We start from the raw sequence: 115,343 nt of genomic DNA on the forward strand, positions 1-115,343 counted from the left end.
GATGCTGCAAACAGCGATAACATCGCTAAGTTAGAAACCTGTATTGCTGAATTTGACGGTGTAAAAGTCGCTAATTATAACTCTGCGACTCAGCTTGTTATCGCAGGCCCTACAGAGTCTTGTGCACAAGCAGCTAAAGCCATTAGCGCATTAGGCTTTAAAGCCATTGCACTGCCTGTCTCTGGCGCATTCCATACGCCACTTGTAGGACATGCACAAAAGCCATTCGCTAAAGCCATCGATAAAGCCAAGTTTACTGCCAGCAAAGTTGAATTATTCTCAAATGCCAGCGGTGAAAAACATCCAACGGATGCTAAGTCGATTAAAGCGGCATTTAAACAGCACATGCTACAGTCGGTTCGCTTTACTGATCAGTTAAACAGCATGTATGACGCTGGAGCGCGTGTATTTGTTGAGTTCGGGCCTAAGAATATCTTGCAGAAACTGGTTGAAGCCACGCTAGGTAACAAAGCAGAAAGCGTATCAGTGATTAGCATCAACCCCAATCCGAAAGGTAACAGCGATCTGCAGTTACGTATTGCGGCTATGCAACTTAACGTTCTTGGCGCACCGCTAACGGAGGTTGATCCTTATCAAGCAGAAATCGCCGCCCCTGCAGTGCCGAAAGGCATGAACGTCAAGCTAACAGCTTCAAACCATATCAGTGCACCAACCCGCGCTAAAATGGAAAAATCATTAACCACTGGCAAAGTCACTTCACAAATTGTTGAAACTGTTGTCGAAAAAGTGGTTGAAGTACCGGTTGAAAAAGTAGTAGAGAAAATCGTGGAAAAAGAAGTCATTAAAACAGAATACGTTGAAGTTGCCGCATCAGGTTCACCTGCAGTGTCTAACGCTGCTGCTCAAGCGCCTCAAAAAATAGCACCTCAAGCACCAGCACAAAGTGCTCCAGCTTCAGGCGGCTTAGAAGCGTTCTTCAATGCACAACAGCAAGCAGCTGATTTGCATCAGCAGTTCTTAGCCATTCCACAGCAATATGGTGACACCTTTACTCATCTAATGGCCGAGCAAAGTAAAATGGCTGCTGCAGGACATGCTATTCCTGAGAGCCTACAACGCTCAATGGAGCTATTCCACCAGCATCAAGCTCAAACACTACAAAGTCATACTTTGTTCCTTGAGCAACAAGCACAGTCAAGCCAAAACGCATTAAGCATGCTGACTGGTCAAGCACCAGTAGCGACAGCGCCTGTTGTTGCAGTTCCTGTTATCAATACTCCTAGAGTTAATGCGCCTATCGCTGCAACTCCAGTGATTACAGCGCCAGCACCAGTCGTTGAAGCTGTAAAAGTAGCCGCTCCAGTACAAGCGCCTGTTTCCAAACCTGCCGCTATGGCTGCTCCAGCGCCACGTATTGAACCAGTAAAAGCACCTGCCCCAATTACAGCTCCTGTCGTTGCGTCGGCAGTTGCAGCAGCGCCTGCAGGTTTAAACGCAGAAACAGTGCTGAACACTATGCTCGAAGTCGTTGCTGAAAAGACCGGTTACCCGACTGAAATGCTTGAATTAAGCATGGATATGGAAGCAGACCTTGGTATCGATTCAATCAAGCGTGTTGAAATTCTAGGAACCGTTCAAGACGAACTACCAACGCTACCAGAGTTAAGCCCTGAAGATTTAGCTGAATGTCGTACACTTGGCGAAATCGTTGATTATATGAACAGCAAGCTGCCTACAAATGCAGCTGAAGGGATTCAAATAGCAGCTCAAACTGCTGTTGCAGCACCAGCATCAGGTCTTAGCGCAGAAACCGTGCTTAATACAATGCTTGAAGTCGTAGCTGAAAAAACCGGTTACCCAACTGAAATGCTTGAGCTAAGCATGGATATGGAAGCAGACCTTGGTATTGATTCAATCAAACGTGTTGAAATTTTAGGTACAGTTCAAGACGAACTACCAACACTGCCAGAATTGAGCCCTGAAGATTTAGCTGAGTGTCGTACCCTTGGCGAAATTGTTTCTTATATGAACTCTAAGCTACCAGCTGAAGACTCTAAACTTCCTACAAGTGCCGCTGAAGGCTCTCAGCTACCAACTACTGGTTCTGCTCCAGTAGGTTTAAGCGCTGAACAAGTTCAAAGCACCATGATGACTGTGGTTGCTGAAAAGACGGGTTACCCAACTGAAATGCTTGAACTGAGCATGGATATGGAAGCAGACCTTGGTATTGATTCAATCAAGCGTGTTGAAATTTTAGGTACAGTTCAAGATGAACTGCCAACACTGCCAGAATTGAGCCCTGAAGATTTAGCTGAGTGTCGTACCCTTGGTGAGATCGTCAGCTACATGAACAGCAAACTTCCTGCAGTCAGTGCAAATACTGTCACTGCACCAGTGACGCAAGTTGCTCCTGCTAACAATGGTTTATCAGCTCAACAAGTTCAAAACACCATGATGACTGTGGTTGCTGAAAAGACGGGTTACCCAACTGAAATGCTTGAGTTGAGCATGGATATGGAAGCGGATTTAGGTATCGACTCAATCAAACGTGTTGAGATTCTAGGTACCGTTCAAGATGAACTACCAACACTGCCAGAACTTAACCCTGAAGATTTAGCTGAGTGTCGTACCCTTGGTGAGATCGTCAGCTACATGAACAGCAAACTTCCTGCAGTCAGTGCAAATACTGTCACTGCACCAGTGACGCAAGTTGCTCCTGCTAACAATGGTTTATCAGCTCAAGAAGTTCAAAACACCATGATGACTGTGGTTGCAGAAAAGACCGGTTACCCAACTGAAATGCTTGAGTTAAGCATGGATATGGAAGCGGATTTAGGCATCGACTCAATCAAACGTGTTGAGATTTTAGGTACTGTTCAAGACGAGCTACCAGGCTTGCCAGAGCTTAACCCTGAAGATTTAGCTGAGTGTCGTACACTTGGTGAAATCGTCAGCTACATGAACAGCAAGCTTCTTCCTACAAGTGCAGCCGCAGGCGCTAATACACAGGCAGCTCCAGCAGTTAGTGGTTTATCAGCTGAGACAGCCCTGAGCGCCCCGTCAGGTTTATCTGCAGAGCAAGTTCAAAGCACTATGATGACTGTGGTTGCTGAAAAGACCGGCTACCCAACGGAAATGCTTGAGCTAAGCATGGATATGGAAGCGGATTTAGGCATTGACTCAATCAAGCGAGTTGAAATCTTAGGTACTGTTCAAGACGAACTACCTGGCTTACCAGACCTAAACCCTGAAGATTTAGCAGAATGTCGCACTTTAGGCGAAATCGTTAGCTACATGAACAGCAAACTAACGACAAGCAGTGTTGTGAACACTGCAGCATCAACGGCAGCTGCACCAACAGCCACAGCAGATTTAGCAAACGACTTACCTCCTCATCAGGAAGTCGCACTAAAAAAGCTACCAGCGGCGGATAAGTTAGTTGACTGTTTTTCAAAAGACGCATGTATCGTTATCAATGATGACGGTCATAACGCAGGTGTTTTAGCTGAAAAATTAGTAGCAACAGGCCTAACCGTCGCCGTTATTCGTAGCCCTGAATCTGTGACATCTGCGCAATCACCGCTAAGTAGCGATATTGCCAGCTTCACTTTATCAGCGGTCAGTGATGATGCAATTAGCGATGTAATAGCTCAAATCAGTAAGCAACATAAGATTGCAGGTTTTGTTCACCTGCAGCCTCAACTCGCAACATCAGGCAACTTACCATTAAGTGATGCTGGATTTATCGCAGTTGAGCAAGCTTTCTTGATGGCAAAACATCTACAAAGTCGTTTTAGCGAATTAGCACAATCACAACGCGTAAGCTTTATGACAGTGAGCCGTATTGATGGTGGCTTTGGTTATTTAAATACCACTGAACTGGCAAAAGCTGAGCTTAACCAGGCTGCTTTATCTGGTCTCACCAAAACCCTCGGCCATGAGTGGCCAAACGTGTTTTGTCGAGCATTAGATATTGCACCAAGTTTTGAAGCTGTTGAGCTTGCTCAAGCAGTGATTGCAGAGCTTTATGATGTTGAAACAAGCATTGCAGAAGTCGGTGTTAGCGACCAAGGTCGTCACACACTCACAGCAACAACAGCGGCGCAAACTCGCTACCAAACAACATCGCTCAATAGTAGTGACACAGTGCTTGTTACTGGCGGCGCAAAAGGCGTGACATTTGAATGCGCCCTAACCCTTGCTAAGCAAACTCAATCACACTTTATTCTTGCAGGTCGTAGTGAACATTTGGCAGCAAACTTGCCGACTTGGGCACAAAACAAGCAAGCATCTGAGCTGAAAGCTGCGGCAATTAAGTTTATTCAATCACAAGGTGACAAACCAACGCCTAAGCAAATTGATGCCTTAGTTTGGCCGATAACCAGCAGTTTGGAAATTGATCGTTCACTCGCAGCTTTTAAAGCCGTTGGCGCAAGTGCTGAATACATCAGTATGGATGTCAGTTCAGATGCAGCGATTAAACAGTCATTAGCAGGTCTTAAGCCGATTACTGGCATCATTCACGGTGCAGGCGTACTTGCCGATAAACACATTCAAGACAAAACCTTAGCCGAGTTAGGCCGCGTTTATGGCACTAAAGTGTCGGGTTTTGCCGGAATCATCAATGCGATTGATGCTAGCCAACTAAAACTGGTTGCTATGTTCTCATCTGCAGCGGGTTTCTATGGCAATACGGGTCAAAGTGATTACTCAATGTCGAATGAGATCCTTAACAAGACAGCACTTCAACTTGCAGCGAACTACCCGCAAGCAAAAGTGATGAGCTTTAACTGGGGACCTTGGGACGGCGGTATGGTCAGTTCAGCCTTAAAGAAAATGTTTGTTGAACGCGGCGTATACGTGATTCCGCTCGATAAAGGCGCAAACTTGTTTGCTCACAGTCTATTGTCTGAGTCTGGCGTACAGCTATTAATCGGTTCAAGTATGCAAGGTTCAGCATCAACTGAAGGCGCTGCTGTAAAAAAGCTTAATGCGGACTCTTCGCATAATGCCGAGGGTTCGCTGATTCTTTCTTTAAATAATGCTGCAAGTCACCGTGTTGTGAGTAACACGGTGAGTGTTGAACGAGTACTAAATCCTGTTGCAATGCCTTTCATTGAAGATCATTGCATCGCGGGTAATCCGGTACTACCAACAGTGTGCGCCATACAATGGATGCGTGAAACTGCGCAGCAATTGTGTGGTCTGCCTGTATTGGTTCAAGATTATAAGCTGCTAAAAGGCATTATTTTCGAGACTAAAGAGCCACAAGTATTAACGCTGAAACTGACGCAAACTGAATCAGGCTTAACAGCACTGATTGCTAGTCGCATGCAAAGTGATGATGTGGATAGTTTGCTTAGACCTCAGTATCAAGCCAGCCTCCTTGTTAATGAGAACGTTGTTAATGAGAAGCTCGGAAATGTCGCTGTTTCAGACACGCTACCAACAGTGGCAAAAGACGCCCAGCAGTTAGCAGAGTCAGGCAAAGTCATCAGCACAGATAGTGAGCTATATAGCAACGGCAGCTTATTCCACGGCCCTCGCCTTCAAGGAATAAAGCAGCTGTTAATTGCCGACGATAAGCAGTTGGTTTGTTCGGTTGAATTACCACAAATTGATGCTAAAGATTGTGCAAGCTTTACGCCGCAAACAGGTTTAGGTGGCAGTCAGGCTTTCGCTGAAGATTTGCTACTGCAAGCCATGTTAGTGTGGGCGCGTATCAAGCATGATGCAGCCAGCTTACCTTCAACCATTGGTGAGTTAACCACTTATGCACCGTATGCATCAGGTGACAGTGGCTACTTAGTGCTGAATGTGGTTAAAAGTACCAGTCGCTCATTAACGGCTGACATTGCTTTATATCATCAAGATGGCCGCCTAAGTTGTACGATGACAAACGCTAAAACGACAATCAGCAAAAGCTTAAATGAGGCTTTTTTAGCCCCAGCTAAAGCATTAGCTGATTTGCAGGAGTCTGTGTGAGTAATCAAACTCTTTCTGCACAAAAAGTACAGTCTACAACATCAGCAAGTGCGGCTAACATGCGCATCGCGTTAAAGTTAGTGGCGAATGAGTCTTTCTCATTCGCCGCGCAAGCTGAAATGAACAGCTCAGCTTTTGCTGCCATCAAGTCATGCTCTTTAGCTGACAGCATTGGTTTGTCAGCTATCGTGCTTGAAATTGATGTGTCATCGTTAGACGACACATCAGCCCCCGCAAACCAAGCTATCAGTTTTAGTGACTATTTAGCCCAAGCAATTGTTCATATAGAACAACAGCAAAGTGTGCTACTCAGCCACCCTGCTATGCCTTATCGTTTATTAATGATGCCAGCTATTGTTGCTGCTAAGCATCGCTGCCACCCCCATGCTTATTTAACAGGTATGGGCGATGATAGTAATGCAAAAACAGCAACCTCTAAGGCATTATCTCAAGCGAAACGCGCTCATATCAGCCCAATCCAAGTGGATGCGACTCATTGCAACAGCTATAAAGATAAGTTTGCTGAATTGATAACGCTGGTTGGCAACATTGCAGCACGAAGCATGCCTGAAACGCCAGCTAACCTCACTGCAGACAGTTCAACATACTGGTTCAGCGAAATGCATCAAAGCCGCGTGGCTTGCTTCAATATCACTGAAGGCGCTCATCATCATGCAGCAGTGTTAGTTCAAGGAACTGAGCTTGCCCAGGCAAAATCCATGCTGGATGAAAAGCGGATATTTATCCCTTTATCTGCAGATAATTTGCAAGCGTTCAAATTGCAATTAACAGACTTACACGCCCAACTTGATAGCATTAAATCGCAGTCAGATAACATCATGACTTTAATGCTCACTCAGCTTGAAAAGTTTGCTAACAATAACGCGTTATCGGCCGTGATCATGGCAAACTCGGCAGCTGCAGCTTTTACTGAAGCCGAAGCCATGCTATTGGCTGTTGAAACAGCATTAAATAACAACACAACAGAACTCGATTACAAAACGCCGTCTGGGAGCTGTTTACATACTTTATCCCAACAAAAAAATGCGCATAGTGGCGTCTGTTTTGTCTACCCCGGCGTAGGTACTGTTTACCCACAAATGTTTGCTCAATTACCCAGTTACTTTCCAACGCTGTTTTCACAATTAGAACGTGAAGGCGACGTCAAAGCCATGCTGCAAGCAGAAAGCGTTTACGCTGAAAATGCCAAAGTATCAGATATGAGCCTAGATAAACTGGCCATTGCTGGTGTCGGTGTGAGTTATATTTTAACTAAGATATTAACCCAGCACTTTGCTATAAAACCAAATTTTGCCATGGGTTACTCTATGGGTGAAGCGTCGATGTGGGCCAGTCTTGATGTGTGGAAAACGCCGCACAATATGATTGAAGCAACTCAAACCAATAGCATTTTCACCACCGACATTTCAGGTCGATTAGATTGCGTGCGTCAAGCATGGCAATTGAATCATGATGAAGATATTGTCTGGAATAGTTTTGTGGTTCGCGCTGAGCCAAGCATCATAGAAGCGGCATTAAGTGACTACCCTCGTGCTTATCTCGCCATCGTTCAAGGCGACACCTGCGTACTTGCTGGTTGTGAGCAAAGCTGTAAAGCGCTACTTAAGCAAATAGGTAAACGTGGGATTGCTGCGAATCGTGTTACTGCGATGCACACCCAACCTGCGATGCTAATACGCGACAATGTGCAAACATTTTATCAGCAACCGCTTCATGACCAGGCTGTACTTGATGCACAAGCGGCGCAAATACAATTTATGAGCGCTGCCAGCACTATACCTGTTAGCGTCACCAGCGAAGCAATTGCAGACTCTATTGCTGATACATTCTGCCACCCGCTGAATTTTACGGAATTAGTAAACAATACACGTAAACAAGGCGCCAGTTTATTCGTTGAAATTGGTGCAGACAGACAAACCAGCACCTTAATCGATAAAATTGCCCGCACCACTGAAGCCCCCAATACAGTAATGAATTCAGCATGCCAAGCCATTGCAACTAATGCTAAAGGCGGCGATGACCTAACAGCGCTACTGAAATGTATTGCTCAACTTGTGGCTCACAACGTGCCGTTATCACTCAATTATTTAACTGATGGTTTAACCAACTTTTTGACTACGCAACTTATGAGTGCACAAAAAAGTCAAACTGCGATGAGTCAATCAAACTCTCAGTTAGCCTCACAATTAGAAGGAGAACAATCTTGAGTTCTCAATCGAATACACAACACGCGAGTTTGCCAAAAATTGCGATTGTCGGTTTAGCAACCCAATATCCTGATGCGGATACACCGGCAAAGTTTTGGCAGAATCTATTAGATAAAAAAGATTCTCGCACAACCATTAGCAGCCAAAAACTCAATGCTAACCCTGCTGATTTTACTGGTGTACAAGGTCAGTCAGACCGCTTTTATTGTGATAAAGGCGGTTATATTCAAAACTTCAGTTTTGATGCTAATGGTTACAAAATCCCAGCGGCGCAGTTTGACGGCCTTGATGACAGCTTTTTATGGGCAACAGATACTGCCCGCAACGCATTAAATGATGCTGGCATTGATATTACAAACCCACAAAATGCAGCTAGCTTAAGCCGTACAGGGATTGTAATGGGAACCTTATCGTTCCCAACAGAAAAATCGAATGAGTTGTTTGTCCCGCTGTATCACAGCGCGGTAGAAAAAGCCTTACAGCATAAACTGCAGCAAGCTGATTTTACCTTGCAATCTTTTGACTCTGAAGGCTTTGCAACGCAGGCGACACCTGCCTCGTTATCTAACGGTGCGATTGCTCATAACGCCTCAAAGTTAGTCGCTGACGCGCTGGGTTTAGGCGCTGCGCAATTAAGCCTAGATGCCGCCTGCGCAAGTTCAGTTTACTCGCTAAAACTTGCCTGTGATTACTTGCATACAGGCAAAGCTGACATGATGTTAGCCGGGGCAGTATCTGGCGCTGACCCATTCTTTATTAACATGGGTTTCTCCATTTTCCACGCCTACCCTGACCATGGTATTTCTGCGCCTTTTGATAGTAACTCAAAAGGTTTATTTGCCGGTGAAGGTGCTGGAGTATTAGTGCTAAAGCGTCTTGAAGATGCTGAACGCGATGGCGACCATATCTATGCGTTGGTTAGCGGTATTGGATTATCAAATGACGGCAAAGGTCAATTTGTATTAAGCCCGAATAGCGATGGCCAAGTTAAAGCATTTGAGCGTGCTTATGCTGACGCAGCAATGCACGATGAAAGTGCTGGCTCTGAGCGTTTTGGACCAGACAAAGTGGAAGTGATTGAGTGTCATGCAACAGGCACACCTTTAGGTGATAAAGTTGAACTGACTTCAATGGAACGCTTTTTCAGTGACAAGCTCAAAGGGAGCAACACGCCACTCATTGGTTCAGCCAAATCTAACTTAGGTCATTTGCTGACGGCTGCAGGAATGCCTGGGATCATGAAAATGATCTTTGCTATGCGCCAAGGTATGTTACCGCCAAGTATTAATATTAGCGCGCCGATTGCATCTCCATCGGAGATGTTTGGCCCAGCCACATTACCCAATGATGTATTACCTTGGCCAGACAAAGCAGGCAATAAAGCCCGCCATGCTGGGGTATCGGTTTTTGGTTTTGGTGGCTGTAATGCTCATTTATTGGTTGAGTCTTACTTTGCTAAAGATAATGCTAATAACAGCATTTGCACCCCGTCACACTCAACGACTCATTCAACGACTCATTCAACGACAATCAATGCGCAATTACCCATGCATATTACCGGCATGGCATCGCACTTTGGCTGCCTTAGCACCATTAATGCATTCGCTAATGCCGTTGCAACTCAGCAAAATGCTTTTAGTGCATTACCAGCAAAACGTTGGAAAGGCCTTGATAAACACCCTGAATTATTAAGCCAATTTGGCATTGCAGAAACAGCGCCAATGGGCGCTTATATCGACCAGTTTGATTTCGATTTTTTACGTTTCAAAGTGCCGCCGAATGAAGATGACCGCTTGATTTCTCAGCAGCTGTTATTAATGAAAGTGGCAGATGAAGCGATACATGATGCCAAGCTTGAGCCAGGTAGTAAGGTAGCCGTGCTTGTGGCAATGGAAACTGAACTTGAATTGCACCAATTCCGCGGTCGAGTCAATTTGCATACCCAAATAGCAGCAAGCCTTAAGGCCCATGGCGTAAGCTTATCTGACTCTGAATACCAAGCACTTGAAACCATTGCCATGGACAGCGTGTTAGATGCCGCTAAGCTCAACCAATATACCAGTTTCATTGGTAATATTATGGCGTCGCGTATCTCATCGTTATGGGATTTCAATGGCCCAGCCTTTACGATTTCAGCGGGCGAGCAGTCGGTTAATCGCTGTATTGATGTGGCGCAAAACTTATTCTCGATGGAATCTCGTCAAGAGCCATTAGATGCAGTGATTATTGCAGCGGTTGATTTATCTGGCAGCATTGAAAATATGGTGCTAAAAACGGCCAACTTAGCGAAAACAGGGGCGAAAACAGCTCAGCAGCAAACGCTTAATATTGGTGAAGGTGCTGGTGCAATTGTTCTGCAAACCGCCACACCAAAAGCTGTTAATGTCGAGTCGTTAGATTTAATTCATCAAGCCTTAGGCGCAGTAGAATCACCAATCACTGAACATGACACATCAATATTACTGCAAAACAGCTACGGTACAATTAATACGTTAGCCTTTGGTCATAGCGAGCAAGTCAGTAGCATCAGCGATAGCTTGTTAACCCCTGCTGGGTTAGCGGCTGAGCAGATTAATGCCCTTGAGCTTAACCAAGCACCAGATGCACAGGTATTGCCAAATAATATCAGTGCAGTGCAGCAGTTATCGCAAATGTTTAGCCAATCAAGCCCAAGCCAAGCGCAGCAGTGCATTGGCCATACGTTTGCAGCATCGGGTATTGCCAGCTTATTGCATGGCGTTTTATCACTTAAAACAGATTCAACAAGTCAAAACCTTGTTGTAGCCACCATGAGTGAAAACCAATGTTCGCAACTGCTCGTTAGTCAATCAGCGCAGCAATCAACAGCGCTTAAGACACGAATAAATACAGATATTGGCCAGCTAACCGCTAAAAAACTGAGCTTAGTGAAACAAGTCAGCTTAGGTGGCCGTGATATTTATCAACATATTGTCGATGCACCTTTAGCTGAGTTAGACAGTATTCGCGCTAAAACTTCCAAATTAACGCCAGTAGCCAAAAGCACTCCGTTGACGATGGCCGAGCGTAACCAGTTTATTGCGCCAGCAAATACAAATGCAGTGACAGCTGACACTACTCCCCCAATTTCAATGACAACAGAGACTTCTATGCCGTTTTCTGATCGTTCAACCCAGTTTAACCCTAAACCAAGCCAGTCAGCGCCGAAGCAAGTCGCTTCGCCTCAAACCGCCATCAGCCAAATGCCAAGTGTTGCCATCAGCCAAGTGCCACCTGCACACTTAACTGCGTTTGAACAAAATCAATGGTTAGCCCATCAAGCTCAGTTAGTATTTTTGAAGAGCCGTGAGCAAGGTTTAAAAGTGGCAGATGCCCTCTTAAAACAAGAGTTAGCCCATGCGAACGGTCAGCCTTATGTTGCCCAATCGATTGCACAAGCTGTTGCACCTATCCAAGCTGAAAATGTATTAGCTCAGCCAGTAGTATCTGCTCCAGTTTTACGTCCAGATCATGCCAACGTGCCTCCATACACAGCGCCTATCCCTGCGGATAAGCCATGTATTTGGAATTATGCTGATTTAGTGGAATATGCAGAAGGCGATATTGCCAAAGTATTCGGCCCTGATTACGCTGTGATTGATAACTACTCTCGCCGTGTACGTCTTCCTACAACAGATTACTTATTGGTATCTCGTGTAACTAAGCTCGATGCGACCATGAATCAATACAAGCCATGTAGCATGACAACGGAATACGACATCCCTGAAGATGCGCCGTATTTAGTTGACGGACAAATTCCATGGGCAGTAGCCGTTGAGTCAGGCCAATGCGATTTAATGCTGATCAGCTACTTAGGCATTGATTTTGAGAACAAAGGTGAGCGCGTTTATCGTCTTCTTGATTGTACGTTAACCTTCTTAGATGACTTACCTCGTGGCGGCGATACCTTACGTTACGATATTAAAATCAACAACTTTGCTAAAAATGGCGACACCTTATTATTCTTCTTTTCTTACGAGTGCTTTGTTGGCGATAAGATGATCCTGAAAATGGATGGCGGTTGTGCTGGTTTCTTTACCGATCAAGAGTTGGATGATGGCAAAGGCGTTATTCGCACTGATGATGAAATCAAAATCCGTGAAACAGCATTAAACAACCCGAACAAACCTCGTTTTGAACCGCTACTGCATTGCGCGCAAACTGAGTTTGATTATGGACAAATCCATCATCTACTGAATGCCGATATTGGTGGTTGTTTTAGTGGTGAACACCACAACCATCAACAAGCTTCGGGTAAACAAGACTCGTTATGTTTCGCTTCAGAAAAGTTCTTGATGATTGAGCAAGTTGGCAACCTGCAAGTTCATGGCGGCGCTTGGGGCTTAGGCTTTATTGAAGGCCACAAAACCTTAGCACCTGATCATTGGTACTTCCCTTGTCATTTCCAAGGTGACCAAGTGATGGCTGGCTCGTTGATGGCAGAAGGCTGTGGTCAATTACTGCAATTCTTTATGTTGCACATCGGCATGCACACCTTAGTTGAAAACGGTCGCTTCCAACCACTTGAAAATGCGTCGCAAAAAGTACGTTGTCGTGGTCAAGTACTGCCGCAACATGGCGAATTAACGTACCGCATGGAAATCACTGAAATTGGTACTCACCCTCGCCCATATGCAAAAGCAAACATTGATATTTTACTCAATGGTAAAGCGGTAGTTGATTTCCAAAACCTTGGTGTGATGATTAAAGAAGAAGCCGAATGTACCCGTTTCATCGGCGACAGTTCTGAGGCTAATAAGACGTCAGATAAAGTCCAAAACAACAATAGCCATAACACGCCTGCATCAGCAAATGCACCGTTAATGGCACAAGTGCCTGACTTAAGTGCACCAACCAACAAAGGGGTTATCCCACTGCAGCATGTTGAAGCGCCGCTGATCCCTGACTATCCAAACCGCACCCCTGATACGTTGCCGTTCACTGCTTATCACATGTTTGAGTTTGCCACGGGCAACATCGAAAACTGTTTTGGCCCTGACTTTAGTATCTACCGCGGCTTTATTCCACCACGTACACCTTGTGGTGACTTACAGTTAACCACTCGTATTATCGATATAGACGGTAAACGTGGTGAACTTAAAAAGCCATCATCATGTATCGCTGAATACGAAGTCCCAACAGATGCATGGTACTTTGCTAAAAACAGCCATGCCTCTGTAATGCCATATTCAGTCCTAATGGAAATCTCACTGCAACCAAACGGCTTTATCTCTGGTTACATGGGCACGACGTTAGGCTTCCCAGGTGAAGAGTTATTCTTCCGTAACCTTGATGGTAGTGGCGAGTTACTCCGCGATGTGGATTTACGCGGTAAAACCATTGTTAACGACTCAAAACTGTTATCTACCGTGATAGCTGGCAGTAACATTATTCAAAGTTTCACCTTTGATTTAAGTGTCGATGGCGAGCCTTTCTACAAAGGCAGCGCGGTATTTGGTTACTTCAAAGGCGATGCACTTAAAAACCAACTGGGTATTGATAATGGCCGCATCACGCAGCCTTGGCATGTTGAAAACAATGTTGCTGCCGATATCACCGTTGATTTACTGGATAAGCAATCTCGCGTATTCCATGCGCCTGCTAATCAGCCACATTACCGTCTAGCCGGTGGTCAGCTTAACTTTATCGACAAAGCTGAAATCGTTGATAAAGGGGGTAAGAATGGTTTAGGTTACTTGTCTGCATCTCGCACCATTGACCCAAGTGATTGGTTCTTCCAGTTCCATTTCCATCAAGATCCTGTGATGCCGGGTTCATTAGGCGTTGAAGCGATTATCGAGTTAATGCAAACTTACGCCATCAGTAAAGACTTGGGTAAAGGTTTCACTAACCCTAAATTTGGTCAGATTTTATCTGACATCAAATGGAAGTACCGTGGCCAAATTAACCCACTGAATAAACAAATGTCGTTAGATGTGCACATCAGTGCAGTTAAAGATGAAAACGGCAAACGCATTATTGTAGGTGACGCAAACCTAAGCAAAGATGGTTTACGTATTTACGAAGTTAAAGACATCGCAATCTGTATCGAAGAGGCATAAAGGAATAATAATGACTATAAGCACTCAAAACGAAAAGCTTTCTCCATGGCCTTGGCAAGTTGCCCCAAGTGATGCCAGCTTTGACACTGCCACTATCGGTAAAAAATTAAAAGAACTGACTCAAGCTTGTTACCTGATTAATCACCCTGAAAAGGGCTTGGGTGTTTCACAACATGCCCAAGTGATGACTGAAAGCATCAACAGTCAACAAGATTTACCAGTCAGTGCATTTGCCCCTGCATTAGGAACACAAAGTTTAGGCGACAGTAATTTCCGCCGTGTCCATGGAGTTAAATACGCATACTACGCTGGCGCGATGGCAAATGGTATTTCATCAGAAGAACTAGTAATTGCACTAGGTCAAGCTGGTATCTTATGCTCGTTTGGCGCAGCAGGATTAATTCCATCTCGTGTAGAGCAAGCAATTAACCGTATTCAAACTGCGCTACCAAATGGCCCATACATGTTTAACTTAATCCATAGCCCAAGCGAACCAGCGCTTGAGCGTGGCAGTGTTGAACTATTTTTAAAACATAAAGTGCGCACCGTTGAAGCATCAGCATTTTTAGGGCTAACCCCACAAATTGTGTATTATCGCGCAGCGGGTTTAAGCCGTGATAGTCAAGGCGAAGTCGTTATCGCCAACAAGGTTATCGCTAAAGTGAGCCGCACCGAGGTTGCTATTAAGTTTATGCAACCTGCCCCAGCTAAAATGCTGCAAAAACTGGTTGATGAAGGCTTAATTACGCCAGAGCAAATGGAGCTTGCACAATTAGTCCCAATGGCTGATGACGTAACCGCTGAAGCAGATTCTGGCGGCCACACAGATAACCGTCCGTTAGTGACATTATTGCCAACTATTTTAGCGCTTAAAGATAAAGTGCAAGCTGAGTATCAGTACAAAACACCTATTCGCGTAGGTTGCGGCGGTGGTGTCGGCACCCCTGATGCAGCACTCGCTACCTTTAACATGGGCGCTGCGTACATCGTTACAGGTTCAATTAACCAAGCTTGTGTTGAAGCTGGAGCCAGTGAACACACTCGTAAACTGCTTGCAACAACAGAAATGGCTGATGTGACCATGGCGCCAGCAGCTGACATGTTTGAAATGGGCGTAAAACTGCAAGTGGTTAAACGCGGCACATTGTTCCCAATGCGCGCAAACAAGCTTTATGAAATTTACACCCGTTATGAGTCCATTGAAGCCATACCAGCTGAAGAGCGTGAAAAACTTGAAAAACAAGTCTTCCGCTCAACCCTCGATGAGATTTGGGCAGGCACTGTAGCCCACTTTAACGAGCGCGACCCTAAGCAAATCGAACGTGCTGAAGGAAACCCGAAACGTAAAATGGCACTTATCTTCCGTTGGTATTTAGGTCTTTCAAGCCGTTGGTCAAACTCTGGCGAAGTTGGTCGTGAAATGGATTACCAAATTTGGGCAGGCCCTGCACTTGGCGCGTTCAATGAATGGGCAAAAGGCAGCTATTTAGATGATTATACCCAGCGAAATGCGGTAGACTTAGCCAAACACTTGATGCATGGCGCAGCGTACCAAGCTCGCGTTAACTTATTGACTGCTCAAGGCGTACCGCTTCCGGTTGAACTGCAACGTTGGAGCCCGCTTGATCAGGTAAAATAACCTGACTGCTAATCCGCAGTTGTTGTTTTACGATATGAGTTAGTTATCAGTTAATGGCGAGCTAGTGGCAAGTTAACGGTAAGTCATGTATCAAACAACAAATTGCGTTATCAGCCTATAACTTTGATCTAGGAATAAATAGTCAAGGAATAGGCTGATGATTAGAACAGTAAAGCGAATTAGGTATCAGTATGAGTGAAACACAAAAATTAGATTTTTCAGCGGTCAATGGCACGACGCTTGAGTCATTTAATCAGCAAAAAAATCTGATAAAACGCATGCTAAAAGGCAATAGCGCCCAGTGTAGTGAGTGCAATAAACCACTGACACTGCAACTACCGCCTAACTCAACTAAAGCGAAAGCAAGTGAAAAAGCCCCTGGTATATATTGCGCCAAAGGTTGTACCGATATTGAACTGGATATGGAAGCCGTTGAGTTTATGAAGTAAGACCAGCGATGTCATATTGCCATATTAAAAAGCACCTTAGGGTGCTTTTTTTGTATGCTTTGAATCTTAGTCAAAGGCCAGTGTATTGTATTGTAGTGATGTGATGGACGCCTCAGCAACCGAGTTTGGTTCTATGTGCCAAACTTGATGTTGATAGTAAAATTAAGAGACTTTCATTATGGAAATTAAAGTTATTGGTATCGATTTAGCCAAAAATTTTTTTTAAGTTTGTGTTTGTCTTATGGATAACTCAATTATGAGCACCAAAAAAGTTAACAGAAGCAAACTGCTCGATAAACCTTGAAGGCCATAAAGAGCTGATGGGGCTTTGGATAACTGAAAATGAAGGGGAAAAATTTTGCTAAAATTCTTTCTGAGCGTCTTTTTATGTACTGTATAGACTACTGTATAAAAAAGGTTTAGCAAATGAGGTTTCAGACAAATCAACACTATAAATATCTAATTTTTGCACTTAATTCTTGTTGTGAAATATAGAAAGAAGTTATTAACAGGGGAATTAGGTCTGCTCGTTAAACACTCAATATTGAAATTATCAGAAACATCTGACTTTTCAGTAGAAGAAATAAAAATTGACAAAGACCATGTTCATATCTTTATGAGAATTAATTCAATGTACAGCGTTTCTCAACATGTTAGAAAGATTAAACAGATCACTACGGCTCATATATGGGGAAATTTCCAGCCATGAAGAAACAGTTCTGGTTCGAAAAAACGTTTTGTCCAGACGGTTATCTTGTTTGCTCTGTTGGAGATGCATCTGTTGAAACGATACGGAAATACATCCAAGAACAAGGTTAGCTATATCGATTCATCCCAGCGACTAAAGATCACTGGGTTTTCTCTGCAACGGACGATAAAAAGATCATAACCAAATAAGTGTAGTGATTAGACCTGCAATTTAATCAATGATTAATATCATGGTAGTAAATTGTACTTCTAATAAAAAAACTTTTTGGAAAAATAATAAATGAAAGGAAAACTCGTTAAATTCTCCAGCGTATTTATGGCTGTTGCTATATCGTTTTCAGTCAATGCACAAAGCATTAAGTTTGATTCGGTTGTCAATAAGCAGTCAGATACATTGGTGTTGTTCAAAGGTGAAGGCGATAACGTTAGTTTTACTCAGATTGACCAACAAACAGCAGGTCAATTAAGCCGTGCGATTAAGGCTAATGCCTTTGACAGTAGCTTAAATAGTTTTGTACAAGTTATTGCGCCACATCAGCTTAATTATGACCGTGTGCTTGTTGTTGGAACAGGTACTGAAGCACTTAGCAAACCTGAGTTAACAAAGCTTGGTGGTAATATCGCAGGTGAGCTATCCAGTAAGCAGATTTTAGATGTTTCAATTGTAGCAGAGCAATTTGACACCAAACAGGTATCATTGATTGCCCACGGTATCAATTTGCGTTCTTATGATTTCGATAAGTATAAAAAAGATAAAACCCAACCCAAAAAATATACTTTTGATGTGCAGGATAGCAGTGCGGTTGAATCTGCCTACGCGCGTCTACTTCACATTCAGGATGGCGTTTTTCTCGCACGTGATTTAACCAATGAAGCACCGAGCGAATTGACACCAAAAGATTTTGTTTCTGAAGCTAAGAAGTTAAAAAAACTTGGGGTCAAAATTAGAGTGTTAGAGCCAAAGCAAATCAAAAAACTTGGCATGAATGCACTTGAAGCAGTTGGTCGTGGCAGTGTTGATGGCTCACGTTTAGTGGTTGCACACTATGAAGCCGCTGATGGTGCACCTATTGCGATTGCGGGTAAAGGTGTGACCTTCGACTCAGGTGGTATTCAAATCAAAACTGGCGAACATATTGTACGAATGAAGTCTGATATGGCGGGAGCCGCTGCTGCATTGGGTACAATTAAAGCGCTTGCCGCCATGGAAGCTAAAGTTAATGTGGTTGCTGTTATGGGACTTGCTGAGAATATGGTGTCTGAAAAGTCTTTTATTCCTGGTGACATTTTGACAACGGCTGAAGGGCTAACGGTTGAAATTACCCATACTGATGCAGAAGGTCGCCTCGTGCTTGCTGATAGCATGTGGTATGTGCGTGAAAACTACCAACCGAGTGTGCTGGTTGATATCGCAACACTAACAGGCGGTAAATACGCTGCATTAGGTACCAAAATGGGTGGCATTTTCAGCAATGATGACCAGCTTGTAAAAGAGTTTACCTTTGCTGGTAAAGCAGTAAATGAGCCTGTTTGGCAGTTGCCATTGGGTTACAAAGAAATGTTAGAAAGCCCGATTGCTGATCTACGTAATTCTGGTAAAGGTGGCCCAAGCGCAACAACAGCAGCCAGCTTTTTACAACAATTTGTAGGTGAAACACCTTGGTTGCATATTGATATAGCTGGTAATGCTCTAGCTGCTTCACCAAGTGGTGAAGTGCCTGTAGGCGGAACCGGATTTGGTGTTCGTTTATTAACTGAGTGGATCCTTAATCAACATGAAGCCAAATAATTTTATTTAGCAATTACATCGTAAACCCTCGCCCAATCGGGCGGGGATATAAGACGCAAAGCGGCTTAATCTGGCGTTGATTGACTCTTTACATAAGCCTTTAATGTATCGATTGTTGCACCTCCTGCCGTATAGGCAAAGTAAGAGCGTGACCACAGAGCCGCACTTTTGCTTTGTCTTGTAAGGTGTGTATTCTGCAATCTCAACATTCTTGATGAAATAGATTTAAGGTTGTTGACCATTACACTAACTGATAATTTTGGCGGGTACGCTATCAGCAAGTGAACGTGATCCTGTTCGCCATCCATCTCGATCAATTCACACTCAGCTTTACACAAGCCGATTCTAAAGCCTCTCTCAACTGCTCGATCATAATTCCAGTAAACAGTTTGCGTCGATATTTCGTTGTAAACACCAAATGCACTACCAATTTACTAACGCTATGTCTTTTCTTGAGATAGCCATTCAGTTTACCATCACCAAACGCACTCACCTTACAATTACCTTTTAAAGTCATACAGTGCGGGAATTATACACATGAGCACTGAAAATATTAAGGGTAACTAAAGTATGCATTTACCCAACAATTCCCACGTCGAGATAAACTTTGTTTGAGCTGGTATCGCCATAAAAGTTGTCGATATTTTCTGCTTGTATAGTGAGTCCCTTGATCGCTATGGAACAGAACATCTTTAGATTTACCACGATCTTCATAGGCCATCGTTAGCGCTTTGCCAGTTAAACGGCTATCAGGTGATAATGACATAGCCCAGCCAATCACTTTACGGGCGAATAGATCAATCACAACAGCTAAGTACATCCAGCGGTTACCAGCCTACACGTAGGTTACATCACCAACCCAGACTTCATTCGGCGCTGTAACTGCGAATTGTCGACCTAGGTGATTAGGGATTTCAATATGTTCTAGCGTGCCTTTTCGGTATTTGTGCTTAGGTACCTGACAGCTAACTATACCAAGTTCTTTCATCAACTTAGTCGATCGATTCAGCAAATTGATGAGCTTTCAAACCAAAGTCTAATCCAAACCGAAGATACGCAGAACAAATGTGAACAAACGGGACGACTGGCCAATAAAACCAGCCACCTTTCAAAGCAATTTTGGAAGCAAACTATTGAGCGGACTAAGTAACCTGAATTCGGGATAAGTAAAAACAGCCAAATATGAAAACCGCAATAACACGATTTTGCATATTGTTATTGCGGTTCTCACCTTTAAATCAGAACTTAAAACCAGAACTTAAAACCAGAACTTAAAATCACGCGCTCAAAATTACACTCTTATAATCATGCGCTTAAAAGTATCGCTTACACTCACCATATAAAGTCATCGCTTAAAGTCGCATTTAGCAAGCCTTAGTCACCAGCATCAAATCTCTAACATCTTAAATCCTTACTAACTCCTCAGTTTCTGCTCACTCTTTGCACACTCTTTAATTAAGCTATTCATTTGTCATCTTACCCAATGGTAATGGTTTCGAGTGGCTCGATTACAGGAGAGAATTATGTCCACACTAGATCGTTTTTTCGACGTTAATACCCCAAATAACAAACCATATTTATCTATTTCTATTGTGCTGTTGAGCAGTTTACTTTTGTTCACAGGTTGTGGCAGTAGTGATGATGACAGCACCAGTGAAGATACAGTCATCACAGTACCTGAAGAGACTGTAACCCCAGTTATCGATTACGATTCTGATTTCGAAGCAATCGATTGGACAGAAGCCACACACACCAAAGATGTCGATCCTAATTTTGACGAAGTGTTTGACGATACCCAAGTAAAACGCCTCGATTTTGTGGTCACCGAAGCTAACTGGCAAAGCATGCTAGATGACATGACAGCTCTTTACGGCACTTTTGGTCAATCAACGTCAAACAATGGCTTAACAGATACTGATGAAGACCCAATATTTGTCCCCGCCGAAGTATTTTATAACGACACTCAATGGTACCGAGTTGGGATAAGATTTAAGGGAAATTCTTCACTGCAAACCAGTTGGCAACAAGGAATTTTAAAACTCTCGTTCAAGTTGGATTTTGATGAGTACGAAGATGACTATCCACAAATTGATAACCAACGCTTTTATGGTTTTAAAAAATTTAGTCTTAAAAACAACTATAGCGACCCTTCTTTCGTGCGTGAAAAAGTCGCGGCTGATGTGTTCTACGATGCAGGGCTTGCAGTGTCGCACACCGCATTTTATACCCTCTATGTTGACCATGGTGACGGCCCAGAATACTTTGGATTGTATACCTTAGTTGAAGAAGTTGACGGCGAAGTTCTCGACACACAATTTAGCAGTGATGATGGTAATCTCTATAAGCCTGAAGACGATGGTGCCACGTTTGCTTATGGCAGCTTTGATGAAGAGAGCTTTGAGAAAAAAACCAATGAAGATGATGCTGATTGGTCTGATATCCAAGTATTATTCAGTGCATTACACGATGATACGGCCACCAGCGACCCACAAACTTGGCGGGCTAATTTAGAGGCAGTATTTAATGTTGATGCGTATCTTAACTACTTAGCTGTTAATGGCATTATTCAAAACTGGGACTCTTATGGCGTTATGCCACACAACTATTATTTATATAACAACCCTGAAACGTCGCAACTCACTTGGATCCCTTGGGATCATAACGAAACTCTTCAAGATGGAAAAATGGGCGGTGCATTAGCGCTAGACTTCTCTGACTTAAATTCAGCAGATTGGCCACTCATTGGCAATATTTATGCGGATGAGGAATACAAAAATCGTTACAACGAGTACCTGCTTTCAGTGTCACAAACAGCATTCGAAACCAATCAAATACAAGCAAAGTATCAAGATTACCAAGCGTTAATTGAACCTTATGCGACATCTGAGCGGTCGGGGTATTCATTCTTAAACAACAGTAATGAATTTTACCAAGCGATAGATGTATTAATCTCTCATGTGGAAGAACGTAATGATGCCGTTGAGCAATATTTGGATAATCAATAAACGATAGATTAGATCAACATTGATTTAAGTTTATAGCAAATGGATTAACACCAAAGCGCATTTAACACCAAGTCGCGTTAAACCTAATCGCCTTAAACAAGCGCCTTAAACAAGAGTGACTTAAACTAAAGCAATTTAAACAAGAGTGCCCTAAACCACAGTAGATACACTGTGGCTTAAGGCGACTTAGTAACTAAGTCAAATTACACAGGTGGATCAACTTTATTAGCGACAGAAGTATTAACCCTAAACCAACCTGCTATAGAGCGCCTATCTCGTTTAGCAGGTAATACTTCATGGGGAAATTCTTCACTTAAAAAAATAACCAAAGAGCCTAACAGTGGCACAATCTTGAGGCCTTGCTTATCTTGCTCATTCATATAGAGCACTAACTCACCACCATCAGCACTGGCCCAGCCTGAATTAAAATAAGCTACAACAGAAAGCACCCGATTAGCTTCACCTTTAAAGGCGTCACAATGGCGTTTGTAATAATCACCAGGCCCATAATGAGCAAAATGGCTTTCGAAAGAAAACAGCCCTAAGAATAACCGCCGATTCAAATAATCTTGTAACCTGGCGGTCCAATTAAGCCATTGATTAGCCGGTGTTGCGCCTTCTGTAATCCAACAGATTTCATCTGTTCTCACAAATTCATTCTGCAGGTATTTTTCACCGCGACCGATACCCGCACTTTTGAAAGCTTCAGCCTCAATAGATAGTTGATGGGTAAGTAATGATTGGGCTAACGGTTCAGGCAGTGCACCTAGGCGAATGCTGTAACCTTTTTGTTCAAGATCTTGAGCTATCAGTGAGAAAAGCGTTTCGTCATATGAGCTATTAGCGCCATCTGACGCTAAATGATTAACTGCAACCAATTTTAATACCTTCGGTAAAACTTATATCCTCTTAATTGGAAACACCAAAAAAGAGTAATGCTCACCAAGCAAATCCGCCATCATTGGCATATCAGAGTACAAACGCTTAAGTTAAAAACGCTAACTACTTAAGGGTTTGAATATCCTTAATTAAAGTCGGTATTATCGATTCAGCTAAGTCATTTGAGTATACATCAAGTAATATTTTTATATTGAAAACAAATTTTTAGACGAGTTTTATATTCTGCCTTTCTTGTGACTTTATAATAAAATCGAAAGTGTAATAACCAATTCTGCTAATCTATTTTTCGTCCTACACTTTTTATTTTAGTTTTGCCCTAATATCTTTTACATAGCACGAGAAATGTATCCCAGTCGGCAGAAGCTAGATAAAAGCATTGATGGTCATCTTTTAGCTAGTGTCAAATTAATGAGGTTTTACAATGACGAACGAATTCACTCCGCCTAAAGTTTGGAAAATGGAAGATGAAAATGGTGGAAAATGGGCAAGTATCAATCGACCTGATTCTGGTGCCCGTTTTGATAAAGTGCTGCCTAAAGGTAAGCATGCTCTGCAGCTTTACTCTTTGGGTACGCCTAACGGACAGAAAGTCACTATCATGCTTGAAGAACTAATGGCAGCAGGAGTAACTGAAGCCGAGTACGATGCTTACATCATTAATATTGGCGAAAGTGATCAATTCTCTTCAGGCTTTGTTGCAGTCAATCCTAACTCTAAAATTCCTGCATTACTCGATTACACCACGGATGAACCTATTAATGTTTTTGAGTCTGGTGCTATTTTAGTTTATCTGGCTGAAAAGTTTGGTCACTTTTTACCTAAAGAACTAGCGAGTCGTACTCAAGTGATGAATTGGCTATTTTGGCTTCAAGGCTCTGCACCTTATCTTGGCGGTGGCTTTGGCCATTTCTATGCCTATGCGCCTGAAAAATTTGAATACCCAATTAATCGCTTTTCAATGGAAGCCAAGCGACAACTCGATGTATTAGATAAGCAACTGACAAATAATCAGTATCTTGCAGGCGACGAATACAGTATTGCCGATATTGCTACCTGGCCTTGGTACGGCAATTTAGTCTTAGGTAATCTCTACGATGCCGCTGAATTTTTGGATGTGGAAAGTTATCCTAACTTACTTCGCTGGGCAAAAGAGATTGAGCAGCGCTCTGCTGTAGAGCGAGGAAGAATTGTGAACCGTTCATGGGGAGAAGAATGGGAACAAGTCCCTAACCGCAATAGTGCTGAAGATATTGATAAGGCATTAAACTTAAAACCTAAAGTTTAGATGTTATAAATTAAAACAAGCTTCACCACTTTAACCCTATTAGATAGGTTCACCATTTCAAAGGTTAAATAGTGACAGAGTGCTAAGACGGCAAAGTAATTACTTTGTCGTTTTAAAAGACATAATAAAGCAAGGTTGTTCAAGGAAGAACTCAATATTAGTTGGCCATTACACACATTGAATAAGTTCACGTTATATGCCCCTAAACATCACTGACACTCGCTAAGTTTTAACTTAGAAGGGAATTCATTTCAACCGTCTTTGATTTTCTCTTAGAGATAGTTTTATGTTAGTGTTTTGTAAAATTTATCATTAGAATATCTTTCATGTTTTGGTTGAACGACTCGCTAAACTCTCGCATTACTTTACAAAAACGGGCTTTGCTAACTGCCAGTATTACAGTGCTGATCTTATGTGTTTTTCAGCCTTTTGGCACTTATGAGTCAGAGTTATCATTTAAATACCTACGCTTAGCAGGCTACGGCGTTGCCACATTCCTAGCCGTCTTTATTGCAGGGATGATTGAGATAGCCTTATCTCACCATAGAGCTAAAATAAAACCTTATCCTCTATTAATCATTAGCCTATATATCACTATCGCAGCGCTGTTCAATCATAGCTATTTCGTTGTTGCCGTTTATGATAGTTGGCACTGGAAAAACCAGCTGATATTTGTATTTTACGTATCGACTATTGCGATATTTCCAGTTTCGATTATGTATTTTCGTAACCATAATAATGTGACATCAACGAGTAAACCCACTCCATCAGTCCCTTTACCTAATGCTCGCTTAACTGATACTCAATCAACAGATGCTCAGTTAACAAATTCTCGGTTAACAAAAGCTTCGTTAACAGAAGATAAAGCCCAAAAAACAACCGATAATTCTGTTATTATTCAAATAACGGGCGAGAACAAGTCAGACTTTTTATCTGTCAGCTTAGCCGATATTATTTTGATCAAATCAGCCGATAACTACTGTGAAATCATTACAATAAAAGACAACCAAGCGACTGTTAACTTACTGCACATGACACTGGTTAAAGCGCTAGAACAATTACCACACGATAGCGATATTGTTCGATGCCATCGCTCTTACGGGGTAAATTTATCACACGTGAAATCATTCCACGGTAATGCCAATGGTTTAAAACTAACAATGCAGTTTAGTGACGTTATCGTTCCTGTGTCTCGATCATATATTGCTGTAATTAAAACCGCTTTGTCACTCGCCCCTAGTTAATGTTATTCGTCCCTATTCGACAGGTTTCACCACTAAAATTTTAAGCTAATCCCAAAAGTATTGTGACTTACTCACTCGTTGTTAAAACTGTCATTCGATAAACACTAAATGACGACTGGGTAGAAGATGACAAATAAAATCAGAGCAACATTTTTGTTGGCGGCATTCATTTGTAGCCATTTATTGATAAGAAATTTATGGGGTGAAACATGGACAGAAACACTACTAGCTTTAGATAACCATTCTTATGTTCTGCACTCACTAGCCAGATGGCTTTTTATCTACGGCCCTTTTGTTTTTTTCACTTTGTACATCTTTCGAGATGAGCCTGTTTTAGCCGTGTTAGGGCTCAATTCTGATCGCAAAGACTGCTACTTAACCTCCGCCTTATTATGTTGCGTTCCTATGACGCTCGGTTACGCATATTTATCGACAGACTTAAACCTATCTATCGCGGCAGTGATAACAGGATCGATTTACCCTGCATTGTTTGAAGAGATTATTTTTAGAGCCATTTTATTTGGTCTACTATTTCGGGTTTGTAAATGGGGCTTTATTCCTGCAGCAATAACCACTTCACTGATTTTTGGTTTTGGACACCTTTACCAAAGCCATGATGTCATATCTGCATTGATGTTATTTGCTTTTATGGCTGTCGCTGGTTCTTGGTTTGCTTGGCTCTATTGTGAGTGTGCTTACAGCATTTGGTACCCTATGTGGATGCATCTTTTTATGAACGCCACTTACGGTATTTTTGGTATGTCAGGTGATGCAATGGGAGAAGCTAGCGCCAACATATTTAAAGGCCTAACCATTGTTTTGAGCCTTGTTTACGTTTATTGGTTTATAAAAAAAGGAAAGCCAAGAGCAGTGACAAAACAGCGCCTCTGGAAAAGTTAATACAGCTAAGTTAATACAATTAAGCTAATTCAGTAAAGTTAATACAGTAAAATCAGCTAATTAAACGATAAAAAAATGACTCGCAGCCTAATACTGTAAAATCTAAGCATTAGGCTATTTTTGCAAAATAACTTAGCGTGTAACGCAAGTTAATCAATTATGCCAAATTGAGATAATTATTGTTCTGCCATTAATGCCATATGAACAATTTTCTCTATTTCAGTTTCTTGTTCATTCAAAAACTGGCAACCCAATGCGGTGCCATCACCCGAGGGCTTCACATTGCAAACCCTTGCCTTTACCCTGATGGTCTCTTGCTCGTTTTCAGCGACTTCTATGACGATTTCTTCACCTTCATCTAATCCTTTCTGTTGCTGCTCCAGTTCAAGCTGGCATCCAGCTAAAGAAACATCAGTCAATGTCCCTGATAAATGATCAGGTGTAGTGCAAATTTTCATAGGTAAGTCTGTCAACACGCGTTTAGTAGAGCGTAAATTATGAATAACCATACTCTTAGGAAAGTCTAAAACTATAATATTAGAAGGCTGACTCAAGGTTTGTTTTATACTGGAAATAAAAGCAATGACCGACGCTTCATGACCTTCTACTAAGCCGCGTACTGTAATTTGTAATCCCTGCTTAATATATTGGCTGAAACTGCCCAATTTATGAGATTCAGGAAATTGAATGAGAATATATTCTTCAGGTAAATAGCCAATAAAAGTTGTTTTAAAGCGACCTTTTTTACCAACAGGCGTAATGATATCAATATTGACTGACGTGCCTGCCAGTAAATACTTAAACTCCTTCGATAATCCATCTTTGTTAGTTATTTGTTTGGTCGGCATTTTATCATCCTTGCATTTTCACCCTTCAAAAAGTTAACACGGAATTTTAACATATACAGCAGCAGCTTAACCTAAATTAAATGTTCTTAATGTACTTGCTTCACTCGTATCGATAGGTCTATTGTTATTTATACAAGGTTTAGGTTTTTTTGATGTTAAACATATAAAGGACGTTGCACCAATCCTGAATAATAGCGGTCGCTACATTCAGTAACCTCAGCCGTTTACATAGTGTAACGGAGTTAAAACATGAGAAATTTAGAATTATTTAGTACAGCATCTATCGATCACCTTTTATGGTCATCAGAGTCAACAACACCCAGTTTAGACTCTTCAGCTTTAGAGGTTTTTACTGACTTTGATGTGTCTAGACCCATCATTGTTGATGCTTCTACTAGTGCAATTGGTACAGCTAAAATCATGGAAAAAACTCATGCATATATGCGTTTGGTTGTCGATAAAAATAATAAGTTTCTGGGTATCATTACCCAACAACAACTCTCACCTCACAACTTGATGATCACAGCGAATAGACTCTCATTAACGATTAATGAGTTAATGGTAACTGAAATTATGGTGCCAAGAGAAGAACTACAAGCTTTTGATTACAATCAAATATCGACAGCAAAAGTGAGCGATATAGTACGATTACTAAAAGAAAATAACCTTCACCACATGCTCGTAATCGATCAAGACTTACATCACATCAGAGGGTTAATAGCCGCGAGTGATTTAGCAAGAAAGCTTAAACAGCCAATTCAAATAAACCAGCGCCCTTCATTTAGCCAGGTTGCCCAAGCGCATTAGGCATTACCATATCGCTTTATGCAGACATGGTTAACGGCATAATTGATGTTAATACATAGTTATCAACATCGATTTTGCCTATTTCTTAGGCTAATATAGCACAGTATATGCCTTTTCAATCAGACATCTGCGCAGTCATCTTTTGCGGCGTACATGAAGTAAAACCCAAACTTACACTCACCACTTTGCTACACTTTTATGGGCGGCAATAGCTAGGCTTTCAACCTTGCCCTTTATATCTTCAGCTAAAACAACAATATCTGTTATGAGTGTCATAACAGGTGACTGCAAACTTTTAAGCGCTATAACGACAAACAACATCAGTTAGGCGCACGCAAACATGGGCTATCGTGCCAGCTAAATTAAATCAAACTATTCTGCGACCCATGACTGACATATCATAGGTTGAGCTTTGTTAAGGTCTGCTAATAATTGCTCATAAGAATGGCATTCAATGCCAGGCCAAAGCTTCACTTCAAAAACTGCACCTTTAGTGACCTTTCCGACTCCTTTTGGCGTACCAGTCATCACAATATCACCATCAACCAATGACATAAACTCGCTAATAGAACGGTGGATCTGATCAACCGAATACATCATCAAATCACTATGGCCTAATTGAATCAGTTCATCATCAATCGTGAGCATAAAGCAAAAACTCGCATTCGCCTTGAGTGATGATGTCGATAAACTGATAAATTGGCTAAATATTGCTGAGCCGTCAAATGCCTTAGCACGCTCCCAGGGTAATTGCTGACTTTTAAGGCTTGATTGTAAAGCACGTTTAGTAAGATCCAACCCAAGCCCTACTGCAGCAAACTGACCATTTTCCACTTTAAAGCAAAGCTCTGTTTCATAATGAATCGGCTCTTGTATAAATGACGGCAGACTTTGACCAATGGCTGAGTTCGGCTTAACAAATACCACCATATCTGAGGGAATTTCGTTGCCTAACTCTTGGATATGATCGACGTAGTTGCGCCCTACGCATACGATTTTAGACGGGGTAAAAGATGCTTCACCCTCATCTTGTTCAATTACTTGTAATGTCACTTAGCACCCTTATCATTGCATTCAGCTTTATACTATTGAAATATAAACATAAAAACCACCTATAAAAAGTCATCTTTATTTACTTTTCAATGAGTTTATATCTTGAAACGTTAACATCTGTGGCAGTTTTCTCGAAGCTCCATCATAAAAACCAATTTCCTTAGCAAACGTTTTAGGATTATTGAAAGTGCCAAAAATAATATCAAAAATGGGTAAATCAGAATAATTGAAAGCATGCACGCCTTTTTCATGGTGCACTGAATGGCTTTCAGGCCTTTGTATGATATACCCGAGCCATTGGGGTGTATTAATATTGAGGTGAGGAAAAATAGCTAACACCATAGTGCTATAAAAAAACCAAGTTGTTGCTTCTGGCGATAATCCAACAAAGATATTCAGAGCTATACTTCCAATCAAAGTAAAGCCAATCATGTCGAAGGGACTAAAGTAAAAAGCGCCAAAACTATCAAGCCGCTCAGCACTATGATGCATCTGGTGAAATATTCGCCACAGGCTTTTATGTTTATGCATTGCCTTATGCCAAATATAAATCAATAACTCGAAAATTAAGATGGCGAAAATAGTACCAAGAAAAGAGTTCCGGTCATCTAAATTAGCTATCTGAAACGGTTTTAAGTATGGGTCAATCAATAATGGCAGGTAGCTAGATAGCAAAAAATAAAAACTAAATACGGCTAAAGATATCGGGACCCAACCAGTCACCTTCGGCAGTTTTCGTGCAGGGAAGCTAATTTCAATCACAATTAATGTGCCGTATATCGCTAGCAGTGTGAGCGATACGGGATCTAGAATAAGTTCAGTTAATGTCGGCATAGTGTTAGTCCTTTTCACTGGCGAATAGAACTTCTAGTATTAATTAGCGGTGCTAAACAACATGAAGATTGGATAATATTTAGCTAATTATTTGTTCACATTTCTGTCGACAAACAGATTCAGGATGAAAACTCATTGTGATTTATCGATATAACCAAACAGAAATCGATCTCATTCAATTCGAAATCCGCATTGATGGGAACGTTATTGCTGTAGAGCCTAAAGTATTCGATTTGATCGTATACTTAATTGAGAATCGCCAAAGGGTTATTTCAAGAGATGAGTTATTTCAAAATATTTGGGCAAATAGAGAAGTTTCAGATACGACCTTAAGTAACCATATTAAAACCGCTCGCAATGTATTAGGTGATGATGGTGAAAGGCAGCAAATTATCAACACAATACGCTCAAGAGGTTATCAGTTTATAGCTCAAATTGAAGAAAACCCAAAGCAAATATCATTTAACGTACAACCTTCTAGTTTAAGCAATAAAGTACCTATACTGGCCACTCTCTACCATCGTAAGTGGGAATGGCTAATGATATTATTAGTCACCGTGATAACCCTTACTTTCTGGCTTTATTATCAAAAAACAGGCACAAAAAGTCACGAACCAATACTGTTAGTTGTGCCCTTCTCAACAATTACGAACAATGAAAGCTGGGTGCCTTTTACCGAACAAATGACCCGAGAAATAATTCAAGATCTCAGAAAAATTGAGGGTATTACGACTCTCCCACCACCAACTTCCTTCACCTTCAGCAATAATAAAATTCGAAGTCATATTCTGAACAAATTACCTCAAATAGAATATGTATTAGACGGTGCTGTGAGCGAGAGTGTCAATGGCCAAATACGTGTAACTGTTGAACTTGAAAACATTCAAACAAAGGAACTCATCTGGGTAAATGATTTTGACATCAGCTCGGATAGTCTCAATATATTTGCTGTGCAGGCAAAAATAGCAACATTGGTCTCAGACACATTGAAAGTTATGGTACTTTCACAACAAAAAAAGCAACTAGCATCACCGCCAACCAATAATATGCAAGCCTATCAATTTTACATTAAAGGGCAGCACGCTTTGTCAAAAATGACGCTTTCCTCCACAGAGCAAGCGATTGCAATGTTTAATCAGGCCATTGAACTAGACGATAAGTTCGTCCAAGCTTACAAAGCAAAGTCAGATGCTTACAGGCTATTAATGACATTTTTTAAATCCCCAAAAAAAGTCATGCCCGATGTGATCAGTTCATCCTTACAAGTTCTTGCAATTAAACCAGATTCAGCACAAGTGCTTTCATCATTGGGTTTAGCTTACGTACACAACTGGCAATGGCAAGAAGCTTGGAACATGTTAAATAAGGCTAAACAACTTCAACCAGACTTAGCGACGACCGAACTAGGATTTGCATTATATTACGCAGCATTGGGGAATAAAAAAAAGTTGAAGCAAGCATTAGAGTCTGCCAATACCCTTGACCCCCTTAATTTAGAAATTGCAGAATGGGGGATGTGGGCGTTAATGATGGTCAATGATATAGAGGGTGCTATAGCCTGGGGAACAGAAAAGCATCGATTACTTCCAGAACAACCTTATCCTTTATTAAGTTTAGCCGTCGCAAAATATATAAATCAACAGGAACAAGAAAGTATCAAACTTTCTGAACAGGGAGTCTCTTTAAGTCTCAACGACTCATTACCTCTCGTATTATTAGCACAGTCCTATGCAGCATCAAATTTTGGTTCTAAAGCGCTTAATTTAGTCGCGCAAGCTCAATCAATGGACCAATATGTTTGTCCTTATGAAACAGCAGTTGTCTATGCCTTGTTAGACGACAAAGAATTGATGTTTCAGTACCTTGAAGATGCGGTTTACCATCAATCAAATTGTCTTATATTTAGTAGAAATGATCCGAGATTAGTTAAATACCATCAGGAAAAGAGATTTAAAGTTATCCTAAAAAAGGTAGGTTTAGATGATGAATCTATTAAAAAGTATCCTCAATAGCGAGCAAGCAACCAATAACGTTATTTGCACGCATATAGCAATAAGCCACTGAATAGAATTAACTAATCAGTGGCTCATAAAGGATTAATCCTAGGTAATTCTGTTAAGCGTAAGTTGAAATAAACTCGTCTAAGTGCTCGTTAGCTATTTCAATATCATCACCAACAAACTGCGCTATATGAAACAGCGCCTCACCTTCATTGGCAACTGGAATGTTTGTCAGTCCAATAATGATGCCATCTGTTGGCGATCTTAATTCGGTTACTTCGCTGCCGAACGGGTTGACCACATTAGCCAGCAAGCAACCTTTGCTTACCCGAGAGCCAATTTTACGTTTCACATTCACTAAGCCATCCGCTTCACTTCTTAACCAATAGCTTCGACTGGCATTAATCGAAGCGGTGGGTTTAAGCTTACTGCTTAGCATACCTAAATAGCGCATTACGTTAAGCACACCTGTGACACCCGATTTTATCGACAACTCGCTAAAACGCAGTGCTTCACCAGCTTCATATAAAATACAGGCAATACCTTTCTCATTAGCGTAGCCACGCATTGAGCCTTTTACAGATTTAGAGTCCATGATCACTGGCGCTCCAAACGCCGTCGCCATTGCCATCATCGTTTCATCATCAGTATCACAACGGATCTGCGGGAAATTATCACGATGGATTGCACCAGTGTGTAAATCAACAATATGAGTGGCTTTTGAAATCAACTCGCTCGAAAACAAATGTGCTAAACGACTCGCAAGCGCCCCTTTCGCACTACCAGGAAAACAGCGATTTAAATCGCGTCTATCTGGCAGATAACGAGACTGATGAATAAAGCCAAACACATTGACGATAGGAACAACCACCAAAGTCCCCGTTAAGGTTCTGATGCTCATCTTATCAATGAGTCTACGACATATTTCAATACCATTTAACTCATCACCATGAATGGCGGCGCACACTAACAGCACTGGGCCAGGCTTTTTACTATGAAACACTTCAGCATGCAGCTCTAAAGGCGTGTCGTTATACAATTTTGCTGCGGGCAGTTTGATACTGGCACGTGTGCCAGCATCAATACGAAACTCACCAATGGTAAACGCTTCACGCTTTGGCGCCATTAACCAATACCTTTGGTTTTGGTGCTACTTGGCTTGGCATTTTTCTCTATAAACTGAATAATTTTTTCAGCCACATCAATGCCTGTAGACTGCTCTATGCCTTCAAGACCTGGAGATGAATTAACCTCCATCACTAAAGGACCATGTTTTGAACGTAAGATGTCTACACCAGCCACATTTAACCCCATGGTCTTAGCTGCTCGAATTGCGGTTGAACGCTCTTCTGGTGTTAACTTAACAACTGTAGCGCTGCCGCCTCGATGCAGGTTAGAGCGAAACTCGCCTTCAGCGCCTTGACGTTTCATTGCTGCAATCACTTTGTCACCAATAACAAAACAACGTATATCAGCACCACCAGCCTCTTTAATATATTCTTGCACCATGATATTAGCTTTAAGGCCCATAAAAGCTTCAATCACACTTTCAGCCGCTTTACGGGTTTCAGCTAAAACAACGCCAATACCTTGGGTACCTTCTAGCAGTTTAATCACGCAAGGGGCACCGCCAACCATGTCTAATAAATCAGGTACATCTGCAGGCTTATTAGCAAAACCAGTCACTGGTAAACCGATGTTTTTACGTGACAACAATTGTAATGAACGTAATTTGTCACGCGAGCGAGAAATAGCTACCGATTCATTTAAGGGGTGTACACCCATCATTTCAAACTGACGTAATACTGCTGTACCATAAAATGTCACTGATGCGCCAATACGCGGAATAACAGCATCAAACCTAGGTAATTCCTCACCACGCATATGAATACTTGGCGCCATCATATTGATGTTCATATAACATGCTAAAGGATCAATAATATCGACCTCATGACCGCGAGCAATCGCAGCCTCTTTTAGACGACGAGTTGAATATAATTTTCCGTTTCTAGACATAATGGCAATACGCATGGGCTTAAGCTCCAGTTAAATATGCTGCTGATGAATCTACTAAGTAGCGTCCAGCTAACGCTCTACGTCCAAGCAACATTCTAAATTGCATGTTGTCACGCTGTGTAAGCGTGAGTTCAATATCAAATTGTTGTTCGCCAATAATGATTGGCGTTTTGATGACATAACGATTAGTGATGTGACCACCTGAGTCTTTTACATGACGACGATCAAATACTTCAAACTCACAAACTAGTTCTCTCTCAGAATCTTGTTCAGGGTGTATCCACACCTTAATCCAGTCTTCACCTGCTTTTGTAAACGGTTTAATCCTGAAAGCGTGTAAACATGACGTCTTAGCACCGGAATCAACTTTCATATTGATCCGTTCATTGCCAAGTTCAGGAAACGTCGCCCATTCACACCAGCCAAGAATTTGTAATGCATTTTTTGTCATGTTCAAGCCTTTTTACAGAACCTTGTTTAATAGCGTTAAATTAGAAAAGCTAGAGTAGAATAAATGAGTTTGTTAGGTAATATCACCGTTCAAGCATCATCAACTTAAGCCAAAACAACAATTTAACAGAGTTAATATCGAGTTAAAAAATTACTCTCAATCAGTTTGGAAGCGCATAATACTCCTAAAGATTAAAAATACTACTAAAAAAATACAAATGATATAAAAAACTATCACCAACAGTCGCTAACCTTATTAACGCTATATTCTCAAAGCGCCAAAAGTAGCAGCTAACTTTATATATTTCCTAAAAAAGTACACCTATAACTTAAATTTGATGTTTTAACACTCAACATAAATCATCTCATTCGAGTATGAGTTTAGGCATAGGTCAGCCTTTATAATTGCTACTCTTACACATCAACTGAATATAGCGAGTTAAGGTCATATATTGTCGAGGTAAAGCTAATCATAGATTGAATTTCAATGCCTTTATGGCACAATTTACCTTCATCATTTTTAGGATTTGTTATGTATACTCAGCAAAGTTTCGATTTTCTCACCTTACTTGCCAATAACAATGATCGTGAATGGTTTAAAGCCAACCAACAAGATTATGAAGACAAAGTCAGAACCCCAACACTCAAATTTATCGAAGCAATGCAGGGCCCGATTTTAAATTTGTCCCCTCGCCTAACCGCAGTCCCTAAAAAAGTGGGCGGCAGCATGATGCGCCCCCAACGAGACAGCCGTTTTAGTAAAGACAAAAGCCCTTATAAGTTGAATGTAGGCATTCAGTTTAGACACTTTCAGGGTAAAGATGTTCATGCTCCAGGCTTATATTTACACTTAGCTAATGACGGCTGTTTTCTTGCTGCTGGCATTTGGCATCCTGAATCAAAGGCATTAAATGCAATTAGACATTGTATTGATGAAAACCCTAACGGCTATCAAAAAGCCTTACTAGCGTTAGAAAAAGCTGGGTTTGAATTATCTGGTGATAGCTTAGTAAGGCCACCACGAGGTTTTGATAAAGCGCACCCTCTTATTGAGGAACTAAAGCGTAAGGATTTTATTGCTATAAAGCCCATTACAATTGAACAAGTTTGCGCTAATGATTTTGTCGATTATTGCGCCCAGGAATTTAACAAGACCATCAACTTGATGAGCTACCTTTGCTTTGCACTCGATTTAGATTTTTAAATTAACGATTCGGTTCGGTGAAAGCCAATATGGAGCACCGAGCCATTCAGTTTTTAATATGCTCCAGCTTTAATGTACTTCTTCTTTAATATTCCTTTTCTTTAATATATTTTTCCCTTTATATACAAGGAAATAAAAGCTTATCAAAAGAGAGAATAAGCAATCTCGACTTTACTTTAATGTGTCTACGGTCATACATACTGCTAACTAAACTTCGTAAATCCCGCCGACAGTTCAAACATTGTCACACTGTGTTGCTACGTGGCGATAATTGATTTCTAAGCTGTATCTTTCCGATATAACAATCTATATTATTTAATATAATAGAAACAAATAATCAACAAAACACTTCCTTAGAACTCTCCCCTTTGAACTTGATAGCTTGTATGTTCGAAGAAACGACAGGGCTAGTAGATGATGAAACAATACCTCAGTACCGCCAAAGTGATAGCGATTCAGAAGCGCATTTTTTTCATCAGCCTAATAGCCTTTACCGTGCTATTGACCCTACCTTCTGCCATAGCAGCACCTGCAAACGTCAAATCAGCAGTTAATCGCGTCGAAACCAAAGATACTGGGGTTGAGAAACTGATCCTCCCTTACGTATTTAGCACTGACTCTATGGGATTAAATTTGGGCGTGGGCGCCATGGTAAGTGGTTACCATCAAGAGCAAATGACCATTGGTGGTACCGTCTATGGCGGCGATGTCAGTTATGGTGCGGGCGCTGGCGTTTGGAATTACCGTTTACCTAAAACAGACCGATTTTTTATGAGCCTGGTCGGCTTTATGGGCTATTACCCGCAACAAAAAGCCTATGCTGGCGGAGCCGGTGAATACATTCCAGTTGGAACACCATTGCCAGGCAGCAATGACTCATCCAATGAGCAATTTCTGCAAGCGGATGGCGCCTCAAATTGGTGGGATATAAAAATTGAATACACGCTACCTATCGGCGCAACACGTGATAAAAGCACAGTGAGCTATGACTTAACTAGAGGCTTACTCACCTCTGAGCCCACTGGGGGCAGAGTGTGGAACCCGATGGAATCAGGCGCTACTGTTGCCGTACTAAGGCAATTTAACCGCTACGAAAGTTTTGAACTTGATGATGGTGAGCTTGATGGCGCAATTCACGCTATTGAGTTAGGGCTTTTATACGACAACACTGATTTTTCAATCAACCCCAGTTACGGTAGTAAACAGTATGTCGCTATCTCTCATGATGCAGGTTGGTTCGAATCAGAAAAGCAATGGACCTTTATTGAGTTTGAAGCCAGTAAATACTTTTCATTTGGTGAATCGGATTACGCATCGCAGCGTATTCTTGCATTAAATTTTTGGACAGGCTATTCGCCCACCTGGGAGCTTGAATACGACGATGAAGGCGGAAGAATTGTCACCAATAATGCACCTTACAGCGAAGGAGCAACCTTAGGTGGTTTTTATCGCATGCGCGGATTTGATAATAAACGCTTCCATGATAAAGCAGTGATTTATGGCAGTGCTGAGTACCGATACACCCTTAAATACAACCCGATTGAAGACGTTAACTGGCTCAAGTTTCTTCGTTTAGACTGGTTCCAATTGGTTGGTTTTGTTGAAGCTGGGCGTGTTGGTGAGTCTTACACTAGCGATGAGCTACTAACTGACATGAAATACGATTATGGCGTATCACTAAGAGCATTAACCGCAGGGATTGTTGTAAGGCTTGATGTTGCCCAATCAGATGAAAGCACTAATGCGTGGGTCATGGTCGATCATCCTTTTTAATTTTATTGGCATATATTTCTATGATTAAGGTATGTCATTAAGGTCTTGAATGAGTTCTGTCCTGTTCCCTAGCTTGAACGCAAGCTAAAACGGACCTATTACATAACCGAAAACACAGTCATCTAACGATAAAGGTGGCTTGTTTTTCCACCGAATTTATTAAGCTCGACATAATCTCAGCGATAACTTTAATCCACTCTATTAGCCATGTTAAACTCACCTATTATTTTATTGATATGCGGCCGAGTAAACGCCTCATTCCATTCTTGAGTGAACCATGAACCAAGCAGATATCCAAGCCAATACACCCGCTGAAAAAAGAGCTTTAAGTTATTCAGCGACCATCAAAAAACTGTTTGATGAAGTATTAGACACTAAAATGCCTGCGGATAGGATTGTGGCCAATTACTTCCGTGAGCATAAAAAGCATGGTTCAAAAGATCGCAGGGTTATACGTGAAACCTTATTCGGGTTATTTCGTTGGTGGGGTTGGCTTAAGCAGTTAGGCTCGCAACATGATGAGCAAACATGGTTCAAAATGCTCAGTAGTTGTGCCATTCTAGAATTACATACTTGGCGAAGCTTTGCTGAGGCATGGCAGCAGTTTGGCCAATTATCCCCTTCTCAGTTAGACATTATTAATAATGTGCTGAATGAACAGTTAAACAGTTCTGCTGAACCTATAACTGAAGTAAACACTTACACAGTCGTTGAAAAAACACAGTTAATGGCCAGCATTTATAACCCTGTTGCTTTCAGTGAATCACAACTATTACCTGATTGGTTTTGGGATGTGTGCCCGATAAGTGATGAGTCACAGAAAATACAGCTCATCGAGGCAATGAGCTCACGCCCACCGATATGGGCAAGAGCACAGAATATTGATACCCAAGTAGCAGTAAAGCAATTACAACAAGCAGGGATAGATGCCAGTGCTAGTAAATACTTTGCTGATGCATTAAGTCTTGGCAATAAAAGTATTAACCTCAATGACGTCGCATTATACAAGCAAGGCCAAGTTGAAATACAAGATTTAGCTTCGCAAGTGATTGGCAATACTTGTCAGCCAAAGGCTGATGAGAAATGGTGGGATACTTGCAGTGGCGCAGGCGGAAAAACCTTACAGCTTCATTCACTTATGTTACAAAATGCGAGCTCAAATTTAAGTTCAAGTTCAAAAGCCAAACTAACCGGCTCTATTGTGTCTTCGGATATTCGCTCAAAAGCGTTAGAAGAGCTTAAAAAGCGCGCCAAAAGAGCAAACTTCAAAGGCATTACTGTTGCACGCTGGAAAAGCGACGACTTGCCAGTCGACGCTAACAGTTTTGATGGTGTTTTAGTGGATGCCCCATGCAGCTGCACAGGCACTTGGCGTAGAAACCCAGACATGCGCTGGATTGATGATAGAAGCTGCGTAGATAATAAATCAGAACTGCAGCTTGATATATTGTCTCGTAGTTCAAAAGCCGTTAAAACAGGCGCGCACCTTGTGTATGCCACTTGCTCATTATCACCGATAGAAAACGAACAAGTGGTAGCGCAATTTTTACAACACAACCCAAACTTTGATCTCGTGTTGAGTACACACCCATTCACCCAAGCTCAACAAAAACACATTACAGTGTGGCCTAATAAAGCGAATTCAGACGGCATGTATGTGGCGAGAATGGTAAAGCGATAGATGTTAGTTGGTATGTGTTAAGTGCTAGTGCTAAGTACTAAGTAATGAGTTGCTATGTGTTGAGTGCTAATGCGAAGTGATAAGTACTTAGTGATAAGTACTAAGTAATGAGTTGCTATGTGTTGAGTGCTAATGCGAAGTGATAAGTACTTAGTGATAAGTACTTAGTGATGAGTTGTTTTACGAGTATAAGTGCTTAAAGCTTATTTTGGCTAATACGCTTGTGTGATAGGAATAGCCTGCTATTGCTATCACATCTTTTGGTTCAAAGGCCTTGTCTCAAAGTCCTTAGCACAAAGTCCTTGTCTCAAAGTCCTTAGCACAAAGTCCTTAGCACAAAGTCCTTGTCTCAAAGTCCTTGTCTCAAAGTCCTTGTCTCAAAGTCCTTGTCTCAAAGTCCTTAGCACAAAGTCCTTGCCTCAAAGGGCTTAGCACAAAGGGCTCATCAAAAAGAGTTTCTTTCAAGCTTATCTCCCAGAGCAATCTTTATAACTGGCTTACAATGCGCTTTAAAGCATGCTGCCAATCACAAATTTTCACCCCCCAAGTCTTAGCTATTTTACTGCAATCTAGAGCGGAATATTGTGGACGTTTAGCAGGAAGTGGGAAATCTTCAGTATTTATAGCAACGAGCTTAGGTGATGCAGTTAACTTACCCTGACTCATCGCTTCAGCAACAATCGCACTTGATAACCTAAACCAAGTCGTCGGCGAAGAGCCACAATAATGAAAAGTTCCCCAGTGATATTTACCCTCTGCAATTTTCATCGAAAGGGTAAGGATAGCGTCAGCCAAATCATGTGCTGATGTCGGGCAGCCCATTTGATCATCAACAATACGTAACTCATTTCTATTCTGAGCGAGTCTAATAATGGTTTTAGCAAAATTATTACCATATTCGCTGATTAACCAAGATGTTCGAATAATGACATGCTGAGAACACGCTTGTTGAATAGCTAACTCACCTTGACGTTTTGACGCGCCATACACATTTATGGGACGCGAAGAGTGAGCCTCAAGATAGGGTATTGTCGCTTGTCCATCAAATACAAAATCAGTCGAAATATGAATAATAGGGATATTGGATTGATTAGCTACTAAGGCTAAATTTCTAGCGCCTTTATGATTAACATTATAAGCCTTATCAATATTCGACTCCGCATTATCTACCTCAGTATAAGCTGCTGTATTGATAATGAGTTTAGGCTTATGAGTAAGAACAAAGAGCTTTACCGCATCAAAATCGGTGATATCAAGCTTGAACGATTTCGTTCTCGAGGCTTTCAAGCTAAAAGATTCCGAACTAGGATAGTCAGGGTTTGTGTGGACTGATTTAACCAGATCAATAGATGAAAAAGCCTGATTGTCTATCAACGCTTGTTGTAAACATTGCCCTAATTGACCACTCGCACCAACTAACCAACACTTCACTTTAACAGGTCCTTAAATCGCAATCCTTTCTCGTCTTTGTCAGACAATATGACACTTTTAATGGGCCAAGTAATGCCTAAATCAGGATCATTCCACTTAATACAAGCTTCATTACTGGGGTCATAATAATCTGTGCATTTATATTCCACATCAGCTATTTCAGTGAGCGCGACAAATCCATGAGCAAAACCTTCAGGGATATAAAGCTGGCGCATATTAGTCTCTGTTAACTCTACGCCGACCCATTGGCCAAAGGTAACTGAGCCTTTGCGAATATCAACGGCCACATCAAAAATGGTACCTCTCACAACACGAACCAATTTAGCTTGAGGATTAACTTTTTGATAGTGTAAGCCACGCAAAACACCTTTTCTAGAGCGAGAGTAGTTATCCTGAACAAACGCTTTATCGATACCTAGCAAACGCCGATATCTATCGGCTTGGAAAGTCTCGACAAAATAGCCACGAGCATCATTAAACACTGAAGGTTCAATCATTTTAACGTCAGCAATCTTAGTATCAATAACCTTCAAAATTGGTGTTCCTTGCATAATGACATTAAGTAATCACCATAAGCGGTTTTGTAATGAAACTTGGCCTGGATAATTAATTCATCTCGAGTGAGCCAACCATTGCCGTAGGCAATTTCTTCTAAACAAGCGACCTTTAAACCTTGTCTTTTCTCAACGGTTTGCACAAAGTGACTCGCTTCAAGTAACGAATCATGCGTACCGGTATCTAACCAGGCAAAACCACGACCTAAGGTTTCAACACTTAAATCACCACGCTGTAAATAAGCCATGTTCACATCGGTAATTTCAAGCTCCCCTCGGGCTGAAGGAGTAATAGATTTAGCTATGTTAATGGCGTCATTATCGAAAAAGTATAAGCCTGTTACGGCATATTGAGATTTAGGCAATGATGGTTTTTCATCAATACTGAGCGCTTTACCGTCAGCGTCAAACTCTATCACACCGAAACGTTCTGGGTCGCAAACATGATAACCAAAAATCGTCGCGCCTTTAGCTTTGGAGGCAGCATTTAGTAGCTTATCTCTAAAATGATGGCCATAAAAAATGTTATCGCCCAACACTAAAGCCACATTATCTTCAGCAATAAAGTCTTCTGCGATAATCAGTGATTGCGCAATACCTTCAGGTGCTGCTTGTACCTCATAACTAAGGTTAATACCGAACCTTTCACCAGTACCAAGTAGTCTTTTAAAGCTTGATAAATCTTCTTCGGTACTGATGATTAACACATCTTTTATACCTGCCAGCATTAACACAGAAATGGGGTAATAAATCATGGGCTTGTCATACACAGGCAATAGTTGTTTAGACGTACCTAAAGTAAGCGGAAATAAACGGCTACCAGTGCCTCCCGCCAATACGACTCCTTTATAGGCTTGCTGACTAATTTTGTGCATCAGCATTGCCCTTTTCACCATCATTAATACTTTTAATGCTTTCTTCTTCACACACACAATCAATATCAATATGATTTTTAGACAGAGTATTTTGAGGTAAAGTTAACCACATCCCAGCATTCGCGATATACCATTTAACCGTTTTTCTAAGGCCTGTTATAAAGGTTTCTTTCGCTGACCAAGCTAAATCATTTTTGATTTTAGAAGCATCAATAGCATAACGTTTATCATGACCTGGTCGATCGTTAACGTATGTGATCAAATCCCTAAATTGATCGCCTGTTTTGTATTCTGGTGCTAACTCCTCCAGCAAATCACAGATCAGATTAATCACATCAATATTAGTGTATTCGTTATTTCCACCGATATTATAGGTTTGCCCGACTTGCCCTTTTTTGATGACGTTATATAAAGCATCGACATGATCATCAACAAACAGCCAATCTCTGACTTGTAAGCCATCACCATAAACCGGTAAATACTTGCCAGCTAAGGCACTTAAAATCATGTGCGGAATTAATTTTTCAGGAAATTGATAAGCACCGTAATTATTAGAGCAATTACTGATGATAATAGGGAGACCATAGGTTCGATGCCAAGCACTGACTAAATGATCTGCAGAAGCTTTTGATGCCGAATAAGGTGAACTTGGTGCATATGGGGATGATTCAGAGAAAGGTTCATCTGTTGGCGATAAATCACCATAAACCTCATCAGTAGAAATATGAAGGAAACGAAATTGAGATTTTTTGTCACCACTCATCTTGTGCCAGTATGTTCTAGATGCTTCAAGCAACTGAAAAGTACCTACAATATTAGTTTGTATAAACTCCGAAGGTCCTGAAATAGAACGATCAACATGACTCTCTGCCGCTAAGTGCATCACAACTGAAGGTTGATAATGTTCGAGAATTCTCTGCAACGCCTCAGCATCACAAATATTAGCTTGAACAAAGTGGTAACGAGGTGAGTCAGAAACCTCTTTTAAAGCATCTAAATTACTTGCGTAAGTTAACACGTCAAGATTTAACACTTGCTCTTGAGTGTGATTTATAAGGTAGCGTATTAGTGCGCTGCCAATAAACCCCGCCCCACCGGTTATCAAAATCATTCTTATATCTGACCTAATTCTATATCGCAAACACTGAAGGAATGCGCTTTATTACCTATATAGTAACAAATAAAACAAAAATGCCAGAGCATCGCTCTGGCATTTTTAATTTGTATTTCGTTAAGTCAGTTAACCCCGACTAAACAATGAGGTTCAAGCTAATAAATCAATTAGCTGCAGATACTGCATCGGCAAGACTTTGAGCTTGAGTCTGCGTCATATCTTCACAAGTTGATTCAACCATAACGCGAATTAACGGCTCTGTGCCTGATTTTCGTAACAAGACGCGGCCATTATCACCCATAACAACCTCAGCAGCCTTAACAGCTGCCTGAACCTGCTCAGATGCAATAATTTCATCAGCGTTATCTGCTTTAAGGCGCACGTTAATCAAAATTTGCGGCAGTTTAGTCATGCCAGATTTGACTTCCGATAAGTTTTTACCTGAATCAATCAAAGCATTTAACACTTGAAGCGAAGCAACAATACCATCACCTGTGGTGGTATGTTTAAGGCTTAATATATGGCCTGAACCTTCACCACCTAAAAGCCAACCGGTATTTTTAAGTTGCTCAACAACATAACGATCGCCAACTTTTGCACGAACAAAAGGAATATCCATTTCTTTAAGTGCTAGCTCTAGCCCTAAGTTCGACATTAATGTACCAACGACACCGCCACTTAGCTCACCAGAAGTTTTAGCCGCTTGTGCCAAGATAAATAATATCTCATCACCGTCTACAGCGTGACCATTGTGATCAACAAACAACACCCTGTCGGCATCACCATCAAGAGCAATGCCCAAATCAGCTTCATGAACCATGACAGCAGTTTGAAGACTATCTAAATGGGTTGCACCACAACGTTCATTAATATTTAAACCATCAGGCTTATCATTGATACTAATCACTTCAGCGCCAAGTTCAGCATACACTTCTTTAGCAATGTGATATGCCGCGCCATTAGCTGAATCCACCACTATCTTGAGGCCCATTAATGACTTGTTTTTATCAAACGTGCCTTTACAGAATTCAATATAACGCCCAGCAGCATCGCTGATCCTACGTACTTTACCTAGCTTTGCAGAATCTACACACGTCATGGCGCCGTGATTAATCGCTTGATCTAGTAAATGCTCAATTTCTAACTCTTGCGCATCATTAAGCTTAGTGCCTGAATTTGAGAACAGCTTAATGCCATTGTCATAATAAGGGTTGTGTGACGCACTAATCACCACGCCTGCATCGGCTCTAAAAGTCGATGTTAAATAGGCAATCGCAGGTGTCGGCATAGGCCCAACTAACGCACAATTAATACCAGCCGCAGAAAAGCCAGCTTGCATTGCCGTTTCAAGCATATAACCACTGATACGGGTATCTTTACCAATAATCACTTCTTTGGTACCAGCAGAGGCTAAAACCGTACCTGCCGCCCAACCTAACTTCATCGCAAACGATGGGTTAATCGGAAACTCACCCACTTTGCCACGCACCCCATCGGTGCCAAAATACTTACGAGACATTATTACTCCAATGAAACAACTACGAGCTACTATCTAATAATACATCGCCCACAGCTCATTTTATAAATCGAATGCTTTTATTCACTGTGGCTAAGTTTACCTAATTTTTAGCCAAGTTTAACCATATTTATTGGCAGGACATCATTGAGTTCGAATTATGTCGCACTAAATTGAATTTCGGTGACCGATTTAGTATTAGCTAAATAACTTATCTGTAGTTAACTTTGGCGCAATGTGGACATGACTCAACACGATGAAACAGGTCTTGCTAATGCCAGCGGCTTTATAGGCGAAGTTACAAAAGGCGCTGACATTAAGAGTTAAGATGAGGTTTGTTTGAGCTGAAGTGCTGATACTGCTGTTAGCTGTTAGCTGTTAGCTGTTAGTAATAAAATAAAATAACTTACTTCCCATACTGCAGATTCATTATGGGAATAGAATTAAACATCAAAATCCATCGACATATCACTTCACAGTGATGTAGTGATGTAGTGATTAGCAATTAAATAGTTAATCACTTGCTTGGCGCAGGCTTCAATGTCTTTTTCGGCCGTTTTAACGTGGATTTCAGGCGTTAAAGGGATGTCATAATCCGAGTCGATACCTGTGAAGTGTTTAATCTCACCCGCTCGTGCTTTTTTATAAAGCCCTTTAGGGTCTCGCTGCTCACAAATTGTAATAGGTGTATCAATAAACACCTCAATAAACTGCCCTTGATTAAGCTGCGATCGCACCATTTCTCTGTCTTGTAAAAATGGCGAGATAAATGCTGTAGAAACAATCAACCCAGCATCCACAAATAGCTTTGACACTTCACCAATACGACGAATATTTTCAACTCGGTCAGTATCACTAAAACCTAAATCGCCATTTAAGCCATGACGAACGTTATCACCATCTAACACGTACGTTTTACAGCCCAAATCATAAAGCATTTTATCTACAGCATTGGCGACGGTAGATTTACCTGAGCCACTTAACCCTGTAAACCACAACACCGCAGCGCTATGCCCATTGAGCTTGGCGCGTTCATCATGGCTAACACTTGTAAGGTGCCAGACAACATCGGTTGATTTTTCAGCGCTAACGTCAATAGACTGATAAGGCGTTTGTGACATGGTAAATCCTTGTAATACTTAAGCCGTTAAAAAGGAAAGAAATATGGCACTGCCAGAATAACAATTGCGCCATAAACTATACTGACGGGCAAACCGACTTTAATAAAGTCGTTAAACTTATACTGACCGGCGTTAAACACCATCAAATTGGTTTGATATCCATAGGGGCTAATAAAACTGCCACTGGCGGCAAATGCAACCGTCATAACAAACGGTAAGACATCGACCCCAAAACCCAACGCCACACTGTAGGCAATTGGAAACATCAGTGCGGCCGCAGCATTGTTGGTGACAAGTTCTGTCATAAACCAAGTTAAAAAATAAATAATAATCAAAGCTAAGTAAACATGATTACTGTCAAATCCATCACTTATCCAATCACCCAACAAGCTCACAACACCGGCATTGGCCAATGCATGAGATAACAAAATCGCCGCAGAAACAATTAACCAAATATCAATGGGCAACCTACGCATAATTTCATTAACGCTAATCGACTGAGATAAAATAAGACAGCCAAGTAAAATCACTAACCCTTGAAATAATTCAACCCATCCCAAAGCCGCTAACGCAACAGTAGAAACAAAACCTCCCACCGCTAACCACGCCCGCCAGCCATTTAATCTAACTTCAGTTTCAACACCACTCAAAAAGATAAAGTTTTTACTGATATTACGGCGAGATTTAAAATCTTCACCGACAGCAAGTACTAAAAAATCACCCGCTTTAATGCACACTTCACCTAACTTACCCGACACTTGCTCACCATCACGTCTAATCGCAACAACAGCAGCATCGAATAAGGCTCTGAAGCCAACATGTTTAAGTGTTTTTCTAATTAAAATGCTTTCAGGTCGCACAACCACTTCAGTTAAATTGGCGGTTGTCAGTTCATTTTGGTGAGCAAAGGTTTTAAGGCCCGAAAACTGAGCTAGTTGCTCAACCTTAGTTATGTCACCTGAAAAAATTAATCTGTCATCTTGCCTGAGTATTTCACTAGGAGAAACAGGGCTGATTAAACATCCATCACGCACCACTTCCACCAAAAATAATGACTCTAAATTGCGCAAGCCATTGTTTTCGACAGTTCTTCCTATTAACTCAGAATGCTCGGTTATTTTGGCATCAATAAAATAGCCCTTACTACAATCCGACACGGGCGCATTTTCAGGTAAAAATCGAACAGAAAAGGCCAATACCCCACCACAACCAACAACCAATAAACAACCAATGGCTGTAAATGAGAAAAAAGATAACGATTGCCCTGCAGTATCCAAATAGAGACTGTTGATAATTAAATTAGTAGATGTACCAATCAGGGTTAATGTTCCCCCTAAAATGGCTGCATAGGACAAGGGCAGTAATAATCGACTAGCAAAATGGTGTGGGTTATTTCGAATCGGCGAAAGTAGTGTCGCCACGACCGCGGTATTATTTAACAAAGCAGAACTGATTGTTGTTAACGAAAACAGCCGAATAAAAGTAGCCTTGTAGCTTTTTAAAATCACTTTAGAGGCTATAAGGCGTAAGAGACGGGTTTTTTCTAATGCGAAAGAGCAAATGATCAATAACACTAAAGTGATCAACCCAGGATTAGCAATACTAGACAACAGCTGTTGCTGGGTTACTAAGCCTGAAGCCACTAATAATAATAAGGTTACGCCAAAAACGGCGCCAGGCCGATTCTGAAAGCGTAATAATGCCATAATGGTGGCAACAAAAATAAATACTGTAACGTAGGCTTCAATTGACATATAACAATGGTTCACGCTAAGTAAGTAAAAAAATAGGACTAAAGAGCACCACACACTTTTAACGAAAGAATAAGCACCGTATTAATCAGTGCCATCACTACTATTAACTCTATCAATGTGTGGTTTCCTCAGTATTCGCAGCCATGTTTTATAATTCGCTTGCGAAAGAGTAACTTGCAATAGCCTTGGCTGTTTATATTGGTTAAGCGTTAGCTAGCGGTTTACATGTGATAAAAACAACTCATTGCAATTACATCACCCTACAAGCTAGCCAATCACTTTGGCTCCCCAATGCGGAAAGTGCTTACGTACTAATGCATTGAACTCAACTTCAAACTCAGAGTATTGGTGCTTTGAACTTACCTCGCCTTCAACCGCCGAGCGGATCATTGCTGCGCCCACTGTCACGTTGGTCAGTCTATCAATAATAATAAATGCGCCCGTTGAACGATTTTGGCTGTATGAGTCAAATTGAACTGGCGCTGTTAAGGTAAAATGACAGTTACCCATTTCATTGAGTGCCAGTTGTTGGGTACTTTCGGTAGCTAATGTATTAACATCAACTTTAAAGTTAAAAGCATCCACATAACCGTATACCGACTTGCTGCCCGCTTTGATTTCATACTCACGGTCTAGTTGCAGTGGTTCTTCAGCCATCCAAACAACATCAGCTTCAAGGTGATTAGATGAATGAGGTTGATCATGGGGCCTAACAAGCATGTCACCGCGGCCAACATCAATTTCATCCTCTAAGGTAAGCGTTACTGACATACCAGCTGAGGCTTTTTTTAAGTCACCATCAAAGGTCACTATCGATTTAATTTTGCTTTCTTTACCTGATGGTAGTGCAACTATGGTGTCACCTACCCGGATTTCACCTGACGCTACAGTGCCGCAAAAGCCTCTAAAGTTCAGGTTTGGGCGGTTAACATATTGAACCTGAAAACGGAAAGAGGCATTGGTATCTTCAGTAATAGATACCGTATTAAGCAACTTAAGTAACGTAGAACCTGGATACCATTTCATATTGTCACTTTCGTTGACGACGTTATCGCCTTTTAAAGCAGAAATAGGCACAAAACGGATATCATCAAAGGCTAAATCTTGGGCAAATTCACGGTAGTCTTTCTTAATATTTTGATAAACGGATTGGTCATAATCAACGGCATCCATTTTATTAATCGCGATAACAACGTGCTTAATGCCTAATTGTGAACAAATAAAACTGTGTCTGCGAGTTTGAACTTGAACCCCATGGCGAGCATCAATCAAAATAATCGCTAAATCAGATGTCGATGCGCCGGTCGCCATATTACGGGTGTACTGCTCATGGCCTGGTGTATCAGCAATGATAAATTTACGTTGCTCAGTAGCAAAATAGCGATAAGCAACATCAATGGTGATCCCTTGCTCACGCTCAGACTGCAAACCGTCAACTAATAATGCTAAATCGAAAGCTTCATCAGTGGTATTAAAGCGCTTTGAATCTTTCTCAATGGCCGCCATTTGATCTTCAAAAATCATTTTGCTATCAAACAATAAACGACCAATTAACGTAGATTTACCGTCATCAACACTGCCACACGTTAATACTCTGAGCATGTCTTTATTTTCATGAACATTTAGATATGCTTCGATATCAGATGCGATTAACCTTGTGCTATCACTCATTACTTTTCCTTAGCTATCGCCGTACATGCTGCGCAGCTTCATCAATTCTTTAGGGTTAACTAGATGGATTAAAATAGATATATTTCTGTTATTAGAAATATCCTTCCATTTTTTTCTTCTCCATTGAGCCTGCTGAGTCATTGTCAATAACTCGACCTTGTCGCTCAGATGTGGTGCATAACAACATCTCTTGAATAATTTCAGGTAGAGTTGTCGCTTCTGATTCCACTGCGCCCGTTAATGGGTAACAGCCTAAAGTGCGAAAACGAACCATTTTTTGTTCTACCACTTCATTAGGTTCAATTGGCATACGTTCATCATCGACCATAATTAAGGTGCCATCACGCTCTACCACTGGACGAGGCTTTGATAAGTACAAAGATGGGATTTCAATGCCTTCAAGGTAAATGTATTGCCAGATATCCAGCTCAGTCCAGTTTGAAAGCGGAAATACACGAATACTCTCGCCTTTATCAACCTTGCCGTTATAAATGTTCCAAAGTTCTGGTCGCTGGTTTTTGGGGTCCCAGCGATGCTTACCGTCGCGGAATGAATAAACACGCTCTTTAGCGCGAGACTTTTCTTCATCACGTCTTGCACCACCAAAAGCAGCGTCAAAACCATGTTCATCTAGCGCTTGTTTAAGCCCTTCAGTCTTCATAATGTCGGTGTGTTTGGCACTACCATGTGTAAAGGGGCCAACATTCATCGCCACTCCGCGGGGATTTTTATGCACAATTAAATCAAAACCATATTTTTCGGCCATTTGATCACGAAAAGCGATCATTTCTTTAAATTTCCAGTTGGTATCGACGTGCATCAACGGGAATGGAATTTTTCCTGGGTAAAAGGCTTTTCGAGCCAAATGAAGCAATACTGAGGAGTCTTTGCCCACTGAGTACAACATCACGGGATTATCAAATTCAGCGGCGACTTCACGCATGATTTGTATGGATTCTGCTTCAAGTTGCTTTAAATGAGTCAATTGTGTCGACATATCAGTTCCAATAAACCTTCAATAATTCATATGAGAAAAAGAGACCCAAATGTCAGAGTCATCCCTTTAATAATTGTTAAGCTGAATTTACATATAATTATATTACCAGCATCAAATAATAGTAAAAGTTATTAATGGTGAGTTTAGTATAACGAAAAGGAATATAAAGGAATGAAAGGTTTGCAAAGTAACTCGTCGCGGACAGCTTGTGTCTGTAAGTGGCACAAGTGAGGCAAAATGAAGGAGGAATTATTGATGATAAAAAAGGTGGGATGAAAAACAAGCTTGATTAACTTAAATAGTGACGCTAACTCAAACAGAAAAAGTATTTACATTATATCGAATATAGCATGCTTCATTGACCGTCAAGGTCACTACTAACGCTGCAACAAAATTCGATAAAGCAACTCTCTTGGATAGCCAAAAATTTGAAAGCCAATAACTAAAAACCTATAACTAAAAGCCTTTAACTTAAAAGCTATTAACTTGAAAGCCAACTCCTTAAGAGTTTGCAATAAAGGAGACTATTACTCTTTGCCTATGACGACCTTACAATCAGGTAATAATTGCTGGTATTTTTCAGCCAAGGCTAGCTTAGCTTCTTCATCACCATGAACAATGCGAATATGCTTAGGCTTGTGATGCATGCGTTTTACAAAATTAACTAAATTAGTTTGGTCTGCATGGGCAGAATAACCACTAATGGTATAAACCCCTGCTTTAATATCGATTCTGGTATCATCAAGCACCACATACCCACCTTTAGGTCCGTAAGTTTGAATATCGCGCCCCGGGGTACCATGCGCTTGATAACCGACAAATAATACATCTGCTGTTGGCATACCTAAAAAACGCTGTAAGTAATTCATTATTCGCCCGCCACTACACATACCTGATGCCGCAATAACAATTGCAGGTTTGCTACGATTGCTCAGGTAATTAATCACAGTTAAATGGTCTTTATGGCTGTCTATGGTATATAGCTGCTTAAAATCTAAGGGATGCCGGCCAGTGCTAACCACCTTTTTAGCTTCTTTATCCCATAATTGCTGGAACTCAAGGTACTTCTCGGTGAATTTAGCCGCCATAGGTGAGTCAACAATAATATCAATTTGTTCCCACATAGCGTTATCTGGGTTGCGATTAATGATTTGTTCAAATTCGTATAATAATTCTTGGGTGCGGCCAATACTAAATGCAGGTATTAACACTACGCCTTTGTCCGCCACGCATTTAGTCACGATCTGCTTGAGCTGTTGAGTGCGGTGCTTGCGACCTTGGTGGTTTTTATCCCCATAAGTAGACTCAATCACTAAGGTATCTGCACGATAAGGGCTACGGGGACTCGCTAATAAAGGGGTATAAGTTGCGCCTAAATCACCAGAAAATACCACTCTGTGTTTATCCTTACCCATCAAGTCAAACTCAACATACGCCGAGCCTAAAATATGCCCCGCAGGTTTAAATTTAAGCTTGATTGAAGAGACATCACACTGAGATGGCACAGCATTATTCTTGGCTGCAGGACTAGCGAAAGCATGAGAATTCGCTTTAGAGTTGGAGCAATGTTTGTGACTTAAGCTAGCGTTAAGGGAAGCGCTAGAAATAGTATTAAGCTTAAGACTAACCCATTGATTATATTCAACAGGACGAATAAGAGCTCGCAGTTTTTTCAAAAACGTTTTAATTAATTTTTTGTCGCGGGTAACACCAACTTTAAGGGCATCTTCGATTACCAAAGGTAACAAAGCTGCTGTGGCAGTTGTTGCGTATATGGGTTTATTAAAGCCTGCAGCAATGAGATACGGTATGCGTCCCACATGATCAATGTGGCAATGAGTCAAAATGAGCGCTTGCACCGCACTAATATCAAAATCAATCTGTAATTGCTGCGCCGAAGAGTTACCAGCTGTTTCAGCCCCTTGAAACAAGCCGCAATCGATAAGGTAACTTGAAACAACACCTGACTCATTCACATCTAATTGATGACATGAGCCGGTGATGCCATTCACAGCGCCATGATGTAATATCCGCATATAAAATCCATTTTATGATTTAGATACCACTAACTTAGCATACAAAATAAGTAACACAATTGTAGTGCTCAAAAAACGACCCGGAAGTTGTAAAGTGCCAATGAGGTACAGGCCAATAGCGTCATGCATACGTTCAAGTTCTATCATTTAAAGCTGTTAATCTCCTGTTGCTTCAGCTAAAACAATTGCGGTGTATATAATTGAAAGTACTAAATTTGTAAATATAAGATCCTGAAATATACAGCCTGAAAAAAATTCACTTGAATACAAATTTGTATAAAAAGCCTTTAAAGTTTAAAAACAAAAAAGGCCTCAAGTTTTCACTTAAGGCCTAGTATTTGTATATTTATCGGTTAACTAGTAGCTAGCTAAAAGGCGTTGATCAAAGCATTAAGTTCAGCTTTAAAGTCTTTACCCAATTTTTTATCACGTAAGCCATATTCAACAAATGCTTTCATATAACCTAACTTATCACCACAATCGTGTGATTTACCGGTCATGTTAAACGCTTCAACTGTGTCTTGCTCAATCAGCATATCAATCGAGTCTGTCAGCTGAATTTCACCACCTGCACCTGCTGGCGTTTTAGCTAACAAATTCCAGATTTTTTCAGATAGAACATAACGGCCAACAACCGCTAAGTTTGACGGTGCGCTGCCAATAGCTGGTTTTTCTACCATAGCTTTGATTTTAGCCGAGTCACCTGGAGCAATCTCTTCTCCATTACAATCTGCGATACCGTATTTATTCACTTCATGGTCTGGTACAGGGGCAACCATAATCTGGCTAGCAAAGCTAGTATGATAGCGCGCCATCATCGCGGCTAAATTTTCAGTTTTTTGGTTTGCGGTATACTCATCTAAAATTACATCAGGCAGTACTACGGCAAAAGGGTTATTACCGATACAAGGTTTAGCACATAACACCGCATGCCCTAACCCTTTAGCTTCACCTTGGCGAACATGCATGATGGTTACATCTTTAGGACAAATAGACTGAACTTCTTCTAACAGCTGACGTTTAACACGCTTTTCAAGCGTTGATTCAAGCTCGTAAGATTTATCAAAGTGGTTTTCAATGGCATTTTTACTGGCATGAGTCACCAGTACTATTTCTTTAACACCTGCTTCAACACATTCATTAACGATATACTGAATAAGCGGTTTGTCCACGATAGGCAGCATTTCTTTTGGGATAGCTTTGGTGGCAGGAAGCATTCGTGTGCCAAGGCCTGCTACGGGAATAACAACTTTCATGAATCAATCATCCTTATAAAATCTGATAGTTAGATATTTTCAAAATTAAGCTAAATTGATGATATTTGTGTGTGCTTGTGTATTCTTTTCAGTTTGCTGAAATAATAAATCACAAATACCATCAGTAGGCGCAAAACCTGTGGGAGTTTTTAACAAAATATCGCGAATAGTTTCGTGGTCAAAAGCATGACAAGCTATATCTAAACGCTCGAGTATTTTAGAATACTCGGCCCATGAAAGGTGAACCTCATTAGCAGTCATAATTCTTTCGTGCTCGGTACCCGTGACATCATCACCAATAAGCAATTCTTCATAGAGTTTTTCACCCGGGCGTAATCCACTATATTCAATGGCTATTTCGCCTTCGGGGTTAAACTCATCACGGACATCAAAACCGCTCAGTCGGATCATTTTACTGGCTAAATCGATAATTTTCACTGACTTACCCATATCGAGAACAAAAACATCACCGCCTTTACCCATAGCGCCTGCCTGAATAACAAGCTGCGATGCTTCAGGTATTGTCATAAAGAAACGGGTAATTTCAGGGTGCGTAACTGTAACAGGGCCGCCATTAGCAATTTGGGTTCTAAATAGCGGCACTACTGATCCTGATGAACCCAATACATTACCAAACCTGACCATACAAAAACGGGTCTCATTCTTCTCTTTTGAAAAAGCTTGTAACACAAGCTCAGCCATCCGTTTGGTTGTCCCCATCACATTCGTTGGACGAACCGCTTTATCCGTTGAGATTAAAACAAAAGTTTCAACTTTCGCTGCAATAGCAGCTCTTGCTGTATTTAATGTGCCATAAACATTATTGCGAATTCCTTCGACAACATTGTGCTCAACAAGTGGAACATGCTTATAAGCCGCAGCGTGATATACAGTCTGAACACCAAAAGATTCCATAATCGCTTGGACACGATTCTCACGTTGAACCGAGCCCATCATCGGCAAAATACGTACATTGAGGCCAAGCTCTTTTGCTGTTGCTGATAACTCTCTTTCAATGGCATAAAGAGAATATTCAGACAGTTCAAATAACACTAATTTTTTGGGTGATTGCTTTAAAATTTGACGACATAGTTCTGAGCCAATAGACCCACCTGCGCCAGTTACCATAACCACTTTACCTGTGATATTAGCAGTTAATAAATCTTCTCTAGGCGCGACAGCATCTCGTCCTAGCAAGTCATCAATATCAACTTCTTTAATATCACTGTAAAGTTTATTACCACTCACCAAGTCTGCCATGGCTGGGATAGTTAATACTTGAGTAGATAATGGCTCTAAACGATCAAGAATTTCCTTTCGTTTAGCTCTGGTCGCACTCGGTATTGCCAACAGTACTTTCGTTGCTGCTTTTTGCTTGATAAGTTTACGTATGATTAAAGGTGAATGAACATGAACACCTTGTATTACACTGCCATGTAGCGCTTCATCATCATCGACAAAAGCATAAGGATAATATTCATGGCTTAATACAAGTGAATTAAGCAATTGACGGCCACTAACTCCAGCACCATAGATGATAACAGGCTCACCGTTGCGTTTAATACCGGAGCCAACTAAGGAGCGAACAAGAGCACGAGAGCCCCCGACAAACACCAAAGCAAACATGGCATATATGATTGGAACAGTTCGAGGCAGAGATGCCTCGGAAAAATAAGATACGAACACTAAAGTAACAGTTGATGCGACAGTACCAAGCAAAATAGCCGTTACTGCTTGTAAGCTCATATAACGCAGTACGGCGCGATATAAACCGAGCTTGACGAATGCTAAAATGCTGAACGGGATGATTGTAGCGAGCAAAGCCCAGTAATGCGCATTAAGTAGCACACTGACATCATCAACTCTGACTAATAGTGCAGTCCAAAAAGCAAAGCTTAGAAAAACTGTATCAATCGCGATACTCACTAAACGCTTCTGACTGCGCTCTAAACTAAACAAACTTTGCAAAAAATCCATTTTCCGCTCCATAAACTTAAAAATCATAGTGGATTACTTTTTAAATACCAGCCCCTAACCAATATACTATATACAGAAAAATATGAGTAATTCATGTAATTAGCTTAGGGTATTATATGTGAGAATATGAAAAAACACGAAGAAAAACTTAACTTGTTCACTTCTCTAAAAATATAGAAAAAGTGTTGAAAAAAGCTGCTGAGACACATTTTTATAGATTTTTTTAATATTGAGACAGAAATTAAAAGCGCTAATGGTTATAAATCAATACCCTAGCGCTAAAATCATAATAGATAGATCTATTCTGCAAACTTAACAACTAATATTAATCAGAACCGAATAAATCACGAGTGTATACTTTATCTGCAACATCACGTATTTCATCAACCATACGATTTGAAACAATCACATCGCAACTAGCTTTAAACTCTTCAAGTGATTTAATGACTTTAGAGTGAAAGAATTCCTCTTCTTGTAAAACGGGCTCATACACAACCACTTCAATGCCTTTTGCCTTTAAGCGCTTCATTATCCCTTGAACACTCGATGCTCTGAAGTTATCAGAACCCGACTTCATGATTAAACGATAAATACCAACCCGGCTTGGATTACGTTTGAAAATTGATTCTGCAACAAAGTCTTTACGTGTCGTATTAGATTCAACAATCGCACTAATAATGTTGTTAGGAACATCAGCATAGTTAGCTCGCAATTGCTTTGTGTCTTTAGGCAAGCAATAACCACCATAGCCAAATGAAGGATTATTATAATGATTTCCGATACGCGGGTCTAAACCTACACCTTCAATAATTTGACGTGCATTTAGAGCATGGGATTCAGCATAAGAGTCAAGTTCATTAAAGTAAGCAACTCGTAGAGCTAAATAAGTGTTAGAAAATAATTTGACGGCCTCAGCTTCAGTTGAGTCAGTAAACAATACTTCAATGTTCTCTTTTATTGCACCTTCAACTAGCAGGTTTGCGAATATCTCTGCACGTCCTGAACGTTCACCGACTATAATGCGAGACGGATGCAAATTATCATATAATGCACGACCTTCTCGTAAAAATTCTGGTGAAAAAATTAAATTATCACAACCCAACTTTTCTTTAATACGAGCAGTATAACCAACAGGTACAGTCGACTTTATAACCATTACTGCAGTAGAATTTATTTCCATTACATCTTTTATTACCGCTTCTACAGAAGATGTATTGAAATAATTGGTTTCAGCATCATAATCTGTTGGCGTAGCTATAATGACATATTCAGCGTCTGTATATGCAAATTTTTTATCAAGAGTAGCTTTAAAATTGAGAGGTTTATTAGCTAAGAAGTCTTCAATTTCAGTGTCAACAATTGGAACTATCTTTTTATTAAGCATTTGAACTTTATCAGATATGATATCGACTGCAACAACTTCATGATTTTGTGCTAAAAGCATAGCGTTTGATAAACCTACATATCCGGTGCCAGCAACTGCAATTTTCATTATTAATTTTCTTCCTATTAGAAACTATTTAGGCTTTACCGCGTCACCAGAACCACTGCCTGTGACAGTCATAATAATGTACTTGAAGTAATCTTTAACTGTTAAGCTATCAATCATCTGCTTATCAGTTTTAGCTAATAAAACCGGTGTAGACATATCGATGTTTTGTACCTGAGCCAGACCTGTGATTCCTGGCAAAACTTCATACACACCTAACGCATCACGCTCTTTAATCAACTCTTCTTGATTGAACAAATTAGGTCTTGGACCGACTAGACTCATTTCACCTTTAACGACATTAATTAATTGTGGTAACTCATCAATTTTTGTCTTACGTAAAAACACACCAAGTTTAGTAATCGATGCATTGTTGGCTAAATGACTAGCAACTGATTTAGTTTCAACAGACATAGTTCGGAACTTGATCAGTTTGAATGGCTTTTTATTTCGACCGGTACGTGTTTGCACAAAAATAGGAGAACCAGTATCAAACAAACCAATGATTGTGACAACAAGCAACACAGGCCACAAAAGTAACAAACCAAAGAAAGCAGCTAGGAAATCCAATAATCGTATCATAAAAATCACTTCTGTTTTGATTGTAAAAATGCGTTGGCACACTGTTTGAAGCCTTCTTCGAAGCTTTGGGGGGGGACCCAGCCCAGCGTATTCTTAGTATGAGTAATATCCACTTGGAGAGAACCAAGTAAACGATCTATAACATCTTGTTTACCAAGTGCCTTACCTGCCAATTTGTAACACCATTTAGGCACTGATAATTGCCATTGCTGTTTACCTAAGGCTTTTGCCATCTGTGCCACCATCTCAGAAGTTGAAACATCACAATCATCGGATACTAAAAAGGTTTCATTTGCGGCATTGGGATGATCGATACAAGTAACAATAAGGTCAACTAGATTTGTAACGGACACCAAACTGCGGCGGTTTTCTCTAATGCAACCAAATGGCAATGGTATACCTTTGGATACTAAGTTCATCAAGGAGGCAAAATTTGCTTTAACCCCAGGACCATAAACTAACGTTGGTCTAATAACTACAATTTCCATCCCGGTTTCTTTACCGATGGTAAATAACTGCTGTTCTGCCTCAGCTTTAGAGATCCCGTAGAAATCTTCTTGGGACGGTGCATCGGATGAAGTGAATGGCTTGCCTAGTACAGTACCCTCACCGTTAACTTTAATGCTGCTAATAAAAACAAATCTTTTAACTCCAGCTTTCGCTGCTTGATGAGCTAGATTTGCCGTGCCTAGTGTATTAACCTCTCTATATAGTTCTAGCGCATTATTCACCGAGTCACCCATAACATGTACTCGAGCAGCGCAGTGAATAACTGTCGAACAACCACTAATGGCACTAGAATAATCATCTTTACTATTAATTTCTGCTTGAGTATACCTATGCTTAGGATTTGAATTAGTCGCGCCTCTGTCAATAATAGATAAATTTAAAACGTCTAAGGCTCCTACTAAATGACGCCCGAGAAAACCATTAGCTCCTGTAATCAATATCATTTTTTTCTAGGGTCCAACGAATTTGTAAGTATCTTAAAAAAAGATAACATAAAATTAGGTAACAAAGGCCTTATCATCGGATAGCAAAGACCAAGAAATGACAATACACTAGGATTATATTTTATTAGCGGTTTTATACCCAATCTAAATCTATTTAAACCAACCATGAAATTATTCTTTTTTTCTGAACCTGCAGGGAACCTATAATATATCAACGGCTCTTTAATGTTCGAAAAAGTTGCGCCAAACTCTACACAACGTATCCATAAATCATAATCATCTTGTCGATATGCAGCATCCTTATTGTAACTACCTACATTTATGATCATTTCTTTCCTAAAAATAACCGAGGGATGTATGACAGGACAGCTCCAGATATATTTTTTAATTTCCGAAGGCTCTGAATTTACTTTACGTAATCCAAGCTCATTGCCATCTTCATCAACATCTACTGCATAAGTGCCGCAGATATCAATACTAGGATTATCTAATAGGAATGAAATTTGCTTTTCGAAGCGTTGAGGAAAACATATATCATCAGTATCAAATCGAGCAATATAGTCGTAGCTACAATTCCTCAAACCGACGTTAAGTGCGAACGATAGTCCATGATTTTCATCAAGCTGAACCGTTTTGATATTAAGTTTTTTTCTCCACAACTCAACTACAGACAATAAACTGATATTTACAGGGCCATCTAAAACAAGAACGACTTCGGCAGCTGGCAACGTTTGAACAGATAAACTTTGAAGGCACTCGTCAAGATATGATGGAACTTCCTTGTCATATAAAGACATTAGAACTGAGAACTTGTGCATAACCCCTACTAAAATTTTAACTATTGTTGTTTATTAAGCAACACTATAAATGCTGTAAGATAAAAGTGTGTATCGTGGTAGCGAACACAACACAGATAAAAACAATACTATGATAGCTGTTCTTTCAAGTAAGCTAGTGAACGTTGGCGCTCAGCTTTGATAACTTCCTTAGTATCGCTATAATCGATGTCTTTTAACATAATATCTTCAAGATTATTAATGTCATTGATAATACGATCCTTTCTCTTCATTGTTTCTAGAAGAGATGTAAGCTTTTGAGTATTAGTATTTCGAATCAAAGTACCAAACTTACTATTGGTAATAATAGAAAAAATAGTACCATGAAATGTATCTGTAATTACGTAGTCTGCATTTTTTATGTAGGACAAAACTTCGAACGGATGAGGAGTAACAACTTCGTCACACCATGGGAAAAAGAATCCGATTGAGATAAGTTTTTTATTGTACTTTTTCGCGAACTCAACAATTTTATCTATTTCTTGCTGGCCAGAGATTCGTGATGGATAAGTGTAAATGATGATGTAGTCTTTTTCAGGAATGTTGACTATATGCTTTGAAAAATCATAGATAAAGACAGGGTCAACATTCATAGTCGGTGCAGAGCCAAGTAATTTTTCTACTATACCAAACGAATTTTTATCTCTAACTGATATAGATTTCATGCTCCCCATAGAATCTTTTATTTTATCCTTTACACCATACTTCTCGATTTCAGCAATTGTTGTATGACCGAATGAGCCTGCATAAGAGATCACTTTGTCTGTTTCATTAATTTTGCCATAAAGCTGTTCTGTGAAGCCCCAAGGTGTCGGTTGTGCGAAGTTAAAAACCTCATCACTTCCTATCACAACCATATCATAAGTGTCGTTTTTACGCTTAAGAACCCCCAACTCATCGAAGAACTCATCTTGGAATCTTTTACTAATTAAGCGGTGTTGTTTTAGATATTTAAACATATGAACGTTCATAAAACGTTCTATAAATTTTTTAATATAAAGGGATTTACTCCGTTCGAACCCTTTCATATGAATGCCAGGAACAACATCAAGATATTCGCACTCATGACCAAAGCTCTCAATGGTTTTTCTCAATGCAAATGACTGCATAAATGAACCGTAGTTTACAACTTTCTGCATTGATAAAATTGCGATCTTCATAATTTTTTATCTCGTTATTTGAATTTGTAAAATGATATTGATCATCATCTAAAGTTTTTATCTTTATATTAAAATCTACGCTTAATTGCCAATAAAAACTTGTAAGGCAAGAATGATGCAACTAAAAATTTTATACTTAATAAATTTGGATAGGACATAAAGGACCTGATAAAGAATTTTATTGCTTCGGTAGTTTCGTTATTTTTTAGCTTTCGCTTACCCATAGCATTATAACGTTGACAGAAACGCTTCTTCTGCTCTTTTTCTGATAAAGTAGATATTAAATCCGCGTATTTTTTGTCAATCATTTCTATAGATTGTTTATTTTTATCTACGCTAGTTGTAATCTGCGTTCCATTGGTATGGACATAATAATTAATCAATGGACGGTCAATGAATTCAATATTACAAATTTGACATACTCTTATCCACAAATCGTAATCCTGAAGTTGTGGCATTTCAATGTCAAACATGCCAGCTTCTTCAAAAATGCTACGTCTCATCATAACGGAAGATGTTGTACCAATATGATTGTACGTCAATATTGATCGCGAAAGGTCACCTCTCTCTTTGGGAACTATGTTGTATTTTAAATCATGCTCCAAATTAACTACACTGGCACCAGTGTAAACTAGACCAACCTGAGATTGTATTTGTAAAATACGTAATTGTTCAGTTAATTTTAAAGGTAACCATTCATCGTCATCGTCCAGAAAAGCGATAATACTACCTCTTGATTTTTGAACGCCAAAATTCCTTGCATAATTGCCTCCTTTAGAAGAATCGAACCTATGGTAAGAAATACGAACATCATCTAAGGAATTGCAAAAGTTCAATGTATTGTCAGTAGATGCGTCATCAACAATGACAACTTCGATATGCTGATAGTTTTGGTTTAAAACACTATCGAGTGCTTTTTTTAATAAGTCCACCCTATTGTAGGTTGGGATGATTACACTAACTATTTCCACAAATTTATACTTCCCACTATTAACACTAAAATTTTATAAAACGTTAATTTTATTGGCCATTAACACTATTTTTCATTATACGACGCCTTCTAACCTTATCTAATGAAGATAAAAGTGATGGGCTAATACACCCACTGGTCATTAGTAATTTACGATAAGCTGAAACTTCCCAATAGAAAAGGTTACTAATAGTACTTTTACGAATATAATCAAGCCACCTTTTATAATCTTCGGAGTATATATCACCCTTCTGGCTAGACTTTATTCTAACCAATGCGCCAAGTCGATATAAACTAAGATGATAGTTGAACATTAAATCTATTTTTTTAGATTCATTCTTAATTGAATCTTTAATGGCGAGAAGAGCTATCTCACCATTATATACTTTTTCTATATTAAACTCTGTTGTTGCAGATTCTTCATTATTTCTTCGATAATTATAAACCTTTCTATTTCCAACTCCGACACTAATAGAAAGTTGAGAAACTTGAGTAATAAAAGTTAACCCCTCACCATAAAAGAGAGAGGTGGAAAAACTTATACCGTTAGAAACTAAAAAACTGCGTTTAAAAATTTTATTCCAACAACCAACAACCACGTCAGGGGATAAAAGTAAGGCGGTAGAATCATCTGAATTTAAAGTTTTAATAGAACTGGAAACGCTTTGCTTTTCATACTTATTGGTATAGCACTCTGTTGAAAGACAAAAATCACACCCCGTACTCTCTACAAGATTAAGCATATAACTAACAAAATCAGTTTCTAGGTAATCATCTCCATCTACAAACACCAGATAAACGCCTTTTGACTCTTTAATACCGATGTTTCTAGCAGAACTTACACCTTGATTTTCTGTATGTATAACCCGAACAATAGAATTCGCCTTACAAAGCTTACTCAGAAGATCAGGCGTTTTATCTGTCGAACCATCATTAACAACAATTACTTCTATGTTGTTATAGTCTTGACACAATAGTGACTCAATACATTTTGAAATAAACTTTTCGACGTTGAAGGCCGGTACAATTATTGAAACTAACACATTAGAAAAATCAGTTGAATCCATTATAAATTCCTAGATAAAATATAATTATAAGATGCATTAATTAGTTCACTTAAAAACCACACCATTAATAATTTAATTTAATTTAACAAGCCTATTTAAAGTGCACAAAAACAAAATTTTCACTTATTAAACAAAGTATGAGATTTAAAATATAAATTCGACCCGAACTTTTTATGCCCGAATTCAACTACGTTAAGGCCTACACTCAGGACGGCATATAACATCTCTGTGTACATCATACAACGATACTTGGTTTACTTCGGCTCTGTACACCTCATGCACAAGCCTATATGGCGCATACAAAATAGATTTTTGGCACCGTGGTCTTTATAGATTTGACAGGCATTCTCAGCCATAGTTACATCTAGTAACTAATGCATCGACCTAAAGCCTCAATGTTCCCTGACTGCGCTTATAAATGTCTAAGTGGATGAGAAACGTTCGCGATCTCACCTGCCTCAATGGGCACATATTACATTATACTACTCCACCTAACACCCACTTAAAAATGGAGAATTACATGCGTTACCCTGGTTACTGTATTTGATCAGAAGTAATATTTCGAGCTTTGAACAATCTTACCGAAAATAAACAATAAGCTGCAATCGTGTAAAAGATATAATCTGTGAAAAAACCGTTAAATGCAACAGTATCTGAGCAATATCGAACAATCAAAACACTTAACAAAATAAAAACAAAAAAATTTCTTTTTACACAAACTGTCACGATTAAAAGACTTATGCTTAAAAAAATAAAAAATAACATTGGGTAACCATAATGAATACTCAAACTTAAATAAGCATTATGTGCATTACCGTTAAAGTTGTTAATTGTAGGCATAGAACTAACATCAAAGCCGAACAATAAATTACTAATGGTTATCTGAGATAAATACTCGCTCGTCATTATTGTTCTAGGCGTATCAAGTCCTTGTGAAAAATTAGTTTCATTTATTAGAAAGAAAATAATATAAGGTGTAGATACTATAACTCCCCCCACAAGTAAGACAAGTAAAAGTTTGTTATAATACATCAAAACCAAAGACAATATAACTATTGAAAGGGCTATACCGGTACGACTAATGAGTAATAAGTTAAGAAAAAAAACAAGAGATAAAAGATACATATTTGGTTTTTTATTATTTAAATTGCATGACAAAACAAAACCAACTGACAGTGCAATAAAGTAAAAACTAACAACATTACGACTCTGCCCTAATAAAATAGAGTCTGCATAAAAAGCAAAAGGTATCCCTGTTATAAACGAGTTGATATAGCTTAAAAATATAATGACAGTGAACAAGGTAAGGATGGCATATGATAACCAATAAAAGCAAGTTCTCTTTGCAATAAAAAATGAAGCTATCAGAACACTAGCTAATGTGGAAACATAACTCAAAGATGCCGCGCCAATTAAATGGAAACTCCCATTAAATAATAAAGGAGCTAGGTAGATAAAGCTGAACATTATTACTAAGTAAGTAAAAAAATCTGCTCTCTTGCTAAACTGACCGAAAAGCAATATCAATACTATAAATAAAGAGGACAAAGATAGAAGCATACCTCTCAAAGTACTAGCTTCCAGAAACATATATACAAATAAACAGAATGAACAATAACTAAAGATAAAACTAGTCAAAATAACATCCTTATTCAAAAGTAACATTATTTAAAAACCTCTAGAATGTTCCACTGCAAATTGGACTCCTTACACACTAATAGGTATGTTAAAAAAAACTGAATAACACTAGCTATAAAAATAGCGAGGCCAGCACCATAGATCCCGTAACTCTTTATGAAAAAAAATAAAAGTAAGAGACTAATCAGCCCACAAAAAACCGTAATTGTCGATAAACTTTTTGTTTTCTCAAGAAAAAACAGATGATTTACAATCGACTTTTGCATTCCTAGAACAATTTGTGAAATAACCAATAATGGAATAATATATGAAATAGACCGAAATTCAGGCCCAACAACTAATTCAAAAACATATGGCGAAAACTTGTATGACAAAACAGAAACAAAAATTAGAAGTAAAATATACAAGTACGTGTACTTAACGATTAACTTATTATAAGTTTTATTATTAATTTTAAGTTTAGTAAAAAGCCAAGGAACATACGCCTTATTTATACTTGTAAAAATAACGCTTAACACATTTGAAACATTAACCGCTGCCATAAATAAACCTGCCGTCGCTATCCCAAGTTCATTTTTAACAACCAGCCGTCCAACAGACACTATCAAAAAAGTACCTATAACATGAGGGATTAAAGGAATTCCATATTTCAATGCTCTTATTATATCTTTTTTTGATATAGTAAAATTTATCAATTGGTTTCGAAAGAGACTGTATAAAGCAACAATCCCAGCAAGCAGACATGCAAGTACTATACTATAAATCCGCCCCTCGGCATTTAACCCCAACCAAACAACAAATAAAATACATAAAGCCGAATTAGTTGCAGCATTAAAAAGCTGCAAAGCCCCAAACTTTAAAGCCGCACTTTCCACTTGCCAATACGCTAAACGTAAATTGACTATAAAAACTAGTGACACCTGAAAAACCGCAATAAATAACCAAAACACAGGTATTTCTAGATAAAGTGATATTTCTTTATAAAATATAGACAAAGCAAGTAAAACTAACAATATGGATAATTTCGTAATATAAAGACAATTACCAATATAGATAGCAATATCTTCTTTTGTAACATCATCATCATAATACTTTCTTTGAACAGATCCTGTTACATTTAAACCAATTAATGCTGTTAGTACAACAACTAAAATATTGTACATTGCTACTTGACCATAATCAGAAGGCGATAAAAACCTTGTTAAAATAGGAAGTAGAACAAAAGGCATAGATGCTGATAATATCGAAGAAAGCAAATAGATTAATGTATTCTTTATAAACAAATCAAAAATCCTTTATAGGTACAACAAGAATTCCATTACTCTTATAGTAAGAATATACAGCTCTTATAGAGTCGATATTTTTATTACAAGCAATATTTTTAGAAACATCAAAGGAGATAACACTTTCAAAACAATAACCTGAATTCAAAGTATATAATGCAGTAGTATAGAAACCACATACTATACTAGGTAAACATTCTGCACTATCAAAATAAATTTCTATAGGAACATCTATCTTTTTAATGCGAATCCCTTCCTCATGAATCTTGATTAATTTTTCTTCTGAATCTGACCTATGTGGAACATAAACGTATACATGTTCAGGGTAAAGAGCTTCCATGTAGTTTTTAGTGAACAATATAAATTTAAGCTCTTGGTTAAAATTCAGAATTTTAGCTTCACTCAATTTTGAGCCCAGAAAGTAAACACCTCTAACACGCTCACCTTTTTTTAACGTTTTCCTCACCTTACAATAATCAATTTGCTTATCAAATAACCATCCGTCAAAATTAAAAAAACTAAATAAGTTGGGGACCTTATCATTAAACATTAGACTAAATATGTAGTTAACGTTACGTTTAATACCTTTAGCTTTTTTATTTCGTATAAATGTCCTAAAACCTTTCCCTTTAGAAAAAAACTTATATTGAAGGTAAATAGTAGATGCTCCGTCATCTAAAAGAACCACTTCCTTACTTCTTATCGAACCTGCTAGTATGTTAAACCAAAAATTTCTAAAATCGCCAATAAAAACACGTTCGGATTTTGCAAATAAGAGAAACATAATTAATAGCTTCAAACAACTTATATGCCAAATACTTCGACTTCGATTATTCATTTCAGAAAAACAATTCAACCCACTCTTTTTAATTATATCTATCATTTGAAAATCTGATTTAGATTGAGCACTTGATAGTTTATAATATATTATTGTTTCATCTTTAAAAAACGTTACAGCTTCTAATGCGCTCATTAATTGAAGTGGCGATTCGACAAAATAAACATTTTTAACTCTAAGTGCTTTCATAAAAATATTTTAACCACCCGCTTTGCATCGTAAATAGAACTCAGCAAATTTAAAATCCAACTCAGTGTCAATATCTATAGAGGACTCATTATCCATAACGTACGAAAATGAATGTTCTGTATAAGAGATATCTTTTTCATTGATGAAAGAATTAATGTCATATATATATATCGCCCCATTCAAACGATAACTCTGACTATAATCTTGCGATCGTTTAACATTAGCAGGCTTAATAAATCCTTTCATTGAACCATTATGAGGTAAAGTATTTGACCAACAAGGTGGATGTTCGCAAGGCGTAACTGAAATAACAGAGGATGCAGATTTAGCCATGTAAACTTCTAAAGCCTCATCTATATGTAAAGAATTCCTTAAAGGAGACGTAGGCTGTAGAATAACAACTACATCGAAATGTTTACCAAAGTTATTCAAGGTATAAAGTATAACATCTTTAGTGGTTGCTTTATCGGTTGCTAATTCTTCAGGCCTCAATTCTGGAACTTGAGCACCAAATTTATTCGATATATTAGCTATGTCTATATCATCTGTACTTATTAATAATTTGTCGATATATTTACTATCTTTAGCGGCAAGAATTGACCAGGCTATTAATGGCTTTCCCATTAGATTCAGTATGTTTTTTCTTGGTAACCTTTTACTGCCACCTCTTGCCGGAATAATCGCAAGAATTTTCTTATTTTTAAACACTATTTACATACCTAAAGTTAAAATATCTACTTGAGCTTTTTTAAAATCATCCATACGCCCGATATCTAGCCAATACTCATGAATAGGAAACATAAGTATACTTTCATTTTTATCCATATGTTGTTCAAGTAATGTTGGCATATCTATGCGCTGATTCTTAGGGACGGATTTAACCACTTTAGGTGAAACAACATAAATACCAGCATTAACGAAAAAGCGCTGAGTTGGTTTTTCTACCATGCTAATTATTTTATTCCCGTCGCCATTTACCACACCGTAAGGGATCTGATAATCATATTCACGTACACACATAGTTGCAGCAGCTTTATTTTCATTATGGAACTTTAGAAGGAGTTCGAAATCCACCTTGGTTAATACGTCACCATTAATCATTATTAATGGAGAATCCTGTGGCAAATTATCTGGCAATAAGCCAATCGCACCTCCAGTTCCAAGTGGAGTATCCTCGTGAACATAAGAAATATTTACCCCAAAGTCCAAACCGGTTCCAAAATGCTGTTGAATTTGCTCTGGCATGTAATGAGTAGATATATAGAAATTTACAAAACCAGCTTTAATAAAGCTATGTATAAGAGTCTCTAAAATTGGTTTATCACCAATTTTAAGCATTGGTTTGGGACAATTATCTGTTAAAGGTTTTAATCGAGTACCAAACCCTCCAGCCATGATAAACACGGGGTTTTCATACGTATTTTTCTCACTAAGCTGCCTTAACGTTTCTAAGCCAACAACAGTCTCCCCTTTGACCAACGGTATAGCTAATATGCTCTTATGTTGCATTATATTGACTAGGTCTGTTCGAGGAGTTCCTATAGTTGCTGTAATAGGCTGTCTGTTCATTATTTTTTCAACAGGTGCATCTAAAGGTATACTATTCAGAATTCCTCTTCTTATATCGCCGTCGGTAACGACCCCCTTTAGGCTGTTATTATCTTCAACGATTAATGCGACTTGCAACGCTTCATTATCTATTATTTTTAATGCATCAAGTATCGTAGTTTGTGGGGAGATCAGAACATTAGTCCATGAGTAACTCATAACTTACCTTTGTATTAAATGGATTGTTGATTGACTAGGGTAATAAATATTATTGGTAGCAAGGTTCTTAGTAACTAGAGCACCAGAACCTACTATTGCTCTATGCTCAATTTCAATATTTTGAATAATTGTCGCGCCAGCACCAATGAAAACATCATTCCCAGTGCTTACCTGCCCGCATAATGTTGCTCTAGGGGCAATATGGTTATAGGTTCCAACCTTGCAATCGTGCTCAAGTATTACTCCGCTATTAATCACTGAATGCTCACAGATAGATACTCCAGCTTGAATTATTGCACCCGCGAAAATCTGAACACCTGATTCAATAGTTGAAAATGGAGAAACTTGCGCACTAGTAGCAATAACGGTTGCAAATTTATAACCAAGGCAAAGATAATATTGATTAAGCTTTTGCTTTAAATCAGATCTTGGAAGCATTCCAATGCCGTTAACTAACAATATGTTTTCATGAGAAAAATTTAATACATCCGCATCATTTCTAAGGTGTTCAATACCTGAAAAAACATTCCGTTCACTGATATCGTTAGGACAGATGATGGCTAATATTTCACGATTTTGTGAACGTAAAATATCGACTAACACACTTGCGTGTCCACCGCCGCCAATAACCACGATAGGCTTTAACTTATCGTTACTCAACGAGCAAATCCCCAATCATATAATCAGCGCTAGCTGGTTTACCCATTATGTCCCAATAACGATATGGCGACATACCTGTACCAGGGCGTTTAATTGTTACATTATCAATATCAAAGAGGTCGCCAGCTCTGATAACTCTTGCTGCGACCAAACTCTTACGAGCTACGGATTTGTTTTTAACCTCAGATACAGTCGGGCTCTTAACCCCTACGCCCAAAGCGATTTCAACTTGTCGAATAGACTTGACCATCGCAGCAAGCTCTAATGGGTCTAACGATGCTTTGTGGTCTGGCCCTTCCATATTTTTATCTAGAGTAAAGTGTTTTTCAATCAACACAGCACCTCGAGCCACTGCAGCTATAGGGATGGTGATACCTTCGCTATGATCAGAGTACCCCGCAGGCAATTCAAACGCCCTAGCTAATGTATCCATCGTCTTGAGATTAATTTCAGGCATTGGTGCCGGATATTCAGTGGTGCAATGTAGAACTGTTACTTTGTTTTTTAAAGCTTGTTGTCCAAGGTCTGACGCATATGCTTGCTGAAAAGACAGCTCGCAAGGTTTCGCATTTAAATCAGCGGTATAACCGAATGCAATAACACCTAATACAGACTCAACCTCTGATAAGGATGCCATCCCAGTTGAAACTATCAAATCACAACCTGTACGCGCATGCTCTAGTACCAGTGGTGCATTGGTGATTTCACCAGAAGGGATTTTTAAACGAGTTAAACCTAAATCATTGACCAAAAATTTCAAACTTTCAGAATCGAACGCCGTAGATAGAAACTCAATTCCTAGAGATTCACAATGCTTAACTAGTTGATGATGAACCTCAAAGGAAAGCTCTAAGCGGCTTAACATTTCAAGTTGAGACTCTTCTTTTTGAGTATTAGTAACTTGATAGTCTGCCTGTTTTGCTTCAGCTGTAACAAGATTTTTAGCTTTAAAGGTTTGAAACTTAACTATATCAGCACCTGCTTGGTGAGCAGCGTCTACTAATTCAAATGCAAGTTTCTCATTGCCGTTATGGTTTACACCTGCTTCCGCTATGATTAAAGTCATTACCGTCTCACTGTATATCGTTAAATTTTAAATCGTAAAACACTTTACTTGCATCAAATTTTAGAGACTTGATCATCTCAATCACTTGAGCACTTGCGTCACCTTGCCCATATGGATTATCAATAACCTCTTCTTTTTCTTTATAGCTGCGACTTAAAGCCACTCTAATCGCATTTGAAATATCAATATGATTAGGTTCTGTGTTTAAAACACTTTTTGCCGCTAAACGCCCCTTTTGACGAACACCAATATTGACAGTTGGGACATCAAATGTGGGAACTTCAATGATACCACTTGAAGAATTTCCGATAACTGCAGATGCATGCTTTATCGAACTTAGATATCGAACTTGACCTAAAGATGGAATAGCTAAAACTCGTTGAGGATTACTTCTCGCATACTCTTCAAGTATCGGAATAATACGACGCCCACCATCATCAGCATTTGGGTATGTAAGAATAACTTGAAGTTCAGGGTAGTCATCTAAAGCTCCTAATAAGGCTTGGAAGCTCACTTCAGCTGCTTCGTCAGCTAACGTCACGGGATGATAAGTTACAACAACAAAGCGCTTATTAAGCTTAAATCCTAAAGATTCTGACAGCTGTTCTACTGTCAGTAATGTCGCGCGCTTAAAATGATCTAATCCTATTGCACCTACATTAGTAACACGGTTAGGCTCTTCTCCGAGTTGAATAACACGTTGACGGTATTCTTCTGTTGAGGTTCCATGCAAGTAGCTTAATTTGGTTATTGCGTGCCTGATTGCATCATCATACGCACCTTCAGTGATCTCGCCTCCATGCAAATGAACAATTGGGATACGCAAAATCATTGCTGTTTGTGCTGCGGCTAGAGCTTCAAAACGGTCACCTAATATGACCAACACATCAGATTGTAAGCGAGCCAATGCATCAGCAAAACCGAGAACACCTAACCCCATACTTTTCGCGGTACCAACAGCTGAATCAGACGATAAAAGAATCTCGATTTTTTCATCAATAACAAAACCATCATTTTCTATCTGCTGATAAGTTTCACCAAACTCAGGTGATAAATGCATGCCAGAGACCAGCAACTGTAGTTGTAACTGAGGGTCGCTTTGAATGTCTTTTAAAAGCCAAAACAACAGACCGTATTCAGCTCTTGTGCCCGTGAACACAGCTACTTTCTTATTCATTGATGACTTACTCGCTTCTTGCCTATCCATCGAGATGGTTAACCTTTCATCGTTATTCTTGTCTAGAGTGAAATTGGGCTACTCGGTAAGTTAACCAAATGCGTTTCAATATATTCAGATTGCGTTAAATCACCACGAGGTGCATCACAAAACATCGGTAGTCTATGCATTAGCTGCCAAATTGGACGCGTCATGACACCTGCATCATTCGTCTTTGCCAACAATTCATCACGAACTTGCACTGATGGGCAAATTATCGAATTTAGCCAATAATTTGATTGTGCATATTCAGGCTCCAATACAAACTGATAATCACCTTTAGTAAAAAATTCATTGTATCGATTAGCTAATGTCCGTTTTTGTACTAAATAGTCCTTTAATACTTCCATTTGAGCACAACCTAATGCGGCGTTTAGGTTTGGCATACGGTAGTTAAAGCCCGCTTCATCATGATAAAACTCATAAGGATGAGGTACTTTGGCTGTTGTAGTCACATGTTTTGTCCGAGCACCGGATATAAGTGATTTACATAAAACCATTCCACCGCCACCAGTGGTAATTACTTTATTACCGTTAAAACTAATAGCGCCAAAATCACCTAAAGTACCAGTGTGTTTTCCTTTATAGAAAGAACCCAAACTTTCTGCAGCGTCTTCAACAAGTACGATGTTCCACTTAAGGCAAACAGCAACAAGTTCATCTAACTCGACAGGGTGACCAAAAGTGTGCATTGGCACAACAGCGCGAATAGGCCTCTTTGTTGCTTTATGAACACAGCCAGAATCATTCAATTGTGCATGTTGCTCTAAAAACTCATCCATTGCTTTTGGGCAAAGTCCTAAACTAACTGGTGATACATCAACAAAAATTGGCTCTGCTCCCATATGATGCAAAGCGTTGCATGTTGCAACAAAGGTTAACGCTTGTGTTATCACAAAGTCACCGGGCTTAACGCCTGCCATATAGAGTGCAGCATGAAGAGCTGCTGTCCCGTTTACCGTCGCAACCGCTTTTGCAGTTCCTGTGTAAGATTCAATTTTCTCTTCAAACTGATCAACAAACTTCCCTACACTCGAGACAAAAGTACTTTGAATCGTTTCAAGAACATACTTTTGCTCATTGCCATTAAATGTTGGCGCATGTAGTGGAATAAATTCATTGGTTTGGTAGATATCACGAACAAACTTAACTAACGAAGATTGGCTCATTTTAAAATCACAACTTTATATGTTCTTATATTCAAATCAAAATATCTATTACTGGCTATATAGAGCTCATATAGCTCTACATTTTGCTATCGAGATATTTACCAGTTTCTTTGTGACCAAAGTCAGGGATCATGCAAAAGAATAATTGTACAATTTCTTCTTTAGTCCACTGGCGATCAGACTTCATTTGACTTATTTTTTGTTCAAATTGTTCAAGTAACTCTTGTTGATAAAGTAGGTCATTTTTAATGATGCCTAAATTATCATAACGCGCCATATCAAGGGTTTCTTTATCCGTAAAGAACTCTTCAAAATCTTTTTCGCCTGTCGTATCACTTGAAGTAAATAGACATGGCCACTTACCTTGTGCTGGCAATGTTTTCGCTAATTCTCGTGCTTCATCTTCTGTTTCACACAAGTGTGGTTTGTATCCACGTTGCTCTAAATATTTAACCGCAATATCGGCAAACGAAATAAGATGCAACGCTTCACTCAATTTAGGAAAGAAAATGTCTCGATTTTCACCGAAAATACAAGACATTAAACATAACTCACCAGACTCTTGTGGAGTCACAAAATAACGCTTAATATCATTAGGTGCAACAATTGGTTGCCCCTTCTGGATACGCTGATTAAAGCCATGTAAAAGTGAACCGTCGGAAAATGCTACATTGGCAAAACGAGCTGTTGATATAGCAATTTTTCCACTCTTGCGCATCAGAAACATCTCCATGATACGTTTAGAAGCGCCCATCATGTTTACAGGGTTTGCAGCCTTATCTGTCGACACACAGAAGTACTTCTTAACACCAGATTCGATAGACTGCTGAATCGTTTTATCAGTATTGAAAACGTTCACATCAATCATACGCATCAGGGTAAAAGGGTCTTTTTCACTACGAACATGTTTAAGAGCAGATAAGTTTAATACGTAGTCATACTGACCATCGGCTTTGATAAATGCATCATATTCTATAGAACCAATATCAAGCGCAAAAGTCTGAAAATCACCATTTATATAACCAAATGAACTTCGGATATCTCGAACGAGCTCAACCATATTGTTTTCACTAATATCTACAACATGGAGTTTTTGTGGGTTGCGTTTAAAAATTTCTTTTGTTACGGCTTGGCCAATAGAACCCGCGCCACCTAAAACAAGGAATCTTGATTCTGATACAATACGCATTAACTCTTGATTGTGAACAGTAATATCCGTTGAAAATAATTCTTTATCGCGTCCAATTAATGGCAAAATACTGCTCATACTCTTCAATTCCTAATTCGTTTTATTGAATATTTACACTTTTACATCTCAGTCTTTATATTCAAGCTGAGACACTTTCAATCCATTTTGAGACAGTCGAATCTTCGCTATCCCTTGTAGAACCTAGGTTTAATGCTTTTTATCAAAACAGTCCCAATAGGCTCTTCTCTTTTTTTAAAAAAACCTTTAATCTTCTTTTTTTACGAAGTGACGAATTAACACAATCATAATTGCTAACATACCACCAAGCATCGTTCCTAACACGCAAATCAGTGCTCGTTTAGGGCCAGATTTTTCTTCTGGCACTAATGCTGGATCAATGGTCTTAAATACATATTCATCACGCACTTCAGCAAACATAATGGTTTTAGTTTGCTCTTCAATTAATTGATACAAAATGGTGCGGATATCGGCCACATTTGTTTGTGCAATTTGGTTCTGTAAAAATTCAGTACTGCGCTGCGCTTCTGCAACATCACGTTGCTTCATCTCTAAATTAATATCTTCTATTAACCATGTGACCCATTGCTGGGCAACTGTTGGTGATAAATGCTCAACAGCAACTTTGACCATTCCAGTTTCTTTATCAGTACTTATTGATATTAACTGACTAAACTCTTTAAACGCTTCCTGCATTGAAGGTTCTGGTTTAAATGGCGCATTCACCTCCCTCACCCATTCTTGATTTTGAGCATCATATAATTCTGGGTCATATGATATAGAATCCGCTTCCATGTTCCATGTTTCTGCGGCCATCAAGTCAGCAAGAATTTTATGCTTTTGAATAAATTGGCTAGTGAATTGACGAGATTTAGCCACTTCGATAGCCATTTGTGTTTTATCTACACCGCCACCGCCGCCTAAATTGATCCCCGCCATACTAGCAAGGCCACCAAACTGTCCTGCGAGTGCTGATAAGCCGCCACTTTGCTCTGAATCTGCTGGAGATAACAATGCCTCTGACTTATAGGTATTAGGCTGGCTTAAAGCAAATAAAACTGAGCCGACAGCAAATACTGCTGTTATTGCAATAATTAACCATTTTCCTTGCCAAATTACGGCGAAAAGTTCTCTTAAATCAATTTCATCATCTTCAGTACTTTTATGACTCATTTCAAAATTAGTATCGGTATAATTCTGAGGTATTTGTTTTGACATGTTTTCAATTTTAATAAAGCGCGCTTCAGCTTTATTATTCCTTCGATTTAAAGAGTTCAAAATCGTTAAACGAAAATAGAGTCCCATCACGGGGACTCTATTTACATCCTATTTAGTGCTTTAAGCTAATTGCTTATTCAAAGTTCTATATAGACTGCTATACAAACTGCTATTCAGAGCACTTACGCTTTACAAGCCAGAGATTGTTGCCAATGCGACTGCTGAGTTATAAATAATTTGCGTCACCTGAGTCCAAAGCGTTAGGTTGTCTTTATATTCAGTATCAAGTGGCACAATAACCGTATCACCCGCCGATATCGCTGCAGTTTTACTAAACCAGAAATTTGATTCTGGCAGCATTACCGAGCCATCAGCTTTAATGATATAAGTTCGACCATCATCACCACGTTCTCTTGGGCCACCTGACATTGATAGATACTGATTTAGTGTTAGGCCATCTTTGAATCTATGTGTTGCAGGATGCTGTACTTCGCCCATAACTGACACTATCTGTTTAGTCGTTGGAACATAAAGTACATCTTTATCTTCAAGTTGCAAATCTGCTTGTTCAATACCCACTTGAATTGCATGTAAGTCAACAACTAAACGTCCGACTGATTGAATATTCTCTAAGTCAGTTAGCATCATTTGCGCTTCAGAGTAATTAACTACTGTGCCATCTTTAGATACACCGCGAGTAGCAATATCGCGACGGAGCTGGTCAGCTAATTTCTTAACTTCTAATTGTTCTTGTAACCTTACTGATTCACGTACAAAAACAGATGCTTGCGGAAAAGCGTAATCAGTAAAGCCTCCAGCACGCTGCATTACATCCGCTAATGTTTCGCCGCGGCGAATGTTATAAACACCAGGGAATTTAACTTCTCCTCGTATTTCAACTGATTTTCGTTCTTGCCACTCTGGAGTAGTTAACACTACCAACATATCACGGCCTTCAAGCGCAATATTATCATTGGCATTAAAAGCGAGTGCTTCGGCTACATTCACATGAATATGCTGGATATCAGATAAAGAATCAGAACTGACCGTACGAGTTAACTCTGCTCGAGAGGTATAAGCGCCTTCGACGAGTCCACCAGCAGCTAATACAAGTTCACTTACCCTAGCGTTAACACTTAAAGGGTAAATTCCTGAATGTTTAACCTTACCAGTAATAGCAATAACATTTATTTTCTCAGATGAAATAGCTTGTTGTGATAACTTACTGATTATCGGAAACAGTAATTCTTCACGGCTAAAAGAATTACTTAATTTAATAAGATCTCTATCATCAAATAAATTAGACAGCATTTTACTGACTTCATCACTAATCAATTTCTCTTCATCACCTAAGGCTGCTGTTGCCCCAGGAATGACCACTCCGCCGATTTCAGTTTTCCCTAATATGGCAGATGTATTACCAATATTCATAGACTTGAAACCGGCTTTGAATAAGTCAGTTCCAAGTAATGAGTTACTACTTAATGACTTAATTTTTTTAGCACGTTGCTGTACTAATTTATTCAACGCATAGCGGTTAATTGATGAATCATCATGATTAAAGACAATAATCTTATCTCGTGGACTCAGCATAAGGTTTTGAGTTACATCGGATTCTGTTATCGCCTTTCCAGGTGCAAATTGAAAGACTTCAATATTGCCGAATTTATCAATTTCACGGATAACTAACGCATAATTGAGATCCGCTGTAATCGCAAGGTCGCCCCAAATCGTTGGCAATAAATCATTGATTTTTTGACCTTGATACCACTGATACTTACCAGGTCTAACTACCGCACCAACCAGTGTAATTGCGTCTTCATATTGCGTTGAAGCACTTTTTACGCGAATAAAATCACCTGATTTTGCCAATTGCTGCTTGGCTTTTTCTGACGTCAAATCAACATTAACAATTGTTTTTAAACCATTGGCATTATAACGTTCAATACTACTTCTTCTAGGGTATGCTCCAGGGTTTACACCAGCAGCCATCTGAATAACATCATTGATATTTTCTTTACTTTTGATTTCATAAATAGCTGGTCTGCGTATTTCACCAGTGACACTCACTCGCCCGCCTACTGATGGGATAAATACCACATCGCCAGAACGAAGGTTGATATCGTTAGATGCATCACCTTTTAGGAGTAGGTCATACAAATCAAATGTAGTAACTAACTTTCCTTTACGTTTGACTTGTATATTACGGAGGCTACCTATTTCGTTAACACCGCCAGCAACTAATAAAGCTTGAGTAATTGATGATAAGCTAGATACGGTATATGAACCTGGTTTGTATGCATCGCCAGCAATGAAAATACGAATTGAACGTAATTCACCCATTGTAATGTTTGATTCAATGCCTATCATCTGTTTTGCAATACGATCGGTCAGGTATTCACGCAATTCAACAAAAGTTAAACCAACAACTGATATAGGGCCTAACTCAGGGAACTGAATTGTGCCATCTCTTCCTATTGTTAATGTATATTCACGGTTATCTTTACCGTAGAGTTGAACATTTACACTATCACCTGGCCCAACTAAATAGTCACTTGGCACTGGCACATCTGATACTGGCGAAAATGTCATAGGCTCGCCAGCAAACATGTCGTAACCAAAATACGCAAGCTCAGTCTTATTGCTATCTTGTTCGAAGTCTAACTCATTTTTAGCCTTTTCTTTCTCTGCATCATCTTCTGACAGCCCACGCCTTGGAATATCCGTAGTTTCTGAAATTTGCTGCGATTGTGAAGCTTGCCCACCGAGCACGGAAGGGTCAATACCGTACTGCTTTGCAAGGCGTTGTTGCTCAGATGCTGGTAAACTTTTGAATTGTTCTATCATTTGAGGAGAGGGAGTGACAGCTTGCACTGGTAAACTGATTAGTATTACAGCACTCATTGCTGCAATGGCTAAACTTTTCGTTTTTTGAAACACCTTTAAATCTCCAAGTAATGGCTTACGGGTTAACTTCACAAGAATTTGACTTAATAAATGAAACTGTTCATTCAATGCCTTTCAGGCACGCTAACGTTCCGCGTGGCGGTCGGGACTCCCTTCGGCTTGTAGCTTAATGAATGAAACTATTCATTCAATGCCTTTCAGGCACGCTACCGCCCATAGATTGCGGCTTCTATATTGCCCGCCGAACAGTCGGCATTCATTTTTTAATTAAACAACTTACTAAAAATGACCATTAAGTATTAGTCACATTTAGTAAGTTCTCTCAGTTTTGCGATGTACTATAGCTTATTTGATGAAGCATTTTTAATGTGAAACTGGATTTGTTTAACTTGATTATCTAGCTTCTATTCATCAGCAACTGTCATAGTATTTACCAGTCCCGCAACAATGGCTGATGTCTCACAAAATTTATGGGCAATTTCTTACCAAGCTTTATATTTTTACAACGCTAGTATTATCCACACATATTCTTTTTTGCTGCCCCATGATATTAAACAACACAAAACAGCGCTTTTCTGCATTTCTTTCTTCAAAAATTGCTTCTAAATCAACGAAAGGACCTTCAGTGAATTTCACTTTATCCCCGCTTTGCAATCCTTTATCAATTTCAGGCTTATGCTGCTGAACTCGATTTCTTATCCCTTGTATGATCCTGTCATCAATTGGAGTCATATCTTCACGACAACCAATTATTCTTGATGCACCGCGAGTTGAATGAATGCGGCTAACACTCACTTCTGTAGGGTCAAAATAAATGAATAAATAACAAGGGAATAGCGGAACTTCAACTAGCTTTGTTTTTCCTTGAGATGTTTTCTCTTCCTGAATGATAGGTAAGTAGCTTTCAATCTGTTGCATGGCTAAATTTTGTTGTGCTCGTGATTCATTACGAGGCTTACAATATAACAGATACCATGATTTCATCTTTAACTACTCTTTTATAATCCAATGGTGACTTCCTTTATCACCAGACTCGTAATTTTAGCAAAGGTGAAAGTGTAAAGAAATGGCTTTTAGTGTTTATGCTTATCAATTGATGAGATTTAATACACAAAATATCTCTAACGCTCTTTGCATCATAAAAATTGATGTAATACTCACAAATTAGAAAAAATTTCCCAATAAAAAAGCCAACTCTTTATGAGTTGGCTAACTGTAGCAATATTTATAAAACATCTTTAAAAGCATCAAGTCTATTTAACTAAAAACATTTCCAAAAAAGATGTAACAAACGGTTTATTTCACTTCAGGCTTCGGTGGGAAGTTCATCATCACTTCACCAATCGCATGATTGATGATTTCTACGCGCTCTTCTGGTGTGTTTTGATCACGAATAGTGTCAGCTACACTGCCACGCCATACAAGGTTGCCGGTTTTCTTATCAACTAAATCTACAATCAACGTACCTACTTCGTACTCACGAACCGTAGTTTGAGTGTTCATACCTGCACCACCCCAGCCACGACGGCCATAGTATGGGTAATAACCATAACTGGTATTAAACGTATCTACATTAATCTTTTTATTGACCTTGGTCAGGTAGTTAACCAGTAAATCAGCTTGCTCTACTTCGACTTTTGACAAACCTTTTTGAGTGAGTTGTGAATTAACGGCTTCTCTCACTCGTTGGTCCATTAAACCATCGAGATGGTAGGTGCTATCTTCATTTTTCTTTTCTACCCAAGCAAAGCTTTTGTATTGATCAAATGAAACGGCTGGATCGTAGTCACTACTGGTCTTCAGTGTACTACAAGCACTTAATGCTAAAACGGCGGCAGCAACGAAAAGCTTTTTCATATTAACTCCAAATGGCAACAAGCAAACAAGTTGTTTTCATTTACTATTTAATGATTATATTCTGATTAATAATTAGCTTACCTAGGTAAACCTTAATCATCAACTGATTATATAAACAAAATGTGTCTAGTTCAGGTTATTTACAGAAAGCTTTGTACGAGTACCTCAGAAAATATACACAACTCATTGAGTTTTATATACCTTATCCTAAATCATTTCAAAGTTACTGAGCCGTTCTCTTTAGCAGCATCATTTAGTTTGCTAAACTATTACTAACACTTTCTTACTTTTGTTATTTTATGAGAATTGATCCAAATATTTCCTTAGTTTACAGCACTGATGGCGGTAAAATTGAACAACCCAAAGTTGAGGTTTCTATCCCTGAAGGTGATGGTATTGTCAGGATCCATAAAGACAGTAAAGGCCGTAAAGGAAAAGGCGTTAGTGTTATAAAAGGTTTGGGGTTGGCACCAAAAGAACTTAAAGCTTTAGCCCAAAAGCTCAAAAAACAGTGTGGATGTGGCGGTACTGTCAAAGATTTTGATATTGAAGTTCAAACGGATGACCGTGACAAAATTAAAGTGTTATTAGAAAAGCAAAACTACACAGTCAAGCTGGCTGGCGGTTAATATTTTGGCTCAATTGATTTATCGGACGTATACCTTGCTTAGAACAGCATCCAACTTACGTATAAGCACAAGGATTTTTTATGGATAGCTTACAAGGTCATCTATTAATTGCTATGCCCTCATTAGAAGATACTTTCTTCGAGCGCTCTGTCATCTATATTTGCGAGCATAACGATAAAGGCGCAATGGGTGTGATGATTAACCGCCCTACCAATATTGTGATTGATGAATTACTGGATCAAATTGGCTTAACTAATGAGTCTGAACTGAGTTTGGATCTCGAAGGTCCAGTTTTACTCGGTGGACCTGTTGATACAGATAGAGGCTTTGTGCTACATACGCCACAAGAGCAATGGGTTAATAGTGAGTCAATCAGTGACTTTTGTATGTTAACCACTTCACGTGATGTGCTGAACTCACTTGGAACCAAAGCGTCACCAAAACAATTTGTCGTTGCCCTTGGCTACTCTGGCTGGAGTAAAGATCAACTTGAACAAGAACTAGCTGATAATACATGGTTAACTATACCTGCCACTTCTGAGTTACTCTTCGGTCAGGATGTTGAACAACTATGGACTGAGGCGACGAAAAAGTTAGGGTTTGATATTTGGCAAATATCTTCTCAAGTTGGCCACTCATAACGTTTAAAACGTGTTGTTTAACCTTTAGTAATTTACTTATTTATTTACTCATTTTAGTTACTTATTTTAATTACTTGCTCATTTTATTTTTTAGCGACTTGCAATGCATTCGCATCCCACATTTCTCTATGCCAGTCATTTAGGTTTTAATCAGCTGGTTTTTTTAAAGGCAAAAATATGCAATCAAAAACCGTTTTAGGGTTTGATTTTGGAACTAAAAGTATTGGAGTGGCTGTAGGTCAAGAAGTAACAGCCAGCGCAGCGCCAGTTTCTGCAATTAAAGCCAATGATGGCATTCCAAACTGGGATGACATTGAAGCAATCATTAAGGAATGGCAACCTGATCTAGTCGTCGTTGGCCTTCCGCTTAATATGGATGGCACTGAGCAAGAGATGACTCAGCGCGCGAGAAAGTTTGCTAACCGCGTTAGTGGTCGCTTTGGAGTAAAGGTCGCGACACAGGATGAAAGGCTCACTACTACTGATGCTAAAGCGCGTCTTTTTGAGCTCGGCGGATACAAAAAGCTTACAAAAGGTCAAGTGGATGCTGTATCTGCTGTACTGATTATTGAGAGCTACTTTGAAAATCAATTTGCCGATTAAAAAATTTAGCTAGAATTTTCAATACAAAAAAGGAGCCATTTTGGCTCCTTTTTTAATTTAAGATAATAGTCTTTAGATATTAGGCTTTAGATTCGAGAGCCAAGAAGTTTGGCTTCAGAAACTTAAAGGTAAGGCTTAACCAAATTTGCCATCATATTGATGTGGGCATCATTGTCATTTAAACATTCGATATAACGGAATTTCTTACCACCCGCTTGTTCAAACACTTCTCGATTTTCACCTTTAATCTCTTCAAGTGTTTCTAGGCAGTCAGCGCTAAATGCTGGACATACGACAGCAATGTCATTCACACCTTCTTTTGGTAATGCTTCCATTGTTGCATCGGTATATGGCTGCAACCATTTAGCTTTGCCAAAGCGCGACTGGAAAGTCATCACATATTCTTTTTCATCTAAACCTAGTTTTTCAACCACTAAACGAGTTGTTTTTACACAAAAACAATAATATGGATCGCCTAAATGTAAATTACGTTCTGGCATGCCGTGGTAAGACAACACCAGTTTTTCAGGTTTACCATTCTGGTCAAAATCCGCTTGTATTGATTCAGCTAGCGCATCAATAAAGGTTGGGTCGTCATGATAGGTATTGATAAAGTGCAGTGCCGGAATATAGCGCCACTTGCATAGCTCTTTTGCAATCGCATCAAATGCTGATGCTGTTGTAGGAGCGGCATATTGAGGATAAAGCGGTAAGACAACGATTCTATCAATGCCATCTTTATGCATTTTTTGAAGTACAGAAGGCGTTGAAGGATTACCATAACGCATTGATAAGTGCACCGATGCATCAACATCATTATCAGCAAATAGCTTTGCTAACTTACTTTGCTGTTTAAGGCTGATATCCATCAAAGGGGAACCATCTTCAGTCCATACTTCTTTGTATAAAGCTGCAGATTTTGCAGGACGAACACGTAAAATAATACCGTGTAGAATACACATCCAAACTAGCTTGGGGATTTCTACAACACGAGGATCAGCTAAAAACTCAGCTAAATACCTTCTAACCGCTGATGGTGTAGGTTCATCAGGTGTGCCTAAGTTCATTAATAACACGCCAGTTTTACCGCGTGACTTGTGGCCGTCTTCTTTACTTAAACCAGAAAATTTATACAAAACTGTCTCCGAAAAATTCCATCACAGGGTGAGCGATTAAACTCACTCAGATGCTAAAGTCTGTCGCATGCTCAAAACTAGTTATTAGTTACTATTATTAGTGAGTATCACTAGTTACTATTATTATAACTCGCTCTCATCATTACTGATTTAAAGTGCAAGGCTTGTAATGCTCACAAAGTAGCTAGATTGTAAATAATTAGTTTTATTCACGATGCAAAATTTATAGCACAGACTCTATCGCTTTTTTCAGTTCTTCGCTATCCGGTTTTACTCGAGAGTTGAATTGCTGCACACTTTCGCCATCTGCACTGACTAAGTATTTGTAAAAATTCCATTTAGGTGCTGCTGTCTTGTCACCCAAATAAGCGAATACAGAGTTAACATCACTTCCTCTAACCGCTGATGTTGACACCATAGTAAAGGTCACGCCGTAATTGACGAAACAAACATCAGCAGTTTTTGCTTCATCATCTTCTTCTTGAAAGAAATCATCAGATGGAAAACCAATCACCACTAGGTCATCTTCATATTCTTTATGCAGTGCTTCTAACGCTTCAAACTGAGGCGTAAAGCCGCAATTACTCGCTGTGTTAACAATCAATACCGGTTTACCGTTAGTCACCTCACACAAGTCAACGACTTCATCAGAATGTAATTTTCTGGCTTCTACATTTAGATAATCAGGACAGCTATTTGCAAATACGCTAGGTGCTAAAAAAGAGCTCGTTAAAGCAAGTAAGCTAGAGGTTAATAGAAGCTTTTTCATAATGTTCCCTTTGATTGTTATCTAATAATTTGGCTATCGGCTTAAGTTCATATGTGCAAAGCAATCACTTTGTGAATCATAATCATATAATCGATTATACGTTGTTCTTATAAAAGCAGATCATCGATAGTGTAAATAATCACTTCAATACTTCCAGCCTTATCTTCTAGTCACAGCTTCTAGTACAGCTTCTAGTACAGCTTCTAGTACAGCTTCTAGGCAGCAATGTTAAAGCTATAAAAGTTACAGCCATAAAAAAAAACCAAAGTGAAGCCACTTTGGTCTTTAAATACTGCTATTCACTATCTGGTCTTAATCTCACTAAGATTAATTCTAGTCTTATTGAGATTAAGGCTAATTTTAGTCAAGACTCAATTTAACCTAAATCTAAAGTCACGCCATCCATCAAGCCTGAACCACTTGTTTCATTAGTTTGCAGTTTAATCATCAAGCGTAAATCATTTGGAGAATCAGCATGGTGTAATGCATCTGCATAGCTGATTTCTTTTTCTAAATATAAATCCAGCAAGGCTTGGTCAAAGGTTTGCATTCCTTGCTCACGAGATTTACTCATGGTTTCTTTAAGTAAATGCAGCTCATTTTTCGCAATCAAACTTGCAATACGAGGGGTGTTAATCAAAACTTCAATTGCAGCACGACGCCCTGAACCATCAGACTTAGCCACAAGCTGCTGAGCTACAATGCCACGTAAATTAAGCGATAAATCAAACAGTAGTTGATTATGCTTACTTTCTGGTACCAAATGCATAATACGATCTAACGCTTGGTTAGCATTGTTGGCGTGCAAGGTTGCCATACATAAGTGACCTGTCTCAGCAAACGCAAGCGCAAACTCCATGGTTTCTTGAGTTCGGATCTCACCGATCAAAATAACATCTGGCGCCTGACGCAGTGAGCTTTTAAGTGCTGCGTCAAAAGAATCAGTATCAATACCAACTTCACGTTGAGTAATAATACTTTTTCTATGGTCGTGAACAAATTCTACAGGGTCTTCAATGGTCAAAATGTGGCCGCGAGCATGAGCATTTCGATAACCCACTAATGATGCCAATGAAGTTGATTTACCAGTACCTGTACCACCAACCATAATAATCAAGCCACGTTTACTCATGACTAAGTCTTTTAAGATTGGTGGCAGCTTTAAATCATCAACTTCAGGTATTTTTGTCTCAATTCGGCGCATAACACAGCCAGGAGACTCACGTTGCCAAAAAGCACTGACACGAAATCGACCTAAATCTTTTGCTGCAAATGCAAAGTTACATTCACGCGAGTCATGAAACTCTTGTTTTTGCACATCTGTCATTAAAGACTCAACAAAATCCAAAGACTGCTCTGGGTTAAAACTGGTTTCAGAAAGCGGTCTTAGCTCACCATCAATTTTTGCACTTGGCGGAAATCCCGCTGTCACAAATAAATCAGAGGCTTTTCGGTCAACCATGACCTTTAAAAAAGGACGTACATCCATTCAATTAACCCTTAAAAGTTAGCTTGTTTATTCGAGCTCTTAGACATTGCATCATCACGGGTAATTAAGCCGCGATTCACTAAATTTTGTAAACACTGTTCAAGGGTTTGCATGCCATGTGACATACCCGTTTGAATTGCTGAGTACATTTGTGCGACTTTATCTTCACGGATCAAGTTACGAATCGCCGGTGTGCCCATCATTATTTCATGTGCAGCGACTCGACCTCCGCCCACTTTCTTAATCAGTGTTTGTGAAATTACTGCCTGAAGTGATTCAGATAACATGGTTCTTACCATATCTTTTTCACCGGCTGGGAATACATCGACAATACGGTCAACGGTTTTTGCCGCTGAGGTGGTATGCAAGGTGCCAAACACTAAGTGACCGGTTTCTGCTGCGGTCATTGCTAATCGAATGGTTTCAAGGTCACGCATCTCACCCACAAGAATAACATCGGGATCTTCACGAAGTGCTGAACGCAGAGCGGCATCAAAACCATGAGTATGTTTATGAACTTCACGCTGGTTAACCAAACACTGCTTGTTTTGATGTACGAATTCTATTGGGTCTTCGATGGTCAAAATGTGATCATGGCGTTCATTGTTAATATAATCAACCATTGCCGCTAGCGTGGTCGACTTACCTGAACCAGTAGGGCCTGTTACCAATACAAGGCCACGGGGGAAACTTGATATTTTCTTAAAGATTTCTGGAGCACCGAGTTGCTCTAATGATAAAATTTCACTTGGAATGGTACGGAACACTGCACCAGCACCACGAGACTGGTTAAATGCATTCACACGAAAGCGCGCAAGGTTAGGTACTTCAAACGAGAAATCGATTTCTAAATGTTCTTCAAAGTCCTTACGTTGTTTATCATTCATGATGTCATACACTAAACCGTGCACGGCTTGATGATCTAATGCAGGTAAATTAATTTTTCTGACTTCACCATCTACACGGATCATTGGCGATACGCCTGCTGAAAGGTGTAGATCCGAGGCATTGTGCTTTACACTAAAGGCAAGTAACTCAGTTATTTCCATGGTCAATGACATCCATTTAAACAAATAAAAACAATATGACAACAATAGCAGACCGAATATCAATCGCCCAGAGCCAAATCGCTCAAGCGGCGCAAAATTGTTCACGTAACAGTGAAGAAGTCACTCTTCTTGCGGTAAGTAAAACTAAACCCATTGAAGATATCATTGCGGCATACGAGGCTGGTCAGCGATGCTTTGGCGAAAACTACGTCCAAGAAGGCGAAGAAAAAGTCATCGCCTTAAGTCAAAGTCACCCAGATATTGAATGGCATTTTATTGGCCCGCTGCAATCCAATAAGTCACGCATTATTGCTGAGCATTTTGATTGGATGCATACCTTAAGTCGCGAGAAAATTGCTACACGACTTAATGAGCAACGACCTGATGACAAATTACCACTGCAAGTGTGTATCCAGGTTAATGTCAGTAATGAAGCCAGTAAATCTGGCGTTAGCTCTAAAGAGGTTAATCATCTTGCACAAATAATTGATAAGTTACCTCATCTTACTTTGCGCGGCTTAATGGCAATTCCAACAGCAACTGAAGATGTAAACTTGCAAAGGCAAGAATTTGCTCAACTTGAAAACTTATATCTTGAACTTAAACAACAATACCTTAGTGTAGACACACTTTCGATGGGTATGAGCAGTGACTTAGCTATCGCTATTGAACACGGTTCAACCATGGTCAGAATTGGCACAGCGATATTTGGGTCAAGAGCTTAAGCTTTGAAGTGACTAATAGTTTTGAAGCGACTAATAGATTTGAAGTGACGAATAGATTTGAAGCGTTTAATTAAAAAGTCAGCTTTAAATGTAAGTACACACTTTTATCAAGTGATGGCTATGTTTTTAAGCTGTTATTCATGAAGGATAATTTATAATGACAGCCTTGTAATGAGCCATGAAAGCCCAAATATAAGACTCCTACACGTACTCAACGAGTACATAAAATTAAAAGTGATTTAACCTTATGACTCAAGCAAAAGTATGTTTTATCGGTGCGGGCAACATGCCGCGAGCTATCATTAGCGGTTTAGTGACCAACGGATACCCTGCTGATAGAGTTCACGCAACGAACCCAAGTGTCGGCAAGTTAGATGCGCTAAAAGCAGATTTTGGTATTCAAGTTTCTCACGACAATGTTGCAGCTGCGGATGATGCAGATGTGATAGTACTCAGCGTAAAACCGCAGTTAATGCAAATGGTGTGTGAGCAACTAAGTCATTTAGATTTATCCAATAAGTTATTAGTTACTATCGCTGCAGGCATTCCTGCGGCGCGTTATCAAGATTACTTTAAGCAGCCAATTAAACTTATTCGCACAATGCCAAATACACCAACCCAAATTGGTGTTGGCATGACTGGATTATTTGCTGACGACTCAATCTCAGCTGAGCATAAACAAATTTGTGAAACCCTAATGAAAACCGGTGGCGAAGTTGTTTGGGTCAAAACTGAAGATGAGCTTAATCAAGTTATCGCGTTAGCTGGCAGCTCACCTGCATATTTTTTCTTGTTTATTGAGTCGATGATCCAACACGGCATTAAAACAGGGCTTGATGAGCAAACGGCTCGAGCTTTAGCTCAACAAGCTGCATTAGGTGCTGCGCAAATGGTCGTGCAAAACCCTCAGCTATCATTAGAGAAGTTACGCACCAATGTAATGTCTAAAGGTGGCACTACTGCTCGCGCAGTTGAGACGCTTGAAGAAGGCGATTTACGTGGGTTAGTTGACCAAGCAATGACGAACTGCATAAAACGAGCAGAAGAAATGGCAAAAACATTTTAAAATTATACGGATTCAGCGACACTGTCACTATTAATGACATGTTATACGCACCAACCAAACAAGGCACTTAATAATGAATGCAATGCAATTTCTCGTTACCACGGTTTTTGACCTTTACCTTATGGTGGTAATTTTACGTTTTTGGCTTCAACTTGCTAGAGCTGACTTTTATAATCCATTTAGTCAATTTATCGTAAAAGCGACTCAACCTATTATTGCACCTATGCGCCGTGTATTACCTTCCATTGGTGTCATTGATACAGCATCAATTGTACTTGCGCTTATTGTGGTCTTGGTGAAGTTTTTGACCTTATCTTTACTGGTTGATTTAAAAATCGATGCGGTATCATTACTGATTTTATCTTTAGTTTCTGTGATTAAAGAAGCAGGTGTTTTACTGTTCTGGGTATTAATTATCCGCGCATTACTAAGCTGGTTTAATCAAGGACATAATCCGATTGTGATGGTGATGGATCAATTAACAGAGCCGTTTTTACGCCCTGTTCGTAAAATCCTTCCTCCAATGGGCGGACTTGATTTATCAGTCATGCTGGTATTAATTGCGATGAACTTTATCAATATTTTATTCGCGCAATATATTCCGTTTTGGAATGCGGTTTAACCCTTCAAACTGGGATTAACCATAATGAGTGCAATCATTCAGCAACAGAACGATTTGTTGCTGAATCTTTATATTCAGCCTAAAGCCAGTCGTGACAAGATCATCGGCCTGCATGGCGATGAGTTAAAAATTGCTATTACTGCACCGCCAATCGACGGTAAAGCCAATAGTCATTTGATTAAATATTTAGCTAAAGCCTTCAAAGTTCCTAAAGCGGATGTCGTAATCTTAAAAGGCCTTCAAGGTCGGCATAAACAAGTCAAAATATCCATGCCTAAACAAATTCCTAGTGAATTATCTCACTTACTGTAAAGCAATAAATTCAAAGTTAACTCTTTAAACTTGCTTAGTTTTGTATGAAATTAAGGTGAGTTTGATTAAAATTCTCTATACTTAGCTCTACACTCCATTAGTGAATCACCTCTTGCAAGAGTCGATCAAGGATCACGATTATGTTTCGCACTATCATTTTAAGTTTATTGGTTGTTTTAGGCCTGTCACTCGGACTATCAAATACCGCGCAAGCAGAACAAAAACAGCAAGTAGGTAACTTTGATATCCATTACATGGCATTAAGCAGCACGTTTATCACCCCAAGTATTGCAAAAACCTACGGTATTGAACGAAGCAATTATAATGGCATCGTAAATATTGCAGTATTAGATACCAGTAAAGAGGGTAACCCGCCTGTAGCAATTGAAATCTCAGGTGTGGCGAACAACTTACTGGATGCAAGAATTACGTTAGATTTTAAAGAAATCCGTGAGGGCAAAGCCATTTATTATATCGCCCAAGTGCCATACCGTGACGACCAAGAAATCAATTTCAACATTGCCATTAAGCATGGGAATAAACTCAATACAGCACTTAAATTTAAGCAAAAATTTTACGTTGAATAATCAGAAACGTGCAGTAAAAAAATTCTACAAAGCCAATTCTAGTATGATTGGCTTTATTTTTATCAGTCCATAAACCATCACCTATTATCATCTTTTGAGCTATCTATCAGCTAAACGCTTAGGTATCATTAGCCAAATTTTCAAGTACCATTTTCCATCCACTAAGGTATTCCCATGCAGCAAATTGTTTTAGCCAGCGGTAACAAAGGTAAACTTAAAGAATTTGACCAAATGTTGTCACAATTTAATATCCAAGTATTGCCACAAAACCAATTCAATGTACCTGAAGTGGCTGAAACAGGAACAACCTTTATTGAAAATGCCATAATCAAAGCAAGACACGCAGCAGAAATAACCGGAAAAGCAGCCATTGCGGATGATTCAGGTTTAGAAGTTGATGCGCTTCAAGGAGCTCCAGGAATATACTCTGCTCGATATGGCGGAGAAGATGCGACAGAAAAAGACAGATACCTAAAATTACTCAATGCACTCGAAGGTCAAACCGAGCGTAATGCACGTTTTCAATGTGTATTGGTTTATATGCGTCATGCTAAAGATCCAACCCCGATTGTTTGCCAAGCAGCTTGGGAAGGAAAAATCGGCACTGTACCTCAAGGCGAGCAAGGTCATGGCTATGATCCTGTTTTCATTCCTGAAGGTTTTGATTGCTCAGCGGCAGAGCTAAGTAGTGAACAAAAAAATCAACTAAGCCACCGTGGTTTAGCATTGAATTTATTGGCTGATGCACTTAAAGCTAAAGGGATCATCTAAGCATTATGTTAACCCTACCACCACTTAGCCTTTATATTCATATACCTTGGTGTGTGCAAAAGTGCCCTTATTGCGATTTTAACTCCCATGGTCAGCAAGGTGAATTACCTCAAGCTCAATATGTCGAAGCCTTACTGCAAGATTTACACAATGACTTAGGTTATGTTCAAAACCGTAAGCTGCACAGCATTTTTATTGGTGGTGGTACGCCTTCATTGTTTGATGCCAAACAAATAAAGGTCATTCTTGACGGCGCTAGAGCAGCTATTGGTTTTGAAGATGATATTGAAATCACCATGGAGGCCAACCCTGGCACTTTAGAGCATGATGATTTTGCCGCCTATCAAGCAGCAGGCGTAACGCGTTTATCTATTGGCGTACAAAGTTTTTCTAAAGATAAGCTCAATTTACTTGGCCGCATCCATGATGAAAACGAAGCTGTCACTGCGGCTAATACCGCATCAAAATCAGGCTATAACAGTTTTAACCTTGATCTCATGCATGGCCTACCAAATCAAAGCTTTGATGAGGCAATGGCGGATATTGATACTGCAGCAGAGTTAATGCCACCTCACCTTTCTTGGTATCAATTAACCATTGAGCCCAATACGCTTTTTCACTCGAAGCCGCCACAACTCCCTGACGATGAAAACCTTTGGCACATCTATGAACAAGGCCAAAAGAAGCTTGCGGCATTAGGTTACCAACAATATGAAATCTCGGCTTATGCCAAACCAGGGTTTCAATGCCGTCATAATTTAAATTACTGGCAGTTTGGTGACTACCTTGGCATTGGCTGTGGCGCTCACGGTAAAATCACCCAACCTGAAAAAGATGTGATTACCCGTACTGTAAAAATCAAACACCCTAAGGGCTACTTAAATACTGAAGACTACACTTTTGAAACCTCAGAAGTGCTGCCAGAAGATAGAGCGCTTGAATATTTGATGAACAGGCTACGACTGATGACGCCGATCCCTAAAGTTGAGTTTGAGCAACGCACCGGTTTATCAGCAGATGTGCTTACTGATGGAATAAATAAATCTATATCAAGAGGCTTATTAACTGAATCAGAGAACCATTGGCAGTTAACATCTAAAGGCCATATGTTCGTCAATGACCTATTATCGCAATTTATAGATTAATTCAGTCAGTAACTCATTGGGTAATTCATTTAAAAACTCATTACAGTATAGGCTCAGCAAATAGTGCTTAATAGCCACCACTTGAACCAAGTCGGTGGCTTTTTAATGCTCACAGCAATACTTAATCTAATAAACCGCAAGCTTTAAGCAACATTTAATACACAATTGCTAACATTTCACTTTACCCTTTTTCGCTTTGCTCTATTAGGATATCAATCAATATTAATAATAGCTTACTTCTATCCCTCGTTTACGGAAACCCACTATGCTACTAAAAACTAAAACGACAATAATAGCCGTTGCATTATCTAGCTTATTATCTACCTCTGCTTTGGCCCATGGATCGGACAACCACGCAGTTAAAAGCGCAACTGAAACCACTAAAAAAGCCACAACGGAATCAGAAAAAGCCAATGAATTATTTGAAAACATTTTCATGGAAAATGTTATGGCTAGCCCTATCTCACAAACCTACATGCGTATTAAAACTGATTACGATAAATGGGGTGATTTCAGTGATAAAGCTGATGATGAAGCATTAGAGCGTACTAAAAAACACCTTAAACAACTCGAATCAATTGATGTCAGTAAACTTGATGTTCAAACTGCATTAAGTTTTAACCTAATGAAACAAGGGTTAGAACAAGACATTGCTGATGATAAATGGCGTTACCATACCTATCCAGTTAACCAAATGTACGGCAGCCATACTTTTATCGCGACATTCTTGATTAATCAACACCAAGTATCAAGCGTTAGCGATGCTGAAGATTATATCAGTCGTTTAAATGGCGTTAAGCATGCTAGTAAGCAGTTAGTTGATGCTTTAAAGCTTCGTGCTGATAAAGGCGTAATCGCACCTAAGTTTGTTTTCCCATATGTCATTTCAGACAGTGAAAATATTATTACTGGCGCTCCTTTTAGCGACACTGAAGAAAAGAGCACTCTGTGGGCTGACATTACCAAAAAGGTCACAGCCTTAGATGCGCCTCAAGCTAAAAAAGATGAATTGCTTGCTGCAGCTAAAAAAGCCCTCGTTGACAGTGTTCAACCAGCCTATACCGATCTTATCGCTTATCTTAATGAACTTGAGAAAAAAGCCGATACTCGTGATGGTGTTTGGAAACTGCCTGAAGGTGATGACTTTTTCAATTTACGTTTAAGCCGTGTCACTACAACAGACATGAGCTCAGAAACAATTCATCAGTTAGGTTTATCTGAAGTTGCCCGTATTCATGACGAAATGCGCGAAATCATGAAGACAGTTAAATTTGATGGTGACTTACAAGAATTCATGGCATTTATGCGTGATGACGACCAGTTCTACTACCCAGCAACTGATGAAGGCAAGAGCCGTTACATGTCAGAAGCCAAAGCATTAATTGATAACATGGAGTCTCGTTTAGACGAAGTATTCAATATCAAACCAAAAGCTAAATTAGTAGTAAAACAAGTCGAAGCCTTCCGTGAAAAATCAGCGGGTAAAGCGTTTTACAATCAACCTGCACCAGATGGATCACAACCTGGTACCTACTACGCTAATCTATATGATATGAAAGCGATGCCGACTTACCAAATGGAAGCATTAGCTTACCATGAAGGTATTCCAGGACATCATATGCAAATTGCTATTGCACAAGAACTAGAAGGTATTCCTAAGTTCAGAAAGTACGGCGGTTATACTGCCTATATTGAAGGTTGGGGCTTATACACTGAATACTTCCCTAAAGAGATGGGCTTATATGCCGACCCATACTCTGACTTCGGCCGCTTAGCAATGGAACTTTGGCGCGCATGTCGTCTAGTGGTAGACACTGGTATCCATTCAGAAAAATGGACCCGTGAGCAAGGTATTCAATATTATGTTGATAATACGCCAAACGCAGAGTCTGATGCAGTGAAAATGGTTGAACGTCATATCGTCATGCCAGGTCAAGCAACTGCTTACAAAGTGGGAATGATTAAGATTCTAGAGCTACGTGAGAATGCGAAGAAGCAGTTAGGTAACAAATTCGATATTCGTCAATTCCACACTCTCATTCTTGAGAATGGTCCTTTGCCGCTAGATATTCTAGAAACGAAGGTCAATGACTGGGTTAAAGCCACTAACGCTGCATAACCCCTCTTATAAAAACAAAAAACCACTGAGCTCAGTGGTTTTTTTTATGCCTAAATTTTATTTTTGACTATTACGCTATTAATAAGAAATGATAATAAGGAATGATAATAAGGAATGACTGAAGCAAACAAGCAAGCAGGAACAAAAAAAGCGGTTGAGTGAATTTTAGGCAAAAATAACCCCAGCACTATGTCTGGGGTAAACCAATATAAACTAGGATGATGGTTTCAAAGCCGGCATTGTTCTAGTTTTAAAACCGTTGCCAGCAGTGATTCAAAATTTGCGAAGTTGCTGATTTGCACAAAAAGTCGAAAAGGGGTCATTTCTCAACAAGATGCGTGACTCAAACCATTCCGAATCAACTGAAATCTATTGTATTGATTTCAGAACATACTTCAAGGTGTGAAAATGAAATTGTTTTAATTTAAAGACAAAACCTTGCTGGACAATTTTTAATCACAAACAATTAAGTCATTGTTTAAAATGAATAAATAAAAAAACCGCACTTAAAGGTGCGGTTTTGTTTTAAATTTTGAACAATGTTTCCATATATTCTTACGTCATTGACGACTTAAACTGGTAATTATTTACGCAATTTGTATAAATGGTCATATTTAGTGTCCCAGTATGGAGTACTACCAATATGGCCTTTAATGAAGTCGATAAATGAACTCACCTTAGGTGCAAGATGCTTACGGCGCGGATAAACGGCTTGTAGAGGCAAGTTATTCGTTAACTGCCAATCTGGTAACAAGGGTACTAAAGTGCCTTGTTCAATCTCATCTTCCAATAAGTAACTTGCTAAATATGCAATACCTAACCCGCTAACCGCTGCTGATTTAAGTGCTGGTGCATTGTCTACACGGAAGTTACCTGACACACCGATTTCGCAGTAATCATCACCTTTCTTGAACTGCCACATGCTGTGTTCATGCCACTCACCTTGATATACAAGACAGTTATGATCAACCAGCTGTTCAGGACGAGAAATGGTGCCATTTTGAGCGATGTACTCTGGCGATGCTGCAAGTAAGAACTGACACTTCATCAATGGACGAGCAACCATACCTAAAGGTAATTGCTCTGACATAGTTAATAATAAATCTAAGCCTTCGCTGACTACATCAACCTTGTGGTCAAGTAAGCTGACTTGTAACTCAAGCTCAGGGTGTTTAGCCATAAACTCAGGTAAAGCCGGAATGATGTGCATGGTACCGAAAGATTGAGAAATACCCACTTTCAATACACCACGGGTCGCATCATTTAAATTATGTACACTTGCGACAGCTTGTTCAGCATCACGAAGCAACTCTTCACCTTGAATATAAAGCAAGTTACCTGCTTCTGTCAGACTCAGACTACGTGTAGTACGTTGAATCAGTTGAACCCCAAGTTTATGTTCAAGATCAGCAACCTGAGTACTTACTTTCGACTTAGATATACTCAATCTTCTGGCTGCGGCACTGAAACTACCAGCGCGGGCAACATGAGTAAAAATAGCAATAGGTTCTAACAGTTCTAACATGGGAGTCGCCTTAAGCTGTTTACGACATTAAAAATAGTTTTTGGAATGCCAATCACTGTAACTTATCCGAAACAATACTGAACAAGATTTAACCGATATAGCAGTGCGAAAATGTATGCACGATTAACCAAAAAAGAAATTAAATTGTGATAGTCCGTTATCCTGTATAGCCAATCAAAACTATAACAATAAGTTAATAGGATTAGCGATGCAGTCTTTTAATTTATGGAGTATACCAAAAAAATTACATATGGCTCTATATTTATAATATACAATTTTTTTATCAGAACAAATCATATCTTCAACAGAAGTGTAGTTGAATTAACATTTTAAAGGCTTTTTAAACGAAAAAGCCCCTGCATATGAATGCAGGGGAAGGTCAGGTGCATTTTGACAATGCTAGAAATTGAACAATCAAGATAATCAAATAAGTCACATCAAATTGCGCTAGCGGTGAACAATCTAATCAATTACCTATTAGTTAAATCAAATACTGATACTTATATATAAAATTCAATTCAACCAATTAACACTCAAGTAAACTTATTCGTATTGGGTATTATCCAATGTTGCAAGTTGGTATGAAGCAAGTTCAGGAATCGATTGACGAACTTCAGATTCAAGCACCATAAGCTCTTCAAAGTCAGCACAAATCTTTTCAGCTTTCGCTTCAATAGCCTCAGACTGATCTGCTATTTGCAATTCAATGTCTTCACCTACTCTTTCCATTTTGGTAGAAAATGCTTCCATTTTCTCTTCAAAACTTCCACCTTCAGATGACATCATTTCGGCGCCTAAAGCCATCATAAAGCTACCCATTGAATTCTTAATCATGGCTTCCATTTCTTGTTCAAAATCTTCATTAAATGCTTCTTCAATTGAAGATTCCGTAGCGCCTAAATAAAACTTGTCACCTTGTTGATAGGCCGCTTCATCAATACGAGTTTGAATGCCTGCTAACAGCTCATCTAATTTGGCGCCTGTTGCATCACCAAAAATTGGCGTAAGTGCTAGGCTCACAGCATCCGTTGCTAGTACTACAACTTCATTCACTAAATCGATAATTTCAGGAACTTGTTGAGATAACTCTTCTGAGTAATTGGTTAATAAGTTGCGTTGCTTACTATCTAAATCTATCTTGCTACCTTCGACATAAAGCTCACCCATTTCAACTCGATATAGCTCTTCGCCCTTTTCACTGATTAACAGCTTCTTAGGTTCGACAGTCACATCATAGTTAAGAGTGACATTACATTGCTCGTCATCTAGTGACAGCTTTGCCATAGCAGGCGTGATTGCTCCGGCAGTAAAAATAAGACCTGATAAAGCAAGACCTTTAATTAATCCGTTGGTGAAATTAGTTTGAGTTTTCATTAGCTCTTCCCTTGCTGTAAATAAAACACAGTCATTAAGTTGTAGACTGAATTTTCAAATTTGATAATTAAACCGTTTATTACGATTAAACTTAAATTAGATAAAGCACAGCCCATGCCAATATTTAAAAAACCTTTATTTTCAGAGATTAAAGTGAACTAGGCGACGTTATAGACAAAGAAAGGAATTATGAAGTTAACCGACAATGAGTGAAATAACCAACAAAGTGGTGTTTTTCACTCTTTGCTAATTTTCACTAAAAATAAACAGAAGGAGGGGAGCAATAGCAGTAAAAATGAAATCAAAGCACTAAAAAATTGAACGCCCCAAAGCCTGTGATAAGTGCTCCAGCATACGCGTACCCGCCAATGAATTTCCGTTTTGGTCTAACTCTGGAGACCAAACACAAATAGACATATCACCAGGAATAACAGCAATAATTCCGCCACCAACACCACTTTTACCCGGCATACCAACGCGATAAGCAAATTCGCCCGCGCCATCATACAAACCAGATGTTGCTAACAACGCATTCAGCTGCCTTGTTTGTACAGGGGTAACCAGTTGTTCATTTTGAAGTGTCTTGCCACGATTAGCCAAATAGAACATGGCTTTAGACAAATCAGCGCAATTCATTTTGAGTGAGCAATAATGAAAATAGTTTTTTAATACCGTATCGACATTACCATCAAAATTACCAAATGATTTCATCAAGTAGGCAATAGAGGCATTTCTAGCACTAAATTTAAATTCTGAGTTGGCGACATTTTTATCAAAACAAATGTGTGAATTGCCACTGAGCTTTCTGACTTCTTCAAGCATACGGTGCTTGGGTGCGCTTTGTCTGGCTTGAATTAAGTCTGCAATCACTAATGCGCCTGCATTGATAAAGGGATTACGAGGGATCCCGCGCTCTAACTCAACTTGGACCAGTGAATTAAAAGATTGACCAGATGGCTCTTTGCCTACTCTGCTCCAAATTTCATCTTCGGTGTATAAGCTAAGTGCCAGCGTCAAACTAAAGACTTTAGAAATACTTTGAATTGAAAACGGCTCAAGGTAATCGCCTGCTCCGATGGTTTGTCCATCAGCAGTCGTTACAGCAATCGCAATTTTATTAGGATCAACACTCCCCAAAGCAGGAATGTAATTTGCTACCTTTCCAGAACCAATAAGTGGCCGAACTTTGTCGACCACTTGTTCAAGCAAAATTTGCTCAGGCATTGGCTTAATTAGCCCCACCAGATGTCGTATAACGCACTGACTTCAAGTTGAGGTACTTTCTTCGCTTCCCAAAAGGCTTTTACAGCTGCAACATCTTCTTCGGTACATTTGCCGATTTGCTGAGTGGCAATAATACCTTCCCACATTTTGTGTCCGCCACCGTGGAAGCCTAGCTCACGCGGTAAAATAACCTCATCGATAAACTCATCAACGGCTTTATCAATATCCGCTTCTGAAATAGCGTCATCGAATGTCCAATTGATATCAAAACCAAGTTCTTGGAACTCATCAACGCGAAGCTTTTTACGTAGACGGCGATTACGATTCTTAGCCATGTTTTTATCCTAGTTAGTGTTGTACGATTATAAATTATTATATTAATTCAGAAGCTAAGCTTATGTTTTAATAGATTTAGCTGACTTTTTCAAACATTAAATCCCAAACGCCATGACCTAAGCGATGACCACGGGCTTCAAATTTTGTCAGTGGACGGTGATCAGGACGTTCAACGACTGTATTAGTCTCAGATTGATTTTTATAACCTTCAGCTGCTGACATCACTTCTAGCATATGCTCACTGTAGTTTTCCCAGTCTGTTGCCATATGGAAAACACCGCCAATTTTAAGTTTACGGCGAATAAGCGCAGCAAATTCAGCTTGAACAATACGACGTTTGTGGTGACGTTTTTTATGCCATGGATCAGGAAAGAATAACTGTACTCGGCTCAATGACCCGTCAGCAATACTGTTTTCAAGCACTTCCATCGCATCATGATGATAAACACGAAGGTTAGTCACTTCAGCTTTACCCGCATCAACAAGACAAGCACCAACGCCAGGTTTGTGAACTTCTATACCAATATAATTCAGTTCAGGAGCAGCTTGCGCCATTTCAACTAAAGAAGCACCCATGCCAAAACCAATTTCTAAAACGGTATCAGCTTCACGGTTAAATACTTCAGTAAGATTAATTGGCTCTGGAGTGTAATCTAACCCCATTGCTGGCCAGTGTGATTCAATTGCTTGAGCTTGGCCTTTGGTTAGGCGCCCTTCTCTCAAAACAAAACTTCTAATCTTACGAAGATATTTACCATCTTCGTTATATTCAGCGGTAGTAACGTCGCTCATTTCTGCCTCATCAATTAGGTACTTTTATTAAGTGACCCAATGTTTAACTTCAAATTCATAAAATAGTCAGTAAGTATATCGCAAAATCGTCATGACTAAAGTAGTTAATCCCCTTTGAGGCGGAGATTATTTTGCTTATATTGCGTTTTTTACAGAAGTTTAGCTGCATGAGTCAAGATACCTCTGTGACTAGGCGCATTTTAACCTTCACAGACCATTTAACAGCCACTTATCGTTTTTAGCTTTTCCATTATCAAAACCGTATCTAACTTGTTTATCAAAACGTCGCCATATACACTGCGCCAATGAATAAAGTTAACTCCTTTTCTGAGCGAATTGTTGCTTGGTACGATGTTCACGGGCGTAAAACGCTTCCTTGGCAAATCAACAAAACCCCATATAGAGTATGGATTTCAGAGATCATGCTGCAACAAACTCAAGTTGCGACTGTGATTCCATACTATGAAAAATTCATGGACAGTTTCCCGTCAATTAGTGATTTAGCCAAAGCTAGCGAAGATGATGTTTTGCATCATTGGACAGGTCTTGGGTACTACGCGCGTGCGAGAAACCTACATAAAGCTGCGAAAGCGATATGCGATCAGCATAATGGTCAGTTCCCTGAATCTTTAGATGAAGTGATTGCCTTATCAGGTATAGGACGCTCAACTGCTGGGGCAATTCTGTCACTTTCCCTTGGACAACATCACTCAATTTTAGATGGCAATGTTAAACGAGTACTTGCAAGACATGGCGCGATTGAAGGCTGGCCAGGGCAAAAGGCTGTTGAGCAAAAGTTATGGACCTTAACAGATTCACTGACGCCAAAAGCTGATGTGCGTAAGTTTAATCAGGCCATGATGGATATCGGCTCTGCCGTTTGCACCCGCAGCAAACCTCGCTGTGATGCATGCCCTGTTGCCATTGATTGTAAAGCGCAATTAGCAGGCAGGCAGAGTGAGTTTCCAGGTAAAAAGCCTAAAAAGACAATTCCCGCTAAATCAGCCTGGATGCTAGTGATAAAAAAAGATGGCCAAGTGATTTTAAACAAACGTCCACCTGCGGGCATTTGGGGCGGGCTATGGTGCTTCCCTCAATTTGAAACAGAAGCTGAATTACATGAGCACGTATCAATCAAGTTTACGGGCAAAAACATCACCCATACTGATTCAGAATGGCTTGCAGGCTTTAGGCATACATTTAGCCATTTCCATTTAGATATTCAACCCATTGTGATTGAACTTGAATCAACACAAGATTTAACAGAATTTGAATCCAGTGTAATGGAACAAAACCAGAGTCTCTGGTATAACATACATCATCCAGCTAAAGTCGGATTAGCCGCAGCAACCGAGCGGATCTTATCTAACTTAGTCGCACTTTCAGCAGCAGATCCTATCTAAGGGATCCCGTTAAGGAAACATCATGGCTCGTAATGTTAATTGCGCATATTTAAATAAAGAAGCTCCAGGTTTAGATTTTCAATTGTACCCAGGAGAAGTTGGCAAGCGAATTTTTGACTCTATCAGTAAAGAAGCATGGGGACTTTGGCAGAAAAAACAAACCATGTTAATCAATGAAAACAAACTCAACATGATGAATGTTGATGACCGTAAATTTCTTGAAGAGCAAATGGTAAACTTTTTATTTGAAGGTAAAGACGTCGAAATTGAAGGTTATGTTCCACCTGCTGAAGACGAATAATCTAGCTTTAAAAATCATCAAGAATAAAGCTTAAGGCTATTTATAATAGCGCTAAAGGCTATATAAAATTGCGCTAAAGGCTTTCTAAAATAGCTCGACTCATCTATCAAACCAGTCGCTCACTAGACGATGATATGATGACGAGCTATTTTCGTATCCAGCAAGATACATTCGTTAACTGTTCCCACCTAAAGAAGACCGATGATTACTTTCGTTTAATATTCAAAAGTTCCCCATTTAAAACAGAAATTTCATATACGTGACCTTTCTTGAAAATAGTAAATATTGTCAGTCCTTTGTTAGCGATAAGACATTAATAAAAAACATTAATCAGTATACTCAAGCACAATTGTTTCAAATGAGATTATTGATAATGAAGCCACTTATTTATTCGCTACTTGCCATCAGCCTGAGCTTTTCAATCACAAATGTGACTGCTGATCCACTTGGAATGAAGCCAATACCCGTTCCTGATGCGCCTTTAGGTTATCTCGTCCATAACCCATATGAAAATGCACCGCTAACTGCTTTAGTTACCTTAAATGGTCACACGATTTCAGATGTAGAAGTGACAGTTCATGCAAAAGATGACACGGGTGTAAGTATTCACTACCAAGTAGATGACATGCGTGTGATGAATGAAGGTGGCGTACCCATATTTGGCTTGTACCCTGCCCTGATGAACCACTTTACAGTTAACTGGACTCAAAACGGTAAACAGCATAGCCATGACTATCAGATGCTCACACCAGATATTGATATGGGTTTTTCAGAAAGCCAATGGGCTAAAGCCCCTCTGGTTGAAGTTGAGCATGTCGATGCAGACTTTAAAGACCGACTATATTTCGTCAACTGGACTAACCCTGATGGCAAAACAGGCCAATTAGCTCATAACAATCCAGATGCTCCTGGCGCCTTTTCTTGGGATGGCAAGCCTGGCTTCTTTATTATCGATACTGCTGGCGATATCCGCTGGTATTTAAACCCATACACAACTCACGATTCAAAAAGCTTTGAAAATGCCGGTTATGCTATGGGAATGAATGTTACCGAAGATGGCAACATGGTTTGGGTTCAAGGCCAAGGTTGGAAAAAGATGTCTTTGATGGGCAGAATGATTTCTGAACATAGCTTACCCGGTAACTTTATTGATGCATCGCACGAAGGAATTGAAGGTGCTAACGGAAATATCTTTATTCGCGCTGCAGCCAAAGACTACCGCCGTCCTGACGGTAAGTTAGTAAACACTATTCGCGATCAAATTATTGAAGTTGATAGCACAGGTAAACTCGTCGATTACTGGGACTTGAACAGTATTCTTGATCCAATGCGAGACGATGCATTGTTATCTCTTGATGCTGGCGCTGTGTGTTTAAATATTAATGCCTCACAGGCTGGGCATCAGACTACACTTGAAGATTTACAAAATGCGCCCTATGGCGATATTCATGGTGTCGAAACCGGCCGTAATTGGATCCACGTAAACTCCGTGGATTACGATCCCACTGACGACAGTATTATCATCAGTTCACGTCACCAATCAGCCGTTATTAAAATAGGTCGTGACAAGCAAATCAAATGGATATTAAGCCCATCACAAGGCTGGTCTGAAAAATTTGCCGATAAACTTCTAACTCCGGTAGATAATAAAGGCAACAAACTAAATTGTAATGAGAAAGGCCTTTGCCGTGGCACTGACTTTGACTTTTCTTACACCTCACACACAGCCTATAGAGTACCGCAAAAAGGAACTCTAACCGTATTTGATAACGGTGACGGTCGCCACCTTGGTCAACCGATGTTTGCCAATGAAAAATATTCTCGCTCAGTAGAATACAAAATCGATGAGCTGAAACTCACCGTTGAACAAGTATGGGAATATGGCAAAACTGAGCTAGGTTATAGTGGTTACTCACCTGTGACTTCAATCGTTAAGTATCAAGAAGATAAAGACAGTATGATGAGCTATTTTGCCTCGGCCGGCCTGTTTGGATTAGGGGGCGGATATGGCAACTTAAAAATGGACGACACCACAGGTAAAGTACAATCTATATTAGTTGAACATAGATATGGTGAAACTGAACCCGCTGTACGAATAAACATTAACAGCCACGATATGTTTGCAACAGGTTATCGCGCTCAGGTCATTCGAGTGCAAGAAATGCTGAAATAACAAAATACTGCTTTTCTATTAGTCACAACTTAATGCCCGATAAAACAATTTGTCGGGCATTTTAAAATACAGAGGTTTATTACGCCAAGCTGTTATTTTTACAAGCTACTATCTTATACAAGCCCTTACTTATACTAAGCTATTATTTTTACAAGCTACAGTTATACAAGCTAGTGTTTACTTTTCCAAGCTAACTGTCCCTTCCTTGCAACATTCTTAATATTGAATTTGCAGCTTTTCCATCCTCTTTATTAGCAACTCCTTTTGTGTCATTGCTCAGCAAAAATTGACTTTTAATGTCCAATAAAGCTGCTTTAAATTCAATCTTGAATAAATTAATACTGGTCAAAAAATGATTAATCATTTACATTCTAACAACAATGTAAGCGCTTACACTAATTATTAAATATAAAAAACATTAAAAATCAGTTAGCTGTAAAGTTGCCATAAATACCAAATTTGGATGGAATCAACCAAGGTAATAAAAACAATGGCTCAAGAACCTAAAATATCACCTGTGACACCTCAATCTGAAAAGTTATCACTCAAAGAAAAAGTCGGTTATGCCCTCGGGGATGTGGCATCTAACTTTTATTGGCGTGTTTTCGATGTCTTTCTATTTATTTTTTATACCGACGTTTTCGGTATTTCTGCTGCTGCCGTCGGTACCATGATGTTAGTGACTCGCATAATAGATGCTGTTTCAGATCCATTAATGGGCGCATTAGCTGATAGAACGTCCACACGTTTCGGCAAGTTCAGGCCTTATCTTTTGCTCGGCATATTACCCATAGCTGCAGCAGGTGTACTTACCTTCACCGTCCCTGATTTAGGCGATGATGGAAAACTCATTTGGGCGTACGGCACATATATATTTATGATGCTCGCCTATACCTTTATTAATGTGCCTTATGGTGCTTTGCTTGGTGTAGTGACATCCGATAGTCAAGAGCGCACGACCTTAACTAGCTTTAGATTTATCGGTGCTTTTTCGGGCGGCACATTAGTCGCTTATATGACACCAGAACTGGTTAATCTACTTGGAAATGGCAATGAAGCTTTAGGCTGGCAAATGACCATGGGCTGCTATGGCATTATCTCAGCAGTGTTATTTACGCTGACTTTTTTTGCCACCAAAGAACGCATTGCGCCGCCAAAAAATCAGCAAACCAGTATCAAACAAGACATCATGGATTTAACGAACAATAAACCCTGGCTTATCTTATTTTCACTCGCCTTAATCATCATGTTCACCATCACACTGCGGGCGAGTACGGGTACGTTCTACTTTAAGTATTATGTTGGCCGAGAGGACTTAATTGGTACTTTCACTGCGGTATATATGATTTCGCTGGCTATCGGTGCAGCCTCAACCCCATTACTGAGTCGCTACTTTGATAAACGCAGTTTACTGATTGGCTTAATGAGCCTAGTGGCTGTTTTGTCTGCAGGTTTTTACTTAATCCCACCGCAAAATTTAACCTTGATGTTTATCATGCAGGCCTTGATTGGTTTTTGCTTAGGCCCTAAGTCTCCTTTGGTATTTTCAATGTACGCTGACACCGCAGATTATTCACAATACAAAAATGGCCGCCGCGCCACTGCAATGATTTTCTCTGCTGCGGCATTCTCACAAAAACTAGGCGGCGCTTTTGCAGGCGCCATGATTGGCTGGCTTTTATCTTCAATGGGGTATGTGGCCAATCAGCAACAATCGCCAGATTCGCTTATGGGCATATTATTGCTTAATACCCTGATCCCTGCAGCATTTGCAGTATTAGCGGTTTGGGTAGTAAAGCATTACAGCTTAGATGAACAAACAATGCATGATATTAACCAAAGCTTATATTCACCTAACTCGAAACAAGTCGACACGACAAACACTAACAACACAGCATTGCAGGACTAAGATAGTGATCACTTACAACCAACAAAATGGCGCTGTCAGTCTACATAGCCCAACCAGCATGCCAAATGCATGTGGTTTTCTGTGGAATGAAAACATGATGATTCAAATGAATTGTCGAGGTTATGCCGTGGCTCAATTTATGCAGCCTGAACCTGCTAAATATGCTCATGGCCCCGCCCTTGAAGCCAAGACATTTATGCAGCCTGAGCACGCCTATTTTAGCCATCACCCAGGGCGCTTTTTCTACATAAAGGATAATCAAACGGGTGAGATATTTTCAGTCCCTTATGCCCCTGTAAAACAAGCGCACAGAAAGTTTGAGTTTATCGTCGATAAACATAAAATTAGTTGGAAAGTGGAGCATTTAAATCTTACTTGCCACCTGAACTTATCGTTAACAGCAGAAGATACAGCCGAACTTTGGCAACTTAGCGTCACCAATCATGCTGATAGTATTCGAGATTTAAGCATCTACAGTTATTTCCCTGTCGGCTACATGTCTTGGATGAATCAATCTGCAAGATTTGATGACACGCTTACTAGCATTTTGTGTGAATCAGTCACGCCTTATCAAAAAGTTGAACAATACCCTGTTCAAAAAGACTTTAAGGACACCACGGTTTTTATCAGTGATAAAAAACCAACCAGCTACGAGACTCGACAAGTCATTTTTGAAGGTGAAGGCGGATTGAATAATCCTGATGCTATAAAAAATGAACATTTAGCCTCTAAGCCTGCCCATTATCAAAGTCCTGCAGCCATAATGCAGTTTACGCAAAGCTTAAGCCCTGAAGAGTCATCGCAATTTAACTTTATCTTTGCCCCAGTTAAAGATGCTAAGGAAGCTAAGCAGCTCAAACAAAAGTATCTCAGTTCAGAACAGAAACTGAATAAGGCCAAACAAAAATATCAGCAGTATATTGCTACTTCTGATAATAAACTTGAAATTAGCAGCCCAAATAATGCACTTGATAATTTCATTAATCATTGGCTGCCAAGGCAAGTTTTTTATCATGGTGATGTCAACCGCCTTAGCACAGATCCGCAAACTAGGAATTACTTACAAGATGCGATGGGGATGATGTATATCAGCCCTGATAAAACCAAAAGTGCCTTTATAAAAGCCCTGTCACAACAACATAAAAATGGTGAAATGCCCGATGGTGTTTTGTTAAATGCAGATTCAGAGCTTAAGTATATTAATCAAATCCCACATACAGATCATTGCGTTTGGCTGGTGATTTGTATTGAAGCCTATTTAAATGAAACTGGTGATTACGACTTTCTTAACCAAGACATTCCCTTTTCAGATAATCAATATAGCGTGAGCGTGCTGGAACACATAAACCTTGCCCTAGATTATTTATGGTCACAAAGAGATAGCAGAGGCCTGAATTATATTAACCAAGGTGATTGGTGCGATCCGATGAATATGGTTGGCTATAAAGGCATCGGTGTTTCTAGCTGGTTAAGCCTTGCAAGCGCCTACAGTATGAAGTTATGGGCCGATGTCAGTGTGGCTATTGGGGAAAATGCGCAAGCAGATAAATGGCGACAACAAGCCAATACTTTAAATCAGGATGTAAACCAACATTGCTGGGATGGTGAATGGTTTGCGCGAGGCATTACCGATGCAGGCAACTGTTTCGGTGTCAGCGCAAATACCGAAGGGCGAATCTATTTAAACCCGCAAAGTTTTTCCATGCTTTCTGGCGCCATCACAGAGCAACAATGGCCATTAATGCAGGCTCAAATCAAGCAACAATTGCAAAGCCCCTTTGGAATGATGATGCTGGCGCCAAGTTATACCCATATGCATGAAGAAGTCGGTAGGCTTACGCAAAAATTCCCTGGTACCGGCGAAAATGGCTCAGTTTATAATCATGCTGGCGCATTTTATATTTTTGCTTTGTTTGAGAGAGGTGAAACCGACACAGCTTTTGAGCTATTAAATACCATGATTAATCCTAGCTCAGATATCGATACCCTCGCCCGAGGTCAACTGCCTGTATTTATCCCTAATTATTACCGCGGCGCTTACTTTCAATACCCTGAAGATGCAGGTAAATCCAGCCAATTATTTAATACTGGCACCGTTGCATGGATTTATCGAATCGTCATCGAGCAATTAATTGGCTTAAAAGGGATTAAAGACGGTCTTAAAATTCAACCTCAGTTACCGAGCGCTTGGGACAAGTTAGAGGTCACTCGTCTGTTTAGACAATCAACAATTAAACTCAATGTAAAACGTGAAGAACATATCTCAGAGCAGCAAGTGTTAGTTGATGGGACTCCGATTCATATCAATCAACAGGGCGAATTTATATTAGCCATAAAGCCAAAGCAAAATTATTGCATTGAGGTTGCTCTCCCATTGGCACCCTCTGTTAATTAACTGAGCACAGATGTCATTTAATAACTTAAAAAACAATAGATTAGATAAAGCTTTTGGAATTTGTTATCTTTTAGCATTATCTAATCTATTTATTCGAATACTATATAGAATAGACTGCCTGTGACGTTATTTTTAAACACAAGTACACTTATCACAAAGTATAAGATGCAAATTCGGAGCAAGAAAACTATGGAATGGTTTAGTAATCGTTATCGTATCCCCAATAAACAAAATCATGACCTGACAACAGCTAGCTTAGGCATATTTAACCGAGTTAAATTCAACCATAGCGCTGTTAACCATAGCGCTGTAGCCCTAGCATTAATTATAAGCCTATTTTTTAGCACACTATCCGTTGTTGCTGCCGAGTTATCAACTGAAAAATTGCATCAAGAACACAGCCATCAAATCATTGAGGTTAATAGAGCCAATAGTGACATCACTATTGATGGCATCCCTAGCGAATCAGACTGGCAGCAAGCTAAATGGCACCCCATTGATCAAATGATTATCGGCCCTGCTATTTCTGCAGATGATTTCAGTGGCCAATATAAATTACTCTGGCGTGAAGATAAGTTGTTTTTACTCGCAGAAATTATTGATGACGTACTGTTCGATCAAACTGCTGATCCAACGGTTCTATATTGGGATGATGATACTGTTGAGGTATTTTTAGATGAAGATGCATCAGGTGGAGAGCATCAATTTAACCATAATGCCTTTGCATACCACGTGGCTTTAGACCGACAAGTTGCGGACTTCTCTACTCTTAAACAAGCTATGACCTTTAATGAACATATCGAAACAGTTTGGACTCGTGATCCTATTAATCCTAAAAAGATATACTGGGAGATGGCTATTCACATCTTTCCTGACAGCTATGATGATAGTTTAGATGCTTTTGCACATAACCAAGTGTCACCTATTACGCTTTCTGCCGGTAAAGTTATGGGGTTCATGCTCGCTTATTGTGACAATGATGGTTCAAAGCAAAGAGAGAATTTTATCGGTTCGCATCCTATAAAAGCGGTTGATGGCGATATGAATCGAGGTTATAAAAGTGCAGATGTATTCGGTAAAATCAAACTGATTAAATAGCTATTATATGGTGATTTAAATACCTATAAAGACACAAAAATGCCGCTATTGCTTTACTGTTTTGGATAAAGTTAAGCGGCATTATTATATAACCAGTTAGCGTTCGACTTCTGGCAACAACATCAAATTTATTGCTTTATACCTTCAACAATAAGATCTAAAGTCACATTGGCAGACGCTGGCCCTAAGTCCATTTTTATGCCGAAATCCTTCATAGCAAATTCAGTTGTCCCAGCAAAACCAGCACGATATCCACCCCATGGATCTTTGCCTTCGCCAATAAATGCTGCATCAATAGCAATCGGTTTAGTCACACCGTTTAAGGTTAAATTACCATTCAGCACAAGTTGACCATTACCTTTATCTTCGACACTGGTAGATGCAAATTCAGCCTGTGGAAATTTACCTGTATTTAAAAAATCACTGCCACGTAAATGCTTATCTCTTTCTGCATGGTTAGAGTCAACACTGGTCGTATTAATAGTCACGTTAATAGCTGAACCAGCTATGTTCGCTGCGTCATAGCTAAAATCACCACCAAAATCATTAAAACGGCCAGCTACAAAGCTATAACCCAGATGATTGACTTTAAATTGGATAGAAGCGTGAGCTCCCTGAGTATCAATAACATAGTCTGCAGCATTCGCTGTCAATGGCATTAAAAGTGCTGAACCGATTAGTGTGCCAATAAGTTGGTTTTTCATTTTGCTATTCCCTTATATAAATCTTTAGTAGATAAAATGTATTGATAAAAATCTGTTGATAAAAGCCTGTTGTCTGTCTAAATAAAATCAAACTCAGTTAATCGTGTATCAAATATTGAGTCGCAATGACTGCCAATACTTATTTACCGAGCTCTATTTACTGAGCTTTATATACCGAACTGAATATACCAAGCTGAATATAACGATCTGGCTGATTATCCTGAGCTAACAAACCGAGCTAAATTATTTTCGAATCGGTTTAATCATTTTGCTTAACGTACCGTCTTTATCCTTAAGCTGATGTTTAATCGCGCCAGCTGCATGGATGATAACGAGTGCAATTAAGCTATAAGCCAAATACTGATGAACTAGCCCAGCAATATCTTCTTGGTTAGAAATAAAGCTGCCTAATGAAGGCACTTCAAACCAATCAAACACCAAAATACCTCTGCCGTCTGCAGTTGAAATTAGAAAGCCGCTTACCATTATTAACAGCATTAAAGCGTACAACACTCGATGAGCCCACTTAGCTGCAACCTGTTCCCAAGCCTTATGAGATTGTTCAGGTTGAGGTTTAACAGAAAAGAAGCGCCATAAAACCCTTAGCAAGGTTAACCCCAGTAGCAGAATACCGACACTTTTGTGAATATCGGGAGCTGTTTTATACCAACTACTGTAATAAGTCAGATCCACCATCCAAAAACCTAGGCCAAATAAACCTATGATGGCTAAGGCGCTTAACCAATGAATAATGATAGTCACTAAACCATAGCCATTTTTAGTATTTGCTAACATCGAGCATGTCCCTCTGTATTTCGATGATGTTTATCTTATAGCTTTAACCCTAAAATAAAATCGCAAAATAGAACCTAAAACATCCTATTTTTTCGAAAGGTTGTGTTTGTGGAAACCAAATGCTTTTGTCATAACATCTAAACTGTCATTCCTACCGCAAACTGAAGAGTGAACTAGAGTTGAAAGAAATGATTCAACCTCTATGTAAAAACCATCAAAAAAGCACCATTTTGGATACTAACTAAGCGAACAATTAAAAAGTTTTAAAAAACCACTTGCGTGTTTAAATCCATCCCTATAATATGTGCGCACTCCAAACGACACAGCCACTAACAAGTGAGTTAGCAGCTAGTTTGAAGTAGTTAACTAACACTTAGTTTAGTTGCCCGAATAGCTCAGTCGGTAGAGCAGAGGATTGAAAATCCTCGTGTCCCTGGTTCGATTCCGGGTTCGGGCACCATCATTTATTTAATAGTGTTATCACTGTTAAAAAAATAAGCCGGCATAGCTCAGTTGGTAGAGCAACTGACTTGTAATCAGTAGGTCCCGAGTTCGACTCTTGGTGCCGGCACCATATACAGAACAGCCACTCAATAGAGTGGCTTTTTTGTATCTGTTTTTAGATAAAAACTCTAAAGCACTTATCTCATTTTCTTTATTCAACACTCAAGTCAAGTTAGCTAATTAATGCATACTCATATACTGGCTCTGAATAAACACTTCAAAAAACCACTTCAAAAAAACCGCTTCAATATTAGTTAACATATGGTATTGCCTCTACGTCATCATTAGCCGAGTAACAAACTACCTGCTCTCTGTAGCCTTTATGCTTCTATTTTTACCACGTCAGCTCCCCAAAGAGATCATTTCATCGCTACCTTGCATATTATATCGCCGCTTAAGCGCTGATTGGTTCAAAAGTGCTAAAAAGCACTTGCACGATGAGAACCATGACTATAGTATGTGCGCACTCCAAACGAGACAGGTGTTAACCACCAAGTATATTGTCAGTTTGAAGTAGATAACTAACGCTTTAGTTTAGTTGCCCGAATAGCTCAGTCGGTAGAGCAGAGGATTGAAAATCCTCGTGTCCCTGGTTCGATTCCGGGTTCGGGCACCACAATTTATTTAATAGTGTTGTCACTGTTAAAAAGATAAGCCGGCATAGCTCAGTTGGTAGAGCAACTGACTTGTAATCAGTAGGTCCCGAGTTCGACTCTTGGTGCCGGCACCATATACAAAACAGCCACTCAATAGAGTGGCTTTTTTGTGTCTAAAATTTGCCTAAAAACTCACTCATACATAATTCAAATCAAAACCTAAGTAATTAAGCAATTATGCAATTATGCAATTATGCAATTAAGTAAGCACCTAGGCAAACAACTCACCTCCCTCCTTCTGTTTTAATAGTGATCTAAATCTGTCATCAACCTGTATTGGTGATTAATTAGTCTTGTTTAGTCACACTATCGCATCAGTGAAATATTTATTCATATTTACACTATATTTATGTAAACAACACTTATTACTACTTGTTAAATATCTAATTTAGCTGTTACGTTAATACTTAGTGTTGTTTATGTACCACTTCAATCTTCAAGTCATATAGGGAAATTAACATGGTTAGAATCAAGAAGTTCCTAGGAGTAACTACTGCAGTTACTATAGGTATGCTTTCAGCAAGCGCTGCTGCAGCCAGTAAGCCAAATATATTAGTTATATGGGGTGATGATATTGGCCAAGCCAATGTCAGTGCTTATACGTTTGGTTTGATGGGCTACAAAACACCTAACATTGATAGTATTGCTAAAGAAGGACTGATGTTTACCGATTACTACGGTGAGCAATCATGTACTGCAGGGCGCTCAACCTTTATCACTGGCCAAAGTGTTTTTAGAACAGGTTTAAGTAAAGTTGGACTTCCGGGTGCTGATATCGGCCTACAAGCTGAAGACGCGACTATAGCTGAAGTATTGAAACCTCTTGGTTATGCCACTGGTCAATTTGGTAAAAATCACCTTGGAGATAAGGATGAGTTTTTACCCACTGCGCATGGCTTTGATGAATTTTTAGGTAACTTGTACCATCTAAATGCTGAAGAAGAACCTGAGAATGTCGATTACCCAAAAGATCCTGAGTTTTTGAAAAAGTTCGGTCCACGTGGCGTTATCAAATCTACAGCTGACGGTAAAATTGAAGATACTGGCCCACTAAGTAAAAAAAGAATGGAAACCATTGATGACGAAACCGTCTCAGCAGCCCTTGATTTTATGGAAAAAAGCGTAAAATCAAAGAAGCCTTTCTTTGTCTGGTGGAATGCAACTCGCATGCATTTCCGTACTCATATTAAACCTGAGTTACAAGGCTCTAGTGGCTTAAGCAACTATGCTGACGGTATGGTTGAACATGATAACCATGTTGGTGAGCTGCTGAAAAAAGTAGATGACTTAGGCATTAAAGATAACACTATTGTGTTTTACTCCACTGATAATGGCCCGCATATGAACACTTGGCCAGATGCAGGTTTAACGCCATTTAGAAGTGAGAAAAATACCAGTTGGGAAGGCGCTTTCCGTGTTCCTGCTATGGTGAGATGGCCAGGGAATATTGAGCCAGGTAGTGTATCCAACGAAATCATGCATCACATGGATTGGCTGCCAACATTCGCAGCTGCGGCTGGTGATACTAAAATTAAAGATAAACTTCTGAAAGGTTACAGCGCAAATGGTAAAAAGTTTAAAAACCATCTTGATGGTTATAACTTCCTGCCTTACCTAACAGGTAAAGAGAAAGCCGGTCCACGTGAAGAAATTTTCTACTTTACTGATGATGGCGACTTGGCTGCACTACGTTATAAGAACTGGAAAGCAGTATTCTTAGAGCAGCGAGTAACAGGTACGCTTCAAATCTGGGCAGAACCTTTTGTTGAGTTACGTCTTCCTAAAATATTTAACCTGCGTATGGACCCATACGAAACAGCTGACCGTACCTCTAACACTTACTATGATTGGTTGATTGACCGTGCATATTTGTTAGTACCAGCGCAGGCTTATGTTGCTACTTTCCTTGAAACATTTAAGGAATACCCTCCAAGACAAAAAGCGGCAAGCTTCAGCTTGAAGCAAGTGATGGAGAAGTTAGAGCAACCTACTAATCACTAATGTCGATTAATCATCATCAATAAATGATGATTAATGATCAACAAAGCCACTCAATCGAGTGGCTTTTTATTGGATAAAATAAACTTGATTTAGATGACCTGACTTATCACTTCAGGACTAGAACTATCACGTTTATCACTATCAAATGTCTTATTTCCAGCTCGTCATCTTATGACCTTTGACGGCATAGAACAAAATGAATAAGTAACATGGGATCATCACTAAGTAGCCGCCTTGCATACCAAGAGAAGTAGCAGAGCTTGTTAGCCCCCAAAACACAGGTCCAAAAGCGCCACCAGCAATACCCATAATCAGTAGCGCAGAACCGGTACTGGTTAACTTACCCATACCAGAGAGTGCTAAAGGCCATACTGCTGGCCACACGATAGCATTCGCTAGACCTAAAAATGCAATAAGCAGTAATGTATCAGGTAGTTCAGCGCCACCAAACGGCACTAATATTATATTAGCAATAGTAAAAGATTCACTGTCACCAAACACAATACCTAATGATAATATTACGCCTAGTATTGCGCTAATCAGTAACGCATTAGGCTGTGATATAAATCGAGGAATACAGATAATACCCAGCGTGTAACCTATCACCATGCACACCATAGTGTATGAGGTCATTACCCCGTAATTTTCAACGCCTAAGGTTAACGCGTAGGTGCCAATGGTATCACCAGCAATCACTTCGACAGCAACGTATACAAATAATGCAACCACACCTAAAGCCAAGTTAGGACGGGCTAAGGCTTCTTTAATTTGCCCTTTCTCTGAACCTTCCTCTGCTTCTTGCTCCAATTCTGGCAAAGGTGATTTTTTCACTGCAAACGCTAATACACCAATGAATATCGCCATCCCTAAGTAAGGAAGGATTAAACTATTGGCCATTTCATCAATCTGTATTTGAGTTAAGGTCGTGCCAACACGGTCTTTAAAGCTATCTAGAATCAAAGCAGTAAATACCATTGGCGCAATAACACCAGCACCTTTATTTAAAATCCCCATCACACTCACACGCGCTGCAGCTGACTCTTCTGGCCCTAAGCGAACTACATAAGGATTAACCGCAGTTTGTAATAAAGTTTGCCCAGTCCCCATGACTAATTGCGCTAATAAGAACAATGGAAATATCTGAGTTTTAGCGGCCGGAATAAACAATAAGCCAGCGATCATCATGATCCCCATGCCTAAGGCCATGCCAGATTTATAGCCCACTTTACGTATAACCCAGGCAGATGGCAGTGCAGTAAAGGTCACGGCAATATAGAAGGAAAATAAGATCAGTGAAGCTTGAAATGGGGTGAGTTGTAAAATCTGTTTAAGGTACGGCATCAATGAGCCGTTTAGCCAAGTGGCAAACCCGAGTACGAAAAAGAGAATGGCGACAATCGCCATCGGCAGTACACTGCTTTTTTGCTGGCTGTTATTCATTGTAGTTTCCATAAACCTGCTTCTTATTGTCATTAATATCTGGCAATAACCGCTCGTTACCGCCCCATATGTGTCTTATTGTTATTGAGGTTTTAGCATTGCTATGATGCCGAATTGTTAACTCATTTCATAGCAAATATGCAATTCATGTTAAAACATAAACACCACAAAGACAACGCTGTCATTCCTTTAACTGGTAGAACCATAACAAGTGAAAATCAGGCTTGAGAAATTACTAAACAAGCCAAGCACTTAAATCGCCACTAAAGCAGATAACTTCAGTCGCTCTTAAATTCTAATAAATATCTTGCGCTGATATAGCCATAACAATGCTAACCATTGCACTGCGAGTAAACTCATCACTGAGAGTAATTGTTGCCAACTAGCTGGTGCGGCATTGACTACACCACCAAATAGACTTTGAGCAAAATACTGCCAGTTCATTAAACTAGATGCGAGATAAATGATAATGGCATTCGTGCCAATCACTACAAATACCAACGACCATTTTTGCCACTTTAAGACATCTACGATGCCGTAGAAAATCGCTAAAAATACCATGCTCCAACCAGACGTCACCAAAACAAAGCTGCTAGTCCATAAGTCTTTATTAACTGGAATGATCATATCAACTAACCAACCTAAACCAATTAATAATGCACCAACGAGCAATAGGCTTATGACTTTTACCCATTCGCCAGACAATTTGTTCAATGCTTGCTGATGCTTTACGAGATACTGTCCGACAAAGACGCCAATTAAACCATTAACCACAGCAGGGAGTGTCGAAAGAATACCTTCAGGATCTAATGCTCGATTTTGATAGGAAATACCAGGAAGGAATAAGGTATCAATATATGCATTGATACTCCCCGATTGAGTAAACTGGCCAGCTTGACCGTTAGGGAACGGCATGAATAATTGCAATAAGCCATAACCAATTAAAATGGCGAATGCGCTAATGATTTGAGTTCGTAAACTTGTGTGCCACACAAGCATTGCACCAATAAACCAAGCGAAACCAATACGTGCTAACACGCTTGCGTATCGGACCTGCTCAGGATCTACAGGCGCGCCAGTGCCCCAACCATGGTTATAAAGAACGCCTAATAAAATCAATAAACCTAGGCGTTTAAACGCATGGCGATATATGGGGGTACGTTGTGAAAGTGGTAACTTGTCTAACCTTTTAGGAGATAAGCCTAAAGCGACACCAGATAAGAAGATAAATAAAGGGAATATAACATCATAAAAAGTAAAACCATGCCATTGGCTGTGGTGCATTTGGCCATCAAACCATTGCCATCCACTCCAGCCCGTTAACACGAGTAATGCAGCAAATAAGCCTTCACCACCTAAAATCCAAAACATGTCAAAACCACGAAGAGAATCAAGTGACATAAGACGCGGTTTAGACGGCTTACTGGCTTTTGTATTTGCCCTTACGTCTTGGCCTTCTTGAACATTAGTTAAAGGTTGCGATGTGAGTGAGCTAGACACCTTAAACACCTTGAGCGTTAGATTCTGTGTAAGCAACGTCGCTATAAATCAGCTCACCCTTGATGTAAGTTTGACTCACTGTCTGTTGCGAATTAAGCAGGACAAAATCGGCTTGCTGACCAACTGCAATTTTGCCTAGTTCTGTTTTATTAAGGTATTGAGCAGGATAAAGTGATGCCATTTTAAGTGCTTCTTCATGAGATAAACCTAGCATACTGACACTGTTATTAACTGCTCCCACCATATCTAACACACAACCAGCCAGTTCACCTGACTTTGCATTAAGCCTATCGCCTTGTCTAATGACCTCAGTGCCAAATAGTTCAAAACTGGCATT

At 39.6% G+C, this 115,343-nt stretch carries 88 protein-coding genes, 4 tRNA genes and 5 pseudogenes (2 of these 97 cut by a window edge); 39 read left to right on the forward strand and 58 right to left on the reverse strand.

The window, feature by feature from the left end:
• From LMH66_RS00250 to LMH66_RS00280, 8 genes and pseudogenes are all read left to right on the forward strand, one after another.
• Positions 1 to 5,946, forward strand: the 3' portion of a protein-coding gene (locus LMH66_RS00250) for a type I polyketide synthase (protein ID WP_229367493.1). Its footprint begins 2,322 nt before the window's first position; the window shows 5,946 of its 8,268 coding nt (coding positions 2,323–8,268); the start codon falls outside the window, past its left edge; its stop codon occupies positions 5,944 to 5,946.
• Positions 5,943 to 8,174 carry a PfaB family protein gene (locus LMH66_RS00255; protein WP_229367495.1) on the forward strand — a complete coding sequence of 744 codons (2,232 nt, stop codon included), beginning with the start codon at positions 5,943 to 5,945 and terminating at the stop codon, positions 8,172 to 8,174. Before LMH66_RS00250 ends, LMH66_RS00255 begins: the two co-directional genes overlap by 4 nt.
• Positions 8,129 to 14,254 carry a beta-ketoacyl synthase N-terminal-like domain-containing protein gene (locus LMH66_RS00260; protein ID WP_420709392.1) on the forward strand — a complete coding sequence of 2,042 codons (6,126 nt, stop codon included), beginning with the start codon at positions 8,129 to 8,131 and terminating at the stop codon, positions 14,252 to 14,254. The genes LMH66_RS00255 and LMH66_RS00260 overlap by 46 nt, the downstream gene beginning before the upstream one ends.
• Positions 14,255 to 14,264: 10 nt before the next feature.
• Complete coding sequence (pfaD, locus tag LMH66_RS00265) at positions 14,265 to 15,893, forward strand: eicosapentaenoate synthase subunit PfaD (protein WP_102527858.1); 1,629 nt, start codon at positions 14,265 to 14,267, stop codon at positions 15,891 to 15,893.
• Between the two features lie 191 nt (positions 15,894 to 16,084).
• On the forward strand, positions 16,085 to 16,342 hold the full coding sequence (locus LMH66_RS00270) for a hypothetical protein (RefSeq protein WP_229367497.1): 258 nt from the start codon (positions 16,085 to 16,087) through the stop codon (positions 16,340 to 16,342).
• Between the two features lie 178 nt (positions 16,343 to 16,520).
• Positions 16,521 to 16,640 (forward strand): annotated as a pseudogene (locus LMH66_RS00275) (IS110 family transposase); the annotation flags it as partial.
• Positions 16,641 to 16,826: 186 nt separating this feature from the next.
• Positions 16,827 to 17,161, forward strand: a pseudogene (gene tnpA, locus LMH66_RS20525) (IS200/IS605 family transposase).
• 169 nt (positions 17,162 to 17,330) lie between these two features.
• Entirely contained in the window at positions 17,331 to 18,839 is a 1,509-nt protein-coding gene (locus LMH66_RS00280; protein WP_229367499.1) for a leucyl aminopeptidase, read from the forward strand.
• Positions 18,840 to 18,904: 65 nt separating this feature from the next.
• Here the strand turns inward: LMH66_RS00280 and tnpA (LMH66_RS00285) are convergent.
• Positions 18,905 to 19,356, reverse strand: a pseudogene (tnpA, locus tag LMH66_RS00285) (IS200/IS605 family transposase).
• 54 nt (positions 19,357 to 19,410) lie between these two features.
• Positions 19,411 to 19,842 (reverse strand): annotated as a pseudogene (locus LMH66_RS00290) (IS3 family transposase); the annotation flags it as partial.
• 520 nt (positions 19,843 to 20,362) lie between these two features.
• Between LMH66_RS00290 and LMH66_RS00295 the strand changes: the two are divergent.
• On the forward strand, positions 20,363 to 21,844 hold the full coding sequence (locus LMH66_RS00295) for a CotH kinase family protein (protein ID WP_229367501.1): 1,482 nt from the start codon (positions 20,363 to 20,365) through the stop codon (positions 21,842 to 21,844).
• A gap of 203 nt (positions 21,845 to 22,047) precedes the next feature.
• On the opposite strand, the gene LMH66_RS00300 is transcribed toward LMH66_RS00295, so the two are convergent.
• Entirely contained in the window at positions 22,048 to 22,722 is a 675-nt protein-coding gene (locus tag LMH66_RS00300) for a 2OG-Fe(II) oxygenase (protein WP_229367503.1), read from the reverse strand.
• A 443-nt stretch (positions 22,723 to 23,165) separates the two neighbouring features.
• Here LMH66_RS00300 and yghU point away from each other — a divergent pair, with 443 nt between their 5' ends.
• From yghU to LMH66_RS00315, 3 genes are all read left to right on the forward strand, one after another.
• Complete coding sequence (yghU, locus tag LMH66_RS00305) at positions 23,166 to 24,029, forward strand: glutathione-dependent disulfide-bond oxidoreductase (protein WP_229367505.1); 864 nt, start codon at positions 23,166 to 23,168, stop codon at positions 24,027 to 24,029.
• A 326-nt stretch (positions 24,030 to 24,355) separates the two neighbouring features.
• The gene (locus LMH66_RS00310; RefSeq protein WP_229367507.1) at positions 24,356 to 25,273 is read left to right on the forward strand and encodes a LytTR family DNA-binding domain-containing protein; all 918 of its coding nucleotides are present in this window, start codon (positions 24,356 to 24,358) and stop codon (positions 25,271 to 25,273) included.
• Between the two features lie 126 nt (positions 25,274 to 25,399).
• Positions 25,400 to 26,173, forward strand: coding sequence for a CPBP family intramembrane glutamic endopeptidase (locus tag LMH66_RS00315; RefSeq protein WP_229367509.1), 774 nt, complete (start codon positions 25,400 to 25,402; stop codon positions 26,171 to 26,173).
• A 176-nt stretch (positions 26,174 to 26,349) separates the two neighbouring features.
• On the opposite strand, the gene LMH66_RS00320 is transcribed toward LMH66_RS00315, so the two are convergent.
• The gene (locus tag LMH66_RS00320; RefSeq protein WP_229367510.1) at positions 26,350 to 27,021 is read right to left on the reverse strand and encodes a flagellar brake protein; all 672 of its coding nucleotides are present in this window, start codon (positions 27,019 to 27,021) and stop codon (positions 26,350 to 26,352) included.
• 249 nt (positions 27,022 to 27,270) lie between these two features.
• Between LMH66_RS00320 and LMH66_RS00325 the strand changes: the two genes are divergently transcribed.
• Positions 27,271 to 27,828: a CBS domain-containing protein gene (locus LMH66_RS00325; RefSeq protein ID WP_229367513.1), complete on the forward strand. Its 558-nt coding sequence runs from the start codon at positions 27,271 to 27,273 to the stop codon at positions 27,826 to 27,828.
• A gap of 372 nt (positions 27,829 to 28,200) precedes the next feature.
• Here LMH66_RS00325 and LMH66_RS00330 read toward each other — a convergent pair whose 3' ends face one another.
• Positions 28,201 to 28,881, reverse strand: a complete 681-nt coding sequence (locus LMH66_RS00330; protein ID WP_229367519.1) for a fumarylacetoacetate hydrolase family protein — start codon at positions 28,879 to 28,881, stop codon at positions 28,201 to 28,203.
• Between the two features lie 75 nt (positions 28,882 to 28,956).
• Complete coding sequence (locus LMH66_RS00335; protein WP_229367521.1) at positions 28,957 to 29,715, reverse strand: sterol desaturase family protein; 759 nt, start codon at positions 29,713 to 29,715, stop codon at positions 28,957 to 28,959.
• A gap of 137 nt (positions 29,716 to 29,852) precedes the next feature.
• Between LMH66_RS00335 and LMH66_RS00340 the strand changes: the two genes are divergently transcribed.
• The gene (locus LMH66_RS00340; protein WP_229367523.1) at positions 29,853 to 31,727 is read left to right on the forward strand and encodes a winged helix-turn-helix domain-containing protein; all 1,875 of its coding nucleotides are present in this window, start codon (positions 29,853 to 29,855) and stop codon (positions 31,725 to 31,727) included.
• 103 nt (positions 31,728 to 31,830) lie between these two features.
• On the opposite strand, the gene LMH66_RS00345 is transcribed toward LMH66_RS00340, so the two are convergent.
• From LMH66_RS00345 to LMH66_RS00355, 3 genes are read right to left on the reverse strand one after another with little or no spacing between them, the layout of a single operon-like run.
• Entirely contained in the window at positions 31,831 to 32,841 is a 1,011-nt protein-coding gene (locus LMH66_RS00345; protein ID WP_229367530.1) for a succinylglutamate desuccinylase/aspartoacylase family protein, read from the reverse strand.
• Positions 32,841 to 33,746 carry a 30S ribosomal protein S6--L-glutamate ligase gene (gene rimK, locus LMH66_RS00350; protein ID WP_229367532.1) on the reverse strand — a complete coding sequence of 302 codons (906 nt, stop codon included), beginning with the start codon at positions 33,744 to 33,746 and terminating at the stop codon, positions 32,841 to 32,843. The genes LMH66_RS00345 and rimK overlap by 1 nt, the downstream gene beginning before the upstream one ends.
• A gap of 4 nt (positions 33,747 to 33,750) precedes the next feature.
• A complete protein-coding gene (locus LMH66_RS00355; protein WP_229367533.1) occupies positions 33,751 to 34,182 on the reverse strand; it encodes an ATP-dependent zinc protease in 432 nt (143 codons plus the stop codon).
• 531 nt (positions 34,183 to 34,713) lie between these two features.
• Here LMH66_RS00355 and LMH66_RS00360 point away from each other — a divergent pair.
• The 3 genes from LMH66_RS00360 to LMH66_RS00370 all read left to right on the forward strand — a co-directional run bounded on the left by LMH66_RS00360 (position 34,714) and on the right by LMH66_RS00370 (position 38,839).
• Entirely contained in the window at positions 34,714 to 35,385 is a 672-nt protein-coding gene (locus LMH66_RS00360; protein WP_229367535.1) for a DUF2461 domain-containing protein, read from the forward strand.
• A 414-nt stretch (positions 35,386 to 35,799) separates the two neighbouring features.
• Positions 35,800 to 37,158 carry a BamA/TamA family outer membrane protein gene (locus LMH66_RS00365; RefSeq protein ID WP_229367537.1) on the forward strand — a complete coding sequence of 453 codons (1,359 nt, stop codon included), beginning with the start codon at positions 35,800 to 35,802 and terminating at the stop codon, positions 37,156 to 37,158.
• A 277-nt stretch (positions 37,159 to 37,435) separates the two neighbouring features.
• Positions 37,436 to 38,839 (forward strand): RsmB/NOP family class I SAM-dependent RNA methyltransferase, encoded by a 1,404-nt coding sequence (locus LMH66_RS00370; RefSeq protein WP_229367539.1) that lies wholly within the window; start codon positions 37,436 to 37,438, stop codon positions 38,837 to 38,839.
• A 486-nt stretch (positions 38,840 to 39,325) separates the two neighbouring features.
• On the opposite strand, the gene rfbD is transcribed toward LMH66_RS00370, so the two are convergent.
• The 34 genes and pseudogenes from rfbD to LMH66_RS00540 form a co-directional block, all read right to left on the reverse strand.
• On the reverse strand, positions 39,326 to 40,270 hold the full coding sequence (rfbD, locus tag LMH66_RS00375) for a dTDP-4-dehydrorhamnose reductase (RefSeq protein ID WP_229367541.1): 945 nt from the start codon (positions 40,268 to 40,270) through the stop codon (positions 39,326 to 39,328).
• The gene (rfbC, locus tag LMH66_RS00380) at positions 40,267 to 40,803 is read right to left on the reverse strand and encodes a dTDP-4-dehydrorhamnose 3,5-epimerase (protein ID WP_229367550.1); all 537 of its coding nucleotides are present in this window, start codon (positions 40,801 to 40,803) and stop codon (positions 40,267 to 40,269) included. The genes rfbD and rfbC overlap by 4 nt, the downstream gene beginning before the upstream one ends.
• Positions 40,800 to 41,705, reverse strand: coding sequence for a glucose-1-phosphate thymidylyltransferase RfbA (rfbA, locus tag LMH66_RS00385; RefSeq protein WP_229367552.1), 906 nt, complete (start codon positions 41,703 to 41,705; stop codon positions 40,800 to 40,802). The genes rfbC and rfbA overlap by 4 nt, the downstream gene beginning before the upstream one ends.
• Positions 41,686 to 42,810, reverse strand: coding sequence for a dTDP-glucose 4,6-dehydratase (gene rfbB / locus LMH66_RS00390; protein WP_229367554.1), 1,125 nt, complete (start codon positions 42,808 to 42,810; stop codon positions 41,686 to 41,688). The genes rfbA and rfbB overlap by 20 nt, the downstream gene beginning before the upstream one ends.
• A gap of 166 nt (positions 42,811 to 42,976) precedes the next feature.
• Positions 42,977 to 44,332, reverse strand: coding sequence for a phosphoglucosamine mutase (gene glmM, locus LMH66_RS00395; RefSeq protein WP_229367556.1), 1,356 nt, complete (start codon positions 44,330 to 44,332; stop codon positions 42,977 to 42,979).
• A gap of 470 nt (positions 44,333 to 44,802) precedes the next feature.
• Complete coding sequence (cysC, locus tag LMH66_RS00400) at positions 44,803 to 45,450, reverse strand: adenylyl-sulfate kinase (RefSeq protein ID WP_229367558.1); 648 nt, start codon at positions 45,448 to 45,450, stop codon at positions 44,803 to 44,805.
• A 26-nt stretch (positions 45,451 to 45,476) separates the two neighbouring features.
• Complete coding sequence (locus tag LMH66_RS00405; RefSeq protein WP_229367559.1) at positions 45,477 to 47,204, reverse strand: SLC13 family permease; 1,728 nt, start codon at positions 47,202 to 47,204, stop codon at positions 45,477 to 45,479.
• 267 nt (positions 47,205 to 47,471) lie between these two features.
• Positions 47,472 to 48,875 carry a sulfate adenylyltransferase subunit CysN gene (gene cysN / locus LMH66_RS00410; protein WP_229367560.1) on the reverse strand — a complete coding sequence of 468 codons (1,404 nt, stop codon included), beginning with the start codon at positions 48,873 to 48,875 and terminating at the stop codon, positions 47,472 to 47,474.
• Positions 48,876 to 48,966: 91 nt separating this feature from the next.
• Positions 48,967 to 49,872 carry a sulfate adenylyltransferase subunit CysD gene (gene cysD / locus LMH66_RS00415; RefSeq protein WP_229367561.1) on the reverse strand — a complete coding sequence of 302 codons (906 nt, stop codon included), beginning with the start codon at positions 49,870 to 49,872 and terminating at the stop codon, positions 48,967 to 48,969.
• 527 nt (positions 49,873 to 50,399) lie between these two features.
• Positions 50,400 to 51,908 carry an MBL fold metallo-hydrolase RNA specificity domain-containing protein gene (locus LMH66_RS00420; protein WP_229367562.1) on the reverse strand — a complete coding sequence of 503 codons (1,509 nt, stop codon included), beginning with the start codon at positions 51,906 to 51,908 and terminating at the stop codon, positions 50,400 to 50,402.
• Positions 51,909 to 52,276: 368 nt separating this feature from the next.
• Positions 52,277 to 53,164, reverse strand: a complete 888-nt coding sequence (galU, locus tag LMH66_RS00425) for a UTP--glucose-1-phosphate uridylyltransferase GalU (RefSeq protein ID WP_229367564.1) — start codon at positions 53,162 to 53,164, stop codon at positions 52,277 to 52,279.
• Positions 53,165 to 53,209: 45 nt separating this feature from the next.
• Positions 53,210 to 55,141, reverse strand: coding sequence for a polysaccharide biosynthesis protein (locus tag LMH66_RS00430; protein ID WP_229367572.1), 1,932 nt, complete (start codon positions 55,139 to 55,141; stop codon positions 53,210 to 53,212).
• A gap of 325 nt (positions 55,142 to 55,466) precedes the next feature.
• Positions 55,467 to 56,633: a nucleotide sugar dehydrogenase gene (locus LMH66_RS00435; RefSeq protein ID WP_229367574.1), complete on the reverse strand. Its 1,167-nt coding sequence runs from the start codon at positions 56,631 to 56,633 to the stop codon at positions 55,467 to 55,469.
• Between the two features lie 24 nt (positions 56,634 to 56,657).
• Positions 56,658 to 57,212, reverse strand: a complete 555-nt coding sequence (locus tag LMH66_RS00440) for a sugar transferase (protein WP_229367576.1) — start codon at positions 57,210 to 57,212, stop codon at positions 56,658 to 56,660.
• A gap of 5 nt (positions 57,213 to 57,217) precedes the next feature.
• Positions 57,218 to 58,165 (reverse strand): UDP-glucose 4-epimerase family protein, encoded by a 948-nt coding sequence (locus tag LMH66_RS00445; RefSeq protein ID WP_229367577.1) that lies wholly within the window; start codon positions 58,163 to 58,165, stop codon positions 57,218 to 57,220.
• Complete coding sequence (locus tag LMH66_RS00450; protein ID WP_229367579.1) at positions 58,162 to 58,962, reverse strand: glycosyltransferase; 801 nt, start codon at positions 58,960 to 58,962, stop codon at positions 58,162 to 58,164. Before LMH66_RS00450 ends, LMH66_RS00445 begins: the two co-directional genes overlap by 4 nt.
• Before the next feature lie 128 nt (positions 58,963 to 59,090).
• Entirely contained in the window at positions 59,091 to 60,161 is a 1,071-nt protein-coding gene (locus tag LMH66_RS00455; RefSeq protein ID WP_229367587.1) for a polysaccharide pyruvyl transferase family protein, read from the reverse strand.
• Between the two features lie 68 nt (positions 60,162 to 60,229).
• A complete protein-coding gene (locus LMH66_RS00460) occupies positions 60,230 to 61,132 on the reverse strand; it encodes a glycosyltransferase family 2 protein (protein ID WP_229367589.1) in 903 nt (300 codons plus the stop codon).
• A 49-nt stretch (positions 61,133 to 61,181) separates the two neighbouring features.
• On the reverse strand, positions 61,182 to 62,198 hold the full coding sequence (locus LMH66_RS00465) for a glycosyltransferase family 2 protein (protein WP_229367591.1): 1,017 nt from the start codon (positions 62,196 to 62,198) through the stop codon (positions 61,182 to 61,184).
• Positions 62,199 to 62,317: 119 nt separating this feature from the next.
• Positions 62,318 to 62,611: pseudogene (locus LMH66_RS00470) on the reverse strand (hypothetical protein); the annotation flags it as partial.
• A gap of 121 nt (positions 62,612 to 62,732) precedes the next feature.
• Positions 62,733 to 63,836, reverse strand: coding sequence for a hypothetical protein (locus tag LMH66_RS00475; RefSeq protein WP_229367594.1), 1,104 nt, complete (start codon positions 63,834 to 63,836; stop codon positions 62,733 to 62,735).
• A 26-nt stretch (positions 63,837 to 63,862) separates the two neighbouring features.
• Entirely contained in the window at positions 63,863 to 65,119 is a 1,257-nt protein-coding gene (locus LMH66_RS00480; protein WP_229367602.1) for a lipopolysaccharide biosynthesis protein, read from the reverse strand.
• Position 65,120: 1 nt separating this feature from the next.
• Complete coding sequence (locus LMH66_RS00485) at positions 65,121 to 66,146, reverse strand: alpha-2,8-polysialyltransferase family protein (protein WP_229367605.1); 1,026 nt, start codon at positions 66,144 to 66,146, stop codon at positions 65,121 to 65,123.
• 9 nt (positions 66,147 to 66,155) lie between these two features.
• The gene (locus LMH66_RS00490; RefSeq protein WP_229367607.1) at positions 66,156 to 66,854 is read right to left on the reverse strand and encodes a cytidylyltransferase domain-containing protein; all 699 of its coding nucleotides are present in this window, start codon (positions 66,852 to 66,854) and stop codon (positions 66,156 to 66,158) included.
• Positions 66,855 to 66,857: 3 nt separating this feature from the next.
• Positions 66,858 to 67,913, reverse strand: a complete 1,056-nt coding sequence (locus LMH66_RS00495; RefSeq protein ID WP_229367609.1) for a nucleotidyltransferase family protein — start codon at positions 67,911 to 67,913, stop codon at positions 66,858 to 66,860.
• A gap of 3 nt (positions 67,914 to 67,916) precedes the next feature.
• The gene (locus LMH66_RS00500; protein WP_229367611.1) at positions 67,917 to 68,573 is read right to left on the reverse strand and encodes an acetyltransferase; all 657 of its coding nucleotides are present in this window, start codon (positions 68,571 to 68,573) and stop codon (positions 67,917 to 67,919) included.
• On the reverse strand, positions 68,566 to 69,639 hold the full coding sequence (neuB, locus tag LMH66_RS00505; protein ID WP_229367613.1) for an N-acetylneuraminate synthase: 1,074 nt from the start codon (positions 69,637 to 69,639) through the stop codon (positions 68,566 to 68,568). Before neuB ends, LMH66_RS00500 begins: the two co-directional genes overlap by 8 nt.
• 7 nt (positions 69,640 to 69,646) lie before the next feature.
• Positions 69,647 to 70,816, reverse strand: coding sequence for a UDP-N-acetylglucosamine 2-epimerase (gene neuC / locus LMH66_RS00510; RefSeq protein WP_229368140.1), 1,170 nt, complete (start codon positions 70,814 to 70,816; stop codon positions 69,647 to 69,649).
• A gap of 62 nt (positions 70,817 to 70,878) precedes the next feature.
• On the reverse strand, positions 70,879 to 72,024 hold the full coding sequence (locus tag LMH66_RS00515) for a LegC family aminotransferase (protein WP_229367622.1): 1,146 nt from the start codon (positions 72,022 to 72,024) through the stop codon (positions 70,879 to 70,881).
• Between the two features lie 76 nt (positions 72,025 to 72,100).
• A complete protein-coding gene (locus tag LMH66_RS00520; protein WP_229367624.1) occupies positions 72,101 to 73,291 on the reverse strand; it encodes a UDP-N-acetylglucosamine 4,6-dehydratase in 1,191 nt (396 codons plus the stop codon).
• A gap of 186 nt (positions 73,292 to 73,477) precedes the next feature.
• Positions 73,478 to 74,449 (reverse strand): Wzz/FepE/Etk N-terminal domain-containing protein, encoded by a 972-nt coding sequence (locus LMH66_RS00525; RefSeq protein WP_229367626.1) that lies wholly within the window; start codon positions 74,447 to 74,449, stop codon positions 73,478 to 73,480.
• A gap of 189 nt (positions 74,450 to 74,638) precedes the next feature.
• On the reverse strand, positions 74,639 to 77,389 hold the full coding sequence (locus LMH66_RS00530) for an SLBB domain-containing protein (protein ID WP_420709388.1): 2,751 nt from the start codon (positions 77,387 to 77,389) through the stop codon (positions 74,639 to 74,641).
• Positions 77,390 to 77,848: 459 nt separating this feature from the next.
• Positions 77,849 to 78,340 (reverse strand): transcription/translation regulatory transformer protein RfaH, encoded by a 492-nt coding sequence (gene rfaH / locus LMH66_RS00535; protein WP_229367629.1) that lies wholly within the window; start codon positions 78,338 to 78,340, stop codon positions 77,849 to 77,851.
• A 312-nt stretch (positions 78,341 to 78,652) separates the two neighbouring features.
• Positions 78,653 to 79,213, reverse strand: coding sequence for a DUF4136 domain-containing protein (locus LMH66_RS00540; protein ID WP_229367632.1), 561 nt, complete (start codon positions 79,211 to 79,213; stop codon positions 78,653 to 78,655).
• A gap of 299 nt (positions 79,214 to 79,512) precedes the next feature.
• On the opposite strand from LMH66_RS00540, the gene yciH reads away from it, so the two are divergent.
• The 3 genes from yciH (at position 79,513) to ruvX (ending at position 81,086) form a co-directional block, all read left to right on the forward strand.
• A complete protein-coding gene (gene yciH / locus LMH66_RS00545; RefSeq protein WP_229367635.1) occupies positions 79,513 to 79,842 on the forward strand; it encodes a stress response translation initiation inhibitor YciH in 330 nt (109 codons plus the stop codon).
• A gap of 80 nt (positions 79,843 to 79,922) precedes the next feature.
• The gene (locus tag LMH66_RS00550; protein WP_102528652.1) at positions 79,923 to 80,483 is read left to right on the forward strand and encodes a YqgE/AlgH family protein; all 561 of its coding nucleotides are present in this window, start codon (positions 79,923 to 79,925) and stop codon (positions 80,481 to 80,483) included.
• Between the two features lie 177 nt (positions 80,484 to 80,660).
• Entirely contained in the window at positions 80,661 to 81,086 is a 426-nt protein-coding gene (gene ruvX, locus LMH66_RS00555; RefSeq protein WP_102528653.1) for a Holliday junction resolvase RuvX, read from the forward strand.
• A gap of 122 nt (positions 81,087 to 81,208) precedes the next feature.
• Here ruvX and hemH read toward each other — a convergent pair whose 3' ends face one another.
• The 4 genes from hemH to LMH66_RS00575 form a co-directional block, all read right to left on the reverse strand.
• Positions 81,209 to 82,222: a ferrochelatase gene (gene hemH, locus LMH66_RS00560; RefSeq protein ID WP_229367638.1), complete on the reverse strand. Its 1,014-nt coding sequence runs from the start codon at positions 82,220 to 82,222 to the stop codon at positions 81,209 to 81,211.
• Positions 82,223 to 82,445: 223 nt separating this feature from the next.
• Positions 82,446 to 82,991 carry a glutathione peroxidase gene (locus tag LMH66_RS00565; protein WP_229367648.1) on the reverse strand — a complete coding sequence of 182 codons (546 nt, stop codon included), beginning with the start codon at positions 82,989 to 82,991 and terminating at the stop codon, positions 82,446 to 82,448.
• 376 nt (positions 82,992 to 83,367) lie between these two features.
• On the reverse strand, positions 83,368 to 84,480 hold the full coding sequence (locus LMH66_RS00570; protein WP_102528656.1) for a PilT/PilU family type 4a pilus ATPase: 1,113 nt from the start codon (positions 84,478 to 84,480) through the stop codon (positions 83,368 to 83,370).
• 11 nt (positions 84,481 to 84,491) lie between these two features.
• Positions 84,492 to 85,529 carry a type IV pilus twitching motility protein PilT gene (locus LMH66_RS00575; protein WP_102528657.1) on the reverse strand — a complete coding sequence of 346 codons (1,038 nt, stop codon included), beginning with the start codon at positions 85,527 to 85,529 and terminating at the stop codon, positions 84,492 to 84,494.
• Positions 85,530 to 85,564: 35 nt separating this feature from the next.
• Between LMH66_RS00575 and LMH66_RS00580 the strand changes: the two genes are divergently transcribed.
• The 8 genes from LMH66_RS00580 (at position 85,565) to LMH66_RS00615 (ending at position 92,876) form a co-directional block, all read left to right on the forward strand.
• Positions 85,565 to 86,254 carry a YggS family pyridoxal phosphate-dependent enzyme gene (locus LMH66_RS00580; RefSeq protein WP_229367650.1) on the forward strand — a complete coding sequence of 230 codons (690 nt, stop codon included), beginning with the start codon at positions 85,565 to 85,567 and terminating at the stop codon, positions 86,252 to 86,254.
• Positions 86,255 to 86,501: 247 nt separating this feature from the next.
• Positions 86,502 to 87,320, forward strand: a complete 819-nt coding sequence (proC, locus tag LMH66_RS00585) for a pyrroline-5-carboxylate reductase (protein ID WP_229367653.1) — start codon at positions 86,502 to 86,504, stop codon at positions 87,318 to 87,320.
• Between the two features lie 73 nt (positions 87,321 to 87,393).
• Entirely contained in the window at positions 87,394 to 87,942 is a 549-nt protein-coding gene (locus tag LMH66_RS00590) for a YggT family protein (RefSeq protein WP_229367656.1), read from the forward strand.
• Between the two features lie 24 nt (positions 87,943 to 87,966).
• Positions 87,967 to 88,254 carry a DUF167 family protein YggU gene (gene yggU, locus LMH66_RS00595; RefSeq protein WP_229367660.1) on the forward strand — a complete coding sequence of 96 codons (288 nt, stop codon included), beginning with the start codon at positions 87,967 to 87,969 and terminating at the stop codon, positions 88,252 to 88,254.
• A 140-nt stretch (positions 88,255 to 88,394) separates the two neighbouring features.
• The gene (locus LMH66_RS00600) at positions 88,395 to 88,841 is read left to right on the forward strand and encodes a DUF4426 domain-containing protein (RefSeq protein ID WP_102528662.1); all 447 of its coding nucleotides are present in this window, start codon (positions 88,395 to 88,397) and stop codon (positions 88,839 to 88,841) included.
• A 174-nt stretch (positions 88,842 to 89,015) separates the two neighbouring features.
• Positions 89,016 to 89,612 carry an RdgB/HAM1 family non-canonical purine NTP pyrophosphatase gene (gene rdgB, locus LMH66_RS00605; RefSeq protein WP_102528663.1) on the forward strand — a complete coding sequence of 199 codons (597 nt, stop codon included), beginning with the start codon at positions 89,016 to 89,018 and terminating at the stop codon, positions 89,610 to 89,612.
• Between the two features lie 5 nt (positions 89,613 to 89,617).
• Complete coding sequence (gene hemW, locus LMH66_RS00610; protein ID WP_229367662.1) at positions 89,618 to 90,757, forward strand: radical SAM family heme chaperone HemW; 1,140 nt, start codon at positions 89,618 to 89,620, stop codon at positions 90,755 to 90,757.
• Between the two features lie 265 nt (positions 90,758 to 91,022).
• Positions 91,023 to 92,876 (forward strand): DUF885 domain-containing protein, encoded by a 1,854-nt coding sequence (locus tag LMH66_RS00615; protein WP_229367666.1) that lies wholly within the window; start codon positions 91,023 to 91,025, stop codon positions 92,874 to 92,876.
• A 583-nt stretch (positions 92,877 to 93,459) separates the two neighbouring features.
• Here LMH66_RS00615 and LMH66_RS00620 read toward each other — a convergent pair.
• The 5 genes from LMH66_RS00620 to trmB form a co-directional block, all read right to left on the reverse strand.
• A complete protein-coding gene (locus tag LMH66_RS00620; protein WP_102528666.1) occupies positions 93,460 to 94,401 on the reverse strand; it encodes a LysR family transcriptional regulator in 942 nt (313 codons plus the stop codon).
• A 543-nt stretch (positions 94,402 to 94,944) separates the two neighbouring features.
• On the reverse strand, positions 94,945 to 95,775 hold the full coding sequence (locus LMH66_RS00625) for a YggN family protein (protein ID WP_229367668.1): 831 nt from the start codon (positions 95,773 to 95,775) through the stop codon (positions 94,945 to 94,947).
• Between the two features lie 309 nt (positions 95,776 to 96,084).
• The gene (gene glsB / locus LMH66_RS00630) at positions 96,085 to 96,999 is read right to left on the reverse strand and encodes a glutaminase B (RefSeq protein WP_102528669.1); all 915 of its coding nucleotides are present in this window, start codon (positions 96,997 to 96,999) and stop codon (positions 96,085 to 96,087) included.
• Between the two features lie 8 nt (positions 97,000 to 97,007).
• Positions 97,008 to 97,334, reverse strand: coding sequence for a 50S ribosome-binding protein YggL (locus tag LMH66_RS00635; RefSeq protein ID WP_102528670.1), 327 nt, complete (start codon positions 97,332 to 97,334; stop codon positions 97,008 to 97,010).
• A 76-nt stretch (positions 97,335 to 97,410) separates the two neighbouring features.
• On the reverse strand, positions 97,411 to 98,127 hold the full coding sequence (trmB, locus tag LMH66_RS00640; protein ID WP_102528671.1) for a tRNA (guanosine(46)-N7)-methyltransferase TrmB: 717 nt from the start codon (positions 98,125 to 98,127) through the stop codon (positions 97,411 to 97,413).
• A gap of 305 nt (positions 98,128 to 98,432) precedes the next feature.
• On the opposite strand from trmB, the gene mutY reads away from it, so the two are divergent.
• The 3 genes from mutY to LMH66_RS00655 all read left to right on the forward strand — a co-directional run bounded on the left by mutY (position 98,433) and on the right by LMH66_RS00655 (position 102,004).
• Positions 98,433 to 99,530 carry an A/G-specific adenine glycosylase gene (gene mutY / locus LMH66_RS00645; protein ID WP_229367671.1) on the forward strand — a complete coding sequence of 366 codons (1,098 nt, stop codon included), beginning with the start codon at positions 98,433 to 98,435 and terminating at the stop codon, positions 99,528 to 99,530.
• A gap of 22 nt (positions 99,531 to 99,552) precedes the next feature.
• On the forward strand, positions 99,553 to 99,831 hold the full coding sequence (locus LMH66_RS00650; RefSeq protein WP_102528673.1) for an oxidative damage protection protein: 279 nt from the start codon (positions 99,553 to 99,555) through the stop codon (positions 99,829 to 99,831).
• 373 nt (positions 99,832 to 100,204) lie between these two features.
• On the forward strand, positions 100,205 to 102,004 hold the full coding sequence (locus LMH66_RS00655; RefSeq protein ID WP_229367682.1) for an aryl-sulfate sulfotransferase: 1,800 nt from the start codon (positions 100,205 to 100,207) through the stop codon (positions 102,002 to 102,004).
• A 190-nt stretch (positions 102,005 to 102,194) separates the two neighbouring features.
• Here LMH66_RS00655 and LMH66_RS00660 read toward each other — a convergent pair whose 3' ends face one another.
• A complete protein-coding gene (locus tag LMH66_RS00660) occupies positions 102,195 to 102,368 on the reverse strand; it encodes a hypothetical protein (protein WP_229367685.1) in 174 nt (57 codons plus the stop codon).
• 126 nt (positions 102,369 to 102,494) lie between these two features.
• Here LMH66_RS00660 and LMH66_RS00665 point away from each other — a divergent pair, with 126 nt between their 5' ends.
• The 3 genes from LMH66_RS00665 to LMH66_RS00675 all read left to right on the forward strand — a co-directional run bounded on the left by LMH66_RS00665 (position 102,495) and on the right by LMH66_RS00675 (position 107,406).
• Positions 102,495 to 103,913 (forward strand): MFS transporter, encoded by a 1,419-nt coding sequence (locus tag LMH66_RS00665; RefSeq protein ID WP_229367688.1) that lies wholly within the window; start codon positions 102,495 to 102,497, stop codon positions 103,911 to 103,913.
• 4 nt (positions 103,914 to 103,917) lie between these two features.
• A complete protein-coding gene (locus LMH66_RS00670; protein WP_229367690.1) occupies positions 103,918 to 106,308 on the forward strand; it encodes a GH36-type glycosyl hydrolase domain-containing protein in 2,391 nt (796 codons plus the stop codon).
• 189 nt (positions 106,309 to 106,497) lie between these two features.
• On the forward strand, positions 106,498 to 107,406 hold the full coding sequence (locus LMH66_RS00675; protein WP_229367693.1) for a CBM9 family sugar-binding protein: 909 nt from the start codon (positions 106,498 to 106,500) through the stop codon (positions 107,404 to 107,406).
• Between the two features lie 128 nt (positions 107,407 to 107,534).
• Here the strand turns inward: LMH66_RS00675 and LMH66_RS00680 are convergent, their stop codons facing one another.
• Together LMH66_RS00680 and LMH66_RS00685 are read right to left on the reverse strand one after the other, a co-directional pair.
• Entirely contained in the window at positions 107,535 to 108,110 is a 576-nt protein-coding gene (locus LMH66_RS00680) for a YceI family protein (RefSeq protein WP_229367696.1), read from the reverse strand.
• 243 nt (positions 108,111 to 108,353) lie between these two features.
• A complete protein-coding gene (locus tag LMH66_RS00685) occupies positions 108,354 to 108,905 on the reverse strand; it encodes a cytochrome b (RefSeq protein WP_102528677.1) in 552 nt (183 codons plus the stop codon).
• 384 nt (positions 108,906 to 109,289) lie between these two features.
• On the opposite strand from LMH66_RS00685, the gene LMH66_RS00690 reads away from it, so the two are divergent.
• The 5 genes from LMH66_RS00690 (at position 109,290) to LMH66_RS00710 (ending at position 112,066) form a co-directional block, all read left to right on the forward strand.
• Positions 109,290 to 109,365, forward strand: a tRNA-Phe gene (locus LMH66_RS00690).
• Between the two features lie 38 nt (positions 109,366 to 109,403).
• A tRNA-Thr gene (locus LMH66_RS00695) sits at positions 109,404 to 109,479 on the forward strand.
• 470 nt (positions 109,480 to 109,949) lie between these two features.
• Positions 109,950 to 110,025, forward strand: a tRNA-Phe gene (locus LMH66_RS00700).
• 38 nt (positions 110,026 to 110,063) lie between these two features.
• Positions 110,064 to 110,139, forward strand: a tRNA-Thr gene (locus LMH66_RS00705).
• Positions 110,140 to 110,575: 436 nt separating this feature from the next.
• Entirely contained in the window at positions 110,576 to 112,066 is a 1,491-nt protein-coding gene (locus LMH66_RS00710; protein ID WP_420709393.1) for an arylsulfatase, read from the forward strand.
• A 150-nt stretch (positions 112,067 to 112,216) separates the two neighbouring features.
• Here LMH66_RS00710 and nagP read toward each other — a convergent pair whose 3' ends face one another.
• The 3 genes from nagP to nagA form a co-directional block, all read right to left on the reverse strand.
• Positions 112,217 to 113,518: an N-acetylglucosamine MFS transporter NagP gene (gene nagP, locus LMH66_RS00715; RefSeq protein WP_102528679.1), complete on the reverse strand. Its 1,302-nt coding sequence runs from the start codon at positions 113,516 to 113,518 to the stop codon at positions 112,217 to 112,219.
• A 276-nt stretch (positions 113,519 to 113,794) separates the two neighbouring features.
• Positions 113,795 to 114,907 (reverse strand): transmembrane glucosamine N-acetyltransferase NagX, encoded by a 1,113-nt coding sequence (nagX, locus tag LMH66_RS00720; RefSeq protein ID WP_229368144.1) that lies wholly within the window; start codon positions 114,905 to 114,907, stop codon positions 113,795 to 113,797.
• 100 nt (positions 114,908 to 115,007) lie between these two features.
• A protein-coding gene (gene nagA / locus LMH66_RS00725; RefSeq protein ID WP_229367710.1) for an N-acetylglucosamine-6-phosphate deacetylase crosses the window boundary here: on the reverse strand, positions 115,008 to 115,343 show its end. Its footprint extends 867 nt past the window's final position; only the last 336 of its 1,203 coding nucleotides appear in the window; the start codon falls outside the window, past its right edge; its stop codon occupies positions 115,008 to 115,010.

Source organism: Shewanella sp. 10N.7, assembly GCF_020806285.1.
GTDB lineage: Bacteria > Pseudomonadota > Gammaproteobacteria > Enterobacterales > Shewanellaceae > Shewanella > Shewanella electrodiphila.

Coding starts and splice junctions, on each gene's coding strand:
- pfaD (WP_102527858.1), top strand. CDS start 14,265: ATGACTATAAGCACTCAAAACGAAAAGCTTTCTCCATGGCCTTGGCAA.
- LMH66_RS00270 (WP_229367497.1), top strand. CDS start 16,085: ATGAGTGAAACACAAAAATTAGATTTTTCAGCGGTCAATGGCACGACG.
- LMH66_RS00280 (WP_229367499.1), top strand. CDS start 17,331: ATGAAAGGAAAACTCGTTAAATTCTCCAGCGTATTTATGGCTGTTGCT.
- LMH66_RS00295 (WP_229367501.1), top strand. CDS start 20,363: ATGTCCACACTAGATCGTTTTTTCGACGTTAATACCCCAAATAACAAA.
- yghU (WP_229367505.1), top strand. CDS start 23,166: ATGACGAACGAATTCACTCCGCCTAAAGTTTGGAAAATGGAAGATGAA.
- LMH66_RS00310 (WP_229367507.1), top strand. CDS start 24,356: ATGTTTTGGTTGAACGACTCGCTAAACTCTCGCATTACTTTACAAAAA.
- LMH66_RS00315 (WP_229367509.1), top strand. CDS start 25,400: ATGACAAATAAAATCAGAGCAACATTTTTGTTGGCGGCATTCATTTGT.
- LMH66_RS00320 (WP_229367510.1), bottom strand. CDS start 27,021: ATGCCGACCAAACAAATAACTAACAAAGATGGATTATCGAAGGAGTTT.
- LMH66_RS00325 (WP_229367513.1), top strand. CDS start 27,271: ATGAGAAATTTAGAATTATTTAGTACAGCATCTATCGATCACCTTTTA.
- LMH66_RS00335 (WP_229367521.1), bottom strand. CDS start 29,715: ATGCCGACATTAACTGAACTTATTCTAGATCCCGTATCGCTCACACTG.
- LMH66_RS00345 (WP_229367530.1), bottom strand. CDS start 32,841: ATGGCGCCAAAGCGTGAAGCGTTTACCATTGGTGAGTTTCGTATTGAT.
- rimK (WP_229367532.1), bottom strand. CDS start 33,746: ATGCGTATTGCCATTATGTCTAGAAACGGAAAATTATATTCAACTCGT.
- LMH66_RS00355 (WP_229367533.1), bottom strand. CDS start 34,182: ATGACAAAAAATGCATTACAAATTCTTGGCTGGTGTGAATGGGCGACG.
- LMH66_RS00360 (WP_229367535.1), top strand. CDS start 34,714: ATGTATACTCAGCAAAGTTTCGATTTTCTCACCTTACTTGCCAATAAC.
- LMH66_RS00365 (WP_229367537.1), top strand. CDS start 35,800: ATGATGAAACAATACCTCAGTACCGCCAAAGTGATAGCGATTCAGAAG.
- LMH66_RS00370 (WP_229367539.1), top strand. CDS start 37,436: ATGAACCAAGCAGATATCCAAGCCAATACACCCGCTGAAAAAAGAGCT.
- rfbA (WP_229367552.1), bottom strand. CDS start 41,705: ATGCTGATGCACAAAATTAGTCAGCAAGCCTATAAAGGAGTCGTATTG.
- rfbB (WP_229367554.1), bottom strand. CDS start 42,810: ATGATTTTGATAACCGGTGGGGCGGGGTTTATTGGCAGCGCACTAATA.
- glmM (WP_229367556.1), bottom strand. CDS start 44,332: ATGTCTCGTAAGTATTTTGGCACCGATGGGGTGCGTGGCAAAGTGGGT.
- cysC (WP_229367558.1), bottom strand. CDS start 45,450: ATGTCACAAACGCCTTATCAGTCTATTGACGTTAGCGCTGAAAAATCA.
- LMH66_RS00405 (WP_229367559.1), bottom strand. CDS start 47,204: ATGTCAATTGAAGCCTACGTTACAGTATTTATTTTTGTTGCCACCATT.
- cysN (WP_229367560.1), bottom strand. CDS start 48,875: ATGAGTGATAGCACAAGGTTAATCGCATCTGATATCGAAGCATATCTA.
- cysD (WP_229367561.1), bottom strand. CDS start 49,872: ATGTCGACACAATTGACTCATTTAAAGCAACTTGAAGCAGAATCCATA.
- LMH66_RS00420 (WP_229367562.1), bottom strand. CDS start 51,908: ATGCGGATATTACATCATGGCGCTGTGAATGGCATCACCGGCTCATGT.
- galU (WP_229367564.1), bottom strand. CDS start 53,164: ATGAAAGTTGTTATTCCCGTAGCAGGCCTTGGCACACGAATGCTTCCT.
- LMH66_RS00430 (WP_229367572.1), bottom strand. CDS start 55,141: ATGGATTTTTTGCAAAGTTTGTTTAGTTTAGAGCGCAGTCAGAAGCGT.
- LMH66_RS00435 (WP_229367574.1), bottom strand. CDS start 56,633: ATGAAAATTGCAGTTGCTGGCACCGGATATGTAGGTTTATCAAACGCT.
- LMH66_RS00440 (WP_229367576.1), bottom strand. CDS start 57,212: ATGATACGATTATTGGATTTCCTAGCTGCTTTCTTTGGTTTGTTACTT.
- LMH66_RS00445 (WP_229367577.1), bottom strand. CDS start 58,165: ATGATATTGATTACAGGAGCTAATGGTTTTCTCGGGCGTCATTTAGTA.
- LMH66_RS00450 (WP_229367579.1), bottom strand. CDS start 58,962: ATGTCTTTATATGACAAGGAAGTTCCATCATATCTTGACGAGTGCCTT.
- LMH66_RS00455 (WP_229367587.1), bottom strand. CDS start 60,161: ATGAAGATCGCAATTTTATCAATGCAGAAAGTTGTAAACTACGGTTCA.
- LMH66_RS00465 (WP_229367591.1), bottom strand. CDS start 62,198: ATGGATTCAACTGATTTTTCTAATGTGTTAGTTTCAATAATTGTACCG.
- LMH66_RS00485 (WP_229367605.1), bottom strand. CDS start 66,146: ATGAAAGCACTTAGAGTTAAAAATGTTTATTTTGTCGAATCGCCACTT.
- LMH66_RS00495 (WP_229367609.1), bottom strand. CDS start 67,913: ATGAGTTACTCATGGACTAATGTTCTGATCTCCCCACAAACTACGATA.
- neuB (WP_229367613.1), bottom strand. CDS start 69,639: ATGACTTTAATCATAGCGGAAGCAGGTGTAAACCATAACGGCAATGAG.
- neuC (WP_229368140.1), bottom strand. CDS start 70,816: ATGAATAAGAAAGTAGCTGTGTTCACGGGCACAAGAGCTGAATACGGT.
- LMH66_RS00515 (WP_229367622.1), bottom strand. CDS start 72,024: ATGAGCCAATCTTCGTTAGTTAAGTTTGTTCGTGATATCTACCAAACC.
- LMH66_RS00520 (WP_229367624.1), bottom strand. CDS start 73,291: ATGAGCAGTATTTTGCCATTAATTGGACGCGATAAAGAATTATTTTCA.
- LMH66_RS00525 (WP_229367626.1), bottom strand. CDS start 74,449: ATGTCAAAACAAATACCTCAGAATTATACCGATACTAATTTTGAAATG.
- rfaH (WP_229367629.1), bottom strand. CDS start 78,340: ATGAAATCATGGTATCTGTTATATTGTAAGCCTCGTAATGAATCACGA.
- LMH66_RS00540 (WP_229367632.1), bottom strand. CDS start 79,213: ATGAAAAAGCTTTTCGTTGCTGCCGCCGTTTTAGCATTAAGTGCTTGT.
- yciH (WP_229367635.1), top strand. CDS start 79,513: ATGAGAATTGATCCAAATATTTCCTTAGTTTACAGCACTGATGGCGGT.
- LMH66_RS00550 (WP_102528652.1), top strand. CDS start 79,923: ATGGATAGCTTACAAGGTCATCTATTAATTGCTATGCCCTCATTAGAA.
- ruvX (WP_102528653.1), top strand. CDS start 80,661: ATGCAATCAAAAACCGTTTTAGGGTTTGATTTTGGAACTAAAAGTATT.
- LMH66_RS00565 (WP_229367648.1), bottom strand. CDS start 82,991: ATGAAAAAGCTTCTATTAACCTCTAGCTTACTTGCTTTAACGAGCTCT.
- LMH66_RS00570 (WP_102528656.1), bottom strand. CDS start 84,480: ATGGATGTACGTCCTTTTTTAAAGGTCATGGTTGACCGAAAAGCCTCT.
- LMH66_RS00575 (WP_102528657.1), bottom strand. CDS start 85,529: ATGGAAATAACTGAGTTACTTGCCTTTAGTGTAAAGCACAATGCCTCG.
- LMH66_RS00580 (WP_229367650.1), top strand. CDS start 85,565: ATGACAACAATAGCAGACCGAATATCAATCGCCCAGAGCCAAATCGCT.
- proC (WP_229367653.1), top strand. CDS start 86,502: ATGACTCAAGCAAAAGTATGTTTTATCGGTGCGGGCAACATGCCGCGA.
- LMH66_RS00590 (WP_229367656.1), top strand. CDS start 87,394: ATGAATGCAATGCAATTTCTCGTTACCACGGTTTTTGACCTTTACCTT.
- yggU (WP_229367660.1), top strand. CDS start 87,967: ATGAGTGCAATCATTCAGCAACAGAACGATTTGTTGCTGAATCTTTAT.
- LMH66_RS00600 (WP_102528662.1), top strand. CDS start 88,395: ATGTTTCGCACTATCATTTTAAGTTTATTGGTTGTTTTAGGCCTGTCA.
- rdgB (WP_102528663.1), top strand. CDS start 89,016: ATGCAGCAAATTGTTTTAGCCAGCGGTAACAAAGGTAAACTTAAAGAA.
- hemW (WP_229367662.1), top strand. CDS start 89,618: ATGTTAACCCTACCACCACTTAGCCTTTATATTCATATACCTTGGTGT.
- LMH66_RS00615 (WP_229367666.1), top strand. CDS start 91,023: ATGCTACTAAAAACTAAAACGACAATAATAGCCGTTGCATTATCTAGC.
- LMH66_RS00620 (WP_102528666.1), bottom strand. CDS start 94,401: ATGTTAGAACTGTTAGAACCTATTGCTATTTTTACTCATGTTGCCCGC.
- LMH66_RS00625 (WP_229367668.1), bottom strand. CDS start 95,775: ATGAAAACTCAAACTAATTTCACCAACGGATTAATTAAAGGTCTTGCT.
- glsB (WP_102528669.1), bottom strand. CDS start 96,999: ATGCCTGAGCAAATTTTGCTTGAACAAGTGGTCGACAAAGTTCGGCCA.
- LMH66_RS00635 (WP_102528670.1), bottom strand. CDS start 97,334: ATGGCTAAGAATCGTAATCGCCGTCTACGTAAAAAGCTTCGCGTTGAT.
- trmB (WP_102528671.1), bottom strand. CDS start 98,127: ATGAGCGACGTTACTACCGCTGAATATAACGAAGATGGTAAATATCTT.
- mutY (WP_229367671.1), top strand. CDS start 98,433: ATGAATAAAGTTAACTCCTTTTCTGAGCGAATTGTTGCTTGGTACGAT.
- LMH66_RS00650 (WP_102528673.1), top strand. CDS start 99,553: ATGGCTCGTAATGTTAATTGCGCATATTTAAATAAAGAAGCTCCAGGT.
- LMH66_RS00655 (WP_229367682.1), top strand. CDS start 100,205: ATGAAGCCACTTATTTATTCGCTACTTGCCATCAGCCTGAGCTTTTCA.
- LMH66_RS00660 (WP_229367685.1), bottom strand. CDS start 102,368: ATGATTAATCATTTTTTGACCAGTATTAATTTATTCAAGATTGAATTT.
- LMH66_RS00665 (WP_229367688.1), top strand. CDS start 102,495: ATGGCTCAAGAACCTAAAATATCACCTGTGACACCTCAATCTGAAAAG.
- LMH66_RS00675 (WP_229367693.1), top strand. CDS start 106,498: ATGGAATGGTTTAGTAATCGTTATCGTATCCCCAATAAACAAAATCAT.
- LMH66_RS00680 (WP_229367696.1), bottom strand. CDS start 108,110: ATGAAAAACCAACTTATTGGCACACTAATCGGTTCAGCACTTTTAATG.
- LMH66_RS00685 (WP_102528677.1), bottom strand. CDS start 108,905: ATGTTAGCAAATACTAAAAATGGCTATGGTTTAGTGACTATCATTATT.
- LMH66_RS00710 (WP_420709393.1), top strand. CDS start 110,576: ATGCTTTCAGCAAGCGCTGCTGCAGCCAGTAAGCCAAATATATTAGTT.
- nagP (WP_102528679.1), bottom strand. CDS start 113,518: ATGGAAACTACAATGAATAACAGCCAGCAAAAAAGCAGTGTACTGCCG.
- nagX (WP_229368144.1), bottom strand. CDS start 114,907: ATGTCACTTGATTCTCTTCGTGGTTTTGACATGTTTTGGATTTTAGGT.